Origin of the sequence: Longimycelium tulufanense (genome assembly GCF_014645795.1) — a bacterium.
GTDB classification, from domain to species: domain Bacteria; phylum Actinomycetota; class Actinomycetes; order Mycobacteriales; family Pseudonocardiaceae; genus Longimycelium; species Longimycelium tulufanense.
Window position 1 is genome coordinate 1 of the sequence record NZ_BMMK01000017.1, and the last position, 115343, is coordinate 115343.

Sequence of the window (115343 nt, forward strand, 5' to 3'; positions counted from 1 at the left end):
GCCAGCCTGTCACCAGGTCACTGATCTCGTTCGATCACTGACCAGTTAGGACTTACTCGTCTAGGTGGCCGGAAGGTGACCCGCTCGTCGCAACGCGGCCGCGGCCCGGTGACGGACTTGATCAGCCAGCTCGGCGGGCTCCAGCACCACCGCCTCGTCGCCCAGGCCGAGCAGCAGCCGCACCATCCAGGACTGGTCGGAGTAGCGCATCCGTACCCGGGCCCGCCCGCTCCCCAGTTCCTCGATCTCGTCCACCTGGTAGTACTCGGCCACCCATCGGACATCCGGGCTCAGTTCGAGCAACGCACTGCCCTGTCCCGGCTCCGGGCGGAACAGCCCGGCCGAGACGTCGGTCGGCTGCGCGTGCGGTGGCGGCGCCGCGGGCTCGTCGAGCACCCGTACCGCGTCGATGCGGTCGAGCCGGAACAGCCGCACCCGCTCCACCGAACGGCACCACGCCTCCAGGTAGCTGCGCCCCTCGACCAGCAGCAACCGCATCGGGTCCACCACGCGCTCGGTGATCTCGTCCCGCGAGGCGGTGTAGTAGCGCATCCACAGCGCGCGCCGCTCCCCGACGGCGATGGTGACCGCCTGCCGGGTCCCGTCCGCCACCGCGCCCTCCCGGACGCCGAGCCCGACCACGACGCCCGCGGGTTGGGCCTGCCCCACCGCTGCCTCGATCTTGGCCACCGCGCGCCGTACCGCGTCGGTGTCGGCCACGCCCGGGGTGTCGGCCAGCGCCCGCAACGCCACGAGCAGCGCGGTCGCCTCGGCCGCGGTCAGCCGCAGCGGCCGCCGCATCCCGGCGTCGTAGGTCACGGTGACCGTGTCCCCCTCGAAGGACAGGTCGATCAGGTCGCCCGGCCCGTAGCCGGGAAGCCCGCACATCCACAGCAGTTCCAGGTCGCGCCGCAGCTGCCGCGGGGTGACAGCGAGATCGGCGGCGGCCTCGGCGATCGGGATTCCCGGTCGCGCCAGCAGGTAGGGCACCAGTGCCAGCAGCCGGGGCAGTCGTTCCGTCGACCCGCTCAACGCCGCTCGCCCTCCCCCGGACCCGCCAGCATGCCGGCCGCACCCGCCAGCAGCTCGATGACCGCCTTGCGCAGGGTGTCGGGCTCCAGCACGACGACATCCGGCCCGTAGCCGGCGATCCAGGCCGCCGCCGTGTCGGAGAACCGCAGGTCGACCTCGACGAGGTCGCCGGGCTCCCCGGCCAGTTCGGCCGGCCGCACCGGCTTCGCGCGGCGCCGCAGGCCCTGCGCCCGCCCGGCGGCCACCCACAGCCGGGCGGTGGACGTCGGTGGCGCCGGCTCGTCCTCCCCGGCCACGATCTGCAGCAGGTCCACGTCGGGTGGTCGCCGCACCGCGCCCTCCGGGCCGATGGCGCGTGCCTCCCCGAGGATCCTGGACAGCCGGAAGCAGCGGGTGGCGCCGCGCCCCCGGTCGTGCCCCACCAGGTACCAGCGGCCGCGCCAGGACACCACGCCCCACGGCTCGACCTCGCGCCGCAGCACGTCCTGGCCCATCCGGCGGCGGTAGTCGAAGGTCACCGCCCGCCCGGCCTGTACCGCGGCCAGCAGCGGGCTGAACGCCGGCTCACTGGCCCGCACCTTGGGCTCGACCACGGCCGGGGCGGTCTCGTCCACGTCCACCCCGGCGGCACGCAGCTTGAGCAGGGCGCCGTGCGCGGCGCCGGCCAGCTCCGGGGAGTCCCACAGCCGCACCGCCAGCGCCACGGCCGCGGCCTCGTCCGGCTCGAGGTCGATGTCACCGAGTTCGTAGTCCCGGCGCGCGATGCGGTAGCCGTCCACCGGGTCGAAGGCGGAGTTGCGGCCGGTCTCCAGCGGCACCCCGAGGTCCCGCAGCTCGGCCTTGTCCCGCTCGAACATCCGGAAGAACGCCTCGTCGCTCGGGGCATCGCTGTACCCCGGCACGATGCCGCGAATGCGCTCGGCCGTCAGGTACTGGCGGGTGGACAGCAGGCAGAGCACCAGGTTGACCAGGCGTTCGGCGCGGGCGGTGGACACGACGGCACCCTAACGCCACCCGTTGGGAGGACGGCCAGCGATCCCGGCGGAACCACCGAAACGGGCATGACCAGGCTTCCTTTGCTGTCCTGGCTGGATCTTTCCCGCCGGATGGGATGGTTTTTTCATTCAACACTGAAGCTATAGTTCACTATTTCGGTGACGTTGCGTCGCGGCGCGATCGTCAGGGCAGGTGATCGAGACGGGCGGCAGCGCTACCGATGCAAGCCATGTCGTCCGGGAACCCGCGTGCACGCCGAGAGCGCCCCGACGCTCTCCCCTCGCACCTCCAGGAGGAGATGATCCAGGACCTGTTGACGATCGTGCCCGCGCACTCTCGCCTTCGTGGCCACCTGCCACGAAATGGTCACCGCAGGTGATGCCGGGTGAAGGGGACGAGAACTGCGTACTCGACGAGTCTCAATACCCGGAACTCGTGCGGGGCCGTGTGGCAGGCCGACCATGCCGCCGCGACCAACGTCCTGCATAGGGATGCCGACCCCGACATCGGCCTGCGCACGCCCCCCGCACGGGTGAAGCAGATCCTCCAGGAACGGGCCGATCGCCACCGGTCCAGACTGCCGGACCAGGACTCCAACACCGGCTCATGCCGGTGTGGAGAGCGAAATATCCAATTTGGGTGCTCAGTTACAAGCAGAGATCAGGAACCAGCGAAACATCCGATCCAATGCTCAATGTCGGGCACTGAAAGGGAAGCAGGCTCATGTCTCGCGTCGCCGCAGTCCAGGTCGCCCTACCCCCGCACCGCTACACCCAGCCGGAGGTCACCGCCGCGGTCGCGGGGTGGTGCGGGTGCGACGACGAGCAGCGGGCGCTGCTGGAGCAGCTGCACCGGGTGGCCCAGGTGCGGACCCGGCACTTCACGCTCCCCCTCCACGCCTACCCCGGTCTCCCCGACGCCGACGAGGCGTTCCTGACCCACGCCGTCGACCTGGCCGAGGAGGCGGTGCTCGGTGCGCTCGGCACCGTCGGGCTCGGCCCGGCGGACGTGGACCTCCTGCTCACCACCTCGGTCACCGGCCCCACCATGCCCGCGGTGGACTCGCTGCTGGCCCAGCGGGTCGGCCTGCGCCCGGACGTCAAGCGCATCCCCATGCTGGGCCTGGGCTGCGCGGCCGGTGCCGCCGGCCTCGGTCGGTTACACGACTACCTGCGTGCCTGGCCGGACCAGGTCGCGGTGCTGCTCGCGGTCGAGCTGTGCTCGCTGACCCTGCGGCCCACCGACACCTCGGTGCCGAACCTGGTGGCCAGCAGCCTGTTCGGCGACGCCACGGTGGCGGTCGTGCTGGTCGGTGACGAGCAGGCCGGCGAGCTGCCCTGCCGGGGTCCGCGGGTGGTGGCCACGCGCAGCGGCCACCACCCCGACGGCGACCGCATCCTCGGCTGGAACATCGGCAGCAGCGGGTTCCGCATGGTGCTGGCAAGCGCCGTACCGGACCTGGTGGAAAGACACCTGGGTGAGCAGGTGGGCAAGTTCCTCGCCGAGCAGGGGCTGTCCGTGCCCGACGTGGACACCTGGATGTGCCAGGCCGGTGGACCGCGCGTGCTGCAGGCCGTGGGTGCGGCGCTCGACCTGGCTCCCAGCGCGCTGGAGCTGAGCTGGCGTTCCCTCAAGCAGGTGGGGAACGTGTCGTCGGCGTCGGTGCTGCACGTGCTCGGCGAGGCGGTGCGGCGTCCGGACGTGCCCGCGGGCTCGCCGGGGCTGCTGCTGGCGATGTGCCCCGGGTTGGGCTCCGAACTGGCGTTGTTGAGGTGGTAGCGGTGGCCCCGCCGGCCGGGTGTTCCGACAACGACCCCCGCACCGGCGCGGAGCCCGTCCCGGCCCGGCCGCACCCCGCGCCGGCGCCCTGCGGCACCGGGAAGGCAGTGTTCGGGTGGATCGCCGCACGCCCGTGATCGACCTACTGGTGGCAGGCGCCGGACCGGTGGGCCTGGCCACCGCGATTCGGGCGGCCTGGGCGGGCCTGCGGGTCGTGGTGGTGGACCCGCGGCCGAGCCCCATCGACAAGGCCTGCGCCGAGGCCCTGCTGCCACCGGCGGTCGCCGCGCTCGGCGAACTGGGCATCGACGTCATGGGCCGGCCACTGGCCGGAATCCGCCACCTCGACCGGCAGCACCAGGCGGCCGTCGACTTCCGGGCGCGGCCCGGGCTGGGCGTGCGGCGCACCATGCTGCAGCACGCGATGCGGTCCCGCGCCGACCAGCTGGGCGTGACGTTGCTGCCGCGCCGGGTGGGCACGGTGCACCAGGACGCCTCCGGCGTGAAGGCCGCCGGCGTGCGGGCCCGGTACCTGGTCGCCGCGGACGGCCTGCACTCCCCGATCCGGCACCGGCTGGGGCTGTACCGACCCACCCGTGGTCCGGCCCGCTACGGGCTGCGGAGGCACTTCGTGGTGCCGCCGTGGACGGATCACCTGGAGGTGCACTGGTCGGCCGAGGGCGAGGCGTACGTGACCCCGGTTGCCGACGAGCTGGTCAACGTGGCGGTTCTCGGTACCGTCCCGCGGCGGTTCGCCGACGCGCTGCCGGCCTTCCCGCTGCTGGCGGAGCGGCTGGCGGGGGCGCGGCCGGTGTCGGCCGAGCGCGGTGACGGCCCGCTGTGCCAACTCACCCGGGCCCGGGTGAGCGGCCGGGTGATGCTGGTCGGTGATGCCGCCGGATCGGTGGACGCGCTCACCGGCGACGGCCTGAGCCTGGGGATGGTCACGGCCCTCGCGTTGGTGGACTGCGTGGTCACCGAGCATCCCCAGGAGTACGAACGGGCGTGGCGGCGGCTGAGCCGCCGGCATCGCCTGGTCACCCGGTCCCTGCTCGCGGCTGCCCGACGGCCGTGGCTTCGGCGGCGGCTGGTGCCGTTGGCGGCGCGCCACCCGGACTTGGTGCAGACGCTGCTCCGTCACCTGCGCTGAACAGCCCCACAACGGCCGACATTCGGCGTACTCTGTCACCCACAACCAACAATAGTGACTCAAGTCACATCAGCTCGACTGTCACCGAGCGGCGTGAGTGGGCTCCTGCGGTGGCTCAAGGGGTGATGCAGATGAGCTGTGACCTGTTCGCCAACCCACCCCGGATGGACGGAACGGTCCTCATCGGGGAAGGCGGCCGGGTGTGTGAGGGTCCCGTACCGACCTCCGCTCGGATCACGGTCCGGATCCGACACCATCGGAGATGGTGGTTCGACCGGACCCTGGCCGCCGAAGAAGTCGTGAGCAGCGGCTTCATCACGACGCTGACCCCATCGTACGAATGCAGGGGCATCTCGGGAAAGGAGGTGTTCACCGAGACGCGCATCAATACCCAGGGCAAGAAACAGAAGGGCAGGTCGCGCCGGGTCGGCGTCAGCTGCGGGTGACGCCGACGATCAGCCGGCACCGCCCCGGACCGGGACCGGCAGGCACCTCGGTGGCTACAGCGAGGCGATCAGGCGCTCCACGCGCTCGTCGACCGAGCGGAACGGGTCCTTGCACAGCACGGTGCGCTGGGCCTGGTCGTTGAGCTTGAGGTGCACCCAGTCGACGGTGAAGTCCCGGCCGGCGGCCTGGGCGGCCGCGATGAAGTCGCCGCGCAACTTGGCCCGGGTGGTCTGCGGCGGCGTGTCCTTGGCCGCCTCGATCTCGCCGTCGTCGGTGACCCTCTCCACCAGGCTCTTGCGCAGCAGCATGTCGTAGAGGCCGCGGCCGCGCCGGATGTCGTGGTAGGCCAGGTCGAGCTGGGCCACCCGCGGGCTGGACAGGTCCAGGTTGTGCTTGGCCCGGTACCGCTCCACCAGCCGGTGCTTGATCGCCCAGTCGATATCGCGGTCGATCCGGCTCAGGTCCTGCTGCTCGATGGCGTCCAGGGTGCGCCCCCACAGCTCGACGACCCGCTGCGCGACCGGGTCCGGGCCACGCTGGGCGACGTGCTCGACGGCCTTGGCGTAGTACTCGCGCTGGATGTCCAGTGCCGAGGCCTCCCGGCCGCCGGCCAGCCGCACCAGGCGCCGGCCGGTCAGGTCGTGGCTGATCTCCCGGATCGCGCGGATCGGGTTGTCCAGCGTGAAGTCCCGGAACTGCACGCCCTGCTCGACCATCTCCAGCACCAGGTTGGCGGTGCCGACCTTGAGCAGCGTGGTCACCTCCGACATGTTCGAGTCGCCGACGATGACGTGCAGCCGGCGGTAGCGCTCGGCGTCGGCGTGCGGCTCGTCCCGGGTGTTGATGATCGGCCGGGACCGGGTGGTCGCGCTGGAGACGCCCTCCCAGATGTGCTCGGCCCGCTGCGAGAGGCAGTACACCGCGCCGCGCGGCGTCTGCAGCACCTTGCCGGCGCCGCAGATCAACTGCCGGGTGACCAGGAACGGCAGCAGGATGTCGGCGATCCGGGAGAACTCGCCGGCCCGGGCCACCAGGTAGTTCTCGTGGCAGCCGTAGGAGTTGCCCGCCGAGTCGGTGTTGTTCTTGAACAGGAAGATGTCGCCGCCGATGCCCTCGTCGGCCAGCCGCCGCTCGGCGTCGACCAGCAGGTCCTCCAGGATGCGCTCGCCGGCCTTGTCGTGGGTGACCAGCTGCACCAGGTCGTCGCACTCGGCGGTGGCGTACTCCGGGTGCGAGCCGACGTCGAGGTAGAGCCGGGAGCCGTTGCGCAGGAACACGTTGGACGAGCGTCCCCAGGACACCACCCGCCGGAAGAGGTACCGCGCGACCTCGTCCGGCGAGAGCCGGCGCTGACCGTGGAAGGTGCAGGTCACCCCGAACTCGGTCTCGATGCCGAAGATCCGCCGCTGCATGTTGTCCACAGTAGGCGCTCCGGGCGCCGACCACCTGCCGCCGTTCGGGGTTGGTTCAGGTGGCAGGACACCAACGGTGAGCGCCCGAGCGTGCGCTGCCGGCCGGGCGGCGGCGCCGTTCGGCTGAACGAGGCCGCGCCGGACCTCGTTCGGAGTAACGCACCGCTCACGCGGCGGGTCCGGTCGACGTGGGGTGCGGCTGGTCGCCGGACGCGACGGCGCCCGGTGCCGGCCACTGTCGGTCACGCACCGGGCGAATCTTCATCGGCCCTGTTCAGGGCCTGGACCGGCGGCCCGATAGCTCAGTCGTATGGCCCACTTCACAACTTACCTACTTTGGAGTAGGTTCGGCCGGCACAAGCCGCGGGACCATCCCGCACCGGTCGGTGGAGTTGGGCCACCTCCGCCCCTTCTCGCCGGGGAGCAACCAATGATCGAGGTCGTTTGGGCTTACGCAATCGGGGCGGGCTTCGCGATGGCGAGCGCGCACCAACTGCAGGAGCGGCACCGGAACCCGGGGATATCGGCCAACCGGTACCTGCTCGGCAGCGTCCTCTACGTCGCGCTGCTGGTGGCACCGGCCGGGGCCTACCTGCTCGCCGCCTACCCGAGCTGGTCGTCGTTCCACCTGCTCGACTCCGCGCCCTGGTGGCTGGTGGGGTTCTTCTACCTCGCCACGGTCATCGGGGCCGCGCTGGGCTTCGGCATCACCCAGTTCTGCGTGGTCCGCGAGTGGCGGCGGTGGGCCGCCCTGCAGTTGGTGGGCGGCTACTTCGTCATGACGTTCATCCTCGCCTACGGCTGGGACGGGCGGGGATACCAGCGGTTCCTCTCGTTGAGCCGGGCGGAGTTCGACGGCTGGAGCTCCGACGACTTCTTTTCCAACCTGGGAACCTGGCTCACCTCGAACCTGGCCATCACCCTCTACCTGCTGGGCGCCATCCTGCTGCCGATCATGGGGGTCATGCTGGCGTACTGGCACATCACCGGGATCCGGTCCGCGGAGGACCCGCTCTACAGCCGGTCCGGGATCACCCAGATCGCGGTTTTCGCCGTCGTCGCGGGGATTGCCGTGCTGGGCGGTGGGGTGGCCGGCGGGGTCGCGGCCAGCGTCGTGATCGGGTTGCTCGGCTGGCTGCTCGGCGGACTGGTGGTCACCGCGGTGATCCTCGTGCTGTTCCTGCCGCGGCGGGGCCTGGTCGGGCAACTGGTCGACCAGGTGATCCTGCCGCAGGAGAGCGGCGAGGACGGTGGCGCGGAAGCTGCCCCCGCCGGCCCCCAGGTCGCGACCTGAGCTGACTCCGCACCCTCTGGGCACTCACCCCTGGCTGGTCCGTCCGGTGGTTCCCGCCACCGGACGGTCGGCTGATCAACCGGTTGCTCCTCCTCAGTACCCTGATCAAGGTTGTGGGCGGGCGCATGCCCGCCGAGGCACCCCGGCTGCCGCGGGCGCTTTGGCTGTAACCAATCCTGGGACGGCGGGTCGAGCAACAGGCGCCACTGTTCGGTGTGTCGTGGTGGTATCCGCTTTCCGCGTGCGCGTCCTGGCCCGTTCGTGACCCGTTGCGCTACGACGGTCTTTGGCACCGTCCCACCAGTGCGCCAATTTTGTTGGCCAACAACCGATTCGACCCCGCCACCCCGGTCAAGGGTGCGCGGCGGGCCCATCAGCGGCTGGCGAACAGTCGGTACGTGAAAGTGGTCAACGGGTACGGCCACGTGCCGATCGACGACTGCTTCAGTCGTGTCAACCGGAATGACTTGGTGGACCGAAGGCTTCCGTCAGCTGACGTGCGCTGCGATGACGGGCTGGCGCCGTTTTCCGGGTAGCCCAAGGAAAAGGCCCGGCGCGTAGCGCGCCGGGCCGCAGGGTCCACGGAAGGTCGGTCAGGACTCGCTGTCGCTGCTTCCGCCCTCGCCGGACTTCTCCCCTTCGGCGGGCCCGGCCGGCGGCTCCTCGGTCTTCTCGCTCTTCGCGGACTTCCCGGTCCTGGCCGGCTTGGCACCGCCGGAGAGCAACGCCTCCAGGGCGGCGCCGCGGATCCGGCGGAACGCCCGCCGCGGCCGCGCCCGGTCCAGCACCGCCACCTCGAGCTGCTTGACCCCGAGCTCGCGCTTCTCGCTGCTGCCGTTGCCGCTGTTGCCGGTGTTGCCCGCGCGCAGCGCCCTGAGCGCCACCTGGATCCCTTCGGCGAGGTCCAGCTCGGCCCGGTAGTCCGCCTTCAGCGCGGAGGCGATGGCCTCGGCCTGCCCACCCATCACCACGAAGCCCGGCTCGTCACCGACCGAGCCGTCGTAGGTGACCCGGTAGAGCTGGTCCTCGGCCGCCTCGCCACCGACCTCGGCCACGCACAGCTCGACCTCGTAGGGCTTGGGCTGCTCGGTGAAGATCTGGCCCAGCACCTGGGCGTAGGTGTTGGCGATCTGGCGGCCGGTGACGTCCCGCCGGTCGTAGCCGTAGCCGCGGATGTCGGCGAAGCGGATGCCGGCCTGCCGCAGGTTCTCGAACTCGCTGTAGCGGCCGACGGCGGCGAAGCCGATCCGGTCGTAGATCTCGGAGACCTTGTGCAGTGTCGTCGAGGGGTTCTCCGCGACGAACAGCACGCCGCCGGCATAGCTGAGCACCACGACGCTGCGCCCGCGGGCGATGCCCTTGCGGGCGTACTCCGACTTGTCCCGCATGAGCTGTTCGGGAGAGGCGTAGAACGGCAACGTCACGGTGTGTGCTCCTCGACAGGGATCGCGAAGGGAACGGGACGTCCGGACGGGGCTAGCCGCCCGGATTCTCCCGGCGTCCGGTCACCACGGCCGCGGCGACCGCGCCGGCCTGCTCCTCGGGCAGGCGGACCGCACCATCGGCGGTGATGGTGATCACGACGGGGAAGATGCCGCGGCTGAGGTCCGGCCCGCCGGTGGCGGTGTCGTCGTCGGCCGCGTCGTAGAGCGCCTCCACCGCGGTCCGCACCGCGGTCTCGGCGTCGGCCTCGGGGTCGTAGCGCTTCTTCAGCGCCGACTTGGCGAACAACGCCCCGGAGCCGACCGCGTGGTAGCCGGCGGACTCCTCGTAGCGACCACCGGTGACGTCGTAGGAGATGATGCGGCCGGCCCGGTCCGGCTCGGGTGCGTCCAGGTCGTAGCCGACGAACAGCGGCAGCACCGCCAGCCCCATCAGGGCGCCGTCGAGGTTGCCGCGCAGCATGGTGGCCAGCCGGTTGGCCTTGCCGTCCAGCGACAGCGGCACGCCCTCGATCTTCTCGTAGTGCTGCAGCTCGACCGCGAACAGCCGGACCATCTCGATGGCGATGCCGGCGGTGCCGGCGATGCCCGCCGCGGAGTACTCATCGGTGACGAACACCTTCTCGATGTCGCGCTGGGCGATGACGTTGCCCATGGTGGCGCGGCGGTCACCGGCGACGAGCACGCCCCCGCGGAAGGTCAGCGCCACGATGGTGGTGCCGTGTGGCGCCTCGACGCGGCCCTCGACGGACCCGCGGTGTCCGGGCAGCATCTCCGGCGCGGCCGCACGGAGGAACTCGGTGAACGAGGACGTGCCCGCGGTGAAGTAGGCCGCCGGCAGGGCCGCGCCCGGCTGGAACCGGGCCGAGGGCTGTTCCATCGGCTGGATCGTCTCCTGCTCGCGTCGGTTCGGTTGCATCGTCTCGGGCGGGCACCCCGCGGTGGGTCCCCGCCTATGGCACGGCGGGTCGCCGCGGTGCGGCGACCCGCCGTGATCGGGCGGTTACTCGCCGCCCTTCTGCACGTATGCGCGGACGAAGTCCTCGGCGTTCTCCTCGAGGACGTCGTCGATCTCGTCCAGGATGGCGTCGACGTCCTCGCCGAGCTTCTCCCGGCGTTCCTGGCCGGCCGGCGCTGCGTTGGCGTTCTCTTCGTCGCCGTCGCCACCGCCGTGCCGCTGCACCTTCTCCTGCGACATCTTCGCCTCCCGGTTTCGGTGGGCCTACCAAGAACATTACCCACCCGCCCGGACAACCGCCGCCAGCCACCCGGACAGTTCCCGCCCGTCGGGATGATCATCACCCCGGGTGGGTCGCCCACCGGCGGGCGGCCCGCCCCGGGGTGAGCCATGTCATACGGCGGATTATCCCCGGGTCAACGACTCCACCAGCTCCTCGGCGGTGCTGGCGGCCTCCAGCAGGTGCCCGACGTGCGACTTCGTGCCGCGCAGCGGTTCCAGCGTGGGGATGCGCACCAGCGACTCCCGGCCCAGGTCGAAGATGACCGAGTCCCAGGAGGCGGCGGCCACCTCGCTGGGGTAGCGCTCCAGGCAGCGGCCCCGGAAGTAGGCGCGGGTGTCCTCCGGCGGGGTGAGGATGGCGGCACGCACCTCCTCCTCGCCGACCAGCCGGCGCATCGAGCCGCGCGCGACGAGGCGGTTGTACAGGCCCTTGTCCAGGCGGACGTCGGAGTACTGCAGGTCGACCAGGTGCAGCTGCGGCGCGGACCAGCCCAGCCCGTCCCGGGCCCGGTAGCCCTCCAGCAGGCGCAGCTTGGCCGGCCAGTCCAGCCGGTCGGCGCAGTCCATCGGGTCCCGGCGCAACGTGTCGAGCACCTCGCCCCAGGTGCGCAGCACCTCCACCGACGTCCGGTCGGCGCCGTGCCGGTCCACGTGCTCGGCCGCCCGCTCGTGGTAGGCCCACTGCAGGTCCAGGCCGGTGAAGCGGCGGCCGTCGGCCAGCTCGACGGTGGCGTGCAGGCCCGGGTCGTGGCTGATGGCGTGCACCGCGCGGACCGGGTCGGCCAGCCGCAGGTCGTCGAACCGCTGGCCGGCCTCGATCATGTCCAGCACCAGCGCGGTGGTGCCCACCTTGAGGTAGGTGGAGTACTCGGCGAGGTTGGCGTCGCCGATGATGACGTGCAGCCGGCGGTACTTGTCGGCGTCGGCGTGCGGCTCGTCGCGGGTGTTGATGATGCCCCGCTTGAGGGTCGTCTCCAGGCCGACCTCGACCTCGATGTAGTCGGCGCGCTGGGAGAGCTGGAAGCCGGCGTCCTCGCCGGAGGGGCCCAACCCCACCCGGCCGGAGCCGCACACCACCTGGCGGGACACGAAGAACGGGGTCAGCCCGGTGATCACCGCGGTGAACGGGGTGCTGCGGGACATCAGGTAGTTCTCGTGCGAGCCGTAGCTGGCACCCTTGCCGTCGACGTTGTTCTTGTAGAGCTGGACCCGGGGCTGGCCGGGCACGGTGGCGGCGCGCATCGCCGCCTCCTCCATCACCCGCTCCCCCGCCTTGTCCCAGATGACCACGTCGCGGGCGTTGGTCACCTCGGGGGTGGAGTACTCCGGGTGGGCGTGGTCGACGTAGAGCCGGGCGCCGTTGGTGAGGATGACGTTGGCCGCGCCCAGGTCCTCCACCTCGGGGTCGCTGGGCGGCACGCCCGGCGCGCCGAGGTCGAAGCCGCGGGCGTCGCGCAAGGGCGACTCGACCTCGTAGTCCCACCGGGCCCGGCGCGCCCGCGGCACCTCCGCGGCCGCCGCATAGGCCAGCACCACCTGCGTGGAGGTCAGCACCGGGTTCGCCGTCGCGTCCCCGGGCACGGCGATGCCGTACTCGACCTCGGTCCCCATGATCCGCCGCATGCCGCCAGCGTACGGCGCGCGGCGCGGCCGCACCGCCGTCCCGCTGGACGATCTGGCCACGACACCGGGTCGAACCCCACCCCCAACGGGGTTCGACCCGGTTGGTTCGGTGGTGGCCGTCAGCCGCTGGCCAGGCCGGCGGCCGGGGCGATCCGGCCGGCGGTCCGGGCCGGCCCGACCGCGCTGAGCGCGGCCAGCCCGACCACCACGGCCGCGCCGGCCAGCAAGGTGGTGACCGGGGCCGTGGGCAGGGCGCCGGAACCGAAGCCGGCGAGCAACAGCCAGGAGTAGCCGGCGCCGAGCGCGCCACCCCCGACCAGGCCGACCAGCGCGAGCAGCACGGCCTCGGCGACCAGCCCGTACCGCATCCCGGTGCGGCGGACACCCAGCGCCCGTCGCAGGGCCAGCTCCCTGCGCCGTTCCTGCACCGAGATCGCCAGGGCGGTGCCGATGCCGGTGACGGCGACGGCCACCGACAGGCCGAGCAGGACGCTGAAGGTGGTCGCGGCCAGGTGCAGCTGCCGCTCGTTCTCGGCCTTCTTCTCCGCCCTGGTGCCGACCAGGACGGTGGGGTTGTCGCGCAGGGCGGCGCGGAGCCCGTCGCGGTAGGCGCCCTGGTCCACCCCCTCCTTGAGGGCGATCAGCGTGGAGGTGGGCGGTGCCAGGCCCGGGTCGGCCAACACGACCGCGGTCCCGGGCAGGCTGTAGGGCAGGCTGCCCGCGTAGCGAACCGTGCGGGGCCCGCCGGGGAGGTCGCCGATGGTGACGGGGTCTCCGCGCTTGAGATCGAGCTGCCGGGCCGTCCAGTCGGCGAGCAGGGCCGCGCCGGGGCCGAAGTCCGCGACGTCCTGCCGGGGGATGCCGGAGCGGACCGCCAGCTCGCTCATCGCCGCCGGGTCGGTGCCGGCGACCTGGACCTGTTCCGCGGCGCCCCGGACGCCGATCGGCAGGCTGCCCCTGGTCCGGCCGAGCACGGCCGCGGCGGCCACCGCGCCGTCGCGGGTCGCGGTCTGGACGACGCTCTGCGGCAATGGCCGGTCGCCGCTGTCCTCCAGCACCACGTCCGCGCGGGGTTGCCTCGCCAGCTCGTCGCCCATGGCCGCCAGGCCGCCCATGGTCGTGACCCCGAAGGTGACCAGCGCGCTGGCGGCGACCAGCGGCAACGCCACCGCCGCCGACCGGTGCGGCACGCGGCGGACCTCCAGCGCGGCCAGCCGCCAGGTGGTGCCGCCGAGCCGGCCGGCGATCCAGCCGAACAGCCGGCTGATCCAGGGCACGGTGACCGGGCCGAAGGCCATGAACAGGCCGGCCATCGCCGCGATCGCCGAGAACAGGGCGGCGAACAACGCACCGCTGCTGCCCTTGGTCGCCCAGGCCGCCGCGGCGAGCAAGGTGGCCGAGGTGACCGCGAGCCAGCCGAGGACGCGGCGGCCGCGCGACAGCGCCCGCCCGGGCGGGGCCTCCTCGGCGCTGCGCAGCGCGGCCAGCGGGGACACCAGGGAGGCGGCCAGGGCCGGCCGGACCGCGGCGACCACGCTCAGCGCGCCGGCCACGATCACGCCGAGCAGCAGGTGGGATCCCTGCGGCAGCAGCGGTGGGCTCAGCTCGACCGCGCCGAGCACGGCCGAGACCCCGGTGACGTCGAGCAGCCGGGCCAGCAACCAGGCCACCGGCCCGCCGAGCGCGGCCCCGAGCAGGCCGGCGACGGCGCCGGTGAGCGTGGCCTCCACCAGATTGGCCGCCACCAGCGGGCTCCGCCGGGCGCCGAGACAGCGCAGCAACGCGGTCTGCCGCCGCCGTTGCAGGTAGACGGCGCGGAAGGTGGCGGCAGCGACGAACACCGCGGTGGCCAGGGCCAGGACGCTGAACAACAGCAACGCGACCGCGTCGCCGGAGTCGGCCATCGACAGCGCCGAGCCGGCGGGCACGACGCGCAGGCCCGCGCCCAGCAGGCCGCCGGCCGCCGCCCGCGCGGCTGCGGCGTCGGCGCCCGGGGCGAGCAGCAGGTACAGCTCGGTGGTGTCGGGCTCGGGGTCCAGCTTGGTGGCCAGCCGCGGGCCGCCGACCAGGGCGGTCGTCTCGAAGCCGCCGCCGCGCTCGGTGACGCCGCTGACGCGGACCTCGGTCCGCCTGCCCTGGGCGTCGGCGACGGCGAGCGTCGAGCCGGGGCGCAGCTTGTGCTGGTAGGCGGTCACCCGGTCGACGGCGACCTCGCCGTCCGCCGCCGGTGGCCGCCCCTCGCCAACAGGCACCCGGCGCAGCGCGTCCTCGGGTTGCTCGATGTCCATCCGCGCCCGGTTGGCGGTGGCGTGGCCGTCGTCGAGCAGGACGTCGACCTGGGCCTGCTGGACGGGCACGACCCGCTGCACCCCGGGCACCTTGCTGAGTCGGGGCACCAGCGACGCCAGGTCGGCCGGCTTGCTGTCGTCGGGCCGGTTGAGTGGGTCGTGTTCCACCACGAGCCCGACGGCGGAGGGCACGTGGGGGCGGCCGTCGGTGGCGGCGCGTTCCATGGCGGCGTTCAGCGCCAGCGACGCGGTGAGGCAGGCGACGCCCACCACCAGTGCCACGCCGGGCAACAGGGCGCGGCCCGGCCGGCGCCGGACCTCGCCCAGCGCCAACCGCACCACGGTCAGGAAGTTCACGGTTCTCTCCTCATTCGGTGGCCAGCGCCTGCAGCGGGGTCGTCCGGCTGGCGCGTCGGGCCGGCCCGGCCGACGCGACCAGCAGGAGGGCGACCAGGCCGAGCGCCACGACCACGAGCTGCTCATACGGGATGGCAATGACCTCGAAGACCGACATGGCCGTCAGCGTCAGGACGCCGTAGCCGGTGCCGGCGGTGATGCCCAGGACGGCGGCGGAGCCGCCGAACAGCACGGCTTCCCACGCCAGGGCGGCCGCCACGCCGGCGCGTTGCAGGCCCAGTGCTCGCAGCAGCCCGCTTTCCTGGGTGCGCTCCACGACCGACAGGGACAGCGTGGTGCCCACGCCCACGACCGCCACCAGCACGGTGATCCCGACCAGGCCGAGCGCGATCAACGTCGCGACCCGGCTGATCTCCTCGAACGCGGCGCGCTCGTCGCCGGGGGCCTGGACGACCACGTTGGTGTTGCCGGCCAGCGCCCGGTCCACAGCGGCCCGGAGCTGGTTGCGGTCGTGGTTGGGGGCGGGGTCGAGCAGGACGCGCGTCACCCGGGCCGACGGGTCGAGGGCCGCCAGGTCGGTGGGGTTCAGCGCGAACGAGCCCAGCGATCCGGCATTCCGGTAGACGGCGGCGACCGTCAACGTGACCCGCCGGCCGTCCTTGTGCAGGGTGAGCTGGTCACCCGCGTGCTTGCCCAGCCGTTCCGCGACGTCCTTGTAGAGGCCGACCCGGCCCGGGCCGAGGTCGGTGAGCGCGCCCTCGTAGACCACGCCCCGCCGAAGCGGCGGGAACTCGCTGAGTTCCGTGCCCCGCGCCAGGCCGCGTACGTCGCCCACGCCGGCCCGGGTCTCGGTGCTGGCGGTGACGTATCCGGCCGCGGGTAGTGCCCGCAGTTCGGAGACGACCTCGGGTGCGATGCCGGGGCCGTCGGGGAAGGCCGGGCTGATCACCAGCGCCGCCGGGCGGGAGCCGGCGAGCTGCTCGTCGACGCTGGCCCGCGCCGAGCTCACGCCGACCAGGACCGCCGACACCATGGCCACGCCGAGGGCGAGCACCAGCGTGGTGGCCGCGGTGCGCCGGGGCATGCGGAGCACGTTGCCGACGGCGACCCGCAGCGGGATCTTGCCCAGGTCCTGGACGAGCCAGGCCAGCAGACGGGCCAGCCGGGACAGGATTATGGGTGCGGCTGCGGCCAACGCGCCGAAGGCCAACATGCCCGAGCAGGCGACCGCGGTGAGGGTGGGCAGGTCCCCGCGGCTGGTGGCCAGCGCCAGGGCGGCCAGCCCGCCCGAGCCGGTGGCGAGCAGGCCGGCGAGTACCCAGCGCAGCCGGGTCACGCCCTGGCCGACGTCGACCGTGGGCGCGGCGCCGAGCGCGGCGACCGGTGGGACGCGGGAGCCGGAGACGGCGGGCAGGACCGCGGCCAGCACGGTGACCAGCACCGCCAGCCCGACGCACAGCACCAGCCCGCCGAGGGAGACCTGCAGGTGCAGCTGGGGCTGGTCGAGCCAGTTCCGGACCAGCGCGACCGTGCCCTGCCCGAGCAGCCACGCGAGCACCGCGCCCAGGACTCCCGCGACGAGGCCGGACAGGGCGGCCTCGGCGAGCAGGGAGGCCACCACCTGGCCGCGGCCGGCGCCCACGCAGCGCAGCAGCGCGGTCTGCCGCCGGCGCTGGGCGACCACGATGCGGAAGGTGGCGGCCACCACGATCGCGGCCGACACCATCGCCATCCCGGTGAAGATCGACAGCAGGACCAGGACCTGGTCGAAGCTGCGGACGTGCTCGGCGAGCCGTTCCTGCCGGAGCTGCCCGGCGTCGTGCGCCTTCCCCTGGCCGCTGACGAGGTTGGCGACGTGCTTGGTCAGCTCGGCCGGGGCGACACCGGGCTGGGCCGCCACCAGCAGCCGGCTCACCGAGCGCGCACCCAGTTCGGCGGCGGTGTCGTCCGGTGCGACCACCGTGCCGCTGCCCTCCAGGAAGGGCCCCAGGGTCAGGGCGGTGACCGTCACTTCACGATCGGCGGCGTCCGCACCGGGGCGCAACACGACCCGGTCCCCCACGCCCAGCCCGAGCCGGTCGGCGGCCTCGCGGGTGAGCGCGACCTCGCCGGGCCCGGACGGGGCGGACCCGCGCAGGATCTGGTAGCTGCTCAGCGACCCCTGGAAGGAGTCGCTGACCACCCGCCAGTACCCCGGGTCCGCGGTGCCGCCGGTGCGGGCCAGCGCAACCGGTCCCTCTCGGACGGCGCGCGTGTCGGCCACCCCGGGCAGCTCGGCCACCCGCGTGGCCAGTGCCGGGTCCAGCCCCTCGGGCCCGCCCTCGGCCGTCTCCCCCGCGGCCGGGTGCCGGGCGTCCACCACGACCGCCGCGCCCTCCGGCACGCCGGAGACGCCGTCGCGGACCGTGGCGCGCAGCGTGTCGGTGAACAGCAGGGTGCCGGCGGCAAACGCGGTCGCGACCAGGACGGCCAACCCGGTCAGAAGTAGCCGTGCTGGCCGCTGCCGCACCTCCGCCAGCACGGACCGGAACACGGTCACGACGCTCAGGCCCCCAGGCGCTTCAACGCGTCCAGCACGGAGTCCGGCGTGGGCCGGTAGATCTCCCCGGCCAGTTGGCCGTCGGCGAGCAGGACGACGCGGTCGGCGTAGGAGGCGGCGACCGGGTCGTGGGTGACCATGACGATGGTCTGCCCGTAGTCCTGCACCGAGCTGCGCAGGAAACCGAGCAGCTCGTTGCCGGACCGGGAGTCGAGGTTGCCGGTGGGCTCGTCGGCGAACACCACGTCCGGCCGGGTCACCAGTGCGCGGGCGACCGCCACCCGCTGCTGCTGGCCGCCGGACAGCTCCGCGGGCCGGTGCCTGAGTCGTTGGGCCAGGCCCAGGACAGTCACGATCTCCGCCAGCCAGCCACTGTCGGGCTGCCGACCGGCCAGCTCCAGCGGCAACGTGATGTTCTCCTGCGCGGTGAGCTGCGGCAGCAGGTTGAAGGCCTGGAAGACGAAACCGACACGGTCCCGGCGCAGCTTGGTGAGCTCACGGTCGGACAACCCGGTCAGCTCGGTGCCGCCCAGCGACACCTGCCCGGAGGTGGCGTCGTCCAGGCCGGCCAGGCAGTGCATGAGGGTGGACTTGCCCGAGCCCGAGGGCCCCATGACCGCGGTGAAGCGGCCGGCGTGGATGTCCAGGGTGACGCCGTCGAGCGCGCGGACCGCCGCCTCCCCACGCCCGTAGACCTTGGCCAGGTCCACGGTTCGGGCGGCCACCCGGGCGGTGGGCACCCCGGCAACGGTCGACGATGGGGCCGGGCGCGCCGCGTCCAGGCGTTGTTCGGAACTCAACGCGATCCTCCGTTCGGCATCCGGTTTGGTCGGCGACGACGCTATGGGCGCCCCCGGTACGCCGGCGTCCGCCAGCGGTCCCGACCCCCGGTCGTCCTGCGGACGGAGGGCTGATCAGCCCGTGGTCGCAGCGACATGGGGCCCGGGTCGGGGTCGCTGGCAGCATCGGGGTGTGCGGGTGGACGACGAGGTGGTGGCGATCTACGACGTCACGGGGCACGAGGTCGGCTCGGCGCCGCGATCCCGGATGCGGGCGCAGGGGCTGTGGCACGCGGCGGCGTCCGTGCTGGTGCGCTCCGGAGACGGTCAACGCTTGTACGTCCACCGGCGGACCGACGACAAGGACGTTTACCCCGGGATGCACGACTGCTGGGCCGGCGGCGTGGTGCTGGCGGGCGAGGAGCCCGCGGACTGCGCGCGTCGCGAGCTGGCCGAGGAACTGGGGATCCGGGACGTGCCGCTACTTCCTTTGCTCCGCACACCCTTCGTCGACGGGCCCGTGCGCTACCACGCGTTCCTGTTCGAAACTCGCTGGGACGGGCCGGTCACCCCGCAGCCCGAGGAGATCGCCGAGGGCGACTGGATGACGGTCGCGGAGCTGCGGGCGCGGCTGGCCGACCCAAACTGGCCCTTCACCCCGGACGGTCACGCGGGCTTCCGGGCCTGGGAGCACTACCAGCACGGCGGGGGCGGTGCGTAGCGACGCCGTGGCACGTGTGTCCTCGCCGGGTGGAGCCGGCGCGGACCCGGGTGTGTTCAGACGGTGGTGAGCGCCTGAGCGATCAGGGGCGCGAGCTGGGTGGCCAGCTCGCGGGACCGGGTCGGGGTGGCGGCACCGACCTCGACGTCGGTGAGCAGGTTGCCCCGGGCGACCAGCATGCGACAGCTCGGCTGGATGGTTCCGGCGACGCACCAGGCGACCCGGGCGTCGGCCCCGGGCAGCGCCGGCAACTGCAGCCCGGTGGCACCGGCACAGCCTCCGGCGCGGCGGGCGGCGCGCACCAGATCGGCGGCGTTGCCGTCCACCACCACACCCACGTACTGCCGCAGGGGGACCCGGGTGCGCACGCCCTGCCAGGTGGCTTGCTGCCCGCCCTGGACGACCTTCTCCAGGTCGACTCCGGGAACGCAGGGCGGTAGGGGGCGGGCGGGGGCCGGTCGTGCCGGTGTGGCGGCCTGAAAGCCTTCCGCTGCCAGCACCGCGTCGGACAGCAGCGCCTTGGCCACCCGTTGCGCGTCCTGGCGGTCGGCGCGGGCCGAGGGGGCCGGTGACGGGCGTGTCGAGGTCGAGGGGGCGGCCGGCGACGCCGTGGTGGTGGTCGCCGGCGTCGACGCCTCGTCGTAGTAGGCGCCGTCGGAGAGGTCGTTCGGACGTCCCGAGCACCCGCTCACCAGTACGGCACCGAGAACGAGCACCAGCCCAGGACGGCGCACCCGACACACCTCCGCGTCCACGCCCGGCGACCACCGGCTACCCCGGACAGGGTATCGATCACCGCTGGATGCGCCGCCCCGAGGTGACGGGCGACGCGAGCATCGCAACGTAACAACAAGACGCACAACAAGGCCCGGAACCGGGCAAATTCACCGCGGCCCCCGCCGTCCGGCGGGGGCCGCGGTGGAGCATAGGGATCGGGGTTTACAGGTACTGGCCGGTGTTGGTCGCGGTGTCGATGGCCCGCCCGGCCTCCTGGTTCTTGCCGGTGACCAGGGTCCGGATGTAGACGATCCGCTCGCCCTTCTTGCCGGAGATCCGGGCCCAGTCGTCCGGGTTGGTGGTGTTGGGCAGGTCCTCGTTCTCGGCGAACTCGTCGACGATCGCGTCCAGCAGGTGCTGCACGCGCAGGCCGGGCTGGCCGGTCTCCAGCACCGACTTGATCGCCGCCTTCTTCGCCCGGTCCACGATGTTCTGGATCATCGCGCCGGAGTTGAAGTCCCGGAAGTACAGCACTTCCTTGTCCCCGTTGGCGTAGGTGACCTCCAGGAACCGGTTCTCCTCGGTCTCGGCGTACATCCGCTCGACGGTGTGCTGGATCATCGCCTCGACGCAGGCCTGCTTGTCCCCGCCGAACTCGGCGACGTCGTCGGCGTGGATGGGCAGGCCGGTGGTCAGGTACTTGGAGAAGATGTCCTTGGCCGCCTCGGCGTCCGGCCGCTCGATCTTGATCTTCACGTCGAGCCGTCCCGGGCGCAGGATCGCCGGGTCGATCATGTCCTCCCGGTTGGAGGCACCGATCACGATGACGTTCTCCAGCCCCTCGACACCGTCGATCTCGCTGAGCAGCTGGGGAACGATCGTGGTCTCCACGTCCGAGGACACGCCGCTGCCGCGGGTGCGGAAGATCGAGTCCATCTCGTCGAAGAACACGATCACCGGGGTGCCCTCGGATGCCTTCTCCCTGGCGCGCTGGAAGATGAGCCGGATGTGCCGCTCGGTCTCGCCGACGAACTTGTTGAGCAGCTCCGGGCCCTTGATGTTGAGGAAGTAGGACTTTGCCTGCCGGTCGTCGTCCCCGCGGGCCGACGCCACCTGTTTGGCCAGCGAGTTGGCGACCGCCTTGGCGATCAGCGTCTTACCGCAGCCGGGTGGGCCGTACAGCAGCACGCCCTTGGGCGGCCGCAGCTGGTACTCCCGGAACAGCTCGGCGTGCAGGAATGGCAGCTCCACCGCGTCGCGGATCTGCTCGATCTGCCGCCCGAGGCCGCCGATGTCGGCGTAGTCGACGTCGGGGACCTCCTCCAAAACCAGGTCCTCGACCTCGGCCTTGGGCACGCGCTCGTAGGCGTAGCCCGCCTTGGCGTCGACCAGCAACGAGTCGCCGGGCTTGAGCGGGGACTCCAGCAGCGAGTGGGCCAGCAGCACCACCCGCTCCTCGTCCGCGTGGCCGACCACGAGCGCCCTGCTGGCCTGCTCCTCTTCCTCGCCCAGGAGCAGCTCCCGCAGCGTGCACACCTCGCCGGTGCGCTCGAAGGTGCCCGCCTCCACGACGGTGAGCGCCTCGTTCAGCCGCACCGTCTGGCCGAGCCGGAGGTCCTCGACGGTCACCGCCGGGGACACCGCCACCCGCATCCGGCGACCGGCGGTGAACACGTCCACGGTGCCGTCCTCGTGGACGGAGAGGAACACGCCGTAACCACTGGGTGGCTGGGCGAGACGGTCGACCTCCTCACGCAACGCCATCAACTGACTACGCGCGTCCTTCAGCGTCTCGACCAACTTCGAGTTGCGTTCGGTGAGCTGGCTCACCCGGTTCGACGCCTCGGCCAGTCGCTGCTCGAGCAGGCGGACGTGCCGGGGAGACTCGGTGAGCTTGCGGCGCAGCAGCGCCACCTCGTCTTCCAGGAACCGGATCTGTGCGGTCAGCTCAGCGGCGCTGGGGCCGGTGTTCAGCTCGCCGCCCTCATCGGGTCGGCTGCCGGGACGGTCGTGCTGCATGTCGGCACCCTCCTCCCGTGCTACGTACACCCACGGTACCGGCGATCACCGACCAGAGCGGGCCCATACATGCCGGGTGGCCCACAGAGACTGGGCAAAACGCCCGCTCGGCCGGATGAGCTGCTCCGTTTCGGTGCCACTGCGCACCACCTACCCATTACCGTGCGTCCTACTCGGCGACACACCAGCGTCCGTCCGGGCAGTGTCCCTGACCAGCCGCGGAACTTCCAGGAGCACGCGATGTCCGTTCCACCACAGCCGCCCGACCCCGCCGGCCCACCGCCGGGTGGACCCGGGTCGGGCCGGCCGCCGGGCCCGGGCGGATGGCCCGGACAGCCGGGTCCGTTCGGGCAGCAACCGACCGGCCCGGAGCCGTCCGGCTCCCACGGCGGGCCGGGGCAGCCCGGCGCGGGTGGCTGGCCGCCACCACCCGGACAGCACGCTCCGACGCCGCCGGGTGGGTACGGCCAACCGGGTGGCCCGGGAATGGTCCCCGGTCAACAGTTTCCGGGGCAGCAGGGGCAGTGCTGGCCGCCGTTCAGCCCACCGCCGCCGCGGAAGCGCCGGGCGTTGCCGTGGGTGTTGGCCGGCGGCGGGGTGGCGGCCGTCGGCGTCGTCGTTCTGCTCGTCGTGCTGCTGACCGGGGGTGGCGCGGAGTCGGCCGCCAAGGACTACGTGGCGATGATGAACACCCGCGACTACCCGGGCCTGGGGAAGGCGACCTGTTCCGAACAGCGGGAGAACACCGGGAACCTGAAGCGGAATCTGGAGCCGGGCTCGCGCCCCAGGGCTCCGGAGAGCTATCGGGACATCCGCGCCGAGGTGCGGCTGGGCGAGGTGACCGAACAGGGCGCGGACGCCGCGGTGGCCGCACTCTCGGTGAGCTACGTCAACGTCCCGGAACAGTCCAAGACGATCTTCCGGGACGTCGACCTGCGGATGAAGCTGGTCCGGGAGGACGGCGAGTGGCGGGTGTGCGAGCTGCGGCAGGGTGGCGGCCAGGTCGGGACCTCGCCCGGTGACGTCGGCCCCAACTCCGGCCCGAACTGACCGAACTCGCCCCGGCGGCGGGCTGCGGCCGCGTACCGTGGGCCCGATCACCACGCGGTGACCGACCACGACAGTTCTGGAGCTACACCGTGACGTACCCGCCGCAGCAACCCGGTCCGTACGGCCAGCAGCCCGGAGGCTGGCCCCAGCAGCCAGGCCCGCAGCCGGGCGGGTCCGACCGGGGCCAGCAGGGGCAGCCCGGCTTCGGCCAGACCGGGCCGCAGCCGCAGCAGGGTGGTTGGGGGCAGCCCCCGCAGGGCGGCTGGGAACAGGCGCCGCAGGGCGGGCAGTACGGCCAGCCCAATCCGTACCAGACCGGACAGTTCGGGCAGCCGGGCCCCTACGGCCAGCAACCACCGGGCGGTTACGACCCGTCCCAGCAGTTCGGCGGGTACCCGGGCTATCCCGGCGGCGCCGTGCCACCGAAGAAGAAGAGCCCCCTGCCGTGGATCCTCGGCGGCGTCGGTGTCCTGGTCATCGGGGCGATCGTGCTCGTCATCGCGCTCTTCGGGGCCAGCGGCGGGGGCGGCAGCGACCCGCGTCAGGTGGCGGAGGCGTTCGTCAGCTCGGTGAACAACAAGAAGCCGATGGACGACGGCATGGTCTGCGACAGCTACAAGGCGAGGGTCAAGCAGATGACGGAGGGCAGTAAGAACCTGCCCGACGGGATCTCGCCCGAGGACAAGAAGCGGTTCGAGGACTCGATGAAAAACATGTCCATGAAGGCTTCACTCGGTTCGGTGACCACGTCCGGGGACACCGCGAAGGCCGAGGTGAACACCGAGCTGGACATGGGTATGGGCAAGCCCTTCCAGACCAAGCTCACGCTGGACATCAAGAAGGAGAGCGGCGACTGGAAGCTCTGCGGGTTCGGCGGCATGGGCATCTGAGGGGCTGACGAGTAGAACCACGGCGCCCGGCCACTCGCTCGGGGTGGTCGGGCGCCGGCTCTTTACCAAACCTGATCGGCCCTCATCGGGTCATCCTGCCGCCTTTTCCTTGCCAGGTAAGGGGTGTACCAGGTACGGCGTCGCCGCGGCAGCGTCGGCTCAGCCGCGACTGGGGCGTCGCTGCGGGCGCGGCGGCACCACCCCATCGGCCAGGCGGCGGGCGGTGAGCAGGAACGCGGTGTGCGCCTGCATCCGGTGCTCGGGTCGCACCGCCAGGCCCACCACGTGCCAGGGCCGCAGCAACGTTTCCCACGCCTGCGGTTCGGTCCAGCACTGCTGTTCCCGCAACGCCTCGGTCACGCGGGACAGCTGCGTGGTGGTCGCCACGTACACCACCAGCACACCACCGGGAACCAGCGCACGGGACACCGGTTCCAGCACGTCCCAGGGGGAGAGCATGTCGAGGATCACCCGGTCGACCTCGCCGGTGTGCGTAGCGACGTCGCCGACGTGCAGCGTCCAGTTCGGTGGCCGCTCACCGAAGAACCGCTCCACGTTGCGCACGGCGTGCTCGGCGTGGTCCGCGCGCACCTCGTAGGAGGTGACGCTGCCCTTCTCCCCCACCGCCCGCAGCAGCGAGCAGGTCAGTGCGCCCGAGCCGGCGCCGGCTTCGAGCACCCGCGCGCCGGGGAAGACGTCGCCCCACATCACGATCTGCGCGGCGTCCTTCGGGTAGATGACCTGGGCGCCGCGCGGCATGGAGAGCACGTAGTCGGCCAGCAGCGGGCGCAGGGCGAGGAACTGGGTGCCGCCGGCGGAAGTGACCACCGAGCCCTCCGGGGCACCGATCAGGTCGTCGTGCGCCAGCACCCCGCGATGGGTGTGGTACTCCCCGCCGGGTTCCAGCACGACCGTGTAGCGCCGGCCCTTGGGGTCGGTCAACTGCACCCGGTCGCCGGGCCGGAACGGGCCGCTGGCAGTGCTCACGCGCGTCGAACCTCCACGTCCTTGACCATCATCACCCGATTCGCCGGTTCGCCTCCGGCCAGCGCGCCATCGTCGCAGACGGGCCGCGGGCGGGCGAAATCGCGGCCGTTACCGGCCCAGGGCGGCGCGCAGGTCCTCCCGGCGCAGCACCCCGGCAGGTCGGCCCTCGGCGTCGACCACCAGGAACTGGAACGCGGCGGTGGTGCCGACCCGGTCGGCGACCTCTTCCCCGGGGTCGGAGTCCAGTAGCACGGTCTCCGGCCGGATGGGTTCGGCGGCGCGTTCGGCGGGGGCCAGCGGGGACACCGCGGCGAGCGCGGTCGCGGCCTTCTGGTCGAGCAGCCCGGCGGCCACCCCGTCGGCGCGCACCAGCACCACGCCCCGCCCGGCGGAGGCGGCGAGCGCGTCGGCGACCGGGCTCTCGGCCGGCAGCTGCAGCACGGGCCGCACCAGGTCGGCCAGACGCACTCCGTCCGGCCACCGCCGTCGTTGCTCGGACAACAGCTCGGCGCCCGCGCCGACCACGATGAACCAGGCCATCAGGACGCACACGCCCAGCCGCAGCCAGCGGTCCTCGGCCCCGGCGGCCAGCCCGGCCGCGGCCCACCAGGCCAGGCCCGCGGCCACCACGCCGGCGCCGACCACCCCGGCCCGGGTACCGGTGCCGCGCCGGCCGGTCACCGCCCACACCCCGGCGCGCAGCATCCGGCCGCCGTCCAGCGGGAGTCCGGGCAGCAGGTTGGAGGCGGCTACCAGGCCGTTGGCCACCGCCGTCTGCAGCACCAGCAGCGCCAGCGGCGTTCCGGGCTCCAGGAGGAAGAACACGCCCAGCGGGAGCACGGTGAGCACCACCGACACCAGGGGGCCGGCCGCGGCCACCACGCCCTCCTGCCGGGGCTGGCTGGGGGTGCGGGCCACCTCGGTCAGGCCGCCGAGCAGGTAGAGCCGGACCCGGTGCACGGGCAGGCCGAGCCGCAGCGCCACCAGGCAGTGCCCCAGCTCGTGCAGCAGCACCGAGAGCGCCAGCAGCACGGCGAACGCCACGGCCAGCGCGAACGCGGTGCCGATGCCGGCGCTCGGCAGCAGCCGCTCCACGAGCGGGACGTAGAGCAGCACGATGACCGCCGCACCGAACCACCAGGACGGCGCGAGCAGGATCGGCACACCGGACACCCGGCCCAGCACGAGACCGCCGATCGGCGGCGTCGGCTGGTGCGCGCGGCTGGCGGTGGCCATGGGGAAAGCGTATTCGGCCAGGTGTGGGGTCATGGTGACGCGCGGCGTGGTCCTCCCCGGAAGTGTCCGCGTGCTCCCCTAGGGTGCGGCCCATGTCGGAGTTGGCTCGGGAGGTCGTGTCGGTGGGAACCGCGGGAGTGGAGTCGGTCGGCACCCCCGTCTCGAGCCCCCCGGACGCTTCGGCCCCGCCCCGCCGTCCGGCCCTCTCCCCTTCCCGGGCCAGCGACTTCAAGCAGTGCCCGCTGCTCTACCGGTTCCGGGTGGTGGACCGGCTTCCCGAGAAGCCAACCAAGGCGCAGGTGCGCGGCACGGTGGTGCACGCGGTGCTGGAGCGGCTGTTCGGTCTGCCGGCTGCCGAGCGGGTGCCCGACCGCGCCCACGCGTTGCTCGAGCCGGCCTGGCGAGAGGTGCGCGAGACCCGCCCCGAGCTGGCCGAACTGTTCGCCCGCGCCGAGGACGTCGAGGCCGAGGTGGCCGAGTGGCTGGGCTCGGCGCGAGGGTTGCTGGACGCCTACTTCGGGCTGGAGGACCCGCGCCGGCTGGAGCCGGAGGCGTGCGAGCTGCTGGTGGAGACCGAGCTCGACTCGGGGGTGCTGCTGCGCGGGTACGTCGACCGGTTGGACGTGGCACCCACCGGGGAGATCCGCGTCGTGGACTACAAGACCGGCGCGGCGCCGCGCGAGATCGGCGAGGCCAAGGCGTTGTTCCAGATGAAGTTCTACGCCCTGGTGCTGTGGCGGACCCGCGGCGTGGTGCCACGCCAGCTGCTGCTGATGTACCTGGCGGACGGGCAGGCGCTGGCGTACCGGCCGGAGGAGGGCGAACTGCGGCGCTTCGAGCGGACGCTGGAGGCGATCTGGGGAGCCATCCTGCGGGCCGGGCGCACCGGAGACTTCCGCCCCAACCCGAGCCGGCTGTGCGACTGGTGCGACCACAAGGCGTTCTGCCCGGCCTTCGGCGGGACGCCGCCGGAGTACCCGGGCTGGCCGGACCCGGGCAACGCCGGGACGGAAACGGTGCTGGACCGCGCCGACTGAGCCGCAGGCCGTGCCCGGGCCGAGCGGGCCGGGCGCGCGGCCGGTTGCCGGCTCACGCGGCGGCCGGGCGGGCGGGAACGACGCGCTCCTGCCGGGTGCGGCGGTGCATGCCGGCGATGATCCAGGCGTAGAGCGGCAGGATCACGAGGTTGGCCAGGAACAGGTACCACGGGGCGTCGCCGGCGGAGCCGTCGATACCGAGCAGGCCGGCCGCGGCGGTGATGAGGAAGACCATGAGGTTGCCGACGGCGTGCAGGGCGATGCCCGCCTCCAGGCCGCCGGTCCGGACGGTGAGCCAGCCCAGCACGACCGCGTAGAGCATCAGGTCGGCGGCGCCCCAGACCTGGCTGATCGAGTGCAGCACGACGAAGACCAGGCCGCCGGCGACGATGCCCGGCCACGGGGTGCGGAACCACGCGCCGAACGCCTGGATGAACCATCCGCGGGCCAGGTACTCCTCGGCCGCGGCCTGCAGCGGGACGGTGACCACCAGCACGGCCGCGCTGAGCCCGAACCGGGGCCAGCCCACCCAGCCGCCGGTCGGCTCGGCCGGGGCGGCCTCGCCGTCCAGCACCGTCGCCAGCACGGCGAGCAGCACCAGCGACACCACCATCATCGGGATGGCGACGAGTAGGCAGCGCAGCAGCCACCGCCACCGCAGGTGCCCGACCACCGAGGACACCGTGCCGGGCCGGCGACGCTGCACGAGCCGGGCGGCGAGGAACACCACCGGGATCACGGCGGCGATGGACAGCAGGTTGGTCGCGACCTCCCACAGCGGGTCGGCGAACCACCGCTCCCCTTCCGGGGTGGCCGGCACTCCGACACTGACGGCGAGCACCGTCGCCGCCAGCAGAACGACGATCATGCCGAGCAGCCAGCCGAGCGCCACGACCACCGTGCCGAGCAGCGGCCGCCACCAGCGATGCGCGGGCACCCGGGCCAGCTGGTCGTAGCGGGCTCCCGCGGGAGCTGGCCACGCCCGCGGCTCGGCGGTGCCGGTCTCTGCCGCCACGGGTCCAGCACCCCACGGCGGGCGAGGCCGCTCGCTCCACTCGGACATATCGACAGTCTGCGAGGCGTTTCGGGGACGCGCGGCCGGAATGCTTCACCCATTCGATGGCTGACTCGTTACCCCTCGTGTGGGAGCCCCGGCCGTTAGACATTGCGCAGCGTCGTCGCTACAGCTGTGCCTTTCCGCCGGCCGCGGCATGCCGCTGGCCACGCCCTCCCGGGTTACCCCGACGGTGGGCCACCCCACGCCGGGGGTGACCCACCACACAGCCGGCTACAGCCGGCAGGAGCGGATGTCGGAGGCCAGCACCGCCTTCGCGCCGAGCGCGGCGAGCTTGTCCATCACGGCGTTGGCCTCCCGCCGCAGCACCATCGAGCGCACCGCGACCCAGTCCGGGTCGGCCAGCGGCGCCACGGTCGGCGACTCCAGGCCCGGCGTGAGCTCGATCGCGGCCTCCAACAGCCGGCGCGGGCAGTCGTAGTCCAGCATCAGGTACTGCTGGGCGAAGACGACGCCCTGCAGCCGCGCGGCGAGCTGCGCCTTCTCCGGGGTGTCCGGCGCGGCGGCGTCCTGCTCGATGAGCACCGCCTCGGAGCGGCAGATCGGCTCGCCGAACGCCACCAGGTTGTGCTGGCGCAGGGTGCGGCCGGAGCCGACCACGTCGGCGATGGCGTCGGCCACGCCGAGCTGCACCGAGATCTCCACCGCCCCGTCCAGCCGGATCACCTCGGCGTCCACCCCGTGCCGGGCCAGGTCGGTGCGCACCAGCCGGGGGTAGGCGGTGGCCACCCGGGCGCCGTCGAGGTCGGTCACCTTCCAGTCGTGGCCGGCCGGGGCGGCGTAGCGGAAGGTGGACCCGCCGAAGCCGAGCGGGAGCCGCTCGGCCACCGAGGCGCCGGACTCCAGGTACAGGTCACGGCCGGTGATGCCCAGGTCCAGCTCGCCGGAGCCGACGTAGATGGCGATGTCCTTGGGGCGCAGGAAGAAGAACTCGACCTCGTTGACCGGGTCGAGGACGGTGAGGTCGCGCTGCTCATGGCGCTGCCGGTACCCCGCCTCGACCAGCATCTCCGACGCCGGTCCGGCCAACGTCCCCTTGTTGGGCACGGCGACACGCAACATGGCAGTTCGCTCCCGGTTGTCGGTCAGGTGAGCGGCGGGCTCACAGGTAGCGGTAGACGTCGTCGAGGGTGAGGCCGCGGCCGAGCATCAGGACCTGCACGCGGTAGAGGAGCTGGGAGATCTCCTCGGCCAGCGCCTCGTCCGACTCGTGCTCGGCGGCCAGCCACACCTCGCCGGCCTCCTCGAGCACCTTCTTGCCCTGGGCGTGCACGCCCGCGTCCAGCGCGGCAACGGTGCCCGACCCGGCCGGACGCGTCTCGGCCCGCTCGGTGAGCTCGGCGAACAGCTCGTCGAACGTCTTCACAGGGCACGATCCTTCCATCCCGTTTGCGGTGGACCCCAGTGGCCCCCGGGCCTCCCGCCAGGCGGGACGGGTGCTACCGGACGCCACCCGGACGGAGGCAACGACGTCGGGCCGGATCCCACCGACCAGCCGGTGCGGGCCGGCCCCGGCCCTCACCGCCCGGTCGACCGGGGGCCGCGGCGGCGGGAGCGAGGGTGTTGCGCACCCGGCGGATCGCCGGCGGCCGCCTCGGCCGTGGCCGGCAGTACCTGCTCGGCCGTGCGGAGGCGGTTGGCCCACAGACTGGTCATGGTGACGATGCCGAGGATGAGGACGATCACGACCATGGACAGCCAGGTCGGCACGTCCGGGACCACGGGCCAGATGTCGTGTGCCCAGTGCAGCGCGAGCTTGACGCCGATGAAGGCCAGGATGAGGGCGAGCCCGTAGTCGAGGTGGGCCAGCTTGCTCACCGCGCCCTGCAGGACGAAGTACAACGCGCGCAGTCCGAGCAGGGCGAAGGCGTTGGTGGTGAAGACGAGGAACGGGTCCTCGGTGATACCGAACACGGCGGGCACGGAGTCGACCGCGAAAACCACGTCGGTGACGAAGACCGCCACCACGACCAGGGCCAGCGGGGTCAGGGCGCGGCGACCGCCCTCCCGCACCGTCATCTCCGGGCCCCGGTAGTCGTCGGTGACCGGCATCAGCCGACGGAGCAGCCGGACCGAGCGCATCCGCGAGACGTCCACCTCGCGTACCTCGCCGGACAGCGCGTCGCGGAAGATCTTGACCGCGGTGGCCACCAGGATCGCGCCGAAGACGAGGAAGGTCCAGTCGAAGGCGTAGAGCATGGCGGCGCCCAGGGCGATGAAGATGCCGCGGAGCACGAGCGCGCCGATGATGCCGTACAGCAACACGCGCTGCTGGAGCCGCGGCGGCACCGCGAAGGCGGACAGCAGGAGCATGAAGACGAAGAGGTTGTCCACCGACAGCGACTTCTCGACCACGTAACCGGTGAGGAACTCCACGGCCTGCGTGGTGCCGAAGTCCCACCACAGGTAGAGCCAGAAGACCAGTGGAAGCGCGACGTAGAACGCCGACCAGAGCAACGCCTCCCGCATCCGGACCTCGTGCGGCCGGCGGGTGATGAGGAAATCCAGCGCCAGCAAAACCACCAGGACAACCAGGCTGGCCGCCCACAGCAGCGGGGTCCCGACGGTTTCGTAGCGGGCCGCCTCGGGCATCAGGGTGGCGGTCACGGCCACGGGTCCTCCTCGGTCGCTTTCGCTCGTCCGAGGTCTCCTTCACCCGTTGCCGGGCGACCGTCCGGGGGCGCGCGGCGCGCCCGTACTGACCGGACCGGTCCGTTGGGAAGTACTCCCCTCGCGTGCCGAGGGTAGGTGAACCGTCGCCGGACCCGCCATCCCGCACCCCGCACCCTGGCGCATTTTGCCTGGTCAGGTAGCCAGTCCGAGCGTCTCAGTCGGGCAGCAGGGCGGCCAGCTCGGCCAGGTCGACCCCCACCAGGGAGTCACGTGGGACGCGGCGCTCACCGGCCTCGACGGGCACCTCGCAGGGGACGACGAGGACCGTGCAGCCGGCCGCGACGGCGGCGGCGACCCCGGTCGGGGAGTCCTCCACGGCGACGCAGGCGGCCGGGTCGACGCCGAGCAGGCGGGCGGCCCTGAGGTAGGGCTCGGGCTGCGGTTTGTTCCGCCCGTCCACCTCGTCGCCGCACACCGTGACCTGGAAGAACTCCCGGCCGAGGGTGTCCAGGCAGATCTCGGTGAGCTCCCGCTCGGTGGAGGTCACCAGGGCCATCGGCACCCCGGTCGCGCGCAGGGCGGTCAGCGTCTCCAGGGCACCGGGCCGCCAGGGGACACCGGCCCGGAAGACCTCCTTGGTGCGCTCGCGCAGCCACGTGCCCGCCTCGGTGAGGGCGTCCGGGGTGGGGTCGAGCCCGAGCTCGGCGAAGAGCATGCGCAGGGTGGCGGTCATGTTCGAGCCCACCATCGCCTCGCGGGTCACCGGGTCGAGCCGGCCGCCGAGCCGCTCGGCGAGCTCGTAGAGCGGCACGTCCCACAGCTTCTCGCTGTCCAGCAGCGTGCCGTCCATGTCGAACAACACGGCGGCCGGCATCCGAAGCGGCTCAACGGTCTCGCTCACGGCAGCTGACCTGGGCGTCATTCCGCGGTGCCTCCTGCTTGGCCCCGGCCCGGGACCCATCCGGTACAGATTCGGTACAAAAGCGCGTCGTCGACGAGGCTACGGGTTGGCACCACGGCATCCGGCCAGTACTCGAGGTAGGTGTTCAAGGTCACGGTCGGTATCACGTGCCCCATGGCGAGCTGCACGTGCTTCACGTTTACGCCCCCGTAGATCAGTGCCGAGGTGATCTCCGAGGCCACCCTGTACCACCAGCCCGGGACGGTCGCGCCCGAGTCGGAAATGACGTTGCCCGATGGCCGCACCACGGTGGTGTCGCACGGTCTCCTACAACACCACGTATCGGTCCGCCAACACGAGGACCTGGCCCTGCGGTACGGTCCGGAGCCCAAGGCCGGGCCTGCGGAGGCAAGCCCCACCACGGATTCACAATCCGGCGACGATCCGGTCGATCGCCTTGCCGAGCTTGGCGTACTTCTCGGTGTAGAGCACCGGGAAGACACCGGGTGGGTCAGCGGGACGTTGGGGGTCCACGTAGTCGGTGCCCAGGTTGCAGAACACCACGACGATGTAGTTACGCTTGTCCTTGCCGCGCAAGGACTTCACGATGCCCGCGTCGCTGCCGGTCGTGTCGACCCAGCCGGTCTTGTGGGCGAACGTCACCTCAGCGGCGGCGTTGCACGGCCGGACGTCGCGGTCGTAGACAGCATCGCCGACGGTTACCGTGCCATCGGGCTTGATCCAACGCTGCGGCGTCACCTGCGGGATGCCCGGGGCAGGGTAGTCACGACCACACCAGTTGGTGGTCGAGAGCATCTCGTTGTGGCCCTGGTCGCCCAGGGTCTTCAGGAGGAACCGTCGGGACGAGGCGCTCAGCACGTCCCTGGTGACCGGCTTGCCGTTCTCGGTAGTCCACAACGTGCCGGGGCCGCCGTTGATCAGCAACAGCAACTTCGCGGTGTCGACGCCGCTCATGTTCGAGCCGATCCAGCGTCCGCCGTTGCCAGGGTTGGTGCCGGTGACCATGAGCGTGGGCATGCCGAGGTCGGCGAAGGTCTTGTTGATCTCGTCCCACGCCTTGAGGTCGTGGATCATCTTGATCAGCGCGCAGGCTGACTCGTTCTGCGACTTGGTGATCATCTCGTCGAAATGCTGGCGGATCTTCTTGACCGACTTGCCGCCGCAGGACGACCGGACCGGGTCGGGGTCGTAGACGTAGTCCGCGTCGAGGTCCACCCGTCCCTGGTCAGCGAGCCGGAGCACACCGAAACCGACCATCAGCTTGAGCACCGAGGCTGGGTACGGTGAGGAGAAGTCGATCGGCGCGTTCTCCCTGCCCGGGAGGACGTCCCTGGTTCCCTTGCCGCCGTTGAGGTCCCATTCGGTGTCGTCCCACCACCGGTAACGGACCTCGTCGGTGGACAGGCTCTTCTTGTTCAACGGCACCACGACGCCGTTCGGATACTGCGGGCTGAGCAACACGTTCGCCATCGAGACCGGACGCCCGACGTCGTCGAGCTCGATCACCGCCGCGTCCATGTTCGGTGTTTGGTGTAATGGCTTCGGGTCGGCGGCGGGTGTCACCCTCCGTGCCAGCTCCTCCGCGGTGTAGTCGTATTTTTCCGGCGCACCCGCCCGGGAGACCCGACCACCCGGCTCCGGGGGAGTCAGGTCGATCACGTCCTTGAAGTTCTGCGCGACGATCGCGCTCCGCAACTCCTGGGCGAGTCGCCCACTGTTGTCTGCCTGGCCACTGCCGGTCGCCGCCGGCGTCATCCCGCCGGCCGCGATCAGGCTGGTCGCGAGCACGACGAACGCGCGTCTGAGCATGCGGTTCACCCTAGGTGGCTCCCGCAGAACATGGGAGCAGAAGACTTTAGTCTGCCGCTGTGACCTCCACCAGCAGGATGTACACGATGTGGTCCGGTCCAGTCCGACGCTCGACGTGAAGCTGTCTGATTTTTCCATCAGGTGGAGCTTCCGGCTCCCGGCCTCCGCACGCTGCTGTCGCAGGCCCCGCATGCCTGTGGTCGCAAGCACCGACCCCCGCCTCGGCACCAGTGCGGCGCCGTCGAGGTTACGTGCACTCCGGATTCGGGCTCGGTCCGGTACAGCCGTATCCCAGGTCACCGTCTGCGCCACATGGTCCAGCATCGGATCGACGTTTTGGCGTGTTTCCGTTCGTATATCGCGCAATTTACCAGGAAAGGGACTCGAAGGGTGTCACTCACCGTGCGTGTCGATATGATCATGCTCCGCAAGGTCCTTTGACCGAGCTAGCTGAGAGGTGAGAGCGAAAAGTGCCGCCGCACAAGATGTTTCGAGTCCTGGCAGTGACGTTGTCGGCAGCGGGCCTGGGTCTGACGTTCGCCCAGGGCGCGCACGCCGCAGCATTACCGCACGCCACGCCAGCGGCCGAGGCGTCATACCTGACGAACGTGGTTCATGCGCCCAAGAATCCGTTCGAGAACCTGAAGCTGGACGGGCTGACGGCCAAGTACCACTTCATGTGTCCGGCCGGACACTGCGTGGACTACTGGTCACTGGTGCTGACCGACGACCTGGCTGCAAAGCCTTACCAGGGCGGGGAATTCTTCCTCTACGCGCCGGACAGCGGCGAGTTCGGCTGGTTCCTGGTGACCGACATCGTGCAGCGCACGGTCAGCGGCCCCTACCAGGTGCAGATCATCGACACCGAGTTCCTCCGGTCACATCCGCGAGTCGAGGTGCGGTACGGCAATCCGGACCGGCCCGAGCAGGCCCGCGTGATCGCCTCCGCCAGCCAGGCGAAGTGATCGCGCGTATGCGGAGGATCAGGCCGCTGCTGGTCAGATGACGAGCACGGGACAACCGGAAGTCCCCGCCGCGGCGGGGACTTCCGGTTGTCCGACGCGGCCCGCTCGTGGGCGGGTATCACTGCCTGGCTAGGTGAGAACCAGGACGCCTCGGGACAACTCCGACTTCGCCTGCAAGCGAGCAGCCCCGACCCGTGGCCGACAAACTACGTGTTGAAGTACTTGGCCTCGGGGTGGTGGGCGATCAGCGCGTCCGTGGACTGCTCGGGGTGCAGCTGGAACTCGTCCGACAACGCCACACCGATGCGCTCCGGCTCCAGCAGCTCCACGATCTTGCGCCGGTCCTCCAGGTCCGGGCAGGCGCCATATCCCAGCGAGTAGCGGGCACCGCGGTAGCCGAGTTTGAAGAACTCCTCGACCTCCGCGGGATCCTCGGCCGCCACGCTCTCGCCGGAGGACCAGTGCAGCTCCTCGCGTACGCGCTTGTGCCAGTACTCGGCCAACGCTTCGGTGAGCTGCACACCGAGCCCGTGTACCTCCAAATAGTCCCGGTAGGCGTCCTTGGCGAACAGCTCGTTGGCGTAGTCGGCGATGGGTTGTCCCATCGTGACGAGGTGGAAGGAGACGACGTCGACCTCGCCGCCTTCCAGCGCGAGATCGCGTGGCCGGAAGAAATCAGCCAGGCACAGCCGGCGATCCCGGCGCTGTCGTGGGAAGGTGAACCGGCAACGTTCCCCCGCGTCCGGCCGCGGAGCATCCAGTACCACCAGCGACTCGCCCTCGGCCACACAGGGGAAATAGCCGTAGACCACCGCGGCGTGGGCGAGCACGCCCTCGGTGGCCAACCGCTCCAGCCAGTACCGCAGCCGCGGCCGGCCCTCGCTCTCGACCAGTTCCTCGTAGCTGGGTCCGTTGCCACCGCGGGCGCCCCGCAGCCCCCACTGCCCCATGAAGGTGGCGCGCTCGTCCAGCAGGGCCGCGTAGTCGGCCACGGGAATTCCCTTGTGCACGCGGGTGCCCCAGAACGGCGGTTGCGGGATGGGCACGTCGACCGCGACGTTCGAGCGAGCCGGGAGGTCCTCGGGTTCGGCGGTGGCGGCCTGCCGCCGCGCCTCGGCGATGCGCAGCGACCGCTCGCGCCGGGCCTTGCGCTCGGCTCGCTTGGCCAGCTCGCGGTCATCGGCCTCGACCGACCCGCCCTGCTTGCGGGTCATGATCGCGTCCATCAGCCGCAGGCCCTCGAAGGCGTCGCGGGCGTACCGCACGTCCCCGCGGTAGAGCTCCGACAGGTCGTTCTCCACGTAGGAGCGGGTCAGCGCGGCACCGCCGAGCAGCACCGGCCAGCGCTGGGCCACCCCTCGGGAGTTCATCTCCTCGAGGTTCTCCTTCATGATCACCGTCGACTTGACCAGCAGGCCGGACATGCCGATCGCGTCCGCGTCGTGCTCGCCGGCCGCCTGCAGGATCGCCGAGATCGGCTGCTTGATGCCGAGGTTGACCACCTCGTAGCCGTTGTTGGACAGGATGATGTCGACCAGGTTCTTGCCGATGTCGTGCACGTCGCCCTTGACCGTGGCCAGCACGATCCGGCCCTTGCCGCGGGAGTCCGCCTTCTCCATGTGCGGCTCGAGGTGGGCCACGGCGGCCTTCATCACCTCCGCGGACTGCAGCACGAACGGGAGCTGCATCTGCCCGGAGCCGAACAGCTCACCCACCGTCTTCATGCCCGACAGCAGGGTGTCGTTGATGATCTCCAGGGCCGGGCGTTCGCGGAGCGCGGCCTGCAGGTCGTCCTCCAGGCCGTTGCGTTCCCCGTCGACGATGCGCCGCTCCAGCCGTTCGAACAGCGGCAGCGCGGCCAGCTCCTCGGCCCGGCTCGCCCGCGAGGAGGCGGCGGTCACCCCCTCGAACAACGCCATGAACCGCTGGAGCGGGTCGTAGCCGTCGCGACGCCGGTCGTAGACCAGGTCCAGGGCGACCCGGCGCTGCTCGTCGGGGATGCGCGACATCGGCAGGATCTTGCTGGCGTGCACGATCGCGGTGTCCAGGCCCGCTTGCTCGCACTCGTGCAGGAACACCGAGTTGAGCACCTGCCGGGCGGCGGCGTTCAGCCCGAAGGAGACGTTCGACACGCCGAGCGTGGTGCGGACCTCCGGGTACCGGTGCTTGATCTCGCGGATCGCCTCGATGGTCTCGACGGCGTCGCGGCGCACCTCCTCCTGCCCGGTGGAGATGGGAAAGGTCAGCGCGTCGACGATGATGTCCTCGGTGCGCATGCCCCACTTGCCGGTGATGGTCTCCACCAGCCGGCTGGCCACCCGCACCTTCCAGTCGCGGGTGCGGGCCTGCCCCTCCTCGTCGATGCACAATGCCACCACTGCGGCGCCGTGCTCGGCGACCACCTCCATCGTCCGCTGGAACCGGGAGCCGGGGCCGTCGCCGTCCTCGTAGTTCACCGAGTTGACCGCGCACCGCCCGCCCAGCCGCTCCAGGCCGGCGCGCAGCACGTCGGGTTCGGTGGAGTCGAGCATGATCGGCAACGTGGAGGCGGTGGCCAACCGCCCGGCCAGCTCGCCCATGTCGGCCACGCCGTCGCGCCCGACGTAGTCCACGCACAGGTCGATCATGTGCGCGCCGTCGCGGGTCTGCTGGCGGGCGATCTCCACGCAGTCCTCGTACCGGCCGGCCAGCATGGCCTCCCGGAACGCCCTGGAGCCGTTGGCGTTGGTGCGCTCACCGATCATCAGCACGCTGGAGTCCTGCCGGAACGGCACCGCCTGGTACAGCGACGACACGCCCGGTTCGGGGCGGGGCCGGCGCGGCGGCGGGGCCAGCTCGCGCACCGCCTCCCCCAGTTGCCGCACGTGTTCGGCGGTGGTGCCGCAGCAGCCGCCCACCAGCCGGGCGCCGAACTCGGTCACGAAGGCGGCCAGTGCCTCGGCCAGTGCCTCCGGACGCAGCGGATAGACCGCCCCCTCCGGCCCCAGTTCCGGCAGGCCCGCGTTCGGCATCACCGACAGCGGGATGCGCGCGTGCTTGGCGAGCTGCCGCAGATGCTCGCTCATCTCCGCCGGCCCGGTGGCGCAGTTCAGCCCGATCAGGTCCACACCCAGCGGCTCCAGCGCGGTCAGTGCCGCCCCGATCTCGGTGCCCAGCAGCATGGTTCCGGTGGTCTCCACCGTCACCTGGGCGATGATCGGCACCCGCACGCCCTCGGCCGCCATGGCCCGCTGGGCGGCGATCACCGCGGCCTTGGCCTGCAGGATGTCCTGGCAGGTTTCCACCAGCACCGCGTCGACACCACCGACCAGCAGGCCGCGCACCTGCTCTTCGTAGGCGTCGCGCAGGGCGACGAAGGCCACGTGCCCCAGCGTCGGCAGCTTGGTGCCCGGTCCCACCGAGCCGAGCACGAACCGCGGCCGGCCCGGCTCGGCGAACTCGTCGGCGGTTTCCCGCGCCAGGCGCGCCCCGGCCTCGGCCAGCTCGCGGATCCGGTCGGCGATGTCGTACTCGGCCAGGTTGGCCAGGTTGGCGCCGAAGGTGTTGGTCTCCACGGCGTCCGCCCCGACCGCCAGGTAGCCGCGGTGCACCGCCCGCACGACATCCGGCCGGGTGACGTTGAGGATCTCGTTGCAGCCCTCCAGCCCCGCGAAGTCGTCCAGGGTCAACGGCTGCGACTGCAGCATCGTGCCCATCGCGCCGTCGGCGACCACAACGCGCTCGGCCAGGGCATCCAGCAGCGGTGACGACCAACACTCGGCCATGCGGTCCAGGGTAGGGCGTGACCGGGGGTCCGCGGCCCGGCCGGACAGCCGCGTACCACGGGCTGGGACGGCCGGAGCATCGGGCCGGTGGCAGCCGAGGCGACCGCTCGGGTCGTAGGCTTGCGCAGTGACCGATCCCGACCAGCGCCATGGACCCGGACCTGCCGAGCGTACGGCTGACCTGCCGACCCTCACCGACCCGGTTCTGGTGGCGGCGTTCGAGGGTTGGAACGACGCCGGTGACGCCGCGAGCACCGCGATCGAGCACCTGCAGCTCACCTGGGACGCGACGCCGCTGGCCGAGATCGACCCGGACGACTACTACGACTTCCAGGTCACCAGGCCGTCGGTGCGGATGGTGGACGGCATCACCCGCCGCGTGGAGTGGCCGACCACCAGGCTGGCGGTGTGCCGCCCGCCGGGGTCCGCGTTCGACGTCGTCCTGCTGCACGGCATCGAGCCGAACATGCGGTGGCGCAAGTTCTGCGCCGAGCTGCTGGAGCACGTGGAGCGGCTGGGCGTGACCACCGTGGTGACCCTGGGCGCGATGCTCGTGGACACCCCGCACACCAGGCCCGTCCCGGTGACCGGCACCGCCTACGACGCCGCCTCGGCCGCCCGGTTCGGGCTGCAACGCTCGCAGTACGAGGGGCCCACCGGGATCGTGGGCGTGTTCCAGGACGCCTGTGTACAGGCGGGTGTGCCGGCGATCTCGTTCTGGGCGGCCGTACCGCACTACGTGTCCAACCCGCCCTCGCCCAAGGCCACGCTGGCCCTGCTGCACCGGGTGGAGGAGGTGCTCGACCTGGAGGTGCCGCTGGGCGCGCTGCCCGAGCAGGCCGAGGACTGGGAGAAGACCGTCAGCGAGATGGCCGAGGAGGACGAGGACGTCCGCAACTACATCCGGGCCCTGGAGGAGCGCGGGGACGCCGAGATCCGGCTGACCGAGGCCAGCGGTGAGGACATCGCCGCCGAGTTCGAGCGGTACCTGCGCCGGCGCGGCCGACGCGGTGGAGGCGGTCCCGGCCCCGGTCCACGATGAGGCCGGGCGCCGGTCCCTGGGCGCGGCGACTGCCCGTTCTCGGGCTGTACGCGGGTGGCTTCCTGGGCCCCTTCGGCGGTGGTGTCGTCGCGTCGATGCTGCCCGAGCTGGGCGGCGACTTCGGTGTGTCGCCGGGGACGGCGGCGCTGTCGTTAACCGCCTACCTCGTGCCGTTCGGCGTGGTGATGCTCTTCTCCGGCACGCTCGGCGAGCGGTGGGGGCCGCGGCGGGCGGTACGGGTGGCCTATGTCACCTACGTCGTGGTGTCGGCGGTGTGCGCGCTGGCCACGACGTTCGACGTTTTCCTGGTCGGCCGCGCCGTGCAGGGCGTGGCCAACGCGTTCACCACGCCGCTGCTCCTGGCCGCGTTGGCGGCGGTGACGCCGACGGAGCGGCTCGGGCGCGCGCTGGGCTGGTTCGCCTCGCTGCAGGCGGCCGGCCAGACCTCGGCGCCGCTACTGGGTGGCCTGGCCGCCGAGGTCTCCTGGCGGTGGGCGTTCGTCGGGGTGGCCGGGATCGCCGCGGCGCTGGCCGTGCTGGGACTGCCGCCGGGCACCGGGGAGCGGGCCGCGGGGGCCACCGCCAGCCTGTGCTCGGCGTGGCGGCCGGCGGTACTGCGGGCGGGCGTGGTGGCGCTGGTCGGCTGGGGCTGTCTGGGCGGGCTGTCGTTCCTGGTCGCGATGCGGTTGGACGACGAGTTCGCGCTGGGTGCGGCCGGGCGGGGCCTGCTGCTCACCGGCTACGGGGTGGTCGGGCTGCTGACCGCCCGCCTGGTCGGGCGGGCCATCGACCGGTTCGGGGCGCGCCGGTGCGTGTTGGCCGGCGCGGCGTCGGGGGTCATGTTGCTGGTGGTGGTCGGTTCCGCGCCCTGGCTGCCGGTGGTCGGGCTGGCCTGGGCCGGTACCGGCGCGGCGACACAACTGATCCTGGTGGGTCTCAACGCCCTGGTGTTGGCCGGGTCGGCGGGAAACCGAGGCGGCGCGGTGTCGGTTGTACAGGCGTTGCGGTTCCTCGGAGGTGCGGCTTCGCCGGCCGTGTTCGTGCCGGTCTACCTCCCGCATCCCACGGCGGCCTTCCTGCTGCCGGCTGCCGTGCTGGCGGTCGTCGCCCCGCTGTTGCTCCCCCGCCCCGCCGCGATGGCCGTCCGGCAGCCCGCTGAGCGGTCGAGGACGTCCTGACGGCCCAGGACACCCTTCACGATGGGTGGGCGCGTCGGCGCCGGCCGTCAAGCGACCGGGCAGGTGGTCGGGCAAAGATCCAACGATGGGCGTAATCCGCATGCGATCGGCCGGGAGGTGGGCGACCATCGAGGCGGGTGCGCTGCCCCGCAGGGATTCGCCATTGGGCCGGTGACCTGCCAGAACCTCCCAGGTCTCGAGTTGAGGTCGAGACTCAAGGGTCTCGACCTCAACTCGAGAGTGAGATCAACGTCGCGATCTCCACCTCAACTCGAATCGCAGTGCTCCGAGCAGGCAGGACGCACCCGACTCAGCGGGCGACCACGTCGGCCGCGGAGTCCAGAACCTCGATCACCGGGTCCGGCTCCCGCCGCTCCTCCTCGGCGGCGAACTGCGTGTGGTACAGCTCCGCGTACCGGCCCCCGGCCGCGAGCAGCTCGATGTGCCGGCCCCGCTCCACCACGCGCCCGTCCTCCACGACGAGGATCTGGTCGGCGGTGCGGATGGTGGACAACCGGTGCGCGATCACCAGCGCCGTCCGCCCGGCCAACGCCTCGGTGAGCGCGGCCTGCACGGCGAGCTCGGACTCGGAGTCCAGGTGCGCGGTGGCCTCGTCGAGGATCACCACCCGCGGCTGGGCCAGCAGCAGCCGCGCGATCGTCAGGCGCTGCCGCTCCCCGCCGGACAGCCGGTACCCGCGCTCCCCCACGACCGTCTCCGGCCCGTCGGGCAGCGAGCGGACCAGGTCGTCGAGCCGGGCCCGGCGCAGCGCGTCCCACAGCTCGGCGTCGTCGGCGTCCGGCGCCGCATAGCGGAGGTTGGCCGCGATGGTGTCGTGGAACAGGTGCCCGTCCTGGGTCACCACCCCGACGGCCGCACGCAGGTCGGCGGAGCCGAGATCACGCACGTCGACGCCGGACAGCCGCACCGCGCCCGAGTCGACGTCGTAGAGCCGCGGCACCAGCGAGGCGATGGTCGACTTGCCCGCGCCCGAGGGGCCGACCAGCGCCACGACCTGTCCGGGCTCGGCGCGGAAGCTCACCCCGTGCAGCACCTGCTCGCCGCCCCGGGCGTCCAGCACCGCGACCTCCTCCAGCGAGGCCAGCGAGACGCGGTCGGCCGCCGGGTAGGCGAAGCGCACGTCGTCGAACTCGACCGAGACCGGCCCGGCGGGCAGCCGCTCGGGGTCCGGCCGCTCAATGATCATCGGTGGCAGGTCGAGCACCTCGAAGACCCGCTCGAAGGAGACGAGCGCCGTCATCACGTCCACGCGGGCGTTGGCCAGCGCGGTCAGCGGGGTGTAGAGCCGGGTGAGCAGCAGGGCCAACGTCACGACGGTGCCCGCGGCCAGTTCGCCGTGCAGGGCCAGCCAGCCGCCCAGCCCGTAGACCAGGGCGAGCGCCAGCGCCGACACCAGGGTCAGCGATGTCATGAACACCCGGGTGGCCATGGCGTTGCGCACCCCGATGTCGCGCACCCGGGCCGCCCGGACCCCGAACTCGGCGGCCTCCTGCACCGGCCGGCCGAACAGCTTCACCAGGGTCGCGCCCGGCGCCGAGAACCGCTCGGCCATCTGCGTGTTCATCGCGGAGTTGAGGGTGGCCGCCTCCCGCTGCAGGTTGGCGATGCGGCGACCGACCCGTCGGGCGGGTAGCACGAAGACCGGCAGCAGCACCAGCGCGAGCAGGGTCACCTGCCAGGAGAGCGTGATCATGACCCCCAACGCGAGCGCCAGCTGGATCACGTTGGTGACCACGCCGGACAACGACGAGGTGAATGCCCGCTGCGCCCCGATGACGTCGTTGTTGAGCCGGCTGACCAGGGCTCCGGTGCGGGTACGGGTGAAGAAGGCGACCGGCATGCGCTGCACGTGCTCGAACACGGCGCGCCGCAGGTCGTGGATGAGCCCCTCGCCGATCCGCGCCGAGTACCACCGCTCGGTGAGACCCACACCGGCGTCGGCGACCGCGATCGCCGCGATCAGCAGGGCCATCCCCACCACCAGGCCGGCGTCGCGGCCGCCCACGATCGCGTCCACCACGTGGCCGGCGAGCACCGGCGTGGCGACACCGAGGATCGCCGCGATCACGGTGAGCACGAGGAACACCGCCAGCTTCGCCCGGTGCGGGCGGGCGAACGCGAGCACCCGCCGCACGGTTCCCGAGCGAATCTTGCCGGTCGCCTCCCCGCGCCGCGCGGCGCTCATCATCAACATCCAGGTCGATTCCACGCCAGTCCTCCTCGTGCCCCGCCCCGCACACACCCGCGTCCGGGGTGAGGCAACGCCGAGGCGGGCAGAAAGCTTCCCGATCCGCTGTCGGCGATCGGGTCATCTCCCCAGGCAGCGGGCGTGTCGCCGGGAGGATTTTGCGGGAGGCGCACGCACTCGACCACCGGTTTTTCGATCTCGGAAGACGATGATCAGCTACGCGGGGTGGATGCTCGGGTGCGTGTTCCCGCCGGACGGCCAGGAGCGCCGAGCACCAGGCAGGTCCCCCTCGAGCGAGCAGAGCGCGCCACAGCGCGGGCAGATCTCCTGCCGCGGGTCCGGCTACCACGCAACGTCCGGGTGATCGTTGATGCCACGCGACAGGCCACCGTGAGGTCGACCATGGTTAGGTGCCGGTCATGCGGGGAACCGGTTCGGCTCGCTCGCCATCCGGCTACCCCGTCGGGTTTCCCCTTGCCGTCCCGTGTTGTCCGGTCCGTGCCGCGTTTGTTCCCCTTGTCCGGGCCGTGTTCGCGCCGGACACCGGAGGGCAGCCAGCAGCGCGGCGATGTCGCCGCCGCTGTCGGCGCGGCACGAACCCTCGTTCGGCGCCGGCGGAACGCCGAACGAGCGGTCTGGTGCTCAGTCGCCCAGACCCGCGGTCAGCTCCTGCAACCGACGGGCCTGCGCGGCCCGCTCGGCAGCCATCTGCGCCTGGAGGTCGGCCCCGTCGGCGGCGTGCGCGAGCAACGCGAGCGTCTCCCGCACCGCCCCTTCCAGGGGTCGCAACGCGGTGGCGACGATTTCGTCGACCGCGCTGTCCAGTTCGGACAGCGGAACGACGGTATTGGCCAGGCCGATCCGCACCGCCTCCTGCGCGTCGACCCGACGACCGCTGACGCAGATCTCGGCCGCACGGGCGTAGCCGACACATCGCACCAGCGGCAGGGTCCCACCCAGGTCGGGCACGATGCCCAGCCCGGTCTCGGCCATGCACAGCTGGGCATCCTCGGCCAGCACCCGCAGATCGCACGCCAACGCGAGCTGGAACCCGGCGCCGATCGCGTGTCCCTGCACGGCCGCCACGGTCAGCCGTGCCGGGTCGTGCAGCCACGCGAACCCGCGCTGGAACTGCGCGACGGTCGCCTCGATCTGGTCGGCCGGCGCTTTCGCCAGCTGGAACAGGCCGGGGGTTCCCCCCACCCCGTCCACACTGAACAGCCCGCGGTCCAGCCCTGCCGAGAACGACCGGCCCGCGCCGCGCACCACGACGACGCGGACCTTCGCGTCCAGTGCCTCCCCGATCGCCCGCAACGCCTCCCATGTGCGCGGGGTCTGCGCGTTGAGCACTTCCGGACGGTCCAACGTGATAGTTGCCCGTGCCCCCTCGACGTCCAGCCGGACGCCCCCACGGGTCAGCAGATCAGTGTCGATTGTCGAACCCGGCAAGCCGGTCTCCGATTCGATCTTGTTTTCGTCAGTTTGTCACTTCTTCTTGGTACGGGTGGCGCCACCGCGGCCCCGTAGCTGAACACCGGACTCGGTGAGCACACGGTGCACGAACCCGTAGGACCGGCCGGTGTTCTCGGCCAGCGTACGGATGCTCGCACCCTTCTCGTACTTCTTCTTCAGGTCAGCGGCCAGCTTCTCCCGCGCGGCGCCGGTAATGCGGGCGCCCTTCTTCAGGTCAGCTACCATGTCCCGCCTTCCTTCCGAGCAGGTCGGGCCACACTCGAGGCCCCTGTCGCCGCAATGATCGAACACCTAAGCCGCAAACGCCAGGTGATCATGGAAAATCATCGGTGCGTGGTCGCCCGGTTACCGGGCGCAGATCGACAGCTCGTGTGACCGCGGCCACCAGGGCCGGACGCCGGATCCGCCGGTGCCGATCGGCGCAACATCCGCCGCTCGACCGGCCCCGCCCTGCTCAGGCCAGCTGGACCAACTCGAGGTACTCCGCCGACCAGTGATCCTCGGTGCCGTCCGGCAGCAGAATCACCCGTTCCGGCTGCAGTGCCTCCACCGCGCCGGGGTCGTGGGTGACCAACACGACAGCTCCCTCGTACCGGCGCAGGGCGTCCAGCACCTGTTCCCGGCTGGCCGGGTCCAGGTTGTTGGTCGGCTCGTCGAGCAGCAGCACGTTCGCCGCGCTGGAGACGAGACCGGCCAGCGCGAGCCGGGTTTTCTCGCCACCGGAAAGGGTCCCCGCCGGCTGGTCGAGTTGCTCGCCGCGGAACAGGAACGTGCCCAGCAGGTTGCGCAGCTGTTGCTCGGGCGCGTCCGGCGCGGCGTGCCGGATGTTCTGCCAGACGCTGGCCTCGTGGTCCAGCGTCTCGTGCTCCTGCGCGTAGTAGCCGATCCGCAGCCCGTACCCGGGCACCACGCGGCCGGAGTCGGGTTGCTCCATACCGCCCAACAGTCGCAGCAGCGTGGTCTTGCCGGCACCGTTGAGCCCCAGCACGACGACCCGCGAGCCGCGGTCGATCGCCAGGTCGACCCCGGCGAAGACCTCCAGCGAGCCGTAGGACTTGGCCAGTCCCCCGGCGGTGAGCGGGGTGCGGCCGCACGCTGCCGGCTGGGGGAAGCGGATCCGGGCGACCCGGTCAGCCACCCGCTCTTCCTCCAGGTCGGCCAACATCCTGTCGGCGCGCTTGAGCATGTTCTGCGCGGCCACCGCCTTGGTGGCCTTGGCACGCATCTTCTCCGCCTGGGCCCGCAACGCCGACGCCTTCTTCTCGGCGTTGGCGCGTTCCCGCCGGCGTCGCTTCTCGTCGGCGGCGCGCGCCTGGAGGTAGCGGTCCCAGCTCATGTTGTAGATGTCGGCCTCGCCGCGGGTGGCGTCCAGGAACCACACCTTGTTGACGACCGCGGCGAGCAGCTCCACGTCGTGGCTGATGACCACCAGGCCGCCGGTGTGTGCCCTGAGGAAGCCGCGCAGCCAGGCGATGGAGTCGGCGTCGAGGTGGTTGGTGGGCTCGTCGAGCAGCAGTGTGGTGTTGGACCTGCCGCCCGCACCGGCCTCGGCCGCGGCGAACAGGATGCGGGCGAGCTCGACCCGCCGCCGCTGGCCGCCGGAGAGGGTGCGCAGGTCCTGTTCCAGGACGCGGTCCTCCAGGCCGAGATTGGCGCAGATCCGGGCCGCCTCGCTCTCGGCGGCGTAGCCGCCCAGCGCGGCGAAGCGCTCCTCCAGCTGGCCGTAGCGGCGGACGGCGACCGCGCGCTCGGCGTCGTCGATCAGCTCGGCCATGGCCGACTGCGCCTTCTCCATGTCGCGCAGCAGCTGGTCGAGCCCGCGCGCGGAGAGCACCCGGTCCTTGGCGGTGACGTCCAGGTCGCCCTCGCGCGGGTCCTGCGGCAGGTAGCCCAGCTCTCCGGTGCGTTGCACCGCGCCGGCGTAGGGCTGGCCCTCGCCGGCCAGCACGCGCAGGGTGGTCGTCTTGCCGGCGCCGTTGCGGCCCACCAGGCCGATCCGGTCGCCCGGCTGGATGCGGAGGGTGGCGTCGGACAGCAGGATTCGCGAGCCGGCCCGCAGTTCGAGGTCGGTGACAGTGATCAAAGGAGGACTCCGCGCCGATCGTGGGGTTCTTTCGAATACCGGCCGTCTGCCCACCGGCCAAGAATGCCGGCGGGCCCAGCAGGGCTAATCAGCCGTGTGAACCACCACGCGGCCAGTCTAGGGGAGGTCGGCGAGCGGTTTTCCGCCCGGGCGGGTCGCACCAACCCTGGCTACCCACCAGTAACCCCGTCTACAGTCCGGACATGACTTCGCCCACACAGGACTTCGCCGGCAAGTCCGTCCTGGTCACCGGGGCTAGCCGGGGTATCGGCCACGCGATCGCCGCCGAGCTGCTCTCCCGGGGTGCGAGCGTGACCGTCACCGCACGCAAGGCTGAGCAGCTGGCGGCCGCGGCCGAGCAACTGGCCGACACCGTGCCCGACGGTGCGGAGAGGGTGCTGGCCGTGCCCAGCAACGCGGGCCGGCCGGAGGAGCGCGAGCACGCCGTGGAGCAGGTGATGGCCCGCTTCGGTCGGCTGGACGTGCTGGTGAACAACACCGGTATCAACCCGGTGTTCGGGCCCCTCATGGACGCCGACCTGGGGGCGGTCAGCAAGATCTTCGACGTCAACGTGGTGGCCGCGCTCGGGTTCGTGCAGCTGGCCTGGAAGGCGTGGCTGGCCGAGCACGGCGGTGCGGTGGTGAACGTGTCCTCGGTGGCGGGGCTACGTTCCTCCGGCGTGCTGGGCGCCTACGGCGCGAGCAAGGCGGCGTTGATCCGGCTCACCGAGGAGCTGGCGTGGCAGCTCGGCCCGGGGGTGCGGGTCAACGCGGTGGCGCCGGCGACCGTGAAGACCAGGTTCGCCGAGATGCTCTACGCCGCGCGCGAGGAGGACGCCAGCGCGGCCTACCCGATGAAGCGGCTCGGTACGCCCGAGGACGTCGCGCACCTGGTGGCCTTCCTCGTCTCCGACGCCGCGTCCTGGATCACCGGGGAGACGGTACGGGTGGACGGGGGCCTGCTGGCCACCGGTTCCCTGGGCTGACCCGGGAGTCCGGGTCAGGTCGGGTCGACCACGACCACCTCGACGCAGCGTGCCCGCGCCGCGGCCTCGTCGAGCACCGACCGGCGCGGTTCGCCGACGTCGAGTACCCGGGGCTCGGCCCGGTCCAGCAGTTCGGCCAGTCGCGGATCCGCGCGCAGTGCGTCCAGCGCGCCGCGGTCGCCGCCGACCACGACGGCGTCCAGCTCGGTTCCGAGCAGGACGCGCGCCACGGTGTCGGCGGCGGCGCGCAGGGCCTGCCGGGCCTGGCCCTCCCGGCGGCGGGCGAAGCGCTGCTGGGACCAGCCGCCGGCCTTGTGCCGGCCGTGCACCAGCCGCCGGTCGGTGGCGGAGGCGACTACCCTCGACCCCTGGGCGACCCCGACGCTGAAGCCGCCCAGCCGGACCAGCACCAGCCCGATCCGCCGCGGCCGCAGGAGGTGGGTCACCAGCGGCTCCACCGCCAGGCCCGGCACCTCGCCGGTCGCCGTCGCAAGCGGTTCGAACGGCACGGCGACCTCGGCCCGGGCGCCGTCGCTCGCGTGGACCACGACCCGGCGCGGCGAGCGCTCGGTGCGCACCACCCCGCCGTGCCGGTCGGCGAACCGGTCGAACCAGCCGGACAGTCGTTCCGGCTCCACCTCCACGGCACGGCCGCCACCGGCGACCTGGCGAACCCGGCTCATCGCGGCGCGACGGCGACCCACACCGGAAGCGGGTGCCCGCTCTCGGCCGGGGCCAGCCGCTGCACAGCGGCGAAGCCGGCACGCGCGAACGCGTCGGAGACCTCGGCGGCGGTCAGTACCCGGTGCCGGGTCGACACCGCACACGCGATCTCCCAGCCACCGTGGTCGCGGACGAGCTGCACGACCTCCAGGCCGTAGCTGGAGCCGTCCTCGGCCCAGTCCCACAGCTGCACGGTCACCTGGCGTTGGTCCCCGCGGCCGACGACCCGGGGTGGGGGTGCGGTGGGGCGCAGCTGGCTGAGCCGGTCCAGCTCGGGCACGGCGGCCACGAACAACCCACCCGAGCGCAGCGCGGCCCGGGCCGCGGCCAGCGAGGCCACCAAACCGCCGTCGTGGGCCAGCCGGGGCAGCAGGTCGTCGGGGGCGCGCACCACGTCCACCGGTGGCTCCGCCGCGCCGTCGAGCACGTCGAGCAGGTCGACCGTGTGGTACGGGTCGCCGCCCAGGACGCACCGCGCCACCTCGGCCAGCGCGTCGCCGGTGTCACGCGGGGCCAGCACGGCGTCCCCCACGGTCGCGGTCCGCATGCGCTGCTCGGTGATCATCCGGGACAGGGTATGGGCCGGTGGCCGGTGGGCATGCGGCACCCCGCGACGGTGGGCCGCGCCGTCGGGCCGGCCGGCTGGGCAACTGGGGTTGGTCCACTCCGGACTCTGCTTCGCGAGGTGTTGGACGGGCCGGACCACCCTAGGACCGCCGGTTGGACACCGGCAGCACCTGACAGGGTGATCCGGACGGTCACAACACGAACGCGTCCGTCCACAGTCGACCGGAGCGACCGGTCAGCGCGTCCATCATCGCCCCGGCCTGGTTGTCGGTCAGCGAGGCGACGAAGTCCACCACGGCCCGCCCCCTGGCCAGCGCACGCACGCCGTCGCGTCCGCGCGGCGGCTCGCCGGTCGCGTCGACCAGGACCTCCGGGGCCAGCCCGAACAACGTCGTGTACTCGGCGTCGGCGAGTTCGACCAGGTCGTGCAACCGGCGCGGCAGGCGGGCGGCCTCCTGGCGGTCGGTGAGCCACTGGTCGAGCGCCTCGACCAGCGCGGTCAGCAACCGCGCCTGGCCGCGCTGGTGCAGGGCCAGGTCCGGGCGGGCCAGCACGAACCGGTGGTGCACGAACTTGAGGACCTGCACCTCGTGCCAGTGCTGCACGGACAGCACCGCGTGGGCGGCCCGTGGGTGTGGCTCGGCCAGTACCGCCACCCCGTCGACCAGCCGGGCCGTCCAGCGCGCCGAGAAGTCCGCCACGGCCTGCTCGGCCTCCACCGACCCGTCGAACGGTGCGGCGAGCAGTCCTTCCACCAGTTCCCGGCGGACGTTGCCGACGGCTGCGGCGAACGCCTCGTCGTCGACCACCCACGAGTCCTTGGCGTGCAGCCGGCGACGGAGCTGCTCCAGCGAGCAGCCCGGGCGACGTGCCTGTTTGTCCAGCTCGGTGGTTTCCATGCCGGCCAGCTCCAGCGCACCGGACTGCCAGGCATTCAGTTCGGCCGACACGGTCGCGTGCTGCAGCACGCCCACCCGGTGGAAGTCCTCCAGGTCGTGGATGGCGTAGGCGATGTCGTCGGCGATGTCCATCACCGCCGCCTCCACGGTCTGCTGCCACGGGTCGATCCGGCCGGCGAAGGGTGCCCGCGCCTGGGTGAAGTCGTCCAGTTCGGTGACATAGGCGGAGAACTTGGCCGAGCCGGTGCCCGGCATGTCCGGCGGCTCGCCCGCGCCGCGCGGCAGGATCGCCATGGTTCGCGGGTGTGGCTGCGGGTGGGAGAGCCGGGTCCACGGGTACTTGAGCACGGCGGCCCGGGTGGCGGTGGTGAGATCCAGCCCGGACACCGTGGGCCCGCGTACGTCGGTCGTGGTGATGATGCGGAAGGTCTGGGCGTTGCCCTCGAAGCCGTCCGGCAACCCGAACCGGTGCCGGGCGAGCCGGTCGAGCACCTGCTCGCCGATGTGGCCGAACGGGGGATGCCCCAGGTCGTGCGCGAGGGCGGCGGCCTCGACCACGTCCGGGTCGCAGCCGCCGAGCCGGCGCAGTAGCACGGCGACGTCCGCCTGGGCGGTGAGCCGCTCGGCGATCGCCCGCGCCACCTGCGCCACCTTGAGGCTGTGCGTGAGCCGGTTGTGCACCAGCAGGCCGGACCCGGTCGGGCTGACGACCTGGGTCACCCCGCCCAGTCGGGCGAAGAACGGGGAGGCGGCCACCCGGTCGCGGTCCACCCGGAACGGGCTGGCCGCCAGGTCCGCCGGGGCCGGGCCACGGCGCTGGCCGGCGGAGCGGCGTACGTGTCGCGGGTCGACCTCACGCATGCCGCGACGTTAGTCCGCGGATCGTGCCGGGCGCATGGGGGCCACCCCCTGCCACCCGTGGGTCGGTGCTGCCTCGCGGTGCCTCATCGGGCCGAACGGCGACCCGGGGTACGGCCGGGACACCCTGGAGCTGCCGGCATCGTCGCCCCGGTGGGCATGTCGGGCGCTGCCGGGACTCTCCGACGCCGTTTCCCGGCGCGGCCGCCCGGCTCGTGGTGTCATGCGGGCGTGGACGTGCTCGTCGTCGGGGCCGGACCGGCCGGGACCGCACTCGCCGGGGCGTGTGCCCGGCGCGGGCTGCGCACGGCACTACTCGCCCCGGCGCCGGACCGGCCGTGGCGGGCCACGTATGCGGCCTGGCGTCACGAGCTCCCGCCGCTGCCCGCCGAGGCCATCGCGGCCCGGGCCAGCCGCGCCTACGCCATCGCCGCCGGGCCGCACCTGCTGCCGGAGTACGTCGTGTTCGACAACGACGCGTTGCGGGTCCACCTGGCACGGTCCGAGGTGGCCGTCCACCGGGGCCGGGCGGTCGCGGTCACCCACTCCCCCACCGACAGCACCGTGCACCTGGCCGACGGCCGGCATCTGGTGGCCGCGGTCGTCGTCGACGCCACCGGCCGGTCGAGGGTGCTCACCGGCGGCCCGCCGCGGTTCACCGTGGCCGAGCAGACGGCGGTGGGCGTGAAGGTCCCGCACGACGTCGCCGCTCCCTTGTTGGGAAGCGCGGACGCGTTGTTCATGGACTGGCGCCCAGCGCCGGACCAGACCGGCGGCTGGCCCACCTTCCTGTACGCCTTGCCGCTGTCGGGTGGCCGCGTGCTGCTGGAGGAGACGTCGCTCGCGCGCCGTCCCGGTTTGCCGCTGGTGGTGTTGCGGCGCCGGCTGCTGTCGCGGTTGGACGCGATCGGGGTACCCGTGGCGGAACTCCCCGAGGACGAGGAGCGCGTGCGGTTCCCGCTCGACCTGCCGTTGCCCGGTGCCGGGCGGGTGGTCCCGTTCGGTGTTGCGGCCGGACTGGTGCACCCGGCGACCGGTTACAGCGTCGCCACCTCGCTGGCGCTGGCCCCGGCGGTGGCTCGTGCGATCGCCGAGGCGCTGCTGTCGGGACCGGTCGACGCGGCCACGGCGGCGCGCCGGACACTGTGGTCGCCGGCGGCCCTGGGCGTCCATCTGTTGCGCCGCAGGGGGCTCGCGGCGGTGCTGTCACTGCCGCGTGACGGGGTCCGTGAGTTCTTCGAGCTGTTCTTCAGCCTGCCGGCGCGGCACCGGGACGCGTTCCTGACCGGGCGGGAGGACCTGACGGGGACGGCGGCCGCCATGACCGCGTTGTTCAGCGCCGCGTCGTGGCCGCTGCGGCTCCATCTGGGCCTGACGACGCTCGGGCTCCGGCGCGCCGGAGCCTGACCCGGTCGCGGCGTGCCGCGGGTGCGGCGGGGGCCCGGACATCCCGATGAACAAAAAGTGAAACCCCGGGGCGAAATGTCGCACTCGCGCTGAGCCACTAGGCAGCATGGAGCGGTGCCCGCGGTGCTGGACCAAGTCCGCTTCGCCTTTCAACCGCTGGTCAACCTCAACACCGGCGGTGTTGTCGCCATGGAGGCCCTCGCCCGCCTCCCGGGGCACCACGTGTTCGAACTGCTGGACGCCGCGGTCCAGGAGAACCGTCTCGTCGAAGTGGACGTGGGACTCGCGGTGCGCGCCGTCTCCTCGGCCACCGAGCACGAGACGTTGCTGCCACTGCACCTGAACCTGCAGGCGGAGACCGTGAGCCACGGGGCCGCGGTGCTGGACCCGGTACGCGAGATCCTGGCCGCGGCCGGCCGGCGGACCCGCGAGGTCACCCTGGAACTGGGCGGGCAGCTGTGCCACCTGGCGGCGGACACGGTGCTGCGGGCGGTGGACGAGCTGCGGGCGGCCGGCTTTCGGGTGGCCCTCGACCAGTTGGGCGCCACCGATGTGCCGCTGGGGCTCCTCGCCGACACCCGGGCGGACCTGCTCAAGCTGGACCGGAGGCTGATCGGCGGGCTGCCCCGGGACCGCGACCGGGTGGCGTTGCTGGAGGCGCTGGTGCATCTGGCCACCCGCTCCCGCGCCGGTCTGGTCGCGGTGGGCGTGGAGGCCACGCACCAGCTCAACGCGTTGCGCCGGCTCGGCGTGCACCTGGTGCAGGGCAACCTGTTGGCCCCGGCCGCCAGGCGCCCGGTCGACCGGGTCTCGATCGCCACCCCGGTCAGCGAGGCGACCGACCCCGGCACCCGGCTGGCCACCCCGGTCACCGCCGGACCCCGGGTCACCGAGTTCCTGCACCCCGCGGTGACGTTGCCCGCCACCGCCACCGCCGAGGAGGTGCGCCGGGTCCTGGCCGACCGGCCGACGTTGAGCGGCGTGGTGCTGGTCGACGAGCAGGACCGTCCGCTGTGGACGGTCGACCGGAACCGGTTCCTGCTCGCGGTCACCGGACCGTACGGGCACGCGTTGCACGCCAAGCGGTCGGCCGACCGACTGGCCGACGAGCCGCGCACCGTGGGCACCGCGACCACCGCGCTCGAAGTGCTCGATGTCGTGGCGGCCACCGACCCGCAGCGCCGCTACGACGACGTGGTGGTGGTCGACGACGCCGGCGGCTGCCTCGGTGTCGTGCGGATCAGCGACATCGTGCGCGGGATGGCCGAGATGAAGGTGGAGGAGGCGGCGGCGCTCAACCCGCTGACCCGGCTGCCCGGCAGCGACGCCGTCGCCCACGACGTGCACCGCCGGATCGCCGAGGGCCAGGTCTTCGCGGTGGGCTGGCTGGACGTGGACGGGTTCAAGGGTGTCAACGACACCGCGGGGTTCTCCGCCGGTGACGACCTGATCCGGGCGGTGGGCCGCAGCCTCACCGACGCGGCCGCCGCGTTGTCGTCGGTGTTCGTCGGCCACGTGGGCGGCGACGACTTCCTGGTGGTGGCCGAGCTGGACGACGTGGTGCCGCTGGTGTCGGCGGTGCTCGACCCGCCCCGGGTCGTCGACGGCAGGGCCGTGACGTTGTCGCTGGCCACGCTGGTGTGCGCGCCGGGCAGCGTGACCGACCACGGCGAGGTCTCCCGGCTGCTCGCGCCGCTGAAGCAGCACGCGAAGGCATTGCGCGGCTCGAGCTGGGTGATGGGTCGGCCGGGGTCGTCGCGGATCGACGTGTTGCGGGGTACCACTGCCCCCTCGCAACGCCAGCCGGACGGCTCCCCCACCCATCCGCAATGGGCGGGCGGGGTGGGCTGAGGCCCCCGCCCGCAGCCGGTCAGTGCGCGTCGAGCAGTGACTCGCGGAGCGCCCGGAACTCCGCGGCGAGGTCGGCGAGCTGGTAGTTGGCGTTGAGGCCGCTGGGATTCGGGAGCACCCACAACCCGGAGTCCGCCAGGCGCTCGGGTTGCGGTCCCACCCTGGCAGCGCGCCGGTCGAACGCCGTCCGGTAGGCGGTGACCCCGACGACGGCGACCACGCGCGGCCGGTACCGCCGCGCCATGCCGGCGAGACGGTCGCGCCCCGCCCGGAGCTCGGCCGTGGAGAGTTCGTCGGCGCGGGCGGTCGCGCGGTTGACCAGGTTCGTGATGCCGAGCCCGTAGGCGAGCAACAGGTGTTGCTCGTCGGGCCGGAGTTGCCGCGAGGTGAAACCGGCACGATGCAGCGCCGGCCAGAACCGGTTGCCCGGGCGTGCGAAGTGGTGCCCGGTCGCACCGGAGTACAGGCTCGGGTTGATCCCGCAGAAGAGCACGTCGAGGCCGGGCGCGACGACCTCGGGGATGGCTTGGTCGCGGGCGGCCAGCAGCTGGTCACGGGTGGGACGCATCTCCCCCAGTCTCGCAGGGCCGCGTCGGAGGACTTGAACTTCCAGCCAAGGGGAAGTCATACCGTCGGGGCCGGATGGGCGAGGGAAGCTGGTGACGATGGCCGACGAGCGAGTGTTCACCGTCCACGGGATGAGCTGCACGGGCTGCGCGGACCGCATCGAGGGCGTACTCCAGCGCCTCGAGGGCGTGACTCGGGTGAACGCCGACCACCGGTCGGGTGTGGTCCGGGTGCGCTTCAACGAACAACAGGTCTCCGAGAATGATCTCGTGGAGCGGATCGAATCAGCGGGATACCAGGTGACTCGACCGACACCGCGTTGATCATTCTCGGCTCGTTTTCCGGCAGCCATCGGTTACCCGGAGGGGTGAACGAAGCTTCTCGGACCGACATCACCGCGGATCCGCCGAATCCGGGCGACATCCCAACAATAGCTGTGCGTTTCGATCGTCTTCCCGTAACGAGGGCAGGAAACAGCGAACGGTGGAGAGGGGCCGCGACGAATGAGCGACACCACCCGAAATTCGAAGTGGGCCGGAAACGATCAACCGGGCGCGCACCAGCTGGCAGCGTTGCGAATGAAGATCGGCGGCATGTCGTGTTCCTTCTGCACGAACACGATTCGTCGTGCCTACGAGCGGATCGAGGGCGTGCACGAGGTCGGGGTCTCGCTGGCCCACGAGGAGGGCCTGGTCAGGTACGACCCGGAGAAGGTCGACGCGGACCGGCTCAGGCGGGTCCTGGTCCCCGTACCGCACGTGGCCAGCCTCGGCCAGGTGCCCGACGTCGCCCTCGGTGAGGTCTACGTCTTCACCAACGGGGTTCAGCCCGACGGCCCGCGCGGCCCGTTCGGCTTCCAACCGGACGTCTTCCCCACCGCCCCGGGCGATCCCGGCTACACCCCACTGCGCCGAATCGTCCTGCTCACCTGGAACGACGGGAGCGAACCGCGTCTGCTGCGCTCCGTTCGAGGAAGTCCAGGACGCGATGGCCGCGGATCGGCTGCGACGAGAGCCTGCTTTCGCCGTGGTCAACATGCCACTGCTGACCTGGCCTGGCGGACAGCGCTGACCGACGGCCAGCCATCACGCGTTGTCTGGGGTGGCAACGGAAAGGGCGAGCTGGAACCTGTCGAACGGCTCACCCACCACCCGCTTTTCTTGCAGGATCAGCGACACTCCACCCACGACGGTGGGGTCGTCGTTGCTCGATTGTCGTCAGGGCGGCAGTTCTCGCGAGGCGCTGGTACCGGCAACAGCGGGCGGCGTCAGCCGGACGTGCCGGTCTGTCCACTTTCCGACGACCGACGGGAGCGGACGTGGTCGATGATCCGGCAGGTGCAGCCTTCCGGCTCCGGCAGGGTGTCGGCGAGCCGGTCGATGTCGATGAGCTGGTCGCGGAGCCGAGCCAGCTCCGCGATGCGCAGGCCGATCTGCTCGACCTCGCGCCGCAGCACCTGGCGGACGTACTGGCAGGGCTGCTGGCCACGGTCCCGCAGGGCGAGGATCTCCCGGATCTCGTCGAGGGTGAGCCCCAACCGCTGCGCGGCCTTGATGAAGGTGATGCGCTCGACGTCGGGCTCGGAGTAGCGGCGGTGCCCGGAGGACGTGCGTTGCGGGGCGGGGAGGAGGTCGATCTCCTCGTAGTACCGGATCGTCTTGCTGTTGACGCCCGCCCGGCTCGCCAACGCGCCGATCGGCATGTCAGGGGTCATCGGCACCCACCTCCAGCACACCAGTATGCCAGCCAAACCTCCATCCGGCTGGAACTCCACTGCGAACATGAGCCACCCGCCCGGTCGTCACCGGGTCACGAGGCCCGCCACGTGCTCGGCAATGGGCTCGGGGCTGTCCTCCATCAGGAAGTGCCGCCCCGGCAGGAGCGTGGGACCGGGGATTCCGGCCGCGTGGGCGGCGATCTTGCCGTGGTGGTCCGCCCGCAGCGCCGGGTCGTCGCGGCCCCAGAGCACCTGGACCGGGCGCCCTTCCGCGGCGAGGACGCCGCTGTAGAGCCGGGTCTTGTCCGCCGTGGTCTCGAACGAGCGCATGATCTTCAGGAACGCTTTGCCGCCGTCTGTCTGGCGCAGCAGCCGATGATGCACGTCGATCTCGGCATTGCTGACGATACTGCCCGGGACCAGGCCGATTGTCCGGATCAGCGTACGGAGGACGAGGCGCGAGGTTCCGCGCAGCCAAAGCCCGCCCAGTACGGGAACGGCGAACGGCGCCATCGGCCACGGCTTGCGGAAGGTGTGCGCGGTAACGATGGTGTCGAGCACCGTGACCGAGCGGATGCGTTCCGGGACGGCCGCGGCGAACTCGAAACCGACCGGACCACCGATGTCGTGCACCACGAGGTGCACCGCGTCCAGGCCGAGCGCCTCCACGGTCGCGGTCAGGTGCCGGCCCAGGCCCGTCCACGAGTAGTCGAAGTGCTCCGGACGCCCGGACAGGCCGGTGCCGGGCAGATCCGGTGCCACGGCCCGTAGGCCCCGCGCGGCGAGAGCCGGCAGCAGGCGCCGCCACACCCACGACGAGACCGGGACGCCGTGCACCAGCAACACGGTCTGCGCGTCCGGCCCACCACCCTCGTCGCGCACGAACGTGCTCACGCCACCGACGTCGACGGCCCGGCCGGCCGCCTGATGTTCGGCAAGCAACGCAGCGGCCTCCATTCCCCGTACCGTAGCGCCGGGAGGGCGAACGCACAGCACACCGGGAACTCACGGGGCCAGCCCCAGTTCGGCCTGCGGAACCCCGACGAGCAGGGTGAGCACGTAGTCGACCGGCGACCGGGGCGGCAAGCCGATCTCCCGTGGGTCACGCGGGGCCGGATCCGGACGCAGGCAGATCGCCGCGACCCCGACACCGTGAACCTGGTACTCGAACACGTCCACCCTGGATGTTCCGGAAATGCGGTTCGGGCTCCGCAACGTCTGCCGACCCAGTTGCTCCACCTGGCTGCGTAGTGGGGCCGCCGGATGCGGAGCCTGGCGCCGGATCGGACCGCTGTCGGTAAACCGGGTTACACAAGGCCGGATGGCGCGGGAAAGCTCACCGGATCGTGACCGGATGTCACTGAGAACGCGGCGATCCAGGCCGAAACCTGTCACCGCACTGACACTCTGCCGTCACTGGCCGGCTCGAGTGGAATGTCATCGAGAGTAGACGATTGAGGAGGTCGTGATGTTGCGTGCGGTATGGAACGGCACGGTGCTCGCGGAGACACCGCGGACGGTACGGGTGGAGGGCAACCACTACTTCCCGCCGGAGTCACTGCGCAGCGAGTTCTTCGCCGACAGCCCGACCACCTCGCTGTGCCCGTGGAAGGGTGTCGCGCGGTACTACAACCTGATCGTCGAGGGCCAGCTGAACCCGGACGCCGCGTGGTACTACCCGAAGCCGAGCCCGCTGGCCCGGCGGATCAAGGACCACGTCGCGTTCTGGAACGGCGTTTGGATCGAGGGTGAGGCCGAGGGCGAACCGCCCGGCCTGTTCTCCCGCGTGCGCGCGCTCTTCGGGGCACAGCGGTAGATCACGGCGACGTGCGCCCGCCAGCGCACATGTCGTTCGGGTGATCCAGTGTCACCTACCTGACAATCCCCGCGCCGCAGGTTGCTCGCTCGTGCTGACCATGCGGTGTCGGGCGGTCAGCGCTGTCCAGCGTCGAACGGGCCCGTCCCCCAATCTCGTTGGCAGAGAGGATGTTTCATGCTTCGGCCTCGTCCCTGGATTGTCGGCATCCTGGCCGCGACCGTCCTTCTCGGTGGATGCGGCGGTCCCACCTCCTCGTCGACCCAGGCCGCGGGCTCGTCGGCACCTCGGGCGAGCGAGCCCGCACCCGCTCCCGCTCCCGCGGCGCCCAAGGAACTGCAGTTCCAGGCAACGACCCTGGACGACACCCCGTTCTCCGGCGAGTCGTTGGTCGGCAGGAATGCCGTGGTGTGGTTCTGGGCGCCGTGGTGCGCGATCTGCCGCAAGGAAGCGCCGCAGGTCACCGCCGCGGCCCGACGGCACGCCGGTGACGTGCAGTTCGTGGGGATCCCGGGAGCGGCGAAGGTACCGGAGATGAAGGAGTTCGTCGCCGAACAGAAGCTTGACGCCTTCCCCCAGGTCGCCGACACCGACGGCGGCCTGTGGTCCCGCTTCGGGGTGACCGGGCAGCCCGCGTACGCGTTCATCTCGGCCGACGGCAAGGTCGACGTGGTGCAGGGCTCGTTGCAGGAGCAGCAGCTGGACGAGCGTGTTCGCCAGCTGACCGGGGCATGAGCGGCGTTCCCGTCGCGCTGGCCTTCACCGCGGGCACGCTTGCCGCCTTCAACCCGTGCGGCTTCGCGCTCCTGCCGACCTACCTCTCGCTGTTCGTGGCCGGTGGTGGCAGCACCCCGGCCGGTGGGAGGGCCGCCGCGTTACGCCGGGCCCTGGCCGCGACCCTCGCGATGACAGGCGGCTTCGTCACGGTCTTCGGGTTGTTCGGGCTCGTCGTCGCCCCGCTGGCCACCTCGGTCGAGCGTTACCTGCCCTGGCTGACGGTGGTGATCGGGATCGCGCTGGTCGGCCTGGGTGGTTGGCTGTTGGCGGGCAAGGAGGTCGTGGTCTCCACGCCGAAGCTGCGCACCCGCGGTGATCCCGTCCGGTCCTCCGCGTCGATGGTCCTGTACGGGATCTCCTATGCGGTCGCGTCGCTGTCCTGCACGATCGGACCATTCCTCGCACTGACCACCGCCGCGCTGCGTGCCGGCAGCCTGGTCACCGCGTTCGGCGTTTTCGCGGCCTACGCGGCTGGGATGGGCCTGGTCGTCGGGATCCTCACGCTGGCGGCGGCCCTCGCCCAGCAGAGCCTCATCACGCGCATGCGGCAGGTCATGCGGTACGTGTCCCGCGCCGGTGGTGGCCTGCTGGTGCTCGGCGGCCTCTACGTGACCTACTACGGCTGGTACGAGCTGCGTGTGCTGGGCGGTGATGTGGGTGACGACGCCGTGGTCGGGGCCGTCACGCAGGTCCAGAGTGCGGTCGTGCGCTTTCTGACCGGTCTGGGGCCGTGGCCTCTGATCGGGGTGCTCGCCGTACTCCTGGCCGCCGTTGTGGCCAGCTCCCTGCTCCGCCGGCGGAGTCGGGCGGCCCGGCGAGCGCAGCCGGATGACGAGCACGTCGCCAACAGCCGTTCCGGGCGGCCGTGAAGGCGGCTACCAACGCAACCGGCTGCGGGCCGAGTCCAGAGTTCCCGGAGCGGCTCGCGGGGCTTGCGGGGCCGGGTGGGCGGGCGGAACGGGCGCATGGTGTCGCCCCGGCCGCTGCCCATCCGCCCGCCCACCCGTCAGCGGATCCGCCTCAGCTCAGGGCTGGGGCGGCCGGCACGTCCAGGTCGGTCTGCGCGTAGTGGTTGAAGTAGTTGGTGTAGAGGTTCACCGCGACGTGGACGAACAGCTCGGTGAGCTCCTCGCTGCTCCACCCGGCCGCCAGCGCGTCCTGCCAGCTCTGCTCGTCGACCTCGCCGATGTCGCGGGTGATCTGCCGCGCCAGGGCCAGCAGGGCCGCCAGCTTGGCGTCGAAGTCGGCCCGCCCCGCACGAATCGCCACGGTCTGGTCCACGGTCAGCCCCGCCGCGGTCCCCGACAGGGTGTGCGCCGCTTGGCAGTAGCCGCAGTTGTCGACCGCGCCCACCGCGAGAGCGATGGCCTCCCGGGTCCGTGCGTCGAAGGTGCCGTGCTCGGCGATCGCCGCCTGCAACCCGGCGTAGGCGGCGAGCACCACCGGCGAGTGCGCCATCTCGCCGTGGATGTTCATCACCTTCCCGAGCTTCGCCTGCAGCCCGGCCAACAGGTCCTTGGCCGCCGCCGGTGCGTCCGCCACCGAGTGCACAGGAATGCGGGCCACGAGAACTCCTCCTTCGGATGTCCCTCACCATCCCGGGTCGGAGCGGCGGGCGCCGCGCGAAGGGGGCCGGGTGGCCGGCCCCCTTCTCGAGTCCCCACCTGAGATGATTTCGGATGGCGTTCGGTCGCCAGAGAAGGCACTGACAAGTACCGAACACGTTTATCCAGCGCCGAGCACCCCCATGACCGACAGTTGAATGTCAGTCAGGGGACACTCTTCGCCCGGGCGCTCCACCGGAACGGCCCCGCCGGCCAAGGGCAGGAGGCGGATCAATATGGACAGTGGCCGGTGGCACAGGTACCTCCGGCACTATCACGAGGAGAACGCGGGCGTCACCGAACGGTTGTTCGCCTTGCTGGACGCCTCCCCCTACTCCTGGCTGGTGGAGCCGATACGCGGCCGCGAGGGTCCCACCCTGGACCTGGCCTGCGGTTCGGCACCCACGCGTGATCTCCTGGCCGGCCAGCGGTGGGTGGGAGTCGACGTCTCGTTCGGTGAACTCCAGCGCGCGATCCGCAACGGACGTGGGCCCGTCGTCCTCGCGGCGGCGGAGGCACTGCCGCTGGCGGATAACACGATCGCGGCGGTGAGCGCGGCGATGTGTTTCCCGGTGTTCACCGACCTGGACCGGGTGTTCGCCGAACTGCACCGGGTGTCGCGTCCCGGCGGGTTGCTCACCGCCCTGGTGCCCTCGCGGCTCGGACCGCGGCTCGCCGGGCTGCGGTGGCTCCGGCTGCTGCGTGCGATCGGTGTGCGCGACCTGTCCTGGCCCAGCCCACAGGCTCGGGACGGCCTGCCGGGGCTCCTGCACAGGGCAGGGTGGTCCATTGTGGACAACGAACGGCGGGTGTTCCGCCTGGAGATCACGGACCCGCCGGCTGCCGATCTCCTTCTCGACAGCCTGTACCTCCCGGAGGCGCACGCGGAGAAGCTTTCGCAAGTGAGGCAACGGATTCGTGTCTGCGCGCGTCCCGACTGGTGGCTACCACTCCCCCTCCGCCGCGTGGTCGCCCAGCTCCCCACGAAGTCGCCGTGATCGGCAGCTGGCACCCACGTGACAACCATCCACTGTGGATCTTGGTCGGGCTGATGACATCAGCGCTTCCCAGGGAGAGTCATTCGGCGGGTGCGACGGAGCGGGCGCCGTCGGCATAGGCGGCCAGTCGGGCCGGGTGGCGGACGAGGATCCGGCCGCGGCGGAGACCGATGAGGTCGTGCCGGGCGAGCTCACCGAGTGCCGTGGTCGTGCGTTCCCGTGTCGCACCCACCAGCGCGGCCAGCTGCTGGTGGGTCAGCCGCACCGGTTCGGCCGGGGTGTGCCGGGCGAGCTGGCAGAGCGTGGCGGCCAGCCGCTCGTCGAGCGTCTTGCAGGTGAGGTCGGCGAGCCGCTGCTCGAGGTCGCAGATGCGGTTGCTGAGCTGCTCGGCGATGCGCACCGCGATCCGCGGGTCGGCGAACAGCAGCTGCCGGACGTCGCTGCGGCTCATCAGGCACAGCTCGCCGGGTTCGAGCGCCTCCGCCCAGGTCGCGCCCATCCGCAGGCCCAGCAGGTCCATCTCGCCGAACACCGTGCCCGGGCCGAGGACGGTGGTGGTCACGGTGCGGCCGTCCCGGGCGACGCGGTAGAGCCGCACCCGGCCGCGCTTGACGATGAGCAGTACCGGGCTCGGGTGCAGTGGGGAATAGACGACCTGCCCCGGGGCGACGGTGTGCAGCGGTGCGCGCGCACCCAGCGCGGCCTTCTCGCGGCGGGTCAGGTCGCGGAACAGGTCTACTTCGGCCAGACAGAGTGGATCGTCGGCCGGCTGGGCTGCGCCGGTCATCAGGTCAGTCATCGTCGACCGTGACGACCCCGCTGTCCAGTCGGCGCAGCAACTCCGCCGGCTCCGGGTTGCCCAGCGAGACGACCACCTCGCCGAGCAGGTACGTGGGGACACCGATCACGCCTTCGGGCAATGACGCCCCGGGGCGTTCGGCAAGGTCGACGACCTCGACCGGGTAGCCCGGCCGGGCGTGCCGCACCGTCTCGGCAAGCGTCCGCGCGGTGCGGCAGCCCGAGCACCCGGGCGCAACGTAGATCCGCAGGGGCGGTCGTCGGTCACGCGTGGCCACGACGGCGCAGCCCGAACAGGGTCGCGGCCGTGACCAATCCGTAGAGCACGTGGCCCATCAGGCTCTGCCACGCGGTCGCGTTGAACACGAACACCGGCATGCCGAGCCATGCGGGCATGATCAGCAGACCCCCGAGGACCCACCAGACCACGCCGTACGCGGCCCCGTAGCCCAGCAGTGCGCCGATTCCGGCGGCCGGGACGATGAGCCCGAACAGGGCCCCGATACCGGCCGAGATGACCAGGTGCACGATCGCGCCGACCACGGCGCTCTCGCTGCCGACGAGCATGGCGACCATGGGCAGGAAGCCCATCATCGCCATCAGGATCCCGAACACGATGCCCCCGGCGATCCCGGCGACTGCCCCGGTCAACGCCCGGGACACCAGCGCGGGAAAGGTCACGGGGTGAGCGGCTGTGGACACGACCAGCTCCCTTCGTCCCACCCGATCCAGCAGTGGCGGTGCCGGGCCCCACGCTGGGCGGGTCGGTGGGAGCCTGTCGGCGACCTCGGTTACACAACACCCCAAGGCCACCCAATCGGATTAACCGGCTACTACCGGGCGAGCTTGGCCAGGCCGTCCGGGTCCAGGACGTCGATGGCGGCGTAGCGCACCCCGACCAACCCGTCCCGCTCCAGCTCCTTGAGGATCTTGTTCAGGGAGGGGCGTTGCGCGCCGAGCATGGCGGCCAGGGTGCGCTGGGGCAGCGGCACCTGCCCGTCCACGGCCTCGTCGAGCAGCAGCTGGGCCACCTGTGCGGTCAGGCTCCGGCCCAACAGGCCCAGCAGCCGGCCCTGGCTCGCGGCCAGCCGCGAGGCCACGCTGGACAGCCACCGCCGGGCGATCGGGAGGCTGGTGGCCAGCAGGTGCTCGAAGTCCGAGGCGGTCAGCGACAACAGCGTGGCGTCGTCGAGCACGCGGGCGCTGTAGGGCAACGGCATGTCCAGCAGCAGGGAGATGTCGCCGTCGACGTCGCCGGGCCGCAACACGCCGACCACGGCCCGCCGCCGGCCCGAGCCCACCGACAGCTCGACCCGCCCCTCCCGCACGATCCAGACCCCTGCCGCAGGCTGTCCACCCTGGAAGAGCAAGGTTCCCCGCTCCACGCGGTGTTGCTTGAGGGTGTGGGCCAGGGCCGCGACGGCCTCGGGCGTCAGCGGGGCGGACTCCCCGCGACCAACACAGCGGGCCACCCAGGCCGCCTGCCGGATCGCCGCCTCCTCCTGCCCGGCCGCGCCGAGCAGCCGCATGGCCTGATCCATTGCGGCGGACGGAAGACGTGACAGCGGCATAGCCCCATCCTGGCACCACCCTGACAGGTGACGCTTGTCCGGCACTGAATCGTTCCGATAACGGTCGAGGGGCCGGACAGACCTGATTTCCCGCGCGGCCGGAAGGTCCTCACCGACGAGCGGCGGAGCAACTCACCGGTTCACCACCCGAACAGGGCGGGACCAGCACGGACAACTGCCTCTCCACGGCGCGACCCCGGGGTCATCCGATCCTGTCAGGTCACCGACATTCATCTCGCCGGTCATCTGTACCGCGGGTGCACTGAGGTCGTGTCACTGCTCGGCACCAAGCCGAACAGGAGGCAGCGATGAACGCAGAAACAATCAAGCGTGGCCTTGCCGGCGGCATACTCGGCGGCATCGTGATGGCGATGTGGTCCATGATCGTCCTCTGGCTGACGGGAGTCGGCTTCTGGGCGCCGCTGAACTTCATCGCCCACACCCTGTGGCGCGGAGCGCCGCTGGATGCCACGTTCAGTTTCGGGGTCGTGGTCCTCGGCATGGTCGTACACATGATGATGTCGATGGTGCTCGGTGTCGTGCTGGCCGTGATCGTGCACAACGTGCACCAACTCGGCGGCACCCGCGGGGCACTGGTCGGCACCGGCATGGTTTTCGGCCTCGTTGTCTGGTTGGTCATGCAGTACATCGTGTGGCGGGTGGTGGACACCTCCGCCGCGGCCGCGTTCACGCCGTGGGTCTTCGCGCTTGGCCACCTGATGTACGGCGCCGCCACCGCGGCGGTGTTGCCCCTCGCGTCGCCCCGGGGCCACGGCGCGGCCGCGCCCGCGACGTGACGGGCGGTCGTCCGCTGGATTCACAATGGCCGGGTGGATGTTCACCCGGCCATTGCGTTCGTACGGACCGAGCACGCCGTGCTGTGTCACCGTGCTGACATTCACCGGCCCGAGCGGGCGCAGCCGGCGTTGTAATGAGACGAAGTCGATTTTGGGAGGCTGATGATGCTGCGTGCGGTCCGGAACAGCGTGCGAAATTCCGAGGATGGGCCGACGACCCCGTTGGCGCGCCTCCGGCGCCTGTTCGTGGCCGCGGGAAAGCAGCGGGCGAAGGGGCTGGCCAATGCCACGGTGTCCACTGCGGACACGGTGGGCGATACCGCCTCGGAAGCCTCGCAGGTATCGGGCCGACTGCCGATGTGGCGGATCGGACTTTCCGGTGGCCTGGTCGGGATCATGTGTTGTGTCGGCCCCACCGTGCTCGCGCTCACCGGCGTGGTCAGCGGGGCCACCGCCCTCGCCTGGGGCACCAAGCTCTACGGCAGCTACGCGTGGGCGTTCCGGATCGGCGGGCTCGCGGTCCTCGTCGTCCTGGTCTGGAAAACCCTGCGGCGACGTAACCAGTGCAGTGTCGCCGGGGTACGGCAGGTCCGCTGGCGGCTGGCCGGCACCGTCGCGATCGCCGCGGGGACCTATGTCGCGCTGTACGCGGTGACCAAGTGGCTGGAGAGGTTCGCCTGATGGCGGAAAGTGTCGAGCATTCGGCTGGCACCAACGGCACCGGGAACACCGCCGGCACGGTTGTCGAGTTCTACTGGCGGCCCGGTTGCCCGTTCTGCACCGCACTGCGCGGGCCGTTGCGCCGAAGTGGGCTTCCGGTCCGGGAAGTCAATATCTGGGAGGACCCCGAGGCCGCGGCCCGAGTGCGTGCCGCCGCGGGTGGCAACGAGACCGTACCGACCGTGTTCGTCGGTAATCGTGCGATGGTCAACCCCAGCACGGGCGAGATCCTGGCCGCCGTGCGGAAGCAGGCTCCGGAGGTCGCGGCCAGCGCGCGGCCGCGGGCACCACGCTGGCAACCCGCGCTCGTCACCCTCGGGTTCGCTTTGTTGTGGGCGCTCCTGGCCGTGAACGACCCCACGACCACCTACCACCTGGCACCGCTGCTGGTGGCGGCCGCCTGGCCGGTCAGCCGGCGATGGCTGGGTGGGCGCCCGGTGCGAGCCACTGCGGCGCTCGGCGATGCCGCCGCCGGTTTGGTGGTCGCGCTCGCCACCACGGCGTTGTTGGCCTGGCGGGGGCTGCTGGTGGGCCCGGACGTCACCGGGAGAACGGCGGTCGTGCCGGAGAGCGTGATCGTCGCTGTGGCCGGGGCGGTGCTCGGCTGGTGGCTGGCCCGACGGGGCCGGCGGTAGCGGAGAGTTTTCCCGACGTCAGGCCAGAACCGCTTGGCTCCTTCCGAGCGGCCCACGCGAGGACACGTGTGCATCCGGTGTCGACCCTCCCCCGCTCCAACGCGACTGGCTTACTTCCCGCCTTTCGCCCAGATCGTCATCAGGCTCGCTGCTGCTGCGGCCACTGCGTTGGCTCACTTCGGGAAAGGGCCACACAGCGGCGTCGCGACCCAGATCGGTCATTTGTCAGCCACCTGACACATTTCTTGGTGAGTTGTTAGACACCACGGGGTCGCTCCACTCCTAGGCTCGATGCCCGCCACAGAGCCGGTAGCCGGCTTCGGAGGGGCTACCGAGCCAGTCGGCGCACGCCCGGTTCGCAAGCCACACGACGCGGTTTCCGGGCGGCTTGCTGGTGGAGGGAACGTTGACCGAGATCGACACCCGGCGCCAGGCGTTCGCGACCTACGTGCTGCCCGAGATCGACCTGCTCTACCGGGTCGCGCGATCGCTGACCGAGCAACCCGCCGACGCCGAGGACCTGGTGCAGGAAACCCTGCTCCATGCTTACCGCAACGTCGACCGCTTCGACGGGCAACACCCCCGGGCCTGGCTGTTGACCACCCTCCGCAACGCCGAACGCAACCGGCACCGCGGACAGCGGCCCATGCTGTTCCTCGACACCGGCACCGCTGAGGAGGACCACCAGCCGCCCGGGGCCGGTGTCCCCAGTCCGGAGGAGCTCGTCGTCGGCGCCACCTTCGATGCCGAGGTGCAACAGGCGTTCGACGCCCTGCCCGACAAGCTACGTTCGGTGGTACATCTGGTGGATGTGGCAGGGCTGAGCTACGCGGAGGCGGCGGCCACGCTGGGGGTGCCGGTGGGGACCGTGATGAGCCGCCTGCACCGGGGACGCCGGTGGATCCGGCGCCGGCTGACCGGGATCGTGCCGAGGCGAGGAGAGTCAGCTTGATCCACCGCTGAAGAGTCGAACGGAAAAGGCGACGGTGTCGCCGGGTGGCACGCCTGCTGCAGGTGTACCTGGACAGTCAGGTGGACGAGACGACCGCCGAGGCGGTGGCGCAACATCTTCGTGACTGCGGGGACTGCGGGTTGGAGGCCCGCACCTACCGGGCAATCAAGCGCGCCGTCGCCCGCCGGTCGGTTCCGACGCCGGAGGCCGTCCGGCGGCTCCGCACGTTCGCCGAGGAACTGCTGAACCGCGATCAGGGTGAGCATTCCGTGTGACGTTCGTGGCGTCGGTCGTGCCGTGGTCGGTCGGGGGCGTGCCCTGCGGGAACAGCCCGTCGCCGGAGAGCCGCTCGGTGTGCTCGATACCTTCCGGTACGGATCCGGACGCCCGTAGCAGCGCGACCGTGTCGGTCAACCGGATCCGCCGGTAGCCCAGGCTGATCAGCCCGAACCGCTCGAACTGCTTGAGGATGCGGTTCACCGAGGACCGGTGGACGCCCAGCATGGCGGCCAGGGTGTGCTGTGGGAGCACGACGGTGCCGGACCGGGCCTCGGCCAGCAGCAGTCGCGCGGTGCGCTGCAGCAGTGGCCCGTTCAGGGTCACCAGCAGGCGGGCCTGGCTGCGGAAGAACCGGCCGGCCACGCCGGCCAGCCACAGCCGGGCGATCGCCGGCCGGGTGTTCAGCAGCTCGCGGAACGCCGATGCGGGAAGGACGAAACACTGTGTGGGGGCGGCCGCCCGGGGCGCGTACGGCGGTGGCCGCCCGATGATGAGCGGGACGTCGCCGAAGACCTCTCCGGCGTAGAGCATCTGCGCGACGACGCGTTGGCCGCCGGGGCCGGCCGCGAACTCGACCTCGCCGCTGCGGATGAACCAGACCCCGTCCGGTGGCCGGTCCGGGGAAAACGCCAGCTCGCCCGCGGCGAGATGCCGTGGGTGGAGGGGCCGGCCGAGGGCGAGCAGGTCCTCGGCGGCCAGGCTCGCCCCGTTGCGTCCGGCAACACATTCCGCGGCCCAGGCGGCGACATCCAGCAACGCGGCCGGAAGGTCGCCCTCCGTCCTCGGTGGATCCTGCGACATCGCACCCCCTGAAGGGCGGGGACCACCGGGAGGGTGGAACCCGCGGGCACGGCCCTGGATTCCCGGTCCGGGATCAGGCCACACGGATGGGCGACGAATTCCGGTGGATCACCGTTCATTGTCCCGAGATTGTCGGACCGCGCACGGTTGTGTCCCGGAGACGGGTGACCGTCCGTTGTAGACGCCGCGCACCCGGCTGACGCTGGAGGAGACGAGTCGCACCGAGCGCGACTCGTCGATCGTGTGGAACAGGGAGGCACGATGGGACATCTTGCGCGTAGGGCTGCCGTTCTCGCCGCCGCGGCGACCGCCGGCCTCGCCCTCACGGGAGCCGGCACCGCGGTTGCGGCGCCCACGACGCCGGCCCAGAACGTCACTGTCGCCGCGAAGTCCGGGGGTTACCACGATCCGGCCCACCACCATCACCACTACCACCACCTGTGCTACGGCGGTTACGGTGGTCACGGTGGCTACCACTTCAGCCTGCTGAACCTCGCCCTGAACATCGGCGGCCTCGGGCACGGCTACGGCGGTTACGGCTACGACCCGTGCCACTTCGGCGGCCACGGCTTCGGTTACCGGTAGGACGACGGGCGCGGAAGCCACTCGTGCCGGCATGGCCAGCCATGCCGGCACGAGTCTGTGTGCCACGCGCCCGGCCCCGTCATCTCAAGACGGAAGCCCATCACTTCTGTGCGTCGAACACGAACCCGAGATCGTGTTGGGTGGTACGTCATTCAGGAGAACCCGGCTGTGTGACCCTGGGCATCAGCGAGTGCTGATTGTCGAGGAGAAGACACTCTTTTTCGTCGTCCCACACCTTCGGGTGGCTCGAATTGCGGCCATGTGAGTGACAACTGAGCATTCGACCATGGTTCTCAACCGGCGGGGTTTCCTCGGTGCGGTCGGCGCGGCCGCAGCCGCGGGATTAGCATCCTCCAGCTCCGGCCTGACCGACCTGGTCCTGGCCGACGGCGGCCGGGGAGCGGCCGGGGAGCAGCTGCGGGAGCTGCCGTTCCTGCGCAGCGAGGGTGGTCTACTCGACGTCGGGCTGACCATTCACCCACAGCGGCTGCAAATCGGTGACCGCGAGGTCTTCGTCCACACCTACAACGGGATGCTGCCGGGTCCCGGTCTTCGTTTCCGGCCCGGCGACAAGCTCCGGATCAACCTGATCAACAACATGCTGCCGCTCGGGGTGCCGTTGAACGCGCCACCGCCGGCATGCGCGGTGCGTCCTCCCGAGGAGGAGGACGCACCACCGCTGGAGCCGCCGCCCCACCCGCTGGAATGCATTCCGGAGATGATCAACCACATCGCCGAGGGCGAGACGGTCATCCAGATGAACATGACGACCAACATCCACACCCACGGGCTGCAGGTCTCCCCGAACGACCCGGCCGACAACATCTTCCTCAAGCTCTCACCGGGACACAGCCACCAGTACGAGTACGAGATCCCCGACGACCACCCCGCCGGCCTGTTCTGGTACCACCCACACCACCACGGCTCCACCACGCACCAGTCGTGGGAGGGACTGACCGCCCCGATGATCGTCGAGGGCGACATCGACGAGGTGCCCGAGCTCGCCGACATCGCCGACCGGACGATCGTGCTGAGCACGCTGTGGATCAACCAGGACGGCTCGACACCGAGCGCGGTCATCATCCCCACCGGCGGCCAGATGCCGTTCACCACGGTGCCGGCGGTGCCCACCGAGATGCTCTTCCTGATGAACGGCCAGCTCGGACCGGAGATCGACATCAGACCCGGGGAGACGCAGCGCTGGCGGGTGCTCAACAGCGACCCGCACGAGTTCATGTGGTTCGAGGTCAAGGACCACGAGCTGTACCAGATCGGCCAGGACGGCATCCCCTTCGGCACGCCCCGCACGGTGCGGTCGATCATGCTGCCCCCGGCCAACCGGGCCGAACTCGTCATCCGGGGCGGGCAGCCGGGGCGCTACCGGGTGATCGGCAAGGCATACGACCAGGGCCACCCCGGCGGGGCGCGGCCCGAGAAGGAGCTCGGCACCCTCGTGGTGGCCGGACCGCCGGCCAACGGGCGGATCCCGCAGCGCCTGGTCGAGCCGCCGAAGATGCCGGACCTACCGGTGGCCGCTCACCGCGAGTTCCGTTTCAAGGGCGACATCTCCGGCCGGCGGGGCCTGGGCGTGCGGTTCTGGATCGACGGCGTGGCTTTCGACCCCGACCGGATCGACACCCGGGTCAGGGCCGGGACGGTCGAGGAGTGGACCTGGATCAACGAGGACATCTTCCAGCACCCCATCCACGTCCACGTCAACCCGTTCCAGGTCATCGACGTACAGGGGATTTCCGAGGGGGACACCTCGTGGCAGACCGACCCGAACATCTGGTGGGACACCTTCCGGCTCCCGCCGTTCGGTCGGGTGACCATCCGGACGTATTTCCGACCCGACATCCCGGGACGGAACGTCTACCCGAGCAAGACCGTCTACCACTGCCACATCCTGCACCACGAGGACAACGGAATGATGGGTGTGCTGTTGATCGACCCTCCGGAGGGAAGGTCATGATCCGGTGAGTGACGGTGTTGGCGGGGGTCGTGGTTCTGCTCGTCGGCGCGGTCTCCGCGTCGGCCGTGCCACAGGACCCGCCACCGCTGCCGAGCAAGTGGACCCACCTGTTCCAGCAGGAGCACCGTGATGCCCTGCATTGGTGGAATCACACCTGGCTGCCGCAGACGGTGCCCAGCGGGGCTGTGGTGCAGATCCAGTTGCCCGGCGACCCCATCCGCTGGGTGCACGACGAGAACCGGAAGTGCACACCAACGACGCCGCTCGGGCTGGCCCTTCCGATCCTCGACCTCTTCCAGTTCGTCAGGCCCGAGTTCCTCGGCCAGAACAAGCTTCCCGATCCGAACCGCATCGACGGCACCGAGAACATCTACACCTTCGACTATCGGCTCGACGGGATCGGTGTGGCCGCGATCTGTCTCTTTCCGGAGCCGAGGCCGGGAACGGCTTACGAGATCTCGATGCCGCCGGGAACCCCGACCGACCGCTACGTCCTCACGCTGCTCGTCGGGGTCCCGCAGGCCAGCCTTCCCCTCCGCCGGCCCCACGAGGACATGGGCAGCACGCCGAGCCACGACTGGTTCGGGCCGAGCCGGCACTGACGTGGCGGCCTTCGCGAAGGTCTCGAGGTGCACATCGGCTCGTTACTCCGCTGGTCCATCCGAATGACCGCCGGATCGCACGTTCGGATCATGCTTGCCTCCTGAGCTCCTCAGTACGCTGCTGTTTGGCGGTGCCGAGTTCACCGGCGACCAGCGGGCGGCAACGGAAGCTTCCGGCCGAGCACGAGTCCTGCCAACCGTGGTCGCCGTTATCGAGCGGCGAGCGGACGGGAGCGGCACCGGCGTGACAGCTACGGAAAACGCGAGAACACCGAGACATATCCAGAAAACCGGAACCATTGGCGGGGCTGTCGTCCACGAACCCTACCGGGACGACGTCAGGCGTGCGTTCGCACTCGGCGTCATTGCGGTGGCCGCCAGCCTGTTCCTCGCCGGAGTAGCACTCTGGTTCGGCGGCGCCGTCAACGCAACCGTGATCCCGGGATTGCCGGACCCTGGCCCGGAAACCCGATGGGCACTGCCGATCAGCCGCGTTCTCGCCGACCTGGCGGCCGCGGGAACGGTCGGATTCCTCCTGGCCGCTGCCGTGCTCGCGCCCCTGCCGGCCCACTCGCGCGCGGAAAACCACGGGGACGGCAGGGAAAATCTCGGCGGGGTACGGCGCATCGGGTCCACCGCCGGTCGCTGGGTGCGGTCCGCGGGTTGGCTGGCGGCCGTGTGGTTGGTCGCCGCGCTGGCCGGGGCCGGCTACACGCTGTCCGACGTTCTGGCCCGGCCGTTGGGTGAGGTCATCTCCGATTCCGCGGTGTGGCCCCTGGTGTTCGACCTCGATGCGGTCACCACGCTGCTCGTCGTCGCGACGATCGCCGCAGCGCTCACGTTGTCCTGCCGGGTCGTGTCGTCGGTGCGAGGAACGACCGTGCTCCTGCTGCTGGCCGTCGTCGGGGTGCTGCCACCCGCGTTCAGCGGTCACGCGGCCGGCGCGGGCAGCCACCAGATCGCGGTGTCGAGCATGCTCCTGCACGTCGTCGGCGTGGTGTTGTGGACCGGTGGCCTGCTCGCCCTCGCGCTGGCGGGGCGGCTCCCCACGACCGACCTGGCCCGTGCCGCACACCGCTACTCCCGGCTGGCGGCCTGGTGCCTGGCCCTCGTGGTGATCAGCGGGGTGCTGACGCTGGCCGGCAGGCTCTGGCCACCGGCCGCGCTGTGGGAGAGCCGCTACGGGTGGCTGGTGCTCGCCAAGGTGGCGGCGCTCGGTGCGCTCGCCGGGTTCGGCCTGCTCCACCGTCGGCGCACGCTCCCCGCGCTGGCCGGGGGCAGCCGCACGGCGTTCCGCCGTCTCGCCCTGGTCGAACTGGTGGTCTTCGCGGGCACCATCGGGCTCGCGGTGGGCCTGTCCCGAACTCCCCCACCGGCCGGCGAACCGACGGCGAACACGACCACGGCGCTACTCGGCTTCGAGATGCCCGGCCCACCCACCATGGAGTCGATTCTGCTCGATTGGTCACCGGAGCCGATTTTCCTTGGTCTCGCGGTCATCGCAGTCGCCGGCTACGTGGCTGGCGTTCGCCGGCTCCGGCAACGTGGTGAACCCTGGCCGGTGGTGCGCACGGTGAGCTGGCTTGCGGCTTGGTGCATCGTCGCCCTGGCCACCAGCAGCGGGCTGGCACGCTACGGCTACGTCCTGTTCAGCGCCCACCAGGTACAGCACGCGATGCTTTCCCTGCTGGCGCCAACATTGCTGGTCGTCGGTCGCCCGGTCACCCTGGCACTACGCGCACTGCCCACCGAGGCGGATCGCCGGTGGCCGGGACCGCGGGAATGGTTGAGCACCGGCCTGAAAGCACGACGAGCCCGGTGGATACTGCACCCTCATATCGCGATGGCAGTGCATATGGTGGCTTCCGTCGGGATGTACTTCCTCGGCCTCTACGAAGTTATGTTGCGCTCCCACGCCCTGCACCTGAGCCTGTTCGGACTGGCGCTGGTGTCCGGCTACGTTTTCTGGTGGGGGGCAGTCGGACTGGACGAGAACCCCTGTCGACCTGGACGCCGACAACGAGCGATGTTGCTGACGATGGCGGTCAGCATGCCGGTGTTCCTGGGCCTTGGTGTGCTGGGGAAAACCACGTCCGCGGGCGCGGACTGGTTCGCGCAGCTCGGTCGTCCCTGGGGACCGAGCGTGCTCGCCGACCAGCGGCTCGGCGGGGTGATCCTGGCGATCGGAACGACTGCCCTCACCCTGTTCGTGGTGGCGGGCATACTGCTCGGCGCGCGAACGCGCCGCGAACCCGAAGGAGCCTAACGGTGGGCGGGCCAGGTAGCGTCCTCAACTACTCGTTGCGCAGCCGGTCCCGGATGAAGTAGCCGAGGATGAAGGCCAGCACCGTGGCGCTCGCACCGCAGAGACCGGAGATCTCGGAGGCGGTGAAGGTGTCCTTCCAGAACGTGGCTCCCGCTATCGTCCAGAAGATGGTCGCGACCGCGGCGCCCAGCGCCGCCGCACCCACCTTCGGCGAAATCGCCGAGGCGGCAGTCTCCCGGCTGATGCCGGCCACGTTGTCGGTCATCCTGGTCTCCTTCTCCGCATCCCGGCACCCGGTCCAGCCGGCGGGCGGGAACATCATTTCCGTAACCCGCGAACGGGGTAACTCCCCGAAAGGGTGCCTCGGCAGGATCACGTCGGGCATGCGTTCGGCCGATCTTCGGCGTAACGGCGGACCAACATCTGCCCGATCCATGGCTACTTGCCCGGAGCCGACGTCTCGCGGATCCTCGGCGGGACGGCCCAATGTGGCTCCGGGCCGGCGTCATGCATGCAGAAGCAGCGGTCGCGAGCGAGCCAACGCGTGCCACCGGGCGTCGCGGGATGGAACGAGGTGGGGCGAATGACCACACCGTACGCGTTACGCGGAGGCCAAGCGGCCAAGCAACGCCTGGACATCGTGGCCGGGATGCTCGCGAAGCCCACGCGATCACTGCTGGAACGTGCCGGGGTCCGGGCCGGGCAGCACTGCCTCGACGTCGGCTGCGGCGGCGGCCAGGTGGCACTCGAGCTGGCGCGGCTGGTGCGCCCGGGTGGGAGCGTGGTCGGCGTCGACCTCGATGGCGAGATCCTGGAGTTCGCCCGCCAGGACGCACTCGTGTCAGGTGCCACGAACGTGTCCTTCCAGCAGGGCGATGCGCGCCAGCTCGAGGGCGGCCCGTACGACGTCGTCTACGCGCGTTTCCTCCTCAGCCACCTTCCGGCCCCCTCCGACATCGTCGCCGGGATGGCCGAGCTACTGGCCCCGGGCGGACTGCTCGTGCTGGAGGACATCGACCACTGGGCTTACGCCTACCCGCCAAGCTCCGCGTACGAGCGGTACGACGCGTTGTACTGCGCGCTGGTCCGTCAGCGTGGAGGTGACCCGGCACTGGGTTTCGCCCTGCCCGGCCTGCTGCGCGACCACGGTTTCGACGAGGTCGGCCTCGACGTCGTGCAACCGGCATTCCTGTCGGGCGAAGCAAAGCGAATCCACTGCATCACCCTGGCCAGCATCGGCCCTGCGGCGGTTGCCGAAGGACTCGGTACCGAGGACGAGGTGGCCGCGCTGCTCGCCGAGATGGAAGCGGTCACGGTGGATCCACGGACGATCGTGGTGCTCCCCCGCATTGTTCAGACCTGGGCGAACCTCCCCTGAGGCTCCGCCCAATGCGCCAAGGACACGATTCGGTACCCGGCGTCGGACATCGCCTGGACAGGGGTGGGTTCTCTAGGGCCTCGACAAAGGCGACCAGCGAATCAGGGACGTGGTCGCGTTGAATGAGCGTGCCCGTCCGACGGTAGAGGTCGACGGCTCGGAAGTGGCAGGGCACGCACGGCGCTCCCTACTCGGACCGTTCAGGCGACGCGGGCTCGACCTGCTGTTCGCACAACGTGATGAGTGGGTCCCGACCCTCAATCGCCAGGAAGGCATGCACCTCGGAGTACGCCCGGTGGACGGGATGACGGATGCGCCGGAAGGTCACCTTGACCATGGGCGCCTCCGGATACACAGGAGGTCGCGACCAAGGACCAAGGTGCGGAGTATGACCCGCACCCGGCGGGCACGTAGCGGCGCCATCCGCTCGTCCCATGCGCGCGCCTCCGACGGGGTCATCGGTTCAAGGACGTAGGCCATAGCAGGTCTTTCGGATCTTGAGGTGTGAGGCGGTCAGGAGCTGTAGGAGACGGCGGCAAAGCCGGTCTCGTGGCGCCGCTCCTGCCGGTCTCGGGCCTCCCGGTAGCAGTCCCGGCAGGTCCACCACAGTCGGGGAGGCGAACACAGGTCGGAGTCGAGGCCGGCCGCCTCCCCCTTCCGGCCACAGAGAAAGACAACGGGTGTACCGTTGGTCCGGCGGCCGCCCGGATAGGCGTGTCGTTGCCCCTGGTAGGGCTGCCAGGTGTGCGGCATGGTGTCGATGGGTTCTCCCATGTCTTCCTTCCTGCTGTCCGGTAGCGCCTGCACCGTGGTGGAGCGGACGGCATGTGCGCTGCTGGTGATGTCACTGGTTGGCTGATCCCACTCGCCTGAGCTGGCTGGAACCATGGCGTTTATCGATTGCCGCCTGCATCAGGACTGGTCGAATGAGGCTGGGGTCGACCTTCGACGGCAGCTACGAGCCGGTGGCCGAGATCTGTGCGGCCCTGGACGACCTGCGCCGCGTCCTGCCTCGCCTGCGCGCCCAAACCGCGCCGCAACGCGGTCCCGAGGCCGCCTCCTTCTCCCACGGGACGACCTGAACCCGCCGTTGTCCCGGTAGCCCGCTGCGGTCCCTTGCTAGGTCCAAGGCAGGTAGCGACAGCACCAACCCACGGGCCAAGAGGCTGGTGCTGGTTGGTGGCCCCACACGCGCCGGTGGACAGCCACCCGAATATCGTCCCGGGACCAACCCATCCAGGTCTCACGAATCCTCAATATTCTCCCGTGATCGCTCTTCGCCTACGGCGAACATTGCATGTCTTCACTGTGGGCGAACTGTCGGGAGTCAGTGCCGATGCGAAGCGAGGCTAAGGTCGGCTGTATCGGCCGCGCCCAGGACTCGCGCCCCAGCTGCGACAGTAGCGATACCGGGAGGAAAGACAATGATTGTCGATGAGATTGCACGTCCGCGGCTTCCACTGCCCGTTGTCGACGCTGCGGCCCCCACGAGCGGGATCGGCGAGGACCCGGTATATCACCGCCTGCTGCAGAACCGGATCGTGTTCCTCGGCCAGGAGGTCGACGACAATGTCGCCAACAGAATCACCGCACAGCTGTTGATGCTGTCGGCGGAGAGCGACGACGACATCTACCTCTACATCAACTCCCCGGGTGGCTCCGTCATGGCGGGGATGGCGGTCTACGACACGATGCAGCACATCAAGAACGACGTTGCCACCGTCGCGATGGGGTTCTGCGCCTCGATGGGCCAGTTCCTGCTGACCGCGGGAACGCCGGGGAAACGCTCCGCACTACCCCACGCGAAGATTTTGATGCACCAGCCGTCGGCCGGGCTCCAGGGTTCCGCCACCGATGTGCAAATCTATGCTGCCCAGCTCACTCGCGCGAAGCGCGAGATGATGGAACTCATCGCGCAGCACTCGGGCAGGGATGTCGACACGATCATCAGGGATGCCGACCGCGACCGCTGGTTCACGGCACAGGAGGCCAAAGAGTACGGGCTCATCGACGACGTGATGCAAGCACACCAGATCGCCGTGTCGACGGGAACGGTGGCGGCCCACATGCACTGACGGGGCGACGAGGAGGAGGGCGGCAGCTGTCCTCCTCGCCCGTCTTCGAACTCCGGGAAATCTGTTTGTTGTCGATGCCGTCCATGCCAGAAACTTCTCGGTTGATCACGTACCCGTTCTTCCAGATGTGAGCGGTGTCCCGTATCGCGGAGATGTTCTTGGTCGGGTCACCGTTGACGAGGATGAGGTCCGCGCGCAGGCCGGGCGCGATTCGGCCGCGATCGGTGATCCCGAAGTGCCGCGCCGGCATCGAGGTAGCCGACACCAGTGCGGCCTGTGGCGTCATGCCAGCGCTGGTGAGATGAGCCAGCTCCGCGAACATGCTGGGGCCGTGCGCGGTACCGGGCATGGAGGCGTCGGTGCCGGCGAGGATCGGAACTCCCGCGGCATGCAGCCGGGCGACGTTCGCCTTCGCGGTTTCCAGCCAGCTCCGTGCACACCTCTTCCGGTCCCACTTCAGGGAATCGCGCTGTGCCTTGGACAGGTAGCGCTCGACTCGCTCGTTGGCCTGCAGGTCGGCCGCGCCGGCACCGCAGTCGATCACGGAAAGCGTAGCGACTAAGAACGTTCCGCGACGCTGAACTTCCTGAAGGAAACGCTCGTCCAGCTCGGTGTCGTAGAACATGTGGACCAAGCCGTCGGCGCCGGCGTCCACCGCAGCCTTGGCGAACTCGAACTCCTCTACATGACCAACCGCCATCCGACCGTGTCGGTGGGCTGCGGCGACGACCGCACGCACCTGCTCCGGTTCGAGGGTGCGCAGTGGATTCCTGGGGCCGCCGTCGTCGAAGATGAACTTGATGTAGTCGGATCCCTCCCGTACGCGGTCGGCAACGAACCGGTCCGGGTCGGTTTCCTCGGTGAGCCGCGGGAAATCCCAGCCTTCGATCACCGGATGACCGCCTGGGACGGTGACGCCGATACCGGCGGACCACAGGTCGGCCTCGTCGACCCGGTCCAGTGCCCGGCGTTGCCGTTTCGCCGCGGGAAGTTCCGCCACCTCGTTGAACATGTCGAGCTCGGTGGTCACGCCGAAGCGCAGTGCATCGCGGCGAATCTGCTCGTACACGTGGACGTGCGAGTCGATCAAGCCAGGCAGCAGTGTCTTCCCACGCCCGTCGTAGACGGTGACTCCGCGTGGTACGGCGATATCCCCAATCTGCGCGATGCGGCCGTTCAGGACGAGCACCGAACCGCGCTCGGTGACCCATGTACCGTCGAAGACTCGCACGTTACGGACGACGAAGCTGTTACCGGTCGCGTCCATCGGACCGTCATTCGGTGCACTGGCCGCCGCTGGCGAAGCGAGCACGCTCATCATAAGCGCGAGTGCGAGTGGCAACGCGAGCTTCCGTCGGCGAGAAAAGCGCTGCGCACAGCCTAAGCAGCTCGCTGCGATGCGGTACGGGTCGGGCATGGAACCGCCTTCCGGATCGAACCCCCAACGATCTGGACGAACACCTGCCACTGGAGCACATGAGACACCGAGTCGGCGCTACGACATTCGGAACTCCGCCGGATGTGCCGCCCCATGGCATAGCACGTACCCCCAGCTGTGAAGCGTTTGGCCGACGGTAGATGCCGTGCCGGCCATACCTGTCGCAAAGCAGGAAAGATGTCTACAAATTTGCTGATCCGTCACTCCCGTGTTCGTGGTTCACCTCCGTCGATAGGAGGTGTCCCGCGGGGGTCGGCCGGGTGCACGCTGCCTGTGGACGCATCCCGCTCACGGAAGGGAGTCGACATGCGTCGTCGCGCTCACCATCCCCGACTTCACCGTGGTGCCCTGGTCATCGGGCTCGCCGTGGTCGTGCCGCTGGTACTCGCCGTTCCGCAGAGTGGTGCCGAGCCGGGCCCGGGCGCTCCGTACCACGTCTCCGCCGTCGAGGCAGCGGCCAGCAACACTCAGGCCACTCCTGACCGACATGGCTCCGACCCCAAGCCGGACGCCTACGACGTCGTTCTCGCCGTTCACACTGGCGCCGGGGGTGGCCTGCGCCGGGACACCACGCCCCCGGAGGTGGAGAAGGCGTACCGGGACGGTATTGCGAAGGCACTCCGGGAGGGGTACGCCCTGCTGCGCAGGGGCGAGAGCAGCGTGGCGGCGGTCGAGGCCGCGGTTCGGCTCCTGGAGGACAACGAGCTGTTCAACGCCGGCAAGGGAGCGGTCTTCAACACCGACGCTGGCCACGAGCTGGACGCCTCCATCATGCGGGGTTCGGACCTCGCAGCTGGTGCGGTGGCCGGAGTGCGTAACGTGCGTAACCCGATCTCCGCGGCGCGCCTGGTGATGGAGAAGACCAGGCACGTGATGTTGGCCGGCGAGGGCGCCGATGACTTCGCCGCGGCCAACGGGTTGGAGGTCGTGACCCAGGACCACTACTGGACGCAGCGCGCCTGGGATTCGTTGATGCGGGCGAAAAAGCCCGGTGGCGCGCGCACGAACGACGGTGACGACCCGCAGGAGCATGGCACCGTCGGCGCGGTTTCGGTCGACCGGCACCGGCACCTTGCGGCGGCCACGTCCACCGGGGGCCTGACCAACAAGATGGCGGGCCGAGTCGGCGACTCCCCCATCGCCGGTGCCGGCACTTACGCCAAGGACGACACGATCGCGGCCAGCGCCACCGGCGTGGGCGAGGTGTTCATCCGTGGTGCGGCCACCGCCACCATCTCCAACCTCGTGGAGTTCGGTGGCATGGACCTGGCCCGAGCCAGCCACGAGGTCGTGGTGAAACGGCTTCTCCCGCTCGGCGGGACCGGCGGTGTCATCACGTTGAACCGGCTCGGTGTCCTCGACGCCACGCACAGCACGCCGGGCATGCCGCACGGATATGTCACCGCGGATGGCCGCATCGTCACCAAGGTGTTCCTGGACGAGACTCCGAGCGACCGGTAGCCAGAAGCGCCCTGCCCTGAGCCGCCTCAAGAACACGGCGCCGAACCTACCCAGGCACGGGCGCCGGCGCGCTCGGTGGCCGTCCCTGCCGTGAACGGCCACCGAGCATCGGGCTCAGCTTTCCTCGTCGTCGCCGAGGAACGCCTCACCCACCTCGTCCATGGCCTCGCCGGCGATCATGCCACCGACGAAGCCCGCGGCGGCGCCGGCCACCACGCCACCCACACCGGGGCCCCGGCGGCGCTGTTCGGGGTGGCCGTACATACCGGCGGGCATCCCCGGATGCCCGCCGGGGACGCCCGTGCCGCGGTGGGCAACGACCTGGTCCAGCCATGCGCTGATCTGCCCCGCCCAGTCGACGGTCATGGCCTCGTCGTGCGAGACGTGGATCCGGCCGAACGCCTCCCCACCGGGCTGCGCAAAGCCGGCACGCTTGTCGGCCTCCAAGATCACGTCGAGGCTGGCGGGGGTTGCCACGAAGGTCAGCTCAACCTCGTTGACCAGGCCGGCGTACTGCGCCGGCGGGAAGAACTCGAGCTCCTGGAAGAAGGGGAGCTGCTGGGCGACGCCGTAGAGACGGCCGGGCTCCAGGTCCGAGCTCTTGAACTGGAAGCCCAGCTGCCCGAACGCATCGAGGACCCTGTCCTGCGAGGGCAGAGGGATGATCTGCACCGGGTCCAGGTCGCCCTTGTCCACCGCCTTGGCGATGGCCAGCTCGGTACGCACCCCGAGCGTCATCCCGGGCAGCTGCTGGCCGGACACCATCGTGATGGGGGCTTCCCAGGGGATCGGGAGCTGGAACGGAATAGCGCGTTGCTCCTTGGCGGCCAACCGGAGAGGCCCGAACACCGCGACGCGATGGAACTCCACGTTCCCCGGACGCTCACCGCGTTCAACCCTGGTCACTAGCGACAGCGCGATGTGCTCGATTGCGGCGTCGGCCTCGCCGCCGACGAGTCGCACCTCTCCGGTCAGCGATGTTCCGGGCCGGCAGGTGGGGTCAGCCAGCACGGTGTCGACCTTCGGTCCACCGATGCCGAGGGTCTTGAGCATCTTCTTGAACACCATTGGGTTCCTCCATCGAACAAGGGGGGCTCGGGAGTACGACGTGAGCGCGCCGCTGGCCGCCGTCCCGAGGGAGTGGAAGGGATGTCGCGAAAGGGCGTGGCACGACACGGAAGCGCTGCGTCACGAGTTGCCTGCTCATGAACGGTAAGCCTGTGCTCGCCACGACGGCGGACAGCAGGCCAGTAATCGCCGACGTACCAGGAAAGCATGTGTCACCGCGTGCGGCGTCAGCCATGGCGCGGGAGGACTGTCCCTGATGCGATCACTGATGCGAGCCGGCTCCGCACGCTGGCGGGCGGCTCCGGAAGCTGGACAAGACGCGATCAGAGGTCTCGTCCCTCTCGATCAACATCCACGAGCCGAACGGTAGCACGCAGTGCTGTACGGTTTGTCCGAAGTCCAGAACGCGACCGGGAAGACCGATGCCGTGCCCCAACCGGCCGCTCGGCTTGTGCCGCTGGAGTGCCGATGGTGACCACCGCACGCTGGGCCAGCTACAACCCTCGCGGTGGACGCCCCTGCTGTCGCGCATCGACGGGGAAGGTCCCCGCCGAGCGCCTCGGCGTGCCTGCAGCGCACGACCTGACAGGCAGAGCCATCGTGCCGGAAGATCCTCTTCCTGCAAGGCGTGCACCAGTCGATTCGTTGCAAATCGTTATAAGTGGGGGCGCATCCGTCCCGAACTCAGGCCACCCGTGATTCGCTGTACACCGGATGTCGTGGCAGGAAACAGGAACTGAACGAAAGGGTTCCGGAGGCCGATTGACCCGGGTTTGTCCAGCGCCCCGCCGCGGGTGCTGGCCGAGCGACGCGAGACCCGCCAGCGGATGGCGGGTCCGGTCGGGGTCGGCGGCGAGTGTCCCGCTCCGGTGAGGGAGAACCCGTCGTGACCGTCGGCTGAATACGTGCTCCTGCACGGAAAGGATGATGATGCGTTCGCGAACAACCGTCACCGGCGTGGCCACTGTGCTGCTTGCCATCTCGTTGCTGGCTGCATGTACGCCGAGCATGGCAGCCGAGCCACCGGCCCGGAGCTCCGTCACCACAACACCGGCACGGACGCCGCCCTCGTCGGGGCAGCCGACGTCCACCCCGCCCGCAGATCCGTCGTCACCCCTGGTCATCGCCCACCGGGGCGGCACTGCGGACTATCCGGAGAATACCCTGCTGGCCTTCACCAAGGCCCTGGAGAACCGAGTCGACCTGCTGTGGATGACCGTGCAGGTCACCAAGGACGGCGTGCCCGTGCTGTATCGGCCGGCGGACCTGTCTGCCCTCACCAACGGCTCCGGCAAGGTCGCCGACAAGGCCCTGAAGGAGCTGCGCCCGCTCAACGCCGGGTGGAACTTCAAGGACAAGGACGGCACTTACCCGTACCGGAACGATCCTCAGCCGATTCCGACCTTGCAGGAGGCACTGGACGCGGTGCCGCCCCACGTCCCGATCATCCTCGACCTCAAGGCCCTGCCTGCCGAGACCGTGGCCGAATCCACCGCCAGGGTACTGGAGAAGGCCAAGGCGTGGCACCGGGTTCGCGTGTATTCCACCGAGACCGCCGCCATCACCGCCATGACGAGGTTCCCCCAGGCCCAGGTGTTCGAGACCCGGGACGCCACCCGGCAGCGGCTGGCCGACGTGGCACTGGCACACCAGTGCACGAACCCACCCGCCGCGGGCACCTGGGCTGGTTTCGAGCTGCGGCGCGACGTCACCGTCACGGAGAGGTTCACCCTCGGCACCGGCGAGTCCAGGGTGAAGGCACAGATGTGGGACGAGGAGTCCGTCGGCTGCTTCGAGTCCGCCGGCCAGACCAAAATCGTGATGTTCGGCATCAACACCAAGGACGACTACCAACTGGCCAAGAAGCTGGGCGCCTTCGCCGTGCTCGCCGACTCACCTCGAGACATGGCCACCATCAGGAACGAACTCCGCTGACACCAGGATGCCGGACGTCTTGGCCTTCTCGGTTCCGGCTGCCGGCGGACAGGCGGGTCGGACCGAGCGGTAGCACGGAAGATCGAGAGCGAACGATCACGCTCGATCCCATTCACCCGAGTGACCTACCCCCGAGTCTTGCTGCTTCCTGTCGGCACAACAGAAACTTGATTCCCATCCCTCGGTGCGCACATCTCACGGATGCATCCACTCAGGTGATATCAACCAACCCCACCATCACTGGTCAAGAATTCAACTGTCCTCTGTAGATACTGGTTGGCAACTCCCTGACCAGCATGGGAATTCCAGCAAGAACAACCCGTTGGCGGAGTGGTCGCCTTCTACTGCCCCGATTCGGTGCGATCGCTCATCCGTCCGGCCGGCCACCGGCCAGCGCATCCGTTGACCAGGAAACAACATAGTCGAAACATTCGCGACACGAATCGGGTGGTGCTCGGTCTAGTGTGACGGGGAAGCAACGGATGACGAGTTCCACCCGGTTCAGTTGTCTCGACGGTGATACGCAGTGCACGAGCCAGATGGCCAGGCTCCGGACCTGTCGACCACACCCGAGGACCGAAGCAGGGAGGCGTCCGCGCCGGAGGTGTCGGGCAGACACCGCGGGCGCAGGGGCCGGGTCGGCATGACCGGTGCCCGCTTCGGCTCCGCCAGCCTGCGCCAGCGGTGGGCCGACGATGAGGGGCCGGAACCCGACGAGAGCGAGTACGACCCCGAACCCACCGACCCCGGGATCGGACGCACCGGCGCCCGGTTCGGCCCACCGGCACTTCGCCGGCAGTGGCGGGAGGACACACCCGAAGAACCACCCCCGGCCGGCGCCGACGTCGAGGTACCCCGACCGGCCGAGGGAACGCCGGAAGCGCCGGTCACCCAGCCTGCCGAGGAGTGGCCGCCCCCGAAAGAGGCCGGCCACTGGTCGTTGGTTCGCCCCTATGCGCGGACGGCGGGACGTACCCACAGCGAGTACGAACTCGCCCTGGAGACGCTGGTCTCCGCCCGACCCGAGACGCCGGGAGACGAGCCGCTCAGCCCGCAGTCGCGTTCGATCGTCGAGCTGTGCGCGCGGCCCCGGTCGGTCGCCGAGGTGGCGGCGTTGCTCTCGGTTCCGCTCGGCGTCGCACGGGTGCTGGTCGGTGACCTGGCGGCCACGAACGCACTGGTCATCCACGGCGGTGGGCACGGTTCGGGCGCGCCCGACAGGGCGTTGCTGGAACGCGTGCTGAGCGGACTCCGCCGGTTGTGAACCATTCTCGCGACCACTCGATCGTTTGACGGGCGGCCCGGCGAGCCCGGGAGTACGGTGCCCCGGGGGGAGGTGCCGCAGGTGGGCAGCAGCTACGAGACGGCGGCGCGGCGGGCGGTGGACTGGCTGCTCGGCGAGCTGGAGCCCGACGGGTCCTGCCGGTCCGCGGACGACGATCTGGCCTGCTACTACAAGTCTCCCGCGCTGCTGGCGGTCGCGGGCCAGCCGGTCGCGGCCAACCGGGTGTTGACCTGGGTGCAGCGGCGGTTCGGCCGGCACGACCACGATTACACGACGACCGACCAGATCAAGAGCGCCAACCCCGACTTCGACGAGTTCTGGTCCTATCCCAACGGGTGGCTGGCCATGGCTGCGCAGCGGATGGGCCGGTTCGACATCGCCCGGCCGGCGTTTCGCTACCTCCGCTGGTTCCATCAGCCCGCCACCGGCGGCTTCCGCACGCGGGGGCCCCACCACAAGCACAACACCGGGACCGACGCGCTGACCACCGCTCATCTGGGGATGGCGGCGTTGTACTTCGGGGAGATGGAGCTGGCCGAGGGTGCGGGCCGGTGGCTGACCGACCTGCTGGCCCAGCAGCCCGATCTGGATCTCGGCTGTTACCTGCGGCGTGATGGTGACGGGCGGCTGGTGCAGGACTTCCCCGCCGAGGCGGCGGCGACCCACCTGGTCAGTGCGACCGAGCCGGAGCAGGCGTACTTCATGATCGGCTACCCGATGGGATTCCTCGCCGCGCTGCACCGGGCGACCGGCCATCCCGCGTACCTGGAGGCGGCCTGGGGGTATTTCGACTTCGCTTGCCGGTGTAGCGCGGACCTGCGGTGGTCACCGACGAGCCACAAGGTGGCCTGGGGTGCGGCGTTGCTCGCACGGACCACCGGGGACGAGGGGTGTGCACGGCTCGCCGCCGACATCGGCGACTATCTGGTGTCGATCCAGGATGGCAGTGGCGTCTGGCACGCGAGCGAACCGGCGACGTTCCGCTTCGACCAGACCGCGGAGATCGCCATCTGGCTGCTGGAGATCAGCGCCGCCCTCGACGGCTGGTGAGCCCCCGCATCTCTTCCGAAGGACGAGAGGCACTGTCCCGCAAGAGAAGCAACAGCGGACCACGCCCGCGCAGCAGTGCTTGGCATCGATCAGTTGCGGGCGTTCATGGCGGAGAAAACGGACGGCTCTTCGCACGTTCAGAGTTCCTCGGGGACGGGCAGGGCCCACTCCTGGCGGCGGACCTCGTAGCAGGCGATGGCGGTGGCGGTGGCGACGTTGAGGGAGCCGACCTTGCCCAGCTGCGGGATGTAGGTCACCGCGTCGCACGCGCCCAATGCGGTCGCGGACAGCCCGTGGTCCTCGTTTCCCACGACGACGCACACGTCCTGCCCAAGGTCGATCGAGGACAGCGGCTCGGCCTCGTCGGCCAGCTCCAGGCCGACGAGGAGGTACCCGTCCTGCTTCGCCCGGGCGAGGGCCTCGGGCAGGTTCTCGAACGCCTGCCATTCCAGGTAGCGGTCGGTGCCCAGCGCCGTCTTCTGCGTCTTGGGGTTACGCGGCGACGCACTGGATCCGGCGAGGTACAGGTCAGCCACGCCGAGCGCGGCCGCAGTACGCACGATCGAGCCCACGTTGAACGGCGACTGCACGTTCTCCAAAAGCAGGCCGAGACGCCGCTCGGTCCGCCGCCGCCACGTCCGGTGCAGCCGTTTCAGGTCGGTCCCCCGCAGCTGCCGCATGTCACTCCGTCCCCGTCCCACTCGCCGGTGTCGACGCCGTGGCTCGCGGCCGCACCTGCAGCAGGCGGTAGCCGTGCTGGGACAGCAATCGGGTGGTCGGGAAACCCTGCTCGTTCAGCCACCGCGCCAGCGAGTCCGAGCCGAGGTGCTTCTGCACGACGAGATAGGCGGACCCGCCCGGCAACAACCGGGACAGCCAGTGCGCCAGCATCTCGTGCAGCACGGCCTTGCCCACCCGGATCGGCGGGTTCGAATAGAGGGCGGCGAAGCGCACGCCGTCCGGCACCGCCGCGGGCAGGCACGCGGTGACGTTGTCCAGGCCCGCCGTCCCGGCGTTCTCCCGCACCAGGTCCAGGGCGCGCTCGTTGACGTCCACGGCCCAGACCCGGGTGTCCTTCCGCCGGCTGGCGAAGGTCAACGCGATCGGCCCGTACCCACAGCCGAGGTCGAGGAGATCACCGTCGGCATCGGGGAGCGGTGCGTGCTCCAGCAACACCCGGGTTCCGGTGTCGAGCCGGCCGGGTGAGAAGACACCGCTGTCGGTGACCAGGTCCAGTTGGACGTCACGGAGCCGGACGCGCACGGTGCCCCGGCGGCTAGCCGCCCCCGGGGTCGCCGAGAAGTAGTGCTGTCGCGGCTCACCCACCTGACGGCCACCCCTCACGCTCCTGGGCGGCGCTGCCGCCGTCCGATCCCCTCCCCACCGGTCCCCCGGTGGGCCGGTGCCACGACCCGCCAATCCTAGTCGGTCGGTCGCGGGGAAACCGAAAACGGGCGGGTCGCGCCCCTCGAGTAGGCCGGGTTCCGGTCACGAGCGGGCGGGATCACCGTCGCCAGGCGCGGACCAGGTCGGCATAGCGCGGGGACCGACGGACCAGGTCGTCGTGGGTGCCGTACACCACGTCCCGCCCGTCGAGCAGCAGCACCCGGTCGGCTCGGAACGCGGAGCTGAGCCGGTGCGCGACCACCAGGAGCGTGCCGCCGCGCTGCCGGAACGCCTCCTCCGCCCGCGCCTCGGCCGCCGGGTCCAACGCCGAGGTCGCCTCGTCGAGGATCACCAGCCGGGCAGGTCCGGCATGCACCCGGGCCAGGGCCAAGAGCTGCCGCTCCCCCGCGGACAGCGGCTCGCCACCGTGCCCGAGCGTGGCGTCCAGTCCCCCGAGCTGCGCCACGATCGCGTCGGCTCCCACCGCCCAGGCCGCCCGGAGCAGGGCGTCGTCGCTCACCTCCGGTGCCAACAACGCGAGGTTCTCCCGCACCGTGCCGCCGAACACGTACGTCTCCTGCGGGATGAGGGCCACGGCCCGTCGCAGCTCAGCAGCGCTGGCAGCGCCCAGCGGCACGCCACCGAGCCGGATCTGTCCCGCCTGTGGAGCCAGTGTCCCGGTGAGCAGGCCGACCAAGGTCGACTTCCCGGTTCCGCTCGGCCCGACCAGGGCGACATGCGTGCCGTCCGGGATATCGAGGTCGAGGTCGCCCACGATGGGCCGTGCACGCGGGCCCCATCGGAAGCTGAGCCCCCGTACGGACACTGTGGCGTCGGCCGGGGCAGGCCCACCCAGGCAGTTCAGGGAGTTGTCCGGCGGCGGCGCGGTGACCTCGCGGAGTCGCCGGAGTGTCACGGTCAACCGGACGGCTGCGGAGCCGATCACCTGCGTCAGGCCACGGAGAGCGGGCTGTACGCCGGTGGTCAGATATGTGACCGCGGCGATCACGGTTCCCGTCCCCAGCACACCCCCCGCCACCAAGCCCGGTGCGGCCGCCAGCACCAGGCCGAGCGGCAGGTATCCGCCGATCGCCACAACGACCGTGCGTAGTGCAGAGGCGTGGGCGAGCCGCACCGTCGCCGCGGCCTGCGCGTCGGTCTCGACCCCGACACCGCGCGCCGCCGGCCGCTGGGCGCCGCACGCGACCACGTCTCGCACCCCGTCGAGCACCGCGCCGGCTTCCTCGGCGGCACGTTCCTCACACAACACCGCCGTGCGTTGTCGGCGAACCAGTGCCGGAAGGAGCAGCCCGAACAGCACCAACGCGACCACCACGGGCGGGAGCACCACCCAGGTCAGCGCCGCCGCGACGGAGAGGAGCCCGGCCAGCGCCGCCACCGCGGTCACGGCGAAGGACCTCGCCTGCACCAGCAGGCCAGCGGTGACGTCCCGGATCACCTCGACGTGGCGGGTCAGCCGGGCGACCACCGCCCCTTCGGGGAGGCGGCGGACACCCGCGCCACGGCGGAGCACACCGCGCACCACGGTATCGACCAGATCGTCGCGCAGCGGCTCGACCACGGCGCCGAGGCCGACCAGCACCCGACGCGACCCGAAGGCGCCGATGACGGCCAACAGGCCGAACGCCGCGATCCAGAGCAGCCCTGCCGCCACGTTGCCGCCGGCGAACCCGTTGTCGACGGCCAGTCCCAGCAACCGCCCGGAGAGGAATCCGGGAACTCCTTCGAGCACGGACCATCCGAGCAGGGCCAGCACCGGACGCCATTGACGTCGCAGGGTTCCGGCAAGCAACGACCCGGACCCGCGGCCCGGGCGCGGAGCCTCGGCTGCGTGTGGGCTGATCGGAGCCGGCGAGGTCGCCAGGTGTTCACTCGTGGTCACCATGTGGAGAACACCGCTCGATAATCCGGTTCGCGCCAGAGGTCGTGGTGGGCTCCGCGGCCACGTACCCGTCCCTCATCCAGCCACAGTACGAGATCGGCACTGGCGGCGGTGGGGAGGCGGTGGGTGACCACGATGCGGGTACGTCCGACCATCCTCCTGGTGATCGCGGTCTCCACTCGGACCGCAGTCGCTGAATCCACATTGGACGTCGCATCGTCGAGGACGAGAACCCTCGGTGTACCGGCCAATGCGCGGGCCAATCCCAGGCGCTGGGCTTCCCCACCCGAGAGCGGGACGTCCGGCATGGGTGTTTCGTAGCCGTGGGGAAGGCGCTCCACCAGGTCGTGAATCTGTGCGTCCACCGCCGCGTCGCGAACCTGTTCGAAGGGAGTTCCGGGGCGGCCGTAGCCGATGGCTTCGGTGACGGTGCGGCCCAGGAGGACGGGCCGTGCGAACGCGCACGCGACAAGGTGACGCACCGATTCGGGCGCTAACCCACAGAGCGGTGTCCCCTCCAGGAGCACCTCTCCATCGTCTGGTGTGGACAGTCCGGCAACGAGTGCGGCGAAGACGGATTTGCCCGAACCGGAACGACCCACGACCGCAACCACGGAGCCGGCCGGAACCACGAGATCCGGCACGGACAGGATGACCTTGCCGTCGGTGTCCCGGACCCGAACTCCGCGCAGCTCCAACGTGCCTTCCCCGGGTGGGACGGGCCGATACCCGGCCGGTGCCGGCGGAACGCACAGCACCTCGTCGATCCTCCTCGCCGCGGCCCTGGCGCGGGCCAGTGCGGTCAGTGCGGAGGCTTGGCGCACGACGGCCATACCGAGCGCGACGTAGCCGGCGGCGGCCACCACGTCTCCGACGCCGATCCGGTCCATCGCCACGCCAAGCCCCGCGGCCGCCAGCACGGCGACCTCGACCGCGGGCAGCAGCAGCCCGGCGCGCCAGGCAAGGGCCGCCTGGGCCAGCCACAGGGCGTGGCCGGCGGCGGCCAGCCGCGGCAACGGGCGCAACACCCGGTCCGCCTCCCGTTCGGCCAGGCCGGCCCCCTGGATCGTGCGGAGGCCACCGACCGCGTCCAGCAGCCGGGCGGACAACTCACCCACCACCCGTTGGTAGGTGGCCACGTCCCCGGCGGTACGCCGCAGGTGGGCCCCGGCGAGCCGGAGCGCGAGCGGCAGGCTCAGCAGGAACACCACGGCCAGCCACCAGTCGAGCACCGCCAGCGCGACGACCGCGCCCAGTGACACGGTGGCAGCGTTGGCCAGTCGTACCAACGTTGCGGCGATCGTGCCTGCCTGCGCGGCGTCGCCGCTGAAGCGGCTGACTGCATCGCCCGGGGCGAACCGACGATGTCCCGGGACACCCAGGGCGAGGAGATGCTCGATCAGGCGATGTCGTAACCAGGCCGTGCCCCTGCTCGTGCAGCGGGCCTCCCCGACCATGCCGACGGCGTCGCCGGCGACCACGACCAAGGCCAGCAGCAGAACCCACAGTGCCGCCCCGCCGGCGTCCGCGGTGGGTGAGAGCGCGCCATCCACCCCGCGGGCGACCGCGTCCGGCAACAGCAGGGTGGCGGCCGTGCCCGCCATCCCACCGATCAGGAGTGCTGTCAGCCATCCCGGGGAGCGAAGGAACACCCGCCGCAACAACCGGTCGCCGGGATTCGCTGACACGAGGTGTTCCTTTGCTCGAAGGTCCGGGCGATGATGCCGGGTGGGGGAGCGACGCAGTCCGGAGGCGTCGCTCCCCCACCCTTGTCACGGCCTCAGCAGAGGCGTGTCAGTCGCAGGTGGTGACGCTGAGGCTGCTGTCGCCGCACAGCAGGAGGCTGGCGTTGCTGCCGGCGTCGTAGCCACCACCGTGGCCCAGCTCCTCGCCGGTCTCCATCGCCTGCAGGTCCAGGACCAGGTTCATCTGTCCTCCTCGTTAGTGACTTTCTTCGGTTCCAACCAGCTCGGGGGCTGGCCGGTCTGGGTGCCGGCCCGGGTTGGCCGGCGAGGATGCGGTCGGGCCGGTGGCGCGCCCCGGCACGGCGGCACCGTCGGTGGCCGGTCGCTGGCCGTGGGTTCCGCGCAGGAACGGAAGCGGGGGCGTGCCGTCGAGGGCGTGGGCGAGGGCCAGCAACACCCCGGCGTTTCCGGTGCCGACGTCCATCGAGAGCCGGCGGAGCTGGTTGCCGGGGAAGGCGATGCCGTCCCGGTACGGGATGGCGAACCAGCCGAGCTGCCGGAGGTGTTGCCACACCAACTGCTCGTCGCGGGGGTCGCGGCGTCGCCTGGCCGTGGCGGTGAGGGCCGCGACCAGTCCGGCGCGGCCCAGGAACAGCCCGGGCTGGCTCACGAAACCGGCCCGGCAGGACCGCAGCAACGCGTCCAGCATGGAAACCGCGCCCGCCGCCGGGGCGAGGGTGGCCAGCTCACCGAGCACCAGGGCGATGCCGGCGCTGCCGACCTCGAGGTAGGGCAGGGTACGCAGCGCGCCGTCGCGGACCTGCCAGGTGCCGTCCGGACGTTCCGTGCACTCGTCGAGGTCCCGGTGGAGCGCCTGGTCGGCGGCGGCCAGCCAGGCCGGATCGGCGGTGTGCTCGTACAGGCGCAGGAACAGTAGCGCCGGGCCGGACCAGCCATGGAGCAGGCCCGCCTTCGCCCGCGCGGGCGGCGGCCCGGGGTGGCCGGCCCACCCGGCGAGCCGCTCGCCGATGGCCAGGGCGTGGCGCACCAGGTCGTCGGAGTCCCATCGCCGGCCCAGGTGCAGCAGGTTGAGAGCGACACCGGCCAGACCACCGCCGAGTCCGTGGTCGGTCAGCTCGGCGACGGCCGGGGTGGCCGCGGCCACCAGGTCGCCCGCCTCGGTGCGGTAGCCGAGCTCGTCGAGCACGTAGGCCACGCCGTGGGCACCGTCGTAGAAGCCGGGTCGTCGTGGCCGTTCCGCCGCGATGTTGTCGAGCAACCACCGTTCGTACTTGTCAAACCTGCCGGCACCCGCGACATGTAAGGCGTGCAGTACGCCTGCCGCGCCGTAGGCGAACGGCGCCCCACCGTGGGTGAACTGCGCGATGTCACCGGGGAACAGTCGGTCTCGCCGCTCGGGGGTCGCGCTGGCGACGATGGCATCGACGATGGCGCGGCGTACCTGGCTCCAGTTGGGCGGATCGGCGTCGAACTCGGTGCGTCTCCGGCGGGTCGACCGCGCGGTATCGGGCCGCGTCCGTGGTGCCAGTTCGGTGAGCACCGGGCCGAAGTAGTTCGGCTCGACCGGGAAGAGTTCGCGGACCAGGTCGACGTAGCTCAGCACCTTGTCGGGATCGAGCGCCGTAACGACGTTCAGCGGCAGGAAGAACCAGAGCCGCAGGGCGGCGAGGGCGTAGCGGTCGGTGTCCGGGCCGACGCGGTCGGCCGGGGCGAAGAAGCCGGCGGCGCCGAGGGCGGGGCGGCGGGGTTGTTCGATGTCGGACGCCAATTCGAAGTCGACGAGGCCGACCTGGTCGTTGTCGTCGATCAGGATGTTGTGCGGGTGCAGGTCGCCGAACACCAGGCCGCGGTCGTGCACCGCGTCGATCAGACGCTCGATGCGGGCCACGATGCGCTGCACACGCTCGGCGTAGGCGCGCAGTGCCGTCGGCTTGCCGGGGTCCCCGTCCGGTCGGGACAGTGGGTACTCCCGGGCGAGCCATCTGCCGAGGGAAGTGCCCGGAATCCGCTCCAGGGCGAGGAAGTGGTGCTCCCAGGCGACGAAGGAGTCGTGCACCGCCGGGATTCCCCGGATACCGGCCAGCCGCTCCAGCACGGTGTGCTCGCGGTTCAGGCGGGTGACGGCGTCGGTGCCGTCCCGGTCCAGCCCGGCGTGCGGGCGGGCCTCCTTCAACACCACCTGGTCGCCGCCGTCGCTGGACGTGGCGAGATAAACGCCGCCGCCGTTGGAGAAGTGCAGGGCGGCCTCGACGCCGTACGGGAAAGCGTTCGGATCGCCACCGTTCTTTCGCGCCGCGAGGTGTGGTTCCAGGAATTCGGGGACGGTGACCCAATCTGGTAATACAAAATACGGCTTTCGCTCGTCGGGAACCAGTTTCCCGTCGGGCCGGGCCACCGCATGAACGGCGTGCCCGTCGCCGTCGGTGGTCCACCGCTGCGCGAATCCGCCCCAGCGGACGTAGAGCGGCCCGGAACCGTATCGGAGATCACTGAGGATGTAGGGGCCGTGTTCGCCGGCCAGCGGGGCGGACAGCTCGCGCAGCACCCGGGCGAGTTCGGCCTCGTCGACGGGGTAGATCGTCACCAGCTTGCCACCGGAGGCGCGCGCGGCGTACTTGGAGTTGCGGGCCAGCAGGACCCGCGGGCCGCGGAGGAACTTGAAGGCCAGCCGGTTGGCCACGCAGTAGCCCCAGACCACGCGCAGCACGCGCTCGGCATTGTCGAGGGCGGCCGAGACGTGCACCTTCCACCCCTGCGCCGGCAGGTTCACCGCGTGCGGGTGCAGCACCGTCCACACGTCCCGACTGCCCTGCCACCAGCCGATGGGCACCGCGGGCAGCGAATCGGCGAAAAGGGGCTCGTCGGGATTGGCGCGCGCGGGGTCCTCGTAGAACAGCGGATCAGCGAAGCAGAACGCCTCGTACCGCGCGTCCATACCGTTCGATCCCTTCCACAGTGTTCGTGCGGGAGACCCGCACCCGGTCGGCAGCCACGAGTCATGCCACTCGCGATAAGCAGCGGTGATCGCTCGCGGTTGCCTCCGGCATTGGATTGTCCGCCGCACCGTGCAGCGGCCCGTGACATTCCCTCACAGCACCGGCGGCCAGCCAAGGCTCCATTCCAACGAATCGCGGTTGTGATGCATGTCGCGAAACTCGCTTACCTACTCCGGAGTTTTCAACGGTGCGTGACGGAAAAACGCCACGACACCACCCGTTTGCCGCACTGGTCGCTTCGACAAGCAAACTACGTGTTTCTCGTCCGCCGGTCGCGCGCCGGTGATGCCTCATTCCGGCCGAGGACAACGTCGTTACCTGGTCGGATCGCGTCCGGTACCGATCAGCGGACGACCAAACGGCCGGGGCCGACCATTCGGGTGATCCAACCACGGCGAGTGACCAGTCTCCTGTGCTCCCCGTAGCGTTGATCGCTGTCAACCCAGGGAAGACATTTCGTGAAAATACCCCAGCAGGGGTAGGTCGCCCATTGACCCGATCTGCCGAACAAAGGGCCGGTCACCCGGGCGGTATTGGATGTTGGTAAACCCGACGCCGCGCAGGCGGGGCAATGCCGGACCGGGAAAAGGTCAGAAAGTCAGACAACTCGCTGCGCCATCCGGCCGAGCCGCGCATGCCAGCGACCCGGTCGGAACCGGTCTGTGCCGAGGAGCAAGATGATGGTGCCGCACGCCACGGTTCCCAACACGTCCCACCGGAAGCGTGGGGACAGAACAGGAACTATCGAGCGCATCCCACCCGAGAGGCGATCGGCCTCGCGCCACTTGGCCGAGGACGGCGTTGGCGCACAGGTCTGGCCGGTGCGGGAGACGTCTTGCAGCCGGCGAGTCTCTGGTGGGGCGCTTCGTTGTGCGGGAATGCGTCAGGGGCGGCCCGTGGTGGACCTCGTCGGCGATCGATGTTCCGCCAACAGGGTCCGTGGTGGGCCGCCCCTGACGATCTCGTGGTCCTGCCGTGTGTTCTAGACGGTGAAGCCGAGGGCACGCAGCTGCTCGCGCCCCTCGTCGGTGATGCGCTCCGGACCCCACGGCGGCATCCACACCCAGTTGATGCGGAAGTCCCGGACCAGGCCGCCGCCCGGGCCACCGGTCAGCGCCGCCTTGGTCTGGTCCTCGATGACGTCGGTCAGCGGGCACGCCGCCGAGGTCAACGTCATGTCCAGGGTGGCGACGCCGTCCTCGTCGACCCGGATGTCGTAGACCAGGCCGAGGTCGACGACATTGATCCCGAGCTCGGGATCGACCACGTCCCGCATGGCCTCCTCCAGGTCGGCCACCGCGGGCTGCTCCGCCGTGGGCGCGGGCGGCTCGGGCAGGCTGGCCGCGTCGCGTGCCACGTCCTCGTTGCTCACGCTGTACTTCGGCCCACTCATCGGGCTGCGACTCCATTCGTCTCGACGACACGGGCCACCGCGTCCTTGAAGGCCATCCATCCCAGCAGGGCACACTTCACCCGCGCCGGGTACCGGGCCACACCGGCGAAGGCGATGCCGTCCTCCAGCACGTCCTCGTCCGGCTCGACCTGGCCCCGACCCTGCATCAGCTCCAGGAACGCGGCGTGCTTGTCGAACGCCTCGGCGACCGTGCGGCCGACCACCAGGTCGGTGAGCACCGACGTGGCGGCCTGGCTGATGGAACAGCCCTGCGCGTCGTAGGACACGTCGTCCACGACCGCCCGGTCCCCATCGCCCTTGAGGTGTACCCGCAACGTCACCTCGTCCCCGCAGGTGGGGTTGACGTGGTGCACCTCGGCCTCGAAGGGCTCCCGCAGACCGCGTCGGTGTGGATTCTTGTAGTGGTCCAGGATGATCTCCTGGTACATCTGGTCGAGCTGCATCCGGTCACACCCCGTTGCGATCCTCACCAGCCGCAACGGCCGGTGCCTCCCCAACGCCGAAGAACCGCTTGGCCTCGTGCACGCCGTCGACCAACGCCCGCACGTCGTCGAGGTCGTTGTACAGGTAGAACGTCGCCCGGACGGTCGCCGGCACGCCCATCCGCCGGTGCAGCGGCCAGGCGCAGTGGTGGCCCACCCGCACCTCGACCCCGAGGCTGTCCAGCACCTGGCCGACGTCGTGCGCGTGCACCCCGTCCACCACGAACGACACCACCCCGGCGCGGTCGACCAGCTCGGTCGGGCCGACCACCCGCACGCCGTCGATCCCGGCCAGACCGTGCAACGCCGCCTCCGCGAGCTGGTGCTCGTGCTCGGCGACGCGGTCCAGGCCGATCTCGGTCAGGTAGTCCACGGCCGCGCCGAGGCCGACCGCCTGCGAGGTCATCGGCACGCCCGCCTCGAAGCGCTGCGGCGGCGGGGCGAAGGTCGACCCCTCCATCCGCACGACCTCGATCATCGACCCGCCGGTGAGGAACGGCGGCATGGCGCCGAGCAGCTCCCCGCGTCCCACCAGCACGCCGACCCCGGACGGGCCCAGCATCTTGTGCCCGGAGAACACGGCGAAGTCCACGCCCAGGGCACGGAAGTCGACCGGTAGGTGCGGTACCGACTGACAGGCGTCCAGGACGGTGAGCGCACCTACCTCGCGCGCCCGCGCGACGATCCGCTCCACCGGCGTCACCGCGCCCGTCACGTTCGACAGGTGCGTGAACGCGACGACCTTGGTGCGCTCGGTGATCAGCCCGTCGGTGTCGGACAGGTCGATCCGGCCGGAGTCGGTGACCCCGAACCAGCGCAGGGTGGCGCCGGTGCGCTGGCAGAGCTGCTGCCAGGGCACCAGGTTGGCGTGGTGCTCTAGCTCGGTGACCACGATCTCGTCACCGGGGCCCACCCGGAACCGCTCGGCCCCGGCGCCCGAGGTGGCCGCGTTGCTCATCGCATAGGCCACGAGGTTGACGCCCTCGGTGGCGTTCTTGGTGAACACCACCTCGTCCGCGGCGACCCCGACGAACGCCGCGATCCGGGCGCGGGCGCCCTCGTAGGCGTCGGTCGCCTCCTCCGCCAGCTGGTGCGCTCCCCGGTGCACCGCGGCGTTGGAGGTCTCCAGGAAGGCGCGTTCGGCGTCCAGCACCGCCCGCGGCCGCTGCGAGGTAGCCCCGGAGTCGAGGTACACCAGCCGGTGGCCGTCGCGCACGGTCCGCTCCAGGATCGAAAAGTCCTTGCGGATCGTCGCAACGTCCAGCGGTGCCTTCTCGGGTGCTGCCGTCACGGCCTTCCTCCTCTCGGTCATCCTCACCCCCAGGGTCGGTACCGGTCCTCGTCAGTTACCGGCGCCGGCCCCGGCCGGCTCCTGCTTGCCGGTGAAGCGGACGTAGCCCTCTTCCTCGAGCCGCTCGGCCAGCTCCGGGCCACCCGACTCCACGATGCGCCCGCGGGAGAACACGTGCACGAAGTCGGGGGTGATGTGCTTGAGAATGCGGGTGTAGTGGGTGATCAGCATGATGCCGATCTCCGGGTTCGCGCCCTTGTACCGGTTCACGCCGTCGGAGACCACCCGCAGCGCGTCGACGTCCAGGCCGGAGTCGGTCTCGTCCAGGATCGCCATTTGCGGCTTGAGCAGCGCGAGCTGCAGGATCTCGTGCCGCTTCTTCTCCCCGCCGGAGAAACCCTCGTTCACGCTGCGCTCGGCGAAGGCCGGGTCGATCTCCAGGTCGGCCATGGCCTGCTTGACCTCCTTGACCCAGTGCCGCACGGCCGGGGCCTGACCCCGGACGGCGGTCGCCGCGGTGCGCAGGAAGTTCGACATCGACACACCCGGCACCTCGACCGGGTACTGCATGGCCAGGAACAGGCCGGCACGCGCCCGCTCGTCGACGCCCATCTCCAGCACGTTCTCGCCGTCGAGCAGCACCTCACCCGAGGTGACCTCGTACTTGGGGTGCCCGGCGACGGAGTACGCCAGCGTCGACTTGCCCGAGCCGTTCGGGCCCATGATCGCGTGCGTCTCGCCGCCCTTCACCGTCAGGTCGACGCCGTTGAGGATCGGCTCGGGCCCCTCGTCGGTGGCGACCGAGACGTGCAGGTCCTTGATCTCGAGGATGGCCATGGGTTTTCTTTCGCTCTCCTGGTGGGTGGGAAGTCGTCGGGTGGCTAGTTGCGGCGGGTGGTGACGTCGACGTACACGTCGCCGTCGCGCACGCTCACGGCGAAGACGTCCACCGGCTCGGTGGCCGGCAGCGAGGACGGCTTGCCGGTGTGCAGGTCGAAGCAGGAGCCGTGCAGCCAGCACTCGATGCCGCTGCCCGTCACCTCGCCCTCGCTCAGCGCGACCTCGGCGTGCGTGCAGACATCGTGCAGGGCATGCACCTCGTCGCCGTCGCGGACCAGGACCACCGGGGTCCCGTCCACGTCAACGCCCACCGGCTGCCGTTGTTCCAGCTCGGTGAGGGAGCACACGCGAACGGTCATGTGCCCACCGCCTCGAGTTCGGCCTCGATGGCCGCCGCCAGCCGCTCCCGCACCTCGGGCACGCCGATCTTCTGCAGGATCTCGCCGAAGAAGCCGCGCACCACCAGCCGGCGCGCCAGTTCGGTGGGGATGCCCCGGGCCTGCAGGTAGAACAGCTGCTCGTCGTCGAACCGGCCGGTGGCGCTGGCGTGGCCGGCGCCCTCGATCTCCCCGGTCTCGATCTCCAGGTTGGGCACCGAGTCGGCGCGCGCCCCGTCGGTGAGCACCAGGTTGCGGTTCAGCTCGAAGGTGTCGGTGCCCTCGGCCGCGGCGCGGATCAGCACGTCGCCGATCCACACCGTGTGCGCGTTGTCGCCCTGCAGTGCGCCCTTGTAGACGACGTTGCTGCGGCAGTTGGGCACCGCGTGGTCGACGAACAGCCGGTGCTCCAGGTGCTGGCCGGCGTCGGCGAAGTACAGGCCGAGCAGCTCCACGTCACCGCCCTTGTCGGCCAAGGACACGGTCGGGCTGACCCGGACCACCTCGCCGCCGAGGGTGACCACGCTGTGCCGCAGGACGGCGTCGCGGCCGACCCTGCCGTGGTGGGCGGAGACGTGGACGGCGTCGTCGGCCCAGTCGTGCACGGCGACCACGGTCACCTGGGCGCCGTCGCCGAGCACGAACTCGACGTTGTCGGCGTAGGTGCCGGAGCCGCGGTGGTCGATGACGACCACGGCCTCGGCGAACGGCTCGGCGCGCACCTGCAGGTGGCCGTAGTCCACCTTGCCCTCGCCCGGGCCGGTCACGGTGACCGTGGTCGGCCCGGAGGCGCGGGTGTCGCGCGGGATCGTGACGATCGTTGCCTCGGCGAAGGAGCACCACGCCTGGGCGGCGACCCGGTCGCCGGGGATACCGGCGACGCCGAGCCGCTCGTCACCGCGGGCCACGGTCTCGACCCGCACCTCGGGGGCGGCGGCCACCTCGACGGTGGCCGCGCCGGTGCGCACGGCGCTGCCGTCGTGCAGGCCACGCAGTCGGCGCATCGGCGTGAACCGCCAGTCCTCCTCGCGCCCGCTGGGCTTCTCGAACGCCTCGACGTCAAAGGACGTGAAGCGCTCGGCCCGGGAGGCGGCGGGGACGGCCGGCGCGCCGGCGCCGTGCGAGTGGGCCCCGAGGCCGTGCTGGGTCTTCTCCGTGGTCATGTCAGCTGTCGTCATGGTCAGCCGACGGCCCCTTCCATCTGCAGCTCGATCAGTCGGTTCAACTCGAGGGCGTACTCCATGGGCAGCTCGCGGGCGATCGGCTCCACGAAGCCGCGCACCACCATGGCCATGGCCTCGTCCTCGGTCAGGCCGCGGGACATCAGGTAGAACAGCTGGTCGTCGCTGACCTTGGAGACCGTGGCCTCGTGCCCCATGGCCACGTCGTCCTCTCGGATGTCGACGTAGGGGTAGGTGTCGGACCGGCTGATGTTGTCCACCAGCAGGGCGTCGCACTTCACCGTCGACTTGGAGTGGTGGGCGCGCTTGTGCACCCGGACCAGGCCGCGGTAGGAGGTGCGGCCGCCGCCCCGGGCCACCGACTTGGACACGATGGTCGAGGAGGTGTGCGGCGCCAGGTGCTCCATCTTGGCGCCGGCGTCCTGGTGCTGGCCCTCCCCGGCGAAGGCGATGGACAGCACCTCGCCCTTGGCGTGCTCGCCCATCAGGAACACCGACGGGTACTTCATGGTGACCTTGGAGCCGATGTTGCCGTCGATCCACTCCATGGTCGCGCCCTCTTCGGCCTTGGCGCGCTTGGTGACCAGGTTGTAGACGTTGTTCGACCAGTTCTGGATGGTCGTGTACCGGCACCGGGCGTTCTTCTTGACGATGATCTCCACGACCGCCGAGTGCAGCGAGTCCGAGGAGTAGATCGGCGCGGTGCAGCCCTCGACGTAGTGCACGTAGGCACCCTCGTCGACGATGATCAGCGTCCGCTCGAACTGGCCCATGTTCTCGGTGTTGATCCGGAAGTAGGCCTGCAGCGGGATGTCGACGTGCACGCCCGGCGGCACGTAGATGAACGAGCCGCCCGACCACACGGCGGTGTTCAGCGCGGAGAACTTGTTGTCGCCGGCCGGGATGACCGAGCCGAAGTACTCCCTGAACAGCTCCGGGTGCTCACGCAGGCCGGTGTCGGTGTCCAGGAAGATCACGCCCTGGGACTCCAGGTCGTCGCGGATCTTGTGGTAGACGACCTCGGACTCGTACTGGGCGGCCACACCGGCGATCAGGCGCTGCTTCTCGGCCTCCGGGATGCCCAGCTTGTCGTAGGTGTTCTTGATGTCCTCGGGCAGCTCGTCCCAGGTGGCCGCCTGCTTCTCGGTGGAGCGGACGAAGTACTTGATCGAGTCGAAGTCGATCCCGGTCAGGTCAGCGCCCCAGCCCGGCATCGGCTTGCGGTCGAAGATGCGCAGCGCCTTCAGCCGGGCCTCGAGCATCCACTCGGGCTCGTCCTTCCTGGCCGAGATGTCCCGGACGACCTCCTCGGAAAGGCCGCGGCGGGCGCTGGCCCCGGCGACGTCCGGGTCGGCCCAGCCGTACTCGTAGCGGCCGAGGGTCGCCAGGGCCTCCTCCTGGCTCAGCGGCTGCGCGGTGGTGGGTGTGCGCTGCTCCGCAGCGGCAGTCATGCGGGCTCCCCTTCGGTTGCTTGGCTCGACCCCGTGGACGGGCCGGTTCGGGCCGTCCCGCCCTGGTTCGATCCCGGGATCCGTGCGGTGTCCCCGGCCGGTTCCGGGGTGTCCGGATCCGGTGTCGGGCACGTCTTCGTGGTGGTGTCACTCGTGGTGGTCTCACCCGTGAGCGGGATGTGCGTGGTGCACGCCGCGTCGCCGCGGGCGATGGTGGCCAGGCGTTGCACGTGGCTGCCGAGCAGCTCGGCGAAGGCGGCGGTCTCCGCCTCGCAGAGCTGCGGGAACTCCGCGGCCACGTGCGCCACCGGGCAGTGGTGCTGGCACAGCTGCTCGCCCATGCCGACCCGGCGGGTCGAGGCAGCGTAACCCTCTCGGGTGAGGGCGATGGCCAGCGCCTGGGCCCGCTCGGTGAGACCGGTGCGGGCGGTCACCGCGGCGCGGTGCCGGTCGACGAGGCCGGCCACCCGGCGCTCGGCGAAGGCCCGCACCGCCTGCTCCCCGCCGTGCTCGGCCAGGAAGCGCAGCGCGGCGACCGCGATGTCGTCGTAGGCGTGGCCGAACCGGGCCCGGCCGGCCTCGGTCAGCAGGAACAGCCGGGCCGGGCGACCCCGGCCGCGGCGGCCCCGCCGCGGCGCGTCCCTGGTGCACGCCTCGCCGTCGGCGAGCAGGGCGTCCAGGTGCCGGCGGACGGCGGCCGGGCTCAGGCCCAGCTCCTCGGCGACCGCGGCGGCGGTGACCGGTCCCTGCTCCAGCAGCAGGCGGGCCACCGCGTGCCGGGTGCCGCCGTCGGCGTGCGCGCCCGCCCCGTTCGGCGGGGTGCTGACACCCGCGGCCGACACCGAACCGCCGCCCCCGATTCCGGTGGCGGCGGCCGGCTCGACGGCCTCGACGTTTTTCACAACATGAGTGTTGCCTATTTCAGGGCCAACGGCAAAGCCCATGGTCAGCACGGTGAGTGGGCTCACAGCCTGGGCCGGGCGGGTGGGCCGGGCGGCCGGCCGGGAGGGAGCGGCACGTCGCATCGCTACGCTTCGTCATCGTGGTGGCGGGCGGACCGGCGGGTGATGCGGCGCTGGACGAGGAGCGAGACGTGGCGGGCACCGGGCGCGGCCCGGGCGCCACGGCCAACGGCGCACCCGGCGGCCGGCCGTCGACGGCGGTGTTGACCGTGGCGTCCAGGGAGCTGGCCGAACCGGCCCCGCTGGACCGCGTCGAGCGGCGCCAGCTGGACATCGTGCGCCGGTTCGGCACGGTCGGCTCGCTGCTGCTGGCGGTCGGCGCGTTGGGCGCCGGCGCGAGCCCGGTCAACAACCCGGTGCAGGGCATGCGGCTCCTCGGCCTGCCCGCCCGGATGCCCACCGCCTCGCTGGCGGTGGCCTACGCCGGTGTGATCATGATCGTGCTGGCCTGGCTGGCGCTGGGCCGGTTGGCCCGGCCCGGGCGGCCGCGGCTGGTCTCCCGCCGGCAGCTGGACCGCACGCTGGTCATGTGGGTCACCCCCCTGGCGCTGGCCCCGCCGATGTTCAGCCGGGACATCTACAGCTACCTGGCGCAGACCGAGATCGCCAACCTGGGCATGGACCCCTACCAGGTCGGGCCGGTGGACGCGCTGGGCCCGGACCACCCGCTGACCCAGGGCGTGCCCAACATCTGGCGGGACACCCCCGCCCCCTACGGCCCGGCCTTCCTCACCATGTCCCGGGTCATCGCCTGGGCCGCCGGGGACAACGTCGTGCTGGGCATCCTGCTGCATCGGGTGTTCGCGCTGGCGGGTGTGGCGTTGATCATGTGGGCGCTGCCGCGGCTGGCGCGGCGGTGCGGGGTGCGGCCGGTGAGCGCGCTCTGGCTCGGCGCGGCCAACCCGCTGGTGCTGTTCCACCTGGTCAGTGGCATCCACAACGAGGCGCTGATGATCGGGCTGATGCTCGCCGGCTTCGAGATCGCGCTGCGCAACAACCGGATCGCCACGGTCGTCACCGGCGCCCTGGTGATCACCACCGGCGCGGCGGTGAAGATCACGGCCGCGCCGGCGCTGGGCTTCCTGGGCGCGGCGCTGGCTCGCCGACGCGGCGGCCGGGTCGCCGACCTGGTGCGGATCGCCCTGCTCCTCACCGCGGTGTTCGTCGCCGGGACCACGGCGTGGTCGCTGTTCAGCGGCCTGGGCTTCGGCTGGCTGCAGACCCTGGACACCGCCAACAAGGTGCGCAGCTGGATCTCGCCGTCCACCGCGTTGGGCATGCTCGGCGGCGGGCTGGGCATCCTGCTCGGCCTGGGCAACCACAGCGACCAGGTGGTGGATCTGACCCGGGTGATCGGCCAGGCCACCAGCGCGGTGATCATGCTCGGCCTGCTGTGGCTGTCCTTCCGCAGCTGGCGGCACCACCGCGCCCGCGAGCCGCTGGCCGCGCTGGGCGTGGCGCTGGGCGCGGTGATCCTGCTCGGGCCGGTCGTGCACCCCTGGTACCTGCTGTGGGCGGCGATTCCGTTGGGAGCGGCCACCACCTCGCCCCGGTTCCGGGCCGCCGCCACCGTCATCACCGTCGTGCTGGCCCTGGTGGTGCCGCCGACCGGGGCGGCGTTCGACAACCGCGCCTACGTGATGCCGCAGGCCATCGTGGCGGCGGTGATCGTCGTGGCGCTCGCGCTGGTCGTGGTGCGCAAGGTGATCCTGCCGGCCGGGTTCCCCACGGCGTTCCCGGCGGGTGCTCCCCGGCCCGCCGCCACCGGTGACCCGGCAGGGTGATCACGCTCACCATCGACGCTGGTGAGGGGGCCCACGTCCGCCACCCGGCCGGGGACGACATAGGCTTGCCCGTCGTGAGCCGTAACGCCGACCACCACCCCGCAGTCGAGGTGTCCGGGCTGGTCAAGCGCTACGGCTCGACCACCGCCGTGGACGCCGTCGACCTGCGGCTTCCCCGCGGTCGGGTGCTCGCCCTACTCGGCCCGAACGGCGCGGGCAAGACCACCACCGTGGAGGTGTGCGAGGGCTTCCTGCGCCCGGACGCCGGCCGGGTGCGCGTGCTCGGCCTGGACCCGGTCGCCGATGTCGAGCGGCTGCGGCCGCGGGTGGGTGTGATGCCGCAGGGCGGCGGTGCCTACCCCGGGGTGCGGGCCGACGAGATGCTGCGGCTGGTCGCCGCCTGCGCGGCCCACCCGCTCGATCCGGACTGGCTGCTGGCCACGCTCGGGCTGGACGCCGTGCGGCGTACCCCGTTCAAGCGGCTCTCCGGTGGCCAGCAGCAGCGGCTGTCCCTGGCGTGCGCCCTGGTGGGCCGGCCGGAGCTGGTGTTTCTGGACGAGCCCACCGCCGGCATGGACCCGCAGGCGCGCCGCCTGGTGTGGGAGGTGGTTGCCGCGCTGCGGGCCGACGGGGTCTCGGTGTTGCTCACCACGCACCTGATGGACGAGGCCGAGACGCTGGCCGACCACGTGGTGATCATCGATCGCGGGCGGGTCGTGGCCGAGGGCTCGCCGGAGGCGTTGACCAGCGAGACCGCCGACCGCCAGCTGCGGTTTCGGGCCCGCCCCGGTCTGGACCTGCACCTGCTGCTCACCGCGTTGCCCGAGGGCTGCCACGCCATCGAGACCACGCCCGGCTCCTACCTGGTGACCGGCACGATCGACCCGCAGGTGGTGTCGACGGTGACCTCCTGGTGCGCCCAGCACGGCGTGCTGGCCAGCGAACTGCAGGTGGCGCGGCGCAGCCTGGAGGACGTGTTCCTGGAACTGACCGGACGGGAGCTGCGCCCGTGAGGACCCAGACGCGCTTTCCCACCGGCACCTTCCGGCCGGAGCCGGGCCGGGGTCGGCTGCTCGGGATGCTCGCCACGCACACCCGCACCGAGGCGACGCTCACGCTGCGCAACGGGGAGCAGGTGTTGCTCACCCTGCTGATCCCGCTGGCACTGCTGGTCGGGTTGAGCGTGCTGAAGGTCGTGCCGCTGCCCGAGCCGCGGGTGGACTCGGTGACGCCGCGGGTGCTGGCGCTGGCGGTGATGTCGACGACCTTCACCGGCCAGGCGATCGCGCTCGGTTTCGATCGCCGGTACGGGGTGCTCAGGCGGCTGGCCGCCACGGCGTTGCCGCGGTGGCTGTTGGTGGCCGGGCGGGTGCTGGCGAACCTGCTGGTGGTGGCGATCCAACTGGTGGTGCTCGGCGTGGTGGCCGCGGCGCTGGGCTGGTCGCCCGCGGCGTCCGGGCTGGGGTGGGCCCTGGTGTTCGTGGTGCTGGGCGGGCTCGCCTTCGGTGCGCTCGGCGTGCTGTTGGGTGGCGCGTTGCGGGCCGAGGTCGTGCTGGCGCTGGCCAACACCGTGTGGTTCGTGTTGCTGCTGGCCGGCGGGATCGTGGTACCGCTGAGCGCGTTGCCGGACGGCTTGGCCGAGGTGGTACGGCTGTTGCCGTCGAGCGCGCTGGCCGAAGGGTTGCGGACCGCATTGGTGGAGGGCACGTTCCCGGGCTGGGAGCCCCTCGCGGTGCTCGTCGGCTGGACCGCCGTGGCCGGCCTGCTGGCCACGCGCACCACGCGGCTGACCTGAGCGGTCGGCCCTTCCGGGGTCCTGCGTGATCGAGGCCCCAGCGGCGCCGGGCTGCCGCGAACACATGTAGGCAGACCACTTACTATCGGGCGCGTGCCAGCCCTCTCCTGGTTGTCCCGGATTCCTGCGCCGCCGCTCGCGTGGCAACGCGCGTTCGCGATCGCGGCGCTCGTCGCGCACGCGGGGATCGCGGTGACCGGCTCCGTGGTACGCGTGACCGGTTCCGGGCTGGGTTGTCCCACGTGGCCGCAGTGCGTTCCCGGCAGCCTGACACCGGTGGCCCGACCCGAGTTCGACGCGCTGCACCAGTGGGTGGAGTTCGGCAACCGGCTCCTCACCGGGGCGGTCGGCCTGGCGAGCGCGGCGTGCCTGATCGCGGCCCTGCTGGTGCGGCCGCGACGGCCGCGGCTGATCTGGCTGGCGGCGGCCATGCCGGCCGGTGTGGTCGCGCAGGCCGTGATCGGGGGCATCACCGTGCTGACCGGGCTGCTCTGGTGGACGGTGGCGGCGCACTTCCTCGCGTCGGTGGTGCTGACGTGGCTGGCCGTCCTGCTCGTGCGAGCGATCAACGAGGGCGACGAGCCCGCGCGACCGCTGGTGCCCGGCGCGTTGCGCAGGTTGCAGGCGTTCAACGTTGTCGTCCTGGTCGCGCTGTTGGTGGCGGGCACCCTGGTGACCGCGGCCGGGCCGCACTCGGGAGATGCGAACACCCCGCGCCTGGACCTGCCGGTGGCCTCGCTCGCCCAGGTTCACGCCGACCTGATGTTCCTCTATCTCGGTGCCGTCGTCGGGTTGGGCTTCGCGTTCCGCGCGGTGGGCGTCCCGCGCCAGGTCTGGTCGAGCTTCTGGACCGTGATCGCCGTCGTCATCGCGCAGGGCACGTTGGGGATGATCCAGTACTGGACCGGGGTGCCCGAGGTGTTGGTGTCCTTCCACGTTCTCGGCTCCGCCCTGGTCACGATTGCCACCGCGGCGTTGTGGACCGCGACCCGGAACCGGGGTCCGCGACCGGTGCCCGGAATGACCGCCGTTGCCGAAACCCCCACTCCGGCCGGCGTCCGGGCATGACCCATCGCCAGCCGTCCACGGCCCGCTGTCTACCGTGGACTTACTGGGAGCCCGGTGCCGTTCCCGGTCTGGCGTCGACCAGTTGGCGGAGGCGGGCGAGGAGCTCGCTGCGGTTGGCACAGCCGAGGCGTTGCCGCATCCGGGCCATGTGGTGCTCGACGGTCTTGGCGGAGATGAAGAGCCGGTCGGCAACCTGCCGGTAGGTCATGCCGGCCAGCACGAGGGCGGCCACTTCCTGCTCCCGCTCGCTGAGCTGGACGGATTCCCGCGCGTCCGTGGTACCGGCCGCCGCGCCCGGGGTGGCGCCGCGGGGCGTGCCCTGCAACATCCGCGCCCGGTCGAGCAGGCCGACCATGGCCCGCCGGTCGGAGGTGCGGATCGCGGCCTGCCCGGCGAGCCGGGCCGCGTCCCACACCAGCCCGGCGTCGTGCAGCGCGAGCGCGACCGCATCCACCCGGGCCGGGTCGACCCTGCCCCGGGTGATCTCCAGCCAGCACTCGCCCGCCGCGGCGAGAACGGCGTTGTGGCGGTTGTGGTCGCGGTGCTCGGCCAGTGCCACGGCGTGTTGTTCGGCCGCCTCCGGGCGATCGGCGATGATCGCCGCGTGCAGGCCACCCCAGTGCAGCGGTGCCGCCCACAGTGACGGGTCCCCCAGCCGCGCCAGCACCGAACGCGCCTCGGCCAGGTGTGGCGCGATCCGCTCGGAGTCCCGCTGCCGGGCCGCGGCGGTGGCCAGCTCCGCCAGCGGCAAAAAGGTGTAGAGGTCGACCGGGTGCCGCAGGACCGCTTCGCGGGCGTGTCCCCAGTGCCGGTGCAGCCCGGCGAGATCGCTGTGCCGCCGGGCCAGTCCCACCTCGAGTGCGACGGCGAAGAGCCGGTCGCGTGGTTCGAGTGCGGTGCCGCCCGGGGTGGCCCGGGTGAGGTGTTCCCGCGCGGCCGCCGTCCGCCCCCGGGCCATCGCGATCCAGCCCAGCAGCAGCCGGTGCCGTACCGCCATCGGCGTGCCGCCCATGCCGGTGGCCAGGGCGCGGTCGAGCACCGATCGTGCGGCGTCGAACTCCCCGCAGTGCAGGGCCACGAGGGCCGCCAGTGCGGCCGGGCTGTCCGGCAGCGGAGTTGCATGGCGCGCCGGCTCCAGCAGCGAGGCGGCCCTGACCAGGGTCGACAACGCCCTGCTCCAGCAGCCGTCGACCGACTCGCGCAGCCCGTGCGCCATCAACGCGGCCGCACCGACCAGCAGGGTGGGCGGGCCGTCGACGGGGATCTCCGCCAGCAACTGGCGTGCCTCCTCGAGGCGGCCGGTCCCGAGCAGGCCGATGGCGGCGAAGGCGGGCGACGGGCCGACGCCGGCCCACCGGTAGAGCTCGGCGCTGCGGTCGAGCTGGCCGCGGTGGGCGAATGCCGCCGCCGCAACGGCCGCGGCGTCCCGCCGCCCCGGTGCGTCCTCCGTCGCGATGACCTGGTCGGCCCACCGCAACGCGGCCTCAAAGTCCCCCACCAGCGCCGCGGCCCTGGCCCGGCCGGCAGCGACCACGTCCGCCGGGCGGCCGGCGGCCACCGCCGCGGCGAACAGCTCGCCCGCCAGCGCGGGCTGCTCGACGAGCGCCTCGCCCGCCGCGGCCTCGAAGACCGCGGCCGCACTCGCACCCCCGGCCCCCGTGCCGAGCAGGGAACGGGCCAACGGGAGCACCGGGCCGCCGCGGCCCAGCCGCAGCTCGGCGAGCCGCTGCCGGACCGCGTACCGGCGTTCGGCCGGGACCACCGCGGCGATCGCGCGGCGGCTCAGCGGGGGCAGCGCCCCGTCGGGGTCGACCAGGCTGGTGGCCCGGGCCGCGGCCATCACCTCGGCGACGCCCTCGGCGTCGGAGTCCAGCAGGGCGGCCAGCAGGTCGAGGTGGCGGCCGAACCCCGCCTCGATGGCCAGCAGCAGGCGCTGGACGTCGGGATCCAGCCAGTCCAGCTCGGGTTGGAAGCCGGTGAGGGCGGCCAGCGGCACTTCGGTGGGCCGGTCCGGGTTGGCCGGCACGACCTCGAAGGCGGCGGCCAGCCGGGCGACGAACCGGGGCACTCCCCCGGTCTGGGCGTGCACGAACTCCACCAGCGCCGGGCTGGGAACGCGCCCGAGTACGCCGGCCAGCAGGTCGGCGACCTGCGCGGGGTCGAACGGGCGCAGTGCGAGGGAACGGCCGGCGCCGACGAGCACCTCGGTCAGCTCCACCAGGGTCGCCGGGCGCGGCCACGGCCGGGCGGCGACGACGAGCCGGGCGCCCGGCGCCGCGGCCAGCCGGACCAGGTCGCGCAGGTGGGCCGCGCCGAGCAGGTGCGCGTCATCGACGAGCAGGACCGCGTCGGCGGCCGGCGCGCCGGTGGCGAGCGCTGCCTGGTCCAGCACCTCGGCCCCGACGCGTCGGTAGGTGTCGGCGATCTCCCGCAGGATCGTGGTCTTGCCGAGGCCGGCGGGGGCGAGCAGCGCCCCGCGCAGCGGCGCGGCGGGGTCGTCCCCGATGGCCGCGAGCAGGTCGTTGACGGGGCCGGTCAGGATCGGGGCAGGTCGGGTCGGTGCTGGGGACAACGGCCTTCCTCGGGTGCGGGTTGTCGCGCGGCAGCGGGGTGCGGTCATCGCGGGGTGGCCGACGGGGAAGGGGCGCGGGAGCCGCCGGCGGCACCGGTCGGGTTGGGCTTGCTGGTGCTGGACGCGGGTTGGCGTGGCGGGTCGTGGTGGTTGGCGGGCTCCTCGGCGAACGCCCACAGCGCACCCGCGGCGATCACGCCTGCGGCGGCCGCGGCCAGCCCCACCGGTTTCGCGCCGGGTGTCAGCGGGTTGGACCGCCGTTTCGGGGGAAGCTTGAGCGGGGTCACCTCGACCGGCGGCCGGGGTGGCGGGGGCGCGAGCGGGGTGTCATCCGCCCCGACTGGGCGGAGGGCTGGGAGTTGCTGGCCGGAGCGGGCCGCCAGGCGCGAGAGCTGCTCGCCGAGCCGAGCCATCAGCACGGTCGGTTCCTCGTCGGAACCGACGACGGTGACCGGGAGGCGTGGTGCGCCCACGAGCCGGTGCCGGGCGACCAGCGCCGCACCCGCGGCGACGGCGGTCTGCGGTGCGGGGTCGGCGAGGGGTGGGGTCCCGAGCCGGGCGGCGAGCATCTCGGCCACCAGGGGAAGCCGGGTCGTACCGCCGACGAGCAGCACGCCGGTGCGCCCGCGGTGCCGCGCGAAGCGCAGGAGCCGGGCCAGGGCCTCGGCCGTGGTGCCGACTGCAGGCTCGGCCAGCTCGTGGAGCTCCTGGCGGGTCACCGGTACCGGGGTGTAGGCACCGTCCCAATACACCGGGATGGTGGTCTCGGTGGCGGTGGACAACGCCTCCTTGGCCGAGACGCACTCCTGCCGGAGGTCCGCCATCGCGCACCGGGCGTCGGGGTCGCCTGGATCCGGTTCGTCCCGCCGGAAACCGAGCGCGGTGCGGACCTTTGCCACCAGCAGGTCGTCGAGGTGTGTACCCGCGCGGGGGTCGGGGTCCTGCCAGCAGGTGAGCATCTCGAACGGGCCTGCGGCGGTCCGGCGGACCAACGCACACTTCGGGTGGCCACCGCCCAGATCGAGCACGGCCAGTTCGGTGCCGGGGTCGACGCGCTGGCGCGCCGCATGGTTCTCGGCGGCGGCCAACGGTTCGGGCAACAGCGTGAGATCGGTCAGGCCGGCGCGGCGCAGCTGCTGGTGCAGCAGGCCGGTGCGGTAGGGACCCCACGTGGCGGGGTGCGTCACCGCAACGTGTCTGGGTGCCGTCCCTTCCCGTGCCTGTACGTGGTGGAGCACCGCGGTGACCTGCGCGGTCACCAACGCCTGCGCTGGATACGCCGCGTCACCAAGGATCAGCGGCACATCGTCGCCGATCCGAGTGATCGGACCGTGGGCCGCGTGACCGGGCTCGGTGCGTGCGCACTCCAGGGCGGCGGCCCCGACCACGGCCGCGCCGGTGCCGTCGAGGTGGACCACGGCGGGGATGGTCGGACCGCTGGCCCCCAGCCCGACCACCTCGGGCCGGGCCGGTCCGGCGAGCCGGCAGGTCGCCGCGGCGACGGTGCTGGTGCCGACGTCGAGACCCAGGACGTAGGGCATCCCGCTCGCTTCCTCCGCGACAGCCACCGGCGGGCCCGTGCGGCCACGGCCCGCACCCCCGGTTCGGGGTCGCCTGTTCGTACCAAAGGGGCCGTGCCCCGAGCCGACTCCCGAACGCCTCGGTGGACCGACCCCCTAATCCCCCTAACGAGTGCCGGTTACGCCCCGAGACGGAGGGTGATCAACAACTGGGAGTAATCCCCGATGCCCGACCGGCCGGGCCCGCCCTAGCGTCTGGCCCCGCGCCGGTCGCCGCGGCAGCACATCGCGGTCGGTCCCGTGGCGACCCGGCGCCTCATCGGTTCGACAAGACCACGCCTTTCGAGGGAGACGCGTTCCCCATGACGCACGAGACGACGCTGCACGACTTCGTTCTCCACCTGCTGAGCGACCCGCAGGCCCGGGCTGCCTTCGAGACCGACCCCCAGGGCGTCCTCGAGCAGGCGGGCCTGGGTGACATCACCGCGCTGGACGTGCAGGAGGTCATCCCGCTGGTGGTGGACACCGCCCCGGTGGCCGGGCTGACCGGGCTGGACACCGACCTGGTCGGGCTGTCCTCGCTCGGGGTGGACGCCCGCCCCGCGGACGCGATCGGCCAGCTGCAGGCGGTGACCCAGAAGCTGGCGCTGGGCCAGCCGGTCAGCGGCGGCGTGACGGCCGCGGCGGCCGGTGCGGTCACCCTCGACCAGGGCGGCGTGTCGGCCGGCTTCGGCGCGGTCGGCCTGCACGACCAGGGCGCGGTCTCGATCGGCGCCAGCGGCAACGCCGAGCGTGACACCGAGGAGCTCGACGGGGACGCGTTGGGCGGTGAGGTGCTGGATGCCGCGTGCCAGCAGGTGGAGGCCGCAACCGGCACCGTGGACGCGGTGGCCGGGGCCGCCACCGGCAGCGCCGCCGGCGTCGTGGGCGCCGCGGGCACGTCGGTCGGCGCGCTGACCGGTGGCGTCGACGCCTCGGTGGATGCCCTCACCGGCGCCGTCGGCGGCACGGTGTCCAACGTGGGTGGTGTCGTCGACGGCCAGCTGGACGCCGCGGGCGTGCACGACGTGGTTGGGTCGGTCCCGGCCACCGACGCGGTGGAGGACGTCGCCGGCACCACCGTGCACGGCGCGCTCGACACCGTGAACGGCGGTGCCGTGGGCAACACCGTGGCCGGGCTGGGCGACGCGACGGACGTGGCCGGCCTCGGTGGCTCCGCCCAGGGCGGCCTGGACCTCGGCCTGCTCTGACCTCCTTCCGGCCTGACCAGCCGACACCGCGCCCAGGGGCCGGGCCCGTCACCCGACGGGCCCGGCCCCTGCCTTCACCCGCACGGGTAAATCACGGCACACTCCCGGCGTGATCGCACCCCCCTGGCTCGGCCTGCTCGAGGAGACGATCGGGTCCTGCGTCACCCACCGCCGCCCCGACCTGGCGGATCGGCTGCGGCGGAAGCGGTCCCAGCTGCTGGACCCGACGCTGCGCGTCGTTGTGGCGGGGCCGGCGAAACAGGGCAAGAGCCAGCTGGTCAACGCCCTGGTGAACGCGCCGGCCTGCGTCGTGGGTGACGGTGCGGGCAGCGGCCCGCCCACCGTGGTGCGCTACGCCGAGACGCCCACCGCCGGCCACGTCACCCGACCCGGGACGGCCGCCCTCCTGGGCCCGGGCGCCACGGCCGGAGCGGCCCCGATCCCGATGGCGGAGCCGGGTCGCGGGGTGCCGCGCGGCTTCGGGTTCGTCGAGGTCGGCCTGCCCCGCACGCTGCTGGCGTCCGGCATCACCCTGGTGGACACGCCAGGGATCGCCCCGGCGGACGTCTCGTCGCCGGCCACGCTGTCCTGGCTGGACGCCGCCGACGTGGTGCTGTGGGTCTGTGGCGCCATGAGCGAACTGTCCGGCAACGAGCTCGACCTGCTCCACCGTTGCGTCCGGTCCTGTCCGGCCACGGTCGTCGTGCTCAGCAAGATCGACGTTGTCCCCGGGTGGCGCAGGGAGGTCGAACGGTTGCGCTCCCAGCTCACCGGTGCCGCGGTCGCGGTGCCGGTCATCCCGGTGTCCGCCGCGCTGCGGCTCCGTGCCGCTCGCAATGGCGACAAGGGCCTCAACGCCGAGTCCGGTTTCCTCGAGCTGATCGGCCACCTGCGGCGGGAGGCGACCGGAAAGACCGAGGGGCTGGCGTGCCGAACCGCCGGTGCGGTGGCGCAGGACGCGCTCGACCAGCTCATCGATCCACTGCGGACACAGCTGACCACCCCGGTGGAAGATCGTGCGCGGGACGTGGCCGCCGTGATGGACGGGGCACAACGCCGGCTCGACGAGCTGCGGCGGGCCACCACGCGTTGGCAGAACCTGCTTTCCGACGAGATGACCGACCTGATGGCCGACATCGAGTACGACCTGCGCGACCGGACCCGGCAGATCCTGCGCGAGGTGGAACGCATCTTCGACGAGGCCGATCCCAACGACGTCTGGGAGCACTTCGCCGGATGGCTGACCGAGCGGCTCACCGAGGCGGCGGATCGCAACTTCGGCTGGTTGGCCGACCGGTGCCAGTGGGTCGCGGAGAAGGTCGCGCGGAACTTTCCCGGACCGTACGAGGAGATCCCCGCCGAACTGGTCGCGCTGGAGGCCGCGCCCGGGGTCGACGGATCCACGATGGATGCTCCTCGGGTCGAGCGGTTCACGGTCGGGCAGAAGATGTTCACCGCGCTGCGCGGCTCCTATGGCGGTGTCCTGATGTCCGGACTCATCACCGGGTTGGCCGGGATGCCCCTGATCAACCCGATCTCGCTGGGCGCCGGGGCGGCGTTCGGCGGCAAGAGCATCCACGACGAGGCGAAGAACATGCTCAAGCGCAGGCAGGCCTCCGCGAAGTCGACAGCGCAGCGGCACATCGACGACTTCTTCCTCGCCTTCAGCAAGCACTGCAAGGACCTTGCACGTCAGGTGCAACGGCGGCTGCGGGACCACTTCACCGCACGCACCGAGGAGTTGCAGCGCGATGTGGTGGAAATGTCCCGCCGGACCCGGCAGGCGGCCCAGGACCAGGCGATCGCACGAGAGCGGCGACACCGTGAGGTACGGGTGGAACTGGAACGCCTCGCCGGGTTGCGACAACGCGTCCAGGCTCTGACGGTGCAGCACGCACTCCCCAGAGCGGCACGGGAGATCGCGCGGTGACCCCATTCCTTGCGGCGGCGGATCTGCTGGCGACGACGCGTTCCCTGTTCTCCGGCGCTCTCGCCTGCTACCAGGGCAACCCCCGCGCCACCGCCTGGCTGCGACACCACCTGGACCGGCTGGAGCAACCGATCCAGGTCGCCATCGTGGGCGGCCCGCGGTCGGGAAAGTCCACTTTGGTCAATGCGCTGGTCGGTGAGGAGGTGGCACCGCTGGCCGCCGGTGCCCGGCCGGTCACCTGCTACCGGGGTGGGCCGGTCCCTCGGGTGCGGGTCCACGCACCACACCGTCCCCCTTGGGAGATTCCGGCCGAGCGCCGGAACCGGGGGCTGCGGCTGGCGACCGGGAACCAGCTACCGCGGGACGTCGACCGGGTCGTCGTGGACTGGCCCGCGCGCCTGCTCCGCGACCTCACGCTGATCGACACACCGCCACTCACCGGCGATGGACCGGCCCATCAGGCGGCCGTGCAGGCGGACGCCGTCGTACATCTCACCCGCCACCTGCCCGGTACCGAGCTCCCGCTGCTGACCTCGTTGCAGGACAACACCTTCGGTCCGCTGGGCCCGGTGAGCGCCCTCGTCGTGTTGTCCCGCGCGGACGAGATCGCCGGTGGCGGGATCGACGCGCTCTCCTCGGCCAAGCAACTCGCCCGCCGGTTCCGCGGTGACCCCCGTGCGCAGGTGGCCTGCCAGGCCATCCTGCCGTTTGCCGGGCTGGTTGCCACCGCCGGGCGGACGTTGCGGGACGAGGAGTTCGCCCTGCTGCAGCATCTCTCGACGGTTCCCCGCGAGGAGCGGGAAGACCTGTTGCTGTCGGCTGACCGCTTCCTTGCCGCAGAACAGCTTCCGGCGAGTGAGGACGAACGTCGGTGGCTGGTCGAGCGGTGGGGCCTGTTCGGTTTGCGGCTGACCACCGCCCTGATCCGCACCGGATGCGGCTCGGCCGTGCAGCTGGCCGCCCAGCTCGCGCAACGCAGCGGTCTGAGCGACGTGCGCGAGATGATCCGGCTGTGCTTCGTCGAGCGTGCCGAGGTACTCAAGGCCCGCACGGCATGGCTGGCGCTGGACGTACTGCTCCGTAGCGAGCCCCGCCCGGGCACCCGGGAGCTGGCGGCCGACCTGGAACGGGTCGCGGCCGGTGCGCACGACTTCGCTGAGCTCCGCCTGCTGGCCGCGCTGGAGTCGGGGCGGGTGCAGCTTCCCGGGGACCTGGCCGACCGGGCCCGACAGCTGGCCGGGAGCCACGGCACCACGCCGCACGCCCGGCTGGCGCAGGATCCCGACGCCGGGGTGGAGGAGCTGCACCTGGCGGTCTCCGCGGAGCTCCGCGACTGGCGCGACCACATGGGGAACCCGGCTTTCACCGCCGACCAACGGGAAGCGGCGCGGATCGTCGCCCGCAGCTGTGCGGGAATGCTGATCCGGCTCACCGGGTGACGCGGCGCCCGGCTCAGCCGATGGCCGCCCCGGTCACGGGCAACCGGCGCACGGCGGCCGCGGGCGGCCGCGGCCACGACGGCAACGGTGCCGGGGCCAGCGCGGTACCGGCGACCTCGACGTTGAGCGGCGACACCACGCCGTGGCGGTAGGCCAGCGCCACGGCCCGGGCGCGGTCCCTGGCGTCCAGCTTGCGCAGGATGCTCTTCACGTGGCTGCGGACTGTCTCCAGCGACACCACCAGCAGGCTGGCGATCTCCTGGTTGTCGATCCCCTCCGCCATCAGGTGCAGCACCTGGAGCTCACGGCGGGTGAGGTCGTGCCGGCCGCAGCGGTCGAACCGGATCCGCCCGGCCGGCAGCCGGACCAGTTCCGGACGCACCAGGTCGCGGTCGGGGGTGGTGCGGCGCAGGGCGTCGGCGACCGTCCGCGGGTCGGCGTCGCGTGGGATCACCACGTCGGCGCCGGCCAGTAACGCCTCGGCGGCCCGCTCCCCGGCCCACGGGCCGGGATCCACCACCACAATCAGGCGGCAGCGGCTGCGGCCGCTGGCCAGGTTCTGGATCAGGTAACCGGCGGGGTCCAGAGCGGAGTCCACCACGACGACGTTCCGCCGTCCCTGCGGCGGGTCGGCCAGCGCGGCGGCGACCGAGCCGGTGACCCGCACCGCGCCGTGCGCGGTGACCTGGTGGGCGGCCCGGACGAAGTTCTCCGGCACCATCCCGTCCGCCATCAGCAGCAGGACCCCGTCAACCCCGCCTCTGCCATCGCGCGGCAAGCCGGTGACGGGCCGGGACCCGGTCATCCGGGTGGTCCAGCCACGGCGTGGCTCGAGTGTCGGTCGCAACGTGGTCCTCCTTGGGCGGGGCGAGCGAGAAGGTCTCGTAACCCAGTGAGTTGCGACCGGTCCGTTCCGTGACGCCAATCTGGTGTGACGTGCTTCACATCCAGGAACTACCGGTCGGTAATTGGTTCACACCACGCGAATCAGGCGGTCCCCCGCGGTTCCAGGTGGCCGATCACCGGCCAGCCGGGGACCTCCCCGGCCGCCGGCAACCCACACCCGAGGTCTGCGCGTCCGCGAGCAGCAGCCGGGTCGGCTCGTCAACGTCCGGGGGCGAACCCGGTGTGCGGGGCGACCCAGTCCAGGTTCCGCCGGTCGCGGTGCTGGTGCACGGCTCGGCGTGCGGCGGCTGTACCCGCATCGCCGGGGACGTTCGCGAGATCTTCCGGGTTCGGGTGCACCTGCGCTCCTGCCGTGATCCGCATCCGGCGAGCGAGTTTCCCAGTTGCCGACCCACCGGCACCGGGCTGTCGGCGTCCCGCACTCGGCGTGGGTTTCGGATATTGACAACCTTTCCTGGTACGTCGGACCACGAACATTTCCCAC

At 71.4% G+C, this 115343-nt stretch carries 104 protein-coding genes and 2 pseudogenes; 45 read left to right on the top strand and 61 right to left on the bottom strand.

Going from position 1 to position 115343, the window contains the following annotated elements; translation table 11 throughout:
• Positions 1-60: 60 nt before the first annotated feature.
• Both IEY55_RS17640 and IEY55_RS17645 read right to left on the bottom strand, forming a co-directional pair.
• Complete coding sequence (locus IEY55_RS17640; RefSeq protein WP_189059231.1) at positions 61-1032, bottom strand: helix-turn-helix transcriptional regulator; 972 nt, start codon at positions 1030-1032, stop codon at positions 61-63.
• Positions 1029-2027 (bottom strand): helix-turn-helix transcriptional regulator, encoded by a 999-nt coding sequence (locus IEY55_RS17645; protein WP_189059233.1) that lies wholly within the window; start codon positions 2025-2027, stop codon positions 1029-1031. The genes IEY55_RS17640 and IEY55_RS17645 overlap by 4 nt, the downstream gene beginning before the upstream one ends.
• 159 nt (positions 2028-2186) lie before the next feature.
• Between IEY55_RS17645 and IEY55_RS33230 the strand changes: the two genes are divergently transcribed.
• The 4 genes from IEY55_RS33230 (at position 2187) to IEY55_RS17660 (ending at position 5403) form a co-directional block, all read left to right on the top strand.
• A complete protein-coding gene (locus tag IEY55_RS33230; protein WP_444543293.1) occupies positions 2187-2330 on the top strand; it encodes a transposase-like zinc-binding domain-containing protein in 144 nt (47 codons plus the stop codon).
• Between the two features lie 421 nt (positions 2331-2751).
• Positions 2752-3807, top strand: a complete 1056-nt coding sequence (locus IEY55_RS17650) for a type III polyketide synthase (RefSeq protein ID WP_189059235.1) — start codon at positions 2752-2754, stop codon at positions 3805-3807.
• A gap of 115 nt (positions 3808-3922) precedes the next feature.
• Positions 3923-4957, top strand: coding sequence for an NAD(P)/FAD-dependent oxidoreductase (locus IEY55_RS17655; protein WP_229686487.1), 1035 nt, complete (start codon positions 3923-3925; stop codon positions 4955-4957).
• Between the two features lie 131 nt (positions 4958-5088).
• On the top strand, positions 5089-5403 hold the full coding sequence (locus IEY55_RS17660; RefSeq protein ID WP_189059237.1) for a hypothetical protein: 315 nt from the start codon (positions 5089-5091) through the stop codon (positions 5401-5403).
• A gap of 54 nt (positions 5404-5457) precedes the next feature.
• Here IEY55_RS17660 and pafA read toward each other — a convergent pair whose 3' ends face one another.
• Positions 5458-6816, bottom strand: coding sequence for a Pup--protein ligase (pafA, locus tag IEY55_RS17665; protein ID WP_189059239.1), 1359 nt, complete (start codon positions 6814-6816; stop codon positions 5458-5460).
• A 430-nt stretch (positions 6817-7246) separates the two neighbouring features.
• Between pafA and IEY55_RS17670 the strand changes: the two genes are divergently transcribed.
• Both IEY55_RS17670 and IEY55_RS17675 read left to right on the top strand, forming a co-directional pair.
• Positions 7247-8110 carry a hypothetical protein gene (locus IEY55_RS17670; protein ID WP_189059241.1) on the top strand — a complete coding sequence of 288 codons (864 nt, stop codon included), beginning with the start codon at positions 7247-7249 and terminating at the stop codon, positions 8108-8110.
• Between the two features lie 215 nt (positions 8111-8325).
• Complete coding sequence (locus tag IEY55_RS17675) at positions 8326-8646, top strand: alpha/beta hydrolase (RefSeq protein WP_189059243.1); 321 nt, start codon at positions 8326-8328, stop codon at positions 8644-8646.
• Between the two features lie 57 nt (positions 8647-8703).
• Here the strand turns inward: IEY55_RS17675 and prcA are convergent, their stop codons facing one another.
• The 7 genes from prcA to IEY55_RS17710 all read right to left on the bottom strand — a co-directional run bounded on the left by prcA (position 8704) and on the right by IEY55_RS17710 (position 18339).
• Positions 8704-9534, bottom strand: a complete 831-nt coding sequence (gene prcA / locus IEY55_RS17680; RefSeq protein WP_189059245.1) for a proteasome subunit alpha — start codon at positions 9532-9534, stop codon at positions 8704-8706.
• Between the two features lie 52 nt (positions 9535-9586).
• On the bottom strand, positions 9587-10432 hold the full coding sequence (prcB, locus tag IEY55_RS17685) for a proteasome subunit beta (protein ID WP_189059446.1): 846 nt from the start codon (positions 10430-10432) through the stop codon (positions 9587-9589).
• A 123-nt stretch (positions 10433-10555) separates the two neighbouring features.
• A complete protein-coding gene (locus tag IEY55_RS17690) occupies positions 10556-10750 on the bottom strand; it encodes a ubiquitin-like protein Pup (RefSeq protein ID WP_189059247.1) in 195 nt (64 codons plus the stop codon).
• A gap of 165 nt (positions 10751-10915) precedes the next feature.
• Positions 10916-12415 carry a depupylase/deamidase Dop gene (dop, locus tag IEY55_RS17695; protein ID WP_189059249.1) on the bottom strand — a complete coding sequence of 500 codons (1500 nt, stop codon included), beginning with the start codon at positions 12413-12415 and terminating at the stop codon, positions 10916-10918.
• A 119-nt stretch (positions 12416-12534) separates the two neighbouring features.
• Complete coding sequence (locus IEY55_RS17700) at positions 12535-15060, bottom strand: FtsX-like permease family protein (protein ID WP_229686488.1); 2526 nt, start codon at positions 15058-15060, stop codon at positions 12535-12537.
• A 10-nt stretch (positions 15061-15070) separates the two neighbouring features.
• On the bottom strand, positions 15071-17593 hold the full coding sequence (locus IEY55_RS17705) for an ABC transporter permease (RefSeq protein WP_229686489.1): 2523 nt from the start codon (positions 17591-17593) through the stop codon (positions 15071-15073).
• A gap of 11 nt (positions 17594-17604) precedes the next feature.
• Entirely contained in the window at positions 17605-18339 is a 735-nt protein-coding gene (locus tag IEY55_RS17710) for an ABC transporter ATP-binding protein (protein WP_229686511.1), read from the bottom strand.
• A 232-nt stretch (positions 18340-18571) separates the two neighbouring features.
• Here IEY55_RS17710 and IEY55_RS17715 point away from each other — a divergent pair, with 232 nt between their 5' ends.
• Positions 18572-19099, top strand: a complete 528-nt coding sequence (locus IEY55_RS17715; RefSeq protein ID WP_189059254.1) for an NUDIX hydrolase — start codon at positions 18572-18574, stop codon at positions 19097-19099.
• Positions 19100-19155: 56 nt separating this feature from the next.
• On the opposite strand, the gene IEY55_RS17720 is transcribed toward IEY55_RS17715, so the two are convergent.
• Together IEY55_RS17720 and arc are read right to left on the bottom strand one after the other, a co-directional pair.
• Positions 19156-19833, bottom strand: coding sequence for a hypothetical protein (locus IEY55_RS17720; RefSeq protein WP_189059256.1), 678 nt, complete (start codon positions 19831-19833; stop codon positions 19156-19158).
• A 205-nt stretch (positions 19834-20038) separates the two neighbouring features.
• Positions 20039-21835, bottom strand: a complete 1797-nt coding sequence (gene arc / locus IEY55_RS17725; RefSeq protein WP_189059258.1) for a proteasome ATPase — start codon at positions 21833-21835, stop codon at positions 20039-20041.
• A gap of 486 nt (positions 21836-22321) precedes the next feature.
• Between arc and IEY55_RS17730 the strand changes: the two genes are divergently transcribed.
• Positions 22322-22885: an Rv0361 family membrane protein gene (locus IEY55_RS17730; RefSeq protein ID WP_189059260.1), complete on the top strand. Its 564-nt coding sequence runs from the start codon at positions 22322-22324 to the stop codon at positions 22883-22885.
• A gap of 89 nt (positions 22886-22974) precedes the next feature.
• The gene (locus IEY55_RS17735; RefSeq protein WP_189059262.1) at positions 22975-23775 is read left to right on the top strand and encodes a nuclear transport factor 2 family protein; all 801 of its coding nucleotides are present in this window, start codon (positions 22975-22977) and stop codon (positions 23773-23775) included.
• A 159-nt stretch (positions 23776-23934) separates the two neighbouring features.
• On the opposite strand, the gene IEY55_RS17740 is transcribed toward IEY55_RS17735, so the two are convergent.
• Positions 23935-24762, bottom strand: coding sequence for a tRNA (adenine-N1)-methyltransferase (locus IEY55_RS17740; protein WP_189059264.1), 828 nt, complete (start codon positions 24760-24762; stop codon positions 23935-23937).
• 108 nt (positions 24763-24870) lie between these two features.
• Entirely contained in the window at positions 24871-25998 is a 1128-nt protein-coding gene (locus IEY55_RS17745) for a site-2 protease family protein (protein ID WP_189059265.1), read from the bottom strand.
• 92 nt (positions 25999-26090) lie between these two features.
• Here IEY55_RS17745 and IEY55_RS17750 point away from each other — a divergent pair, with 92 nt between their 5' ends.
• Positions 26091-27035, top strand: a complete 945-nt coding sequence (locus IEY55_RS17750) for a RecB family exonuclease (RefSeq protein WP_189059267.1) — start codon at positions 26091-26093, stop codon at positions 27033-27035.
• Positions 27036-27087: 52 nt separating this feature from the next.
• Here IEY55_RS17750 and IEY55_RS17755 read toward each other — a convergent pair whose 3' ends face one another.
• The 7 genes from IEY55_RS17755 to IEY55_RS17785 form a co-directional block, all read right to left on the bottom strand.
• Complete coding sequence (locus tag IEY55_RS17755; protein WP_189059269.1) at positions 27088-28050, bottom strand: CPBP family intramembrane glutamic endopeptidase; 963 nt, start codon at positions 28048-28050, stop codon at positions 27088-27090.
• A gap of 273 nt (positions 28051-28323) precedes the next feature.
• Positions 28324-29172: an ATP phosphoribosyltransferase gene (hisG, locus tag IEY55_RS17760; RefSeq protein WP_189059271.1), complete on the bottom strand. Its 849-nt coding sequence runs from the start codon at positions 29170-29172 to the stop codon at positions 28324-28326.
• A 40-nt stretch (positions 29173-29212) separates the two neighbouring features.
• The gene (locus IEY55_RS17765) at positions 29213-29476 is read right to left on the bottom strand and encodes a phosphoribosyl-ATP diphosphatase (RefSeq protein WP_189059273.1); all 264 of its coding nucleotides are present in this window, start codon (positions 29474-29476) and stop codon (positions 29213-29215) included.
• Positions 29477-29628: 152 nt separating this feature from the next.
• Positions 29629-30702, bottom strand: coding sequence for a TerC/Alx family metal homeostasis membrane protein (locus IEY55_RS17770; protein ID WP_189059450.1), 1074 nt, complete (start codon positions 30700-30702; stop codon positions 29629-29631).
• A 235-nt stretch (positions 30703-30937) separates the two neighbouring features.
• Positions 30938-31597, bottom strand: coding sequence for an HAD family hydrolase (locus IEY55_RS17775; protein WP_229686512.1), 660 nt, complete (start codon positions 31595-31597; stop codon positions 30938-30940).
• 44 nt (positions 31598-31641) lie between these two features.
• Complete coding sequence (locus IEY55_RS17780) at positions 31642-31866, bottom strand: hypothetical protein (protein WP_229686490.1); 225 nt, start codon at positions 31864-31866, stop codon at positions 31642-31644.
• Between the two features lie 184 nt (positions 31867-32050).
• Entirely contained in the window at positions 32051-33454 is a 1404-nt protein-coding gene (locus IEY55_RS17785; RefSeq protein WP_189059275.1) for a serine hydrolase, read from the bottom strand.
• 503 nt (positions 33455-33957) lie between these two features.
• Between IEY55_RS17785 and IEY55_RS17790 the strand changes: the two genes are divergently transcribed.
• Complete coding sequence (locus tag IEY55_RS17790) at positions 33958-34419, top strand: hypothetical protein (RefSeq protein WP_189059277.1); 462 nt, start codon at positions 33958-33960, stop codon at positions 34417-34419.
• A 206-nt stretch (positions 34420-34625) separates the two neighbouring features.
• On the opposite strand, the gene metH is transcribed toward IEY55_RS17790, so the two are convergent.
• The gene (gene metH, locus IEY55_RS17795; protein WP_189059279.1) at positions 34626-38183 is read right to left on the bottom strand and encodes a methionine synthase; all 3558 of its coding nucleotides are present in this window, start codon (positions 38181-38183) and stop codon (positions 34626-34628) included.
• A 127-nt stretch (positions 38184-38310) separates the two neighbouring features.
• Between metH and IEY55_RS17800 the strand changes: the two genes are divergently transcribed.
• Together IEY55_RS17800 and IEY55_RS17805 are read left to right on the top strand one after the other, a co-directional pair.
• Positions 38311-39225 carry a PAC2 family protein gene (locus tag IEY55_RS17800; RefSeq protein ID WP_373290027.1) on the top strand — a complete coding sequence of 305 codons (915 nt, stop codon included), beginning with the start codon at positions 38311-38313 and terminating at the stop codon, positions 39223-39225.
• The gene (locus IEY55_RS17805) at positions 39222-40403 is read left to right on the top strand and encodes an MFS transporter (RefSeq protein WP_189059281.1); all 1182 of its coding nucleotides are present in this window, start codon (positions 39222-39224) and stop codon (positions 40401-40403) included. Before IEY55_RS17800 ends, IEY55_RS17805 begins: the two co-directional genes overlap by 4 nt.
• Positions 40404-40713: 310 nt before the next feature.
• Here the strand turns inward: IEY55_RS17805 and IEY55_RS17810 are convergent, their stop codons facing one another.
• From IEY55_RS17810 to IEY55_RS17825, 4 genes are all read right to left on the bottom strand, one after another.
• The gene (locus IEY55_RS17810) at positions 40714-42633 is read right to left on the bottom strand and encodes an ABC transporter ATP-binding protein (RefSeq protein ID WP_189059283.1); all 1920 of its coding nucleotides are present in this window, start codon (positions 42631-42633) and stop codon (positions 40714-40716) included.
• 621 nt (positions 42634-43254) lie between these two features.
• The gene (locus IEY55_RS17815; protein WP_189059284.1) at positions 43255-44061 is read right to left on the bottom strand and encodes an enoyl-CoA hydratase/isomerase family protein; all 807 of its coding nucleotides are present in this window, start codon (positions 44059-44061) and stop codon (positions 43255-43257) included.
• A gap of 36 nt (positions 44062-44097) precedes the next feature.
• Positions 44098-44310 (bottom strand): helix-turn-helix domain-containing protein, encoded by a 213-nt coding sequence (locus IEY55_RS17820; RefSeq protein WP_189059286.1) that lies wholly within the window; start codon positions 44308-44310, stop codon positions 44098-44100.
• A 229-nt stretch (positions 44311-44539) separates the two neighbouring features.
• A complete protein-coding gene (locus IEY55_RS17825) occupies positions 44540-46168 on the bottom strand; it encodes an ABC-F family ATP-binding cassette domain-containing protein (RefSeq protein ID WP_189059287.1) in 1629 nt (542 codons plus the stop codon).
• A gap of 203 nt (positions 46169-46371) precedes the next feature.
• On the opposite strand from IEY55_RS17825, the gene IEY55_RS17830 reads away from it, so the two are divergent.
• On the top strand, positions 46372-47154 hold the full coding sequence (locus tag IEY55_RS17830; RefSeq protein ID WP_189059289.1) for an SDR family oxidoreductase: 783 nt from the start codon (positions 46372-46374) through the stop codon (positions 47152-47154).
• A gap of 14 nt (positions 47155-47168) precedes the next feature.
• Here the strand turns inward: IEY55_RS17830 and IEY55_RS17835 are convergent, their stop codons facing one another.
• The 3 genes from IEY55_RS17835 to IEY55_RS17845 all read right to left on the bottom strand — a co-directional run bounded on the left by IEY55_RS17835 (position 47169) and on the right by IEY55_RS17845 (position 50204).
• Positions 47169-47837 (bottom strand): acVLRF1 family peptidyl-tRNA hydrolase, encoded by a 669-nt coding sequence (locus IEY55_RS17835; RefSeq protein WP_189059456.1) that lies wholly within the window; start codon positions 47835-47837, stop codon positions 47169-47171.
• Positions 47834-48442 (bottom strand): hypothetical protein, encoded by a 609-nt coding sequence (locus tag IEY55_RS17840; RefSeq protein WP_229686491.1) that lies wholly within the window; start codon positions 48440-48442, stop codon positions 47834-47836. The genes IEY55_RS17835 and IEY55_RS17840 overlap by 4 nt, the downstream gene beginning before the upstream one ends.
• A gap of 193 nt (positions 48443-48635) precedes the next feature.
• The gene (locus tag IEY55_RS17845) at positions 48636-50204 is read right to left on the bottom strand and encodes a deoxyguanosinetriphosphate triphosphohydrolase family protein (protein WP_189059291.1); all 1569 of its coding nucleotides are present in this window, start codon (positions 50202-50204) and stop codon (positions 48636-48638) included.
• Positions 50205-50432: 228 nt separating this feature from the next.
• On the opposite strand from IEY55_RS17845, the gene IEY55_RS17850 reads away from it, so the two are divergent.
• Both IEY55_RS17850 and IEY55_RS17855 read left to right on the top strand, forming a co-directional pair.
• Positions 50433-51608, top strand: coding sequence for a lycopene cyclase family protein (locus IEY55_RS17850; RefSeq protein WP_229686492.1), 1176 nt, complete (start codon positions 50433-50435; stop codon positions 51606-51608).
• Positions 51609-51722: 114 nt separating this feature from the next.
• Positions 51723-53459, top strand: coding sequence for a GGDEF domain-containing protein (locus IEY55_RS17855; protein WP_229686493.1), 1737 nt, complete (start codon positions 51723-51725; stop codon positions 53457-53459).
• Between the two features lie 19 nt (positions 53460-53478).
• On the opposite strand, the gene mug is transcribed toward IEY55_RS17855, so the two are convergent.
• The gene (mug, locus tag IEY55_RS17860; RefSeq protein WP_189059293.1) at positions 53479-54027 is read right to left on the bottom strand and encodes a G/U mismatch-specific DNA glycosylase; all 549 of its coding nucleotides are present in this window, start codon (positions 54025-54027) and stop codon (positions 53479-53481) included.
• A 97-nt stretch (positions 54028-54124) separates the two neighbouring features.
• Here mug and IEY55_RS17865 point away from each other — a divergent pair, with 97 nt between their 5' ends.
• Both IEY55_RS17865 and IEY55_RS33235 read left to right on the top strand, forming a co-directional pair.
• Positions 54125-54349: a heavy-metal-associated domain-containing protein gene (locus IEY55_RS17865; protein ID WP_189059295.1), complete on the top strand. Its 225-nt coding sequence runs from the start codon at positions 54125-54127 to the stop codon at positions 54347-54349.
• Between the two features lie 255 nt (positions 54350-54604).
• Positions 54605-54982, top strand: a pseudogene (locus IEY55_RS33235) (heavy-metal-associated domain-containing protein); the annotation flags it as partial.
• A gap of 311 nt (positions 54983-55293) precedes the next feature.
• Here the strand turns inward: IEY55_RS33235 and IEY55_RS17875 are convergent.
• The 3 genes from IEY55_RS17875 to IEY55_RS17885 form a co-directional block, all read right to left on the bottom strand.
• Entirely contained in the window at positions 55294-55740 is a 447-nt protein-coding gene (locus IEY55_RS17875) for a heavy metal-responsive transcriptional regulator (RefSeq protein WP_189059297.1), read from the bottom strand.
• An 87-nt stretch (positions 55741-55827) separates the two neighbouring features.
• Positions 55828-56700, bottom strand: coding sequence for an alpha/beta fold hydrolase (locus tag IEY55_RS17880; protein WP_189059299.1), 873 nt, complete (start codon positions 56698-56700; stop codon positions 55828-55830).
• A 48-nt stretch (positions 56701-56748) separates the two neighbouring features.
• On the bottom strand, positions 56749-56982 hold the full coding sequence (locus tag IEY55_RS17885) for a hypothetical protein (RefSeq protein ID WP_189059301.1): 234 nt from the start codon (positions 56980-56982) through the stop codon (positions 56749-56751).
• Positions 56983-57211: 229 nt separating this feature from the next.
• Between IEY55_RS17885 and IEY55_RS17890 the strand changes: the two genes are divergently transcribed.
• The 3 genes from IEY55_RS17890 to IEY55_RS17900 all read left to right on the top strand — a co-directional run bounded on the left by IEY55_RS17890 (position 57212) and on the right by IEY55_RS17900 (position 59205).
• Positions 57212-57559 (top strand): DUF427 domain-containing protein, encoded by a 348-nt coding sequence (locus IEY55_RS17890; protein ID WP_189059303.1) that lies wholly within the window; start codon positions 57212-57214, stop codon positions 57557-57559.
• A 177-nt stretch (positions 57560-57736) separates the two neighbouring features.
• A complete protein-coding gene (locus tag IEY55_RS17895; protein ID WP_189059305.1) occupies positions 57737-58294 on the top strand; it encodes a redoxin family protein in 558 nt (185 codons plus the stop codon).
• A complete protein-coding gene (locus IEY55_RS17900) occupies positions 58291-59205 on the top strand; it encodes a cytochrome c biogenesis CcdA family protein (RefSeq protein WP_189059307.1) in 915 nt (304 codons plus the stop codon). The genes IEY55_RS17895 and IEY55_RS17900 overlap by 4 nt, the downstream gene beginning before the upstream one ends.
• A gap of 151 nt (positions 59206-59356) precedes the next feature.
• Here IEY55_RS17900 and IEY55_RS17905 read toward each other — a convergent pair whose 3' ends face one another.
• Entirely contained in the window at positions 59357-59902 is a 546-nt protein-coding gene (locus IEY55_RS17905; protein ID WP_189059309.1) for a carboxymuconolactone decarboxylase family protein, read from the bottom strand.
• Positions 59903-60176: 274 nt separating this feature from the next.
• On the opposite strand from IEY55_RS17905, the gene IEY55_RS17910 reads away from it, so the two are divergent.
• Entirely contained in the window at positions 60177-60938 is a 762-nt protein-coding gene (locus IEY55_RS17910; protein WP_189059312.1) for a class I SAM-dependent methyltransferase, read from the top strand.
• Positions 60939-61017: 79 nt separating this feature from the next.
• On the opposite strand, the gene IEY55_RS17915 is transcribed toward IEY55_RS17910, so the two are convergent.
• From IEY55_RS17915 to IEY55_RS17930, 4 genes are all read right to left on the bottom strand, one after another.
• A complete protein-coding gene (locus tag IEY55_RS17915; protein ID WP_229686494.1) occupies positions 61018-61737 on the bottom strand; it encodes a Crp/Fnr family transcriptional regulator in 720 nt (239 codons plus the stop codon).
• Entirely contained in the window at positions 61730-62014 is a 285-nt protein-coding gene (locus tag IEY55_RS17920; protein ID WP_189059314.1) for a thioredoxin domain-containing protein, read from the bottom strand. The genes IEY55_RS17915 and IEY55_RS17920 overlap by 8 nt, the downstream gene beginning before the upstream one ends.
• The gene (locus IEY55_RS17925; protein ID WP_229686495.1) at positions 62001-62438 is read right to left on the bottom strand and encodes a hypothetical protein; all 438 of its coding nucleotides are present in this window, start codon (positions 62436-62438) and stop codon (positions 62001-62003) included. Before IEY55_RS17925 ends, IEY55_RS17920 begins: the two co-directional genes overlap by 14 nt.
• Before the next feature lie 131 nt (positions 62439-62569).
• Positions 62570-63307: a Crp/Fnr family transcriptional regulator gene (locus IEY55_RS17930; RefSeq protein WP_189059315.1), complete on the bottom strand. Its 738-nt coding sequence runs from the start codon at positions 63305-63307 to the stop codon at positions 62570-62572.
• Positions 63308-63615: 308 nt separating this feature from the next.
• On the opposite strand from IEY55_RS17930, the gene IEY55_RS17935 reads away from it, so the two are divergent.
• The 5 genes and pseudogenes from IEY55_RS17935 (at position 63616) to IEY55_RS32565 (ending at position 66686) form a co-directional block, all read left to right on the top strand.
• Positions 63616-64104 (top strand): hypothetical protein, encoded by a 489-nt coding sequence (locus tag IEY55_RS17935; RefSeq protein WP_189059317.1) that lies wholly within the window; start codon positions 63616-63618, stop codon positions 64102-64104.
• 189 nt (positions 64105-64293) lie between these two features.
• The gene (locus IEY55_RS17940) at positions 64294-64785 is read left to right on the top strand and encodes a hypothetical protein (RefSeq protein WP_229686496.1); all 492 of its coding nucleotides are present in this window, start codon (positions 64294-64296) and stop codon (positions 64783-64785) included.
• Positions 64785-65105, top strand: a pseudogene (locus IEY55_RS32110) (glutaredoxin family protein); the annotation flags it as partial. The gene IEY55_RS17940 and the pseudogene IEY55_RS32110, both read left to right, overlap by 1 nt.
• 760 nt (positions 65106-65865) lie before the next feature.
• Positions 65866-66411 carry an RNA polymerase sigma factor gene (locus IEY55_RS17950; RefSeq protein WP_189059321.1) on the top strand — a complete coding sequence of 182 codons (546 nt, stop codon included), beginning with the start codon at positions 65866-65868 and terminating at the stop codon, positions 66409-66411.
• Between the two features lie 44 nt (positions 66412-66455).
• A complete protein-coding gene (locus IEY55_RS32565; RefSeq protein WP_189059323.1) occupies positions 66456-66686 on the top strand; it encodes a zf-HC2 domain-containing protein in 231 nt (76 codons plus the stop codon).
• Here IEY55_RS32565 and IEY55_RS17960 read toward each other — a convergent pair.
• Positions 66577-67491: a Crp/Fnr family transcriptional regulator gene (locus IEY55_RS17960; protein ID WP_189059324.1), complete on the bottom strand. Its 915-nt coding sequence runs from the start codon at positions 67489-67491 to the stop codon at positions 66577-66579. The genes IEY55_RS32565 and IEY55_RS17960 overlap by 110 nt on opposite strands.
• Before the next feature lie 261 nt (positions 67492-67752).
• On the opposite strand from IEY55_RS17960, the gene IEY55_RS17965 reads away from it, so the two are divergent.
• From IEY55_RS17965 to IEY55_RS17980, 4 genes are all read left to right on the top strand, one after another.
• Complete coding sequence (locus tag IEY55_RS17965; protein ID WP_189059326.1) at positions 67753-68076, top strand: hypothetical protein; 324 nt, start codon at positions 67753-67755, stop codon at positions 68074-68076.
• 286 nt (positions 68077-68362) lie between these two features.
• On the top strand, positions 68363-70048 hold the full coding sequence (locus IEY55_RS17970; RefSeq protein WP_189059328.1) for a multicopper oxidase family protein: 1686 nt from the start codon (positions 68363-68365) through the stop codon (positions 70046-70048).
• A gap of 8 nt (positions 70049-70056) precedes the next feature.
• The gene (locus IEY55_RS17975) at positions 70057-70650 is read left to right on the top strand and encodes a hypothetical protein (protein WP_189059330.1); all 594 of its coding nucleotides are present in this window, start codon (positions 70057-70059) and stop codon (positions 70648-70650) included.
• A gap of 244 nt (positions 70651-70894) precedes the next feature.
• Positions 70895-72916 carry a bifunctional copper resistance protein CopD/cytochrome c oxidase assembly protein gene (locus IEY55_RS17980; protein ID WP_189059332.1) on the top strand — a complete coding sequence of 674 codons (2022 nt, stop codon included), beginning with the start codon at positions 70895-70897 and terminating at the stop codon, positions 72914-72916.
• A gap of 28 nt (positions 72917-72944) precedes the next feature.
• On the opposite strand, the gene IEY55_RS17985 is transcribed toward IEY55_RS17980, so the two are convergent.
• On the bottom strand, positions 72945-73181 hold the full coding sequence (locus IEY55_RS17985; RefSeq protein ID WP_189059334.1) for a hypothetical protein: 237 nt from the start codon (positions 73179-73181) through the stop codon (positions 72945-72947).
• Between the two features lie 318 nt (positions 73182-73499).
• Here IEY55_RS17985 and IEY55_RS17990 point away from each other — a divergent pair, with 318 nt between their 5' ends.
• Positions 73500-74294, top strand: a complete 795-nt coding sequence (locus IEY55_RS17990) for a class I SAM-dependent methyltransferase (protein WP_189059336.1) — start codon at positions 73500-73502, stop codon at positions 74292-74294.
• A gap of 187 nt (positions 74295-74481) precedes the next feature.
• On the opposite strand, the gene IEY55_RS17995 is transcribed toward IEY55_RS17990, so the two are convergent.
• Complete coding sequence (locus IEY55_RS17995) at positions 74482-74631, bottom strand: hypothetical protein (RefSeq protein WP_189059338.1); 150 nt, start codon at positions 74629-74631, stop codon at positions 74482-74484.
• Positions 74632-74807: 176 nt separating this feature from the next.
• Entirely contained in the window at positions 74808-75068 is a 261-nt protein-coding gene (locus IEY55_RS18000; protein WP_189059340.1) for a hypothetical protein, read from the bottom strand.
• A 152-nt stretch (positions 75069-75220) separates the two neighbouring features.
• Between IEY55_RS18000 and IEY55_RS18005 the strand changes: the two genes are divergently transcribed.
• Positions 75221-75376: a hypothetical protein gene (locus IEY55_RS18005; protein ID WP_189059488.1), complete on the top strand. Its 156-nt coding sequence runs from the start codon at positions 75221-75223 to the stop codon at positions 75374-75376.
• 342 nt (positions 75377-75718) lie between these two features.
• Positions 75719-76369: an ATP-dependent Clp protease proteolytic subunit gene (locus IEY55_RS18010; protein WP_189059341.1), complete on the top strand. Its 651-nt coding sequence runs from the start codon at positions 75719-75721 to the stop codon at positions 76367-76369.
• Here the strand turns inward: IEY55_RS18010 and IEY55_RS18015 are convergent.
• Positions 76299-77636, bottom strand: a complete 1338-nt coding sequence (locus tag IEY55_RS18015; protein ID WP_189059343.1) for an amidohydrolase family protein — start codon at positions 77634-77636, stop codon at positions 76299-76301. The genes IEY55_RS18010 and IEY55_RS18015 overlap by 71 nt on opposite strands.
• Before the next feature lie 477 nt (positions 77637-78113).
• On the opposite strand from IEY55_RS18015, the gene IEY55_RS18020 reads away from it, so the two are divergent.
• Complete coding sequence (locus IEY55_RS18020) at positions 78114-79268, top strand: isoaspartyl peptidase/L-asparaginase family protein (RefSeq protein WP_189059345.1); 1155 nt, start codon at positions 78114-78116, stop codon at positions 79266-79268.
• Positions 79269-79382: 114 nt separating this feature from the next.
• Here the strand turns inward: IEY55_RS18020 and IEY55_RS18025 are convergent, their stop codons facing one another.
• Positions 79383-80336: a sporulation protein gene (locus tag IEY55_RS18025; protein WP_189059347.1), complete on the bottom strand. Its 954-nt coding sequence runs from the start codon at positions 80334-80336 to the stop codon at positions 79383-79385.
• Between the two features lie 957 nt (positions 80337-81293).
• Between IEY55_RS18025 and IEY55_RS18030 the strand changes: the two genes are divergently transcribed.
• The 3 genes from IEY55_RS18030 (at position 81294) to IEY55_RS18040 (ending at position 84606) form a co-directional block, all read left to right on the top strand.
• Positions 81294-82271: a glycerophosphodiester phosphodiesterase family protein gene (locus IEY55_RS18030; protein ID WP_229686497.1), complete on the top strand. Its 978-nt coding sequence runs from the start codon at positions 81294-81296 to the stop codon at positions 82269-82271.
• A gap of 526 nt (positions 82272-82797) precedes the next feature.
• Positions 82798-83535 carry a DUF742 domain-containing protein gene (locus tag IEY55_RS18035; protein ID WP_229686498.1) on the top strand — a complete coding sequence of 246 codons (738 nt, stop codon included), beginning with the start codon at positions 82798-82800 and terminating at the stop codon, positions 83533-83535.
• 81 nt (positions 83536-83616) lie between these two features.
• Positions 83617-84606 (top strand): hypothetical protein, encoded by a 990-nt coding sequence (locus IEY55_RS18040; protein ID WP_189059350.1) that lies wholly within the window; start codon positions 83617-83619, stop codon positions 84604-84606.
• 137 nt (positions 84607-84743) lie between these two features.
• Here the strand turns inward: IEY55_RS18040 and IEY55_RS18045 are convergent, their stop codons facing one another.
• The 14 genes from IEY55_RS18045 to IEY55_RS18110 all read right to left on the bottom strand — a co-directional run bounded on the left by IEY55_RS18045 (position 84744) and on the right by IEY55_RS18110 (position 100535).
• The gene (locus tag IEY55_RS18045; RefSeq protein ID WP_189059352.1) at positions 84744-85286 is read right to left on the bottom strand and encodes a TrmH family RNA methyltransferase; all 543 of its coding nucleotides are present in this window, start codon (positions 85284-85286) and stop codon (positions 84744-84746) included.
• A gap of 1 nt (position 85287) precedes the next feature.
• Positions 85288-85932, bottom strand: coding sequence for a class I SAM-dependent methyltransferase (locus IEY55_RS18050; RefSeq protein ID WP_189059354.1), 645 nt, complete (start codon positions 85930-85932; stop codon positions 85288-85290).
• 178 nt (positions 85933-86110) lie between these two features.
• A complete protein-coding gene (locus IEY55_RS18055) occupies positions 86111-87898 on the bottom strand; it encodes an ABC transporter ATP-binding protein (protein ID WP_189059356.1) in 1788 nt (595 codons plus the stop codon).
• The gene (locus IEY55_RS18060; RefSeq protein WP_229686499.1) at positions 87892-89583 is read right to left on the bottom strand and encodes an ABC transporter ATP-binding protein; all 1692 of its coding nucleotides are present in this window, start codon (positions 89581-89583) and stop codon (positions 87892-87894) included. Before IEY55_RS18060 ends, IEY55_RS18055 begins: the two co-directional genes overlap by 7 nt.
• A gap of 106 nt (positions 89584-89689) precedes the next feature.
• Positions 89690-89824 (bottom strand): SapB/AmfS family lanthipeptide, encoded by a 135-nt coding sequence (locus IEY55_RS18065; protein ID WP_189059358.1) that lies wholly within the window; start codon positions 89822-89824, stop codon positions 89690-89692.
• A gap of 12 nt (positions 89825-89836) precedes the next feature.
• A complete protein-coding gene (lanKC, locus tag IEY55_RS18070; protein ID WP_189059360.1) occupies positions 89837-92536 on the bottom strand; it encodes a class III lanthionine synthetase LanKC in 2700 nt (899 codons plus the stop codon).
• A gap of 1043 nt (positions 92537-93579) precedes the next feature.
• Positions 93580-93990, bottom strand: a complete 411-nt coding sequence (locus IEY55_RS18075) for a metal-sulfur cluster assembly factor (protein WP_189059362.1) — start codon at positions 93988-93990, stop codon at positions 93580-93582.
• Positions 93987-94454, bottom strand: coding sequence for a Fe-S cluster assembly sulfur transfer protein SufU (gene sufU / locus IEY55_RS18080; protein WP_189059364.1), 468 nt, complete (start codon positions 94452-94454; stop codon positions 93987-93989). Before sufU ends, IEY55_RS18075 begins: the two co-directional genes overlap by 4 nt.
• 4 nt (positions 94455-94458) lie before the next feature.
• Positions 94459-95805: a cysteine desulfurase gene (locus IEY55_RS18085; protein ID WP_189059366.1), complete on the bottom strand. Its 1347-nt coding sequence runs from the start codon at positions 95803-95805 to the stop codon at positions 94459-94461.
• 30 nt (positions 95806-95835) lie between these two features.
• On the bottom strand, positions 95836-96621 hold the full coding sequence (gene sufC, locus IEY55_RS18090) for a Fe-S cluster assembly ATPase SufC (RefSeq protein ID WP_189059368.1): 786 nt from the start codon (positions 96619-96621) through the stop codon (positions 95836-95838).
• A gap of 44 nt (positions 96622-96665) precedes the next feature.
• On the bottom strand, positions 96666-96983 hold the full coding sequence (locus IEY55_RS18095) for a non-heme iron oxygenase ferredoxin subunit (protein WP_189059369.1): 318 nt from the start codon (positions 96981-96983) through the stop codon (positions 96666-96668).
• Positions 96980-98164 (bottom strand): Fe-S cluster assembly protein SufD, encoded by a 1185-nt coding sequence (gene sufD, locus IEY55_RS18100; protein ID WP_189059371.1) that lies wholly within the window; start codon positions 98162-98164, stop codon positions 96980-96982. Before sufD ends, IEY55_RS18095 begins: the two co-directional genes overlap by 4 nt.
• Before the next feature lie 17 nt (positions 98165-98181).
• A complete protein-coding gene (gene sufB, locus IEY55_RS18105) occupies positions 98182-99633 on the bottom strand; it encodes a Fe-S cluster assembly protein SufB (protein WP_189059373.1) in 1452 nt (483 codons plus the stop codon).
• Positions 99630-100535: a helix-turn-helix transcriptional regulator gene (locus IEY55_RS18110; protein WP_373290028.1), complete on the bottom strand. Its 906-nt coding sequence runs from the start codon at positions 100533-100535 to the stop codon at positions 99630-99632. Before IEY55_RS18110 ends, sufB begins: the two co-directional genes overlap by 4 nt.
• Positions 100536-100675: 140 nt before the next feature.
• Between IEY55_RS18110 and mptB the strand changes: the two genes are divergently transcribed.
• The 4 genes from mptB (at position 100676) to IEY55_RS18130 (ending at position 105242) form a co-directional block, all read left to right on the top strand.
• Positions 100676-102379 carry a polyprenol phosphomannose-dependent alpha 1,6 mannosyltransferase MptB gene (gene mptB / locus IEY55_RS18115; protein ID WP_229686501.1) on the top strand — a complete coding sequence of 568 codons (1704 nt, stop codon included), beginning with the start codon at positions 100676-100678 and terminating at the stop codon, positions 102377-102379.
• A gap of 74 nt (positions 102380-102453) precedes the next feature.
• Positions 102454-103392, top strand: a complete 939-nt coding sequence (locus IEY55_RS18120; RefSeq protein ID WP_189059377.1) for an ABC transporter ATP-binding protein — start codon at positions 102454-102456, stop codon at positions 103390-103392.
• Between the two features lie 65 nt (positions 103393-103457).
• Positions 103458-104174: an ABC transporter permease gene (locus tag IEY55_RS18125; protein WP_189059475.1), complete on the top strand. Its 717-nt coding sequence runs from the start codon at positions 103458-103460 to the stop codon at positions 104172-104174.
• Between the two features lie 93 nt (positions 104175-104267).
• Positions 104268-105242 carry a COX15/CtaA family protein gene (locus tag IEY55_RS18130; RefSeq protein WP_189059379.1) on the top strand — a complete coding sequence of 325 codons (975 nt, stop codon included), beginning with the start codon at positions 104268-104270 and terminating at the stop codon, positions 105240-105242.
• A gap of 40 nt (positions 105243-105282) precedes the next feature.
• Here IEY55_RS18130 and IEY55_RS18135 read toward each other — a convergent pair whose 3' ends face one another.
• Entirely contained in the window at positions 105283-107814 is a 2532-nt protein-coding gene (locus IEY55_RS18135) for a LuxR C-terminal-related transcriptional regulator (RefSeq protein WP_229686502.1), read from the bottom strand.
• Positions 107815-107858: 44 nt separating this feature from the next.
• The gene (locus tag IEY55_RS18140) at positions 107859-109355 is read right to left on the bottom strand and encodes an Hsp70 family protein (RefSeq protein WP_189059383.1); all 1497 of its coding nucleotides are present in this window, start codon (positions 109353-109355) and stop codon (positions 107859-107861) included.
• Positions 109356-109696: 341 nt separating this feature from the next.
• Between IEY55_RS18140 and IEY55_RS32120 the strand changes: the two genes are divergently transcribed.
• The 3 genes from IEY55_RS32120 to IEY55_RS18155 all read left to right on the top strand — a co-directional run bounded on the left by IEY55_RS32120 (position 109697) and on the right by IEY55_RS18155 (position 113953).
• Positions 109697-110584, top strand: coding sequence for an IniB N-terminal domain-containing protein (locus IEY55_RS32120; RefSeq protein WP_229686503.1), 888 nt, complete (start codon positions 109697-109699; stop codon positions 110582-110584).
• A 109-nt stretch (positions 110585-110693) separates the two neighbouring features.
• Positions 110694-112514, top strand: coding sequence for a dynamin family protein (locus tag IEY55_RS18150; RefSeq protein ID WP_229686504.1), 1821 nt, complete (start codon positions 110694-110696; stop codon positions 112512-112514).
• Positions 112511-113953 carry a GTPase family protein gene (locus IEY55_RS18155; protein ID WP_229686505.1) on the top strand — a complete coding sequence of 481 codons (1443 nt, stop codon included), beginning with the start codon at positions 112511-112513 and terminating at the stop codon, positions 113951-113953. Before IEY55_RS18150 ends, IEY55_RS18155 begins: the two co-directional genes overlap by 4 nt.
• Positions 113954-113966: 13 nt before the next feature.
• Here the strand turns inward: IEY55_RS18155 and IEY55_RS18160 are convergent, their stop codons facing one another.
• Positions 113967-114800 (bottom strand): response regulator transcription factor, encoded by an 834-nt coding sequence (locus IEY55_RS18160; RefSeq protein WP_189059385.1) that lies wholly within the window; start codon positions 114798-114800, stop codon positions 113967-113969.
• Positions 114801-115343: the final 543 nt, after the last annotated feature.

Bases quoted from the DNA above. Each gene is read 5' to 3' on its own strand.
- sufU (WP_189059364.1), bottom strand. From the start codon at position 94,454: ATGCAGCTCGACCAGATGTACCAGGAGATCATCCTGGACCACTACAAG.
- IEY55_RS17670 (WP_189059241.1), top strand. From the start codon at position 7,247: ATGATCGAGGTCGTTTGGGCTTACGCAATCGGGGCGGGCTTCGCGATG.
- IEY55_RS18015 (WP_189059343.1), bottom strand. From the start codon at position 77,636: ATGGACGCGACCGGTAACAGCTTCGTCGTCCGTAACGTGCGAGTCTTC.
- IEY55_RS17890 (WP_189059303.1), top strand. From the start codon at position 57,212: ATGTTGCGTGCGGTATGGAACGGCACGGTGCTCGCGGAGACACCGCGG.
- IEY55_RS18075 (WP_189059362.1), bottom strand. From the start codon at position 93,990: ATGAGTGGGCCGAAGTACAGCGTGAGCAACGAGGACGTGGCACGCGAC.
- IEY55_RS18085 (WP_189059366.1), bottom strand. From the start codon at position 95,805: ATGACCGAGAGGAGGAAGGCCGTGACGGCAGCACCCGAGAAGGCACCG.
- IEY55_RS17965 (WP_189059326.1), top strand. From the start codon at position 67,753: ATGGGACATCTTGCGCGTAGGGCTGCCGTTCTCGCCGCCGCGGCGACC.
- IEY55_RS17985 (WP_189059334.1), bottom strand. From the start codon at position 73,181: ATGACCGACAACGTGGCCGGCATCAGCCGGGAGACTGCCGCCTCGGCG.
- metH (WP_189059279.1), bottom strand. From the start codon at position 38,183: ATGGCCGAGTGTTGGTCGTCACCGCTGCTGGATGCCCTGGCCGAGCGC.
- IEY55_RS17875 (WP_189059297.1), bottom strand. From the start codon at position 55,740: ATGACCCCTGACATGCCGATCGGCGCGTTGGCGAGCCGGGCGGGCGTC.
- lanKC (WP_189059360.1), bottom strand. From the start codon at position 92,536: ATGGACGCGCGGTACGAGGCGTTCTGCTTCGCTGATCCGCTGTTCTAC.
- IEY55_RS18020 (WP_189059345.1), top strand. From the start codon at position 78,114: ATGCGTCGTCGCGCTCACCATCCCCGACTTCACCGTGGTGCCCTGGTC.
- IEY55_RS17745 (WP_189059265.1), bottom strand. From the start codon at position 25,998: ATGGCCACCGCCAGCCGCGCGCACCAGCCGACGCCGCCGATCGGCGGT.
- hisG (WP_189059271.1), bottom strand. From the start codon at position 29,172: ATGTTGCGTGTCGCCGTGCCCAACAAGGGGACGTTGGCCGGACCGGCG.
- IEY55_RS18045 (WP_189059352.1), bottom strand. From the start codon at position 85,286: ATGCGGCAGCTGCGGGGGACCGACCTGAAACGGCTGCACCGGACGTGG.
- IEY55_RS17835 (WP_189059456.1), bottom strand. From the start codon at position 47,837: ATGAGCCGGGTTCGCCAGGTCGCCGGTGGCGGCCGTGCCGTGGAGGTG.
- IEY55_RS17840 (WP_229686491.1), bottom strand. From the start codon at position 48,442: ATGATCACCGAGCAGCGCATGCGGACCGCGACCGTGGGGGACGCCGTG.
- IEY55_RS17895 (WP_189059305.1), top strand. From the start codon at position 57,737: ATGCTTCGGCCTCGTCCCTGGATTGTCGGCATCCTGGCCGCGACCGTC.
- IEY55_RS17970 (WP_189059328.1), top strand. From the start codon at position 68,363: ATGGTTCTCAACCGGCGGGGTTTCCTCGGTGCGGTCGGCGCGGCCGCA.
- IEY55_RS32120 (WP_229686503.1), top strand. From the start codon at position 109,697: ATGACGCACGAGACGACGCTGCACGACTTCGTTCTCCACCTGCTGAGC.
- IEY55_RS18125 (WP_189059475.1), top strand. From the start codon at position 103,458: ATGCTCGCCACGCACACCCGCACCGAGGCGACGCTCACGCTGCGCAAC.
- IEY55_RS17990 (WP_189059336.1), top strand. From the start codon at position 73,500: ATGACCACACCGTACGCGTTACGCGGAGGCCAAGCGGCCAAGCAACGC.
- pafA (WP_189059239.1), bottom strand. From the start codon at position 6,816: ATGCAGCGGCGGATCTTCGGCATCGAGACCGAGTTCGGGGTGACCTGC.
- dop (WP_189059249.1), bottom strand. From the start codon at position 12,415: ATGCGGCGGATCATGGGGACCGAGGTCGAGTACGGCATCGCCGTGCCC.
- IEY55_RS18005 (WP_189059488.1), top strand. From the start codon at position 75,221: ATGAGGCTGGGGTCGACCTTCGACGGCAGCTACGAGCCGGTGGCCGAG.
- IEY55_RS17900 (WP_189059307.1), top strand. From the start codon at position 58,291: ATGAGCGGCGTTCCCGTCGCGCTGGCCTTCACCGCGGGCACGCTTGCC.
- IEY55_RS17935 (WP_189059317.1), top strand. From the start codon at position 63,616: ATGAACGCAGAAACAATCAAGCGTGGCCTTGCCGGCGGCATACTCGGC.
- IEY55_RS17960 (WP_189059324.1), bottom strand. From the start codon at position 67,491: ATGTCGCAGGATCCACCGAGGACGGAGGGCGACCTTCCGGCCGCGTTG.
- IEY55_RS18010 (WP_189059341.1), top strand. From the start codon at position 75,719: ATGATTGTCGATGAGATTGCACGTCCGCGGCTTCCACTGCCCGTTGTC.
- IEY55_RS18140 (WP_189059383.1), bottom strand. From the start codon at position 109,355: ATGCCCTACGTCCTGGGTCTCGACGTCGGCACCAGCACCGTCGCCGCG.
- IEY55_RS17660 (WP_189059237.1), top strand. From the start codon at position 5,089: ATGAGCTGTGACCTGTTCGCCAACCCACCCCGGATGGACGGAACGGTC.
- IEY55_RS17865 (WP_189059295.1), top strand. From the start codon at position 54,125: ATGGCCGACGAGCGAGTGTTCACCGTCCACGGGATGAGCTGCACGGGC.
- IEY55_RS18055 (WP_189059356.1), bottom strand. From the start codon at position 87,898: ATGGTGACCACGAGTGAACACCTGGCGACCTCGCCGGCTCCGATCAGC.
- IEY55_RS17650 (WP_189059235.1), top strand. From the start codon at position 2,752: ATGTCTCGCGTCGCCGCAGTCCAGGTCGCCCTACCCCCGCACCGCTAC.
- IEY55_RS17910 (WP_189059312.1), top strand. From the start codon at position 60,177: ATGGACAGTGGCCGGTGGCACAGGTACCTCCGGCACTATCACGAGGAG.
- IEY55_RS18065 (WP_189059358.1), bottom strand. From the start codon at position 89,824: ATGAACCTGGTCCTGGACCTGCAGGCGATGGAGACCGGCGAGGAGCTG.
- IEY55_RS17730 (WP_189059260.1), top strand. From the start codon at position 22,322: ATGGTCCCCGGTCAACAGTTTCCGGGGCAGCAGGGGCAGTGCTGGCCG.
- IEY55_RS17915 (WP_229686494.1), bottom strand. From the start codon at position 61,737: ATGACTGACCTGATGACCGGCGCAGCCCAGCCGGCCGACGATCCACTC.
- IEY55_RS17805 (WP_189059281.1), top strand. From the start codon at position 39,222: ATGAGGCCGGGCGCCGGTCCCTGGGCGCGGCGACTGCCCGTTCTCGGG.
- IEY55_RS18025 (WP_189059347.1), bottom strand. From the start codon at position 80,336: ATGGTGTTCAAGAAGATGCTCAAGACCCTCGGCATCGGTGGACCGAAG.
- sufB (WP_189059373.1), bottom strand. From the start codon at position 99,633: ATGACTGCCGCTGCGGAGCAGCGCACACCCACCACCGCGCAGCCGCTG.
- IEY55_RS17880 (WP_189059299.1), bottom strand. From the start codon at position 56,700: ATGGAGGCCGCTGCGTTGCTTGCCGAACATCAGGCGGCCGGCCGGGCC.
- IEY55_RS18000 (WP_189059340.1), bottom strand. From the start codon at position 75,068: ATGGGAGAACCCATCGACACCATGCCGCACACCTGGCAGCCCTACCAG.
- IEY55_RS17775 (WP_229686512.1), bottom strand. From the start codon at position 31,597: ATGCCGGCCGCCGTGTTGTTCGACATGGACGGCACGCTGCTGGACAGC.
- IEY55_RS17750 (WP_189059267.1), top strand. From the start codon at position 26,091: ATGTCGGAGTTGGCTCGGGAGGTCGTGTCGGTGGGAACCGCGGGAGTG.
- sufD (WP_189059371.1), bottom strand. From the start codon at position 98,164: ATGACCACGGAGAAGACCCAGCACGGCCTCGGGGCCCACTCGCACGGC.
- IEY55_RS18095 (WP_189059369.1), bottom strand. From the start codon at position 96,983: ATGACCGTTCGCGTGTGCTCCCTCACCGAGCTGGAACAACGGCAGCCG.
- sufC (WP_189059368.1), bottom strand. From the start codon at position 96,621: ATGGCCATCCTCGAGATCAAGGACCTGCACGTCTCGGTCGCCACCGAC.
- IEY55_RS17830 (WP_189059289.1), top strand. From the start codon at position 46,372: ATGACTTCGCCCACACAGGACTTCGCCGGCAAGTCCGTCCTGGTCACC.
- IEY55_RS17930 (WP_189059315.1), bottom strand. From the start codon at position 63,307: ATGCCGCTGTCACGTCTTCCGTCCGCCGCAATGGATCAGGCCATGCGG.
- IEY55_RS17845 (WP_189059291.1), bottom strand. From the start codon at position 50,204: ATGCGTGAGGTCGACCCGCGACACGTACGCCGCTCCGCCGGCCAGCGC.
- arc (WP_189059258.1), bottom strand. From the start codon at position 21,835: ATGCAGCACGACCGTCCCGGCAGCCGACCCGATGAGGGCGGCGAGCTG.
- IEY55_RS17785 (WP_189059275.1), bottom strand. From the start codon at position 33,454: ATGCTCAGACGCGCGTTCGTCGTGCTCGCGACCAGCCTGATCGCGGCC.
- IEY55_RS17690 (WP_189059247.1), bottom strand. From the start codon at position 10,750: ATGTCGCAGGAGAAGGTGCAGCGGCACGGCGGTGGCGACGGCGACGAA.
- IEY55_RS17995 (WP_189059338.1), bottom strand. From the start codon at position 74,631: ATGGTCAAGGTGACCTTCCGGCGCATCCGTCATCCCGTCCACCGGGCG.
- IEY55_RS17770 (WP_189059450.1), bottom strand. From the start codon at position 30,702: ATGCCCGAGGCGGCCCGCTACGAAACCGTCGGGACCCCGCTGCTGTGG.
- prcB (WP_189059446.1), bottom strand. From the start codon at position 10,432: ATGGAACAGCCCTCGGCCCGGTTCCAGCCGGGCGCGGCCCTGCCGGCG.
- IEY55_RS17820 (WP_189059286.1), bottom strand. From the start codon at position 44,310: ATGGTAGCTGACCTGAAGAAGGGCGCCCGCATTACCGGCGCCGCGCGG.
- mug (WP_189059293.1), bottom strand. From the start codon at position 54,027: ATGCGTCCCACCCGTGACCAGCTGCTGGCCGCCCGCGACCAAGCCATC.